Origin of the sequence: Bacillus sp. B28 (assembly GCF_029536185.1) — a bacterium.
Lineage (GTDB): Bacteria > Bacillota > Bacilli > Bacillales > Bacillaceae > Bacillus > Bacillus halotolerans.
This window is the reverse complement of sequence record NZ_CP120511.1, coordinates 4,023,203-4,132,583: the sequence shown is the minus strand read 5'-3', so window position 1 is coordinate 4,132,583 and position 109,381 is coordinate 4,023,203. Positions and strand designations below refer to the sequence as shown.

The following is a 109,381-nucleotide window of genomic DNA, read 5'->3' as shown; positions in this document are numbered from 1 at the left end:
CTTCCGGCACGTCCCTCCTTTTCTAAGAAAATAACGTCTTTTCCTGTTATAGAACACAAAAAAAGAGCAAATGGCGGTAACCATTCGTACACATTAAATGTTGAAAACATATAATATAGTAGATAAATAGCTTTTCGACAAATTCCACAACTTGTGGACAACTTTCTACACATGCTGTGTGAAATCAATCCACAAGTTATCCACAGTTTGTGGATAATGAGTGAAAGCAAGATTAGTAATCAAGAGTTAAAACACAAATATAATACCAAATTAAACGAGAGCTTGCAATGGTTGTCATAATCTTATCCACAAAGCGGACAACCTGTTGAAAAAAAATTGTCCACAGGGGTTGGCGGTGTGAAAATGTTGTCGATAACCTTTGTGGATATTGAAAAAAGGGAAAAAAGATATCCACATCACGTATTTTCAGCTCAGAATGTTATTTGAATCAGGACTTTTTTTCGTTAATTTCAGGAATCTGAAAAATAAGGTTTCGAAAGTCGAGAAGGTATGGTATCCTATTATGGTTGCAAGAAATAAAAGCACTAGTGAAGTTGACAATGAATAGGTAACGCAAATATAATAAGTAAGACTGTCTTTAACAGCTATTCCTCGAGGGAGGTGTCATAAATGAAAAGAACATTCCAACCGAATAACCGTAAACGCAGTAAAGTTCATGGCTTCAGAAGCCGTATGAGTTCAAAAAACGGTCGTCTAGTTTTAGCACGCCGTCGCCGCAAAGGCAGAAAAGTATTATCAGCTTAGGCCACTGAATAATGTCAGTGGTCTTTTTTCACTTTAAGGGAAAAGATATATGTGATGTGTATGAGCAGGGGGATCTCCCTGTCTCTGCGCATCTCATTTTCAAATAAAATTAAAAGTTTCTGCCAGCCAGTATCGGAGTGAGTCAATTTGAAGAAGCGAAATCGTTTAAAGAAAAATGAAGATTTTCAAAAAGTGTTCAAGCATGGCACATCAGTAGCGAATCGCCAGTTTGTCTTATATACGCTTGATCAGCCTGAAAACGATGAGCTGCGCGTTGGTCTTTCCGTCAGCAAAAAAATTGGCAATGCAGTAATGCGGAATCGGATAAAACGTTTGATCCGGCAAGCTTTTCTAGAAGAGAGAGACAGGCTGAAGGAAAAGGATTATATTATTATTGCCAGAAAACCAGCAAGTCAGCTGACATTTGAGGAAACGAAAAAAAGTTTGCAGCATTTATTCAGGAAGGCCTCATTATATAAGAAAACTTCGTCAAAAAAGTAGATGCCACTGCTTTCTTAAAACTTTTAAAAGCGCTTCCTTTCTGGTTGATCAGAAAAAGACACCATTTAAAACTGAAAGATGCTAAAATACATACAAGTATGTTTTGTAATAAGAGAGTGTAAAGAATGATTATAGGAGGAAATGTTGTTGAAAAGGAGAATATGGTTGCTATTAAGTATGGTCGGCGTATTCATGCTATTGGCTGGATGCTCGAGTGTCAAAGAGCCGATCACTGCAGATAGTCCGCATTTTTGGGACAAGTACGTAGTATTTCCATTGTCTGAGCTCATTACGTATGTTGCGAAATTGACGGGAGACAACTATGGACTGTCAATTATTATTGTTACAATTTTAATCCGTTTATTAATTTTGCCGCTGATGATCAAGCAGCTGAGAAGCTCGAAAGCGATGCAGGCTTTACAGCCGGAAATGCAAAAGCTTAAAGAAAAATACAGCTCAAAGGATCAAAAAACGCAGCAAAAACTTCAGCAGGAAACAATGGCTTTATTTCAAAAGCATGGCGTCAACCCATTGGCAGGGTGTTTCCCGATTTTAATTCAAATGCCGATTTTAATCGGATTCTATCATGCGATTATGAGAACACAGGCAATTTCAGAGCACAGTTTCTTATGGTTTGACTTAGGAGAAAAAGATCCTTTCTATATTCTTCCGATTGTTGCCGGTGTTGCCACTTTCGTACAGCAAAAATTAATGATGGCGGGCAATGCGCAGCAAAATCCACAAATGGCAATGATGCTTTGGATTATGCCGATTATGATCATTGTGTTTGCGATCAACTTCCCGGCGGCGCTTTCTCTTTATTGGGTAGTCGGTAACTTGTTTATGATTGCGCAAACTTTCCTCATTAAAGGGCCTGATATTAAAAAAGATCCTCAGCCGCAAAAAGCCGGAGGAAAGAAAAAGTGAGGAATGTGACTGCTGCAGGGCGAAATGTCGATGAAGCAGTACAGTCCGGATTACGAGAACTGCAATTAACGATAGATGAAGTTGAAATTACCGTTATTGAAGAGGGAAACAAAGGTTTTCTTGGTATATTCGGCAAAAAGCCGGCAATCGTGAAGCTGGCTGAAAAATTTGATCCAATTCAGGAAACAAAGATGTATCTTGAAAGAATTGCCGAATCCATTGCCGGAAAGTCTGATGTGACTGTAAAAGAAAGCAAAAAGGCAGTGAGTTTCCATATAACGGGTGAAAAAGCGGCATTGTTAATTGGAAAAAGAGGACAAACCTTAAATGCACTTCAAACTTTGACCCAGCTTGTCCTTAATCGTTATTCAGATCAGTATTTAAATGTGACGGTAGATGCAGAAAACTACCGTTTGAAAAGGAAAGAGACGCTGAGTCAGCTGGCTGTGAGACTGGCAGACCAGGTTTTGAAAACGAAAAAAGATGTTCATTTAGAACCGATGCCGTCCAGTGAAAGAAAAATCATTCATGATGCTCTTTCCAGATATGCAAATCAGCAGATCGAAACGTATTCAATGGGTGAAGGCGAAAATCGCCACCTCGTTATTTCCCAGAAAAGATAACATAAAACCGAAGTCCGGTAAAAATCGGAGCTTCGGTTTTTTTGTATAGAAAAATCTATTTTTCCTTGTAATATCAAGCTTTTTCCGTTTAAGTTTTTCCTTTTTAGGTGTATCCTGTTGATAAAAAGGAAGTTCAGGAAATAAAATTAATTGTTATTCACATGTGGATAAGTTAAAGTAATAAGGGATGAATTTCTAAGTCTGTGGATAACACATCTTCCACTTCGAACCAAACTATGTTATCTTTTAGTTTTGGCATAATAAAATATTTTTTTATATAGATGAATGAGAGTATAGAAAAGAGAGGTGAACAACATGGATACAATTGCTGCCATTTCTACACCGATGGGAGAGGGTGCGATTGCTATTGTGCGGCTGAGCGGACCGGAAGCCATCCAGATCGCCGACAGAATGTATAAAGGGCCGAAAGGAAAAACGATCAGTTCAGTCGAATCACACACGATTCATTACGGCCATATTGTAGACAAATGTACGGATCGGGTCGTAGAGGAAGTGATGGTATCGGTGTTAAAAGCACCGAGAACTTTTACACGTGAAGATGTTATAGAAATAAACTGCCACGGGGGAATTGTGACAGTAAACCAAGTGCTCCAGCTCGCCTTAAGAGAGGGAGCGAGACTGGCGGAGCCTGGTGAATTCACGAAACGCGCGTTTTTAAATGGGCGAATCGACCTTTCACAGGCGGAAGCGGTGATGGACTTAATCAGAGCGAAAACGGATCGGGCAATGAACGTCGCTATGAATCAAATGGAAGGGCGTCTCTCTGCTTTGGTGCGCCGTTTGCGCGATGATATTTTAGAAACGCTGGCCCATGTTGAGGTAAATATAGATTATCCGGAGTATGATGATGTAGAAGAAATGACACATCAGCTTTTAGTTGAAAAGGCAAGCTCCGTTAAAAAAGAAATTGAGGCGCTGCTTAGAACGTCTGAGCAGGGAAAAATTTTGCGGGAAGGTCTTTCTACTGTCATTATCGGCCGTCCGAATGTCGGAAAGTCTTCTCTTCTTAACAGCCTGGTTCATGAGGCAAAAGCTATTGTTACCGATATTCCGGGTACGACACGGGATGTGATTGAGGAATACGTGAATGTAAGAGGTGTTCCGCTTCGTCTTGTTGATACTGCAGGTATTCGTGAAACAGAGGATATTGTTGAACGGATAGGTGTTGAACGCTCTCGTCAGGTTCTGAAGGAAGCAGACCTGATTTTACTTGTGCTCAATTATAGTGAAGAGCTTTCTGAAGAAGACGTGAAGCTTTTTGAAGCCGTTGAGGGAATGGACGTCATCGTCATTATGAATAAGACTGACCTCGAGGCGAAAATTGACATAGAACGTGTACGCGAGCTGGCCAATGGACGTCCTGTTGTAACGACATCTCTTCTAAAAGAAGAAGGCGTTAATGATTTGGAGGAAGCGATTCAATCGCTGTTCTATACAGGTGCTATTGAAAGCGGAGATTTAACGTATGTCAGCAATACACGCCATATTTCAATTTTACAGGAAGCAAAACGCGCCATTGAAGACGCGCTTAGCGGCATAGAACAGGATGTCCCGATCGACATGGTGCAGATTGATCTTACAAGATGCTGGGAGCTTCTGGGCGAAATCATTGGAGACGCTGTCCATGAAAGCTTAATTGATCAGCTCTTTTCACAGTTCTGTTTAGGAAAATAAATAAAGGAGGAACTAGAATCATGGGGTATGAAGCAGGCCAATACGATGTGATAGTGATTGGCGCCGGGCATGCCGGTGTTGAGGCTGCCCTCGCATCAGCACGTCAAGGCGCCAAAACGCTTGTCTTGACCATCAACTTAGATATGGTTGCGTTTATGCCATGTAATCCGTCTGTCGGCGGCCCTGCAAAAGGGATTGTCGTCCGCGAAATTGACGCGCTTGGCGGAGAAATGGGCAGAAATATTGATAAAACGCATATTCAAATGAGAATGCTGAATACAGGAAAAGGTCCTGCTGTCCGTGCGCTGCGTGCGCAAGCAGATAAATTCCAATATCAGCATGAAATGAAAAATACGCTTGAAAAAGAACCAAACTTAACGCTGCTGCAAGGAATTGTAGAGCGTCTGATCATTGAAGACGGCGAGTGCCGCGGTGTCATTACACAAACCGGTGCGAATTACCGCGCGAAAGCAGTTGTTATGACGACAGGAACATATTTGAGAGGACGTATCATTCTCGGTGATCTTTCTTACTCAAGCGGTCCGAACAACCAGCAGCCTTCTATTAAGCTTTCTGAGCATTTGGAAGAACTGGGCTTCGACCTTGTTCGTTTTAAAACAGGTACGCCGCCTCGCGTCAAAAGCGACACGATTGATTACAGCAAAACGGAAATTCAGCCTGGTGACGAAGTCCCTCGCGCTTTCTCATATGAAACGGTTGAATATATCACAGATCAGCTTCCTTGCTGGCTGACATATACGAGCCCTGAGACACATGAAATTATTGACAGCAACCTGCACCGTTCACCGATGTATTCCGGTATGATCAAAGGTACAGGTCCGAGATACTGCCCGTCAATTGAAGATAAAGTTGTTCGTTTTAATGATAAACCGCGTCATCAAATTTTCCTTGAGCCAGAAGGCAGAAATACGCAGGAAGTTTATGTTCAAGGTTTGTCTACTAGTCTTCCAGAGGACGTGCAGCAAAGAATGCTTGCAACGATTCCGGGTCTGGAAAACGTTCAAATGATGAGAGCTGGCTATGCGATTGAGTACGATGCGATTGTACCGACTCAGCTATGGCCGACGCTTGAAACGAAGAAAATTACCAATCTCTACACTGCCGGCCAAATTAACGGAACATCCGGTTATGAAGAAGCTGCAGGACAAGGGATTATGGCGGGAATCAATGCAGGACGAAAAGCGCTTGGAAAAGAAGAAGTGATTCTAAGCCGTTCTGACGCCTACATTGGTGTTCTCATTGATGACCTTGTGACGAAAGGGACAAATGAGCCATACCGTCTTTTGACATCTCGCGCTGAATACAGATTGCTTCTTCGTCATGACAATGCAGATCTGCGTCTGACAGAAATCGGCCACCGCATTGGATTGATTTCTGATGAACGATTTGCGGCTTTTGAGAAGAAAAAAGCGGCGATCGAAGCGGAGAAAAAACGTCTGCATTCTGTGATTATCAAGCCGTCTCCAGAAAATCAAGAATTTATCCGTTCTCTTGGCGGAAGCGAATTGAAAGATGGGGTCCGCGGCACAGACTTGATGAAACGTCCTGAAATGAACTATGAAACTGTTACAAAACTGGCGCCGCCAGAAGTGCCGGTTCCGCAAGAAGTGGCAGAACAAGTAGAAATTCAAGTGAAATATGAAGGGTATATTGAAAAATCCCTTCAGCAAGTGGAAAAACTGAAGAAGATGGAAAACAAAAAAATCCCTGATCGAATTGATTATGACGCAATTAAGGGGATTGCAACTGAGGCTCGTCAAAAGCTGAAAAACGTACGGCCTTTGTCTGTTGCCCAAGCTTCCCGTATTTCCGGTGTGAACCCGGCAGACATTTCAATTCTATTGGTATATTTAGAGCAGGGCCGTATTGCGAAGATAGCCGAGTAGAAAGGATGACGGCATGAATATTGAAGAATTCACTTCTGGACTGGCGGAAAAAGGGATATCCCTTTCTCCTCGTCAGCTGGAGCAATTTGAGCTGTACTACGATATGCTGGTTGAGTGGAATGAAAAAATCAATCTGACTTCGATTACAGAGAAAAAAGAAGTGTATCTGAAGCATTTTTATGATTCCATTACAGCTGCATTTTATGTCGACTTCGATCAGATGAATACGATTTGTGATGTCGGAGCGGGAGCGGGTTTTCCGAGTCTGCCGATTAAAATATGTTTTCCGCACCTTCATGTCACAATCGTAGATTCACTAAACAAACGAATAACATTTTTAGAAAAGCTGTCTGAAGCTTTACAATTGGAGAATACGACATTTTGCCATGACAGAGCTGAAACATTCGGACAACGGAAGGACGTAAGGGAAAGCTATGATATCGTGACAGCACGAGCGGTTGCGAGACTCTCTGTTTTAAGTGAGCTTTGCCTGCCTCTGGTTAAGAAAAACGGTTTATTTGTTGCTTTAAAAGCCGCATCTGCTGAAGAAGAATTAAATGCGGGGAAAAAAGCAATCACAACGCTTGGAGGAGAACTTGAGAATACCCATTCCTTTAAGCTGCCTATTGAAGAAAGCGATCGTAATATTATGGTGATACGCAAGATCAAAAATACACCTAAGAAGTATCCAAGAAAACCGGGAACTCCTAATAAATCGCCAATTGAAGGGTAATTTAGACAGCCTGATATGACAATACCATCATATTTTCTTCAAAATTAATGACGGTACAGCAGGAAAAACCATGAGAAAATAGAATTATAAAAATGGCAGTTTTTAAAGGTGGTGTAGGTACATGAAGCATTCATTCTCTCGTTTCTTCGGGCTTGGTGAGAAGGAACAGGAACCGGAGATTGCTGAACATGAGACAAACAAAGAAGAGATTCTGGAAATACCGGTAAATGCTATCGTTCCCAACCGTTTTCAGCCACGCACCATTTTCTCAGATGAAAAAATCAAAGAGTTAGCAATGACCATTCATACACACGGCATTATTCAGCCGATTGTTGTCAGGCATACAGAAGAAGAAGGCCAATACGAACTCATTGCAGGTGAAAGACGCTGGAGAGCGGTGCAATCGCTCGAGTGGGAAAAGATTCCGGCCATTATTAAGGATTTTTCCGACACGGAAACCGCTTCTGTGGCGTTAATTGAAAATTTGCAACGTGAGGAATTGTCTTCGATTGAGGAAGCGCATGCCTACGCAAGGCTCCTTGAGCTTCATGATTTAACACAGGAAGCACTGGCGCAGCGTTTAGGAAAAGGGCAGTCAACGATTGCGAACAAGCTGCGGCTATTAAAGCTGCCTCAGCCGGTTCAAGACGCAATCATGGAGAAGAAAATCACAGAGCGTCATGCCAGAGCGCTGATTCCCCTGAAACAGCCTGAGCTCCAAGTCACACTGCTCACAGAGATAATTGAGAAAAGCTTAAATGTAAAGCAGACAGAAGACCGCGTGGTTAAAATGCTGGAGCAAGGCCAGAGAAAACCAAAGCCTAGACGCAAAGCGTTCAGCAGGGATACTAGAATTGCAATGAACACGATTCGTCAGTCACTGTCAATGGTTGAAGACAGCGGCGTAAAATTGAATACGGAAGAAGAGGAATTTGAAGAATATATTCAATTGACGATTCGCATACCAAAATAAAAGCTCTCCTGCTGTTCAGGAGAGCTTTTTCGCTAAAAGGGAATTAATTACTTTTAGTTACGATTGTTATATTAGAATTCTTTTCTTTGAGCTTGTGGATAAATTCTTCCGTGTCTTTTGGAGAAATGACTGCATGTCCCCAGCCTCCCCGATAATAAATCGTAATCGCATGCCGTGAGCCAATAAGCCGAAAACCTGACCACAGCTTCTTTTGCTGTATCACTTTGTCGATTTTTTCGTAAGGAATTTGATGTTTGATCAATCCGGCTTTAATGATCAAACGGTGCTCCTTCAATACATATTTCAGATCAATGAAACTCCAAATGATGAGCACGTTTAAAAGAGTCAGCAGAACAAAAATGATCCAGCCGGAGATCCTCATATGTCCCAGCACAAAAGGAACTATGGCATCTGCTTGTATCAGTAATATGAGAAACACAATCATAAGAGTAACGGGTGCATCTCTTTTTGTTTTGTAAACCATATGATCACCGTCCTGTTTGTACTTTCTGCATTGTAACTTCTTCTTTTTTTCTATTAGAAATCCCTTTTTTAAGTCAAAAAAACATATCAGTTTAAGAATTTATAAGAGAAAGCCATAAAGCGCCGATTAAATTTTCAAATATTCCCTTCTGATAAAAAACAAAATGATGAAAAAAGTGAAACGCTTTAATCTTTTTTTGATAAAATAGAAACATGACAGTACATGTTCATGTGAAAGTAGGTGACATCGTGGGAAAAATCATAGCAATTACGAACCAAAAAGGCGGAGTCGGAAAAACAACGACGTCTGTCAACCTTGGAGCATGCTTAGCTTACATAGGGAAAAGGGTTCTGCTGGTAGATATTGATCCGCAGGGGAATGCAACGAGCGGATTGGGGATTGAAAAAGCCGATGTAGATCAGTGTGTGTACGATATTTTAGTAGATGATGCAGATGTAATAGATATTATTAAAGCAACTTCAGTAGAGAATTTGGATGTGATTCCTGCGACGATACAGCTTGCAGGAGCTGAGATCGAGCTGGTTCCGACAATTTCAAGAGAAGTGAGACTTAAGAGAGCGCTTGAAGCAGTGAAGCAGAATTATGATTATATAATTATTGATTGTCCTCCGTCATTGGGATTGCTGACAATTAACGCGTTGACTGCTTCAGATTCAGTTGTCATTCCTGTACAGTGCGAATACTATGCCTTGGAGGGACTGAGCCAATTATTAAATACCGTACGTCTTGTGCAAAAGCATTTGAATACTGATTTAATGATTGAAGGCGTATTGCTGACGATGCTTGATGCCCGGACAAATCTTGGCATTCAAGTGATTGAAGAGGTGAAAAAGTACTTTAGAGATAAAGTATATCAGACTGTTATTCCGCGTAATGTCCGTCTGAGTGAGGCACCGAGTCACGGTAAACCCATCATTTTATACGATCCGCGGTCAAGAGGTGCGGAAGTATATTTAGATTTAGCAAAGGAAGTGGCTGCGAATGGCTAAAGGCCTTGGAAAAGGGATTAATGCGTTGTTTAATCAGGTTGATTTGTCTGAAGAGACAGTTGAGGAAATCAAAGTTACCGATTTACGCCCTAATCCTTATCAGCCAAGAAAACACTTTGACGACGAAGCTCTGGCTGAGCTCAAAGAATCTGTGCTGCAGCATGGCATTCTCCAGCCGCTTATCGTCAGAAAATCTTTAAAAGGCTATGATATCGTTGCGGGTGAACGGCGCTTTCGGGCGGCAAAGCTTGCAGGATTAGAAACAGTTCCAGCGATTGTCCGTGAATTATCAGAGGCGTTAATGAGAGAAATTGCTTTACTGGAAAACCTTCAGCGTGAGGATTTATCACCGCTGGAAGAGGCTCAGGCTTATGACTCTTTGCTCAAACACTTAGATGTCACGCAAGAGCAGCTTGCAAAACGTCTCGGAAAAAGCAGACCGCATATTGCCAACCATTTAAGATTGCTGACATTGCCTGAGAACATTCAGCAGCTGATTGCGGAAGGCACGCTCTCTATGGGGCATGGCCGCACACTTCTTGGTTTGAAAAATAAAAACAAGCTTGAACCGCTTGTGCAAAAAGTGATTGCAGAACAGCTTAACGTTCGCCAGCTTGAGCAGCTGATTCAGCAATTAAATCAGAATGTTCCACGTGAAACAAAGAAAAAAGAGCCTGTAAAAGATGCGATTATCAAAGAACGGGAATCGTATCTCCAAAATTATTTTGGTACAACAGTAAATATTAAGAGACAAAAGAAAAAAGGCAAAATCGAAATTGAGTTTTTCTCCAACGAGGATCTTGAACGGATCTTAGAGCTTTTATCAGAACGAGAATCGTAATGAAAGAAAACCATCTCTATTGAAGATGGTTTTTTGTTTTATAATCGTCCTGTGAGTCTTTGCAGCGGACTAAGCCGTTCCTGCCGCCACTCTGTTCGATCTGTTAAACTCAGTCCTTCAGCAAGAACATTTGCCATATTCATGACCAAGTGAAGTCTTGTATTTTGTAAAACAAAGTACTCCATGAAACCGCTCACATTTACAATTCCATTCACATGGAGATCTCCTACCTCAGGAAGATCCTTCTGTACACCGGCACCAGGCTTTAGTGGGCCATCTCCGATCTGGAATGAACCTACGCTTTTCACACGCCCTAAGCAAGCATCCACTGCTACAATAAATGGGTTTTTATGTAATTTGTGAATTTCCATCAATTTGTCCTTCATGTTTACAGCATGCACAGGATCAGACAGAGTGCCGTAGACGTGGAATCTGGTGAGCTGCATCTGTTTGAGTTTCATTCCTACGAGCGGGCCTAATGAGTCACCAGTTGAACGGTCTGTTCCGATACAAACCACAACAATCGGTCTGCCGGCAGCTTTACGTAAGGATGAAGAAAGAATCGTTTGTATTTGTTTTGCTGCAGCTGTATCTGTATGTGAAACATATTGCTTTACTCGTTCCTGAGAAGAAAAAAGCCCACCTTTTCGATTCATAGGTTTCACTTCCTTGTTAGGTATCGGAATTGCTAGGGATGTGTTTTTTTTTGGTATGTAAGGTTGTTTACATTATATCCAGCAGTTAGGTTTTTTATGCTTTGTGTCTGTTTATGGATTTTTGGATACAAAGAGGAGAAGATAGAGGTTGTTTACAAGTATTGTGCCGCAGCGCTTCAGGTGAAGCAAGATACGGTCTGCTGTTTTGGTAATGGAGGAATCATTAATATGCGGAACGCCTAATGAAGATTACGATAAGATTGGAATAACTGAATGATTGAAAATGATATCTTGGTGAAGAAGCGTATAAAGGAATGGTAAAGAAAGCGGAGGATGGGATTCTATGTTTTGACTGTCTGTTTAGGCAGTCTTTTTTTATGTGTATTTTGTATGGTATTTTCACATTCAACCATTATTTTTTGTTTTCCTATGAAAATAGGCATTTTTGTTATTAGTGCTCTATATAGTAACAATAACGGAAACAAGCTGAACTCTGTACTTATGAGGTGATAATGTTGTGGAGAGCCGGAATGAGGTGGATGCTGCTTATATTAGGCAGCCTGATCGGCGCCGGATATGCAAGCGGTCAGGAGATATGGCAGTTTTTTGGCGCAGAAAGCGGACTGGCTATTGTGCTGTTTACAGTGATGTTCATTTTCTCGTCTTATATTGTGATGAAAATCAGTTTTAAGGTTCAATCCACTCACTTTCTTCCGGTTCTTGAACATTTAATGGGGCCGTGGCTGGCGAAAATTTATGATATTCTCATTGTCTTTTATTTATTTTCTACAACCATGGTGATGATCGCCGGAGGCGGGGTGACGCTGCAAATGTACAAGCTCCCTTTTTGGTGGGGAATTGCGCTGCTTTGCATCGTGACGGTGTTTTTGTTTTTCTGGGATGTGAAAGGGATTTTATCTGTGAATGGCATTTTAATTCCTATTTTAGTTGCCGGGCTGATGTATGCGTTATTTTCATTTCAGAGCACTCATCACCATACGTGGACGATAGATTTGAGCCGGCAGTATAACTGGCCTGCCAGCATTACGTTTACTTCTTTAAATATTCTTTCGGTTGTCGCGATTTTATCGTCTGTCGGGAAAGAAATGAAAGGGCTGGGGGAAGCTAAAATCGCCAGTGTGGCCAGCGGTCTTATTTTTGGCGTGATCTCTTTTGTTTATAATGAAACGTTGGTAGAGCTGGCTGGTTCCCTTTCTCAATTTGAAATTCCGCTATTTGCCATTCTGGAGGGTGCCCCTTATCTTCTTTTTTTGTGTATGACTGCGGTGCTGTGCCTTGCGATATATACGACGACGGTGGCTGGTTTATTCGGATTGTCCAGCCGGCTGATGGCTTTTCTTCACATGCCGAGATGGATGATCGTATTGATTCTGTTAGTGTTGATGGTGCCTTTTACTTCTTTCGGTTTTTCCGATTTAATCGCTTTTTTATATCCCATTTATGGAATGCTGAATCTTTATCTATTAGTTTGTTTGCTGTTATACCCTATTTTAAGTAAATGGAAATAAGAGGATTCTCTTCTTTTTGGGTATGATGATTGCTCTAATGATCAGTTTTTTTGTACAATAGATTCAGCAGTTTATGAAGAGAGGTGAAGGGTCTTGGCGGATAAAGACTTTGGCCTGAAAGATATTGTAGAAATGAAGAAACCGCACCCATGCGGAGTAAACAGATGGAAAATTATACGTATGGGAATGGATATTCGGATTAAGTGTGAGGGTTGCTCTCACAGCGTGATGATTCCGAGAAAAGAATTTGAAAGAAAAGTAAAAAAAGTACTGGTCAAGCATGAGGAGCCTACTTCATAAAAAGGCTGACACTCATGCTTTTTCATATAGAAGGTAAGGAGAAGACGGCGATGAGCAAAGTGCATCAGTCAGCATGCCCTCTGAATTGCTGGGACAGCTGCGGTTTTGTGGTGACTGTTGATGACGGAAAGGTAACAAAAGTGGACGGAGATCCAAACCACCCGATTACGGAAGGGAAAATCTGCGGCCGCGGCAGAATGCTAGAAACGAAAACAAATTCGCCTGATCGGCTTCGCTATCCGATGAAAAAACAAAATGGCGAGTTTGTGCGGATTTCCTGGGAGCAGGCTCTTGATGAAATTGCCGATAAACTTCGGGATATTAAGGAGACGTCAGAAACAACAGCAGTTTTGCACAGCCATGATTATGCCAATAACGGTTTGTTAAAAGCGCTAGATCAGCGTTTTTTTAATGCGTATGGCGGTGTGACTGAGATTGTCGGAAGCATTTGCTGGGGCTCAGGTATAGAGGCGCAAAGCTGGGATTTCGGCCGTTCGTATGGGCACGGGCCGCTTGATATTTACAACAGCAAACACGTCGTTGTGTGGGGCAGAAATGTATCAAGGACAAATATGCACCTTTATCACCATTTGCAGCAGGTAAAGAAAAAGGGCGCAACGCTGACGGTGATTGATCCGATTTTTAATCCGACTGCAAAACTGGCTGACCGTTATATTTCTGTAAAGCCGGGAATGGATGGCTGGCTTGCCGCGGCTGTTTTGAAGGTTCTGATCGAGACGGGAAGAACGGATGAGGATTTTATTTCTCAGCATTCTGTCGGGTTTGATGATGTAAAAGAGCTTTTGAGCACGGTTTCTCTCGAGGAGTTTACTGCGAAAACAGAAACTACGATGGAAGAGCTGGAGTTTCTTGCAGGTCTGTATGCGGATGGTCCGGTGTCTACTTTTATGGGGCTTGGTATGCAGCGGTATAAAAATGGCGGCGGGACGATTCGCTGGATTGATGCGCTTGTTGCGGCAAGCGGAAACGTTGGGATTAAAGGCGGCGGCGCAAATTTTGGCAATGTCCAGATTGGTGAAAGCTTTGCAAAAACGAAGCTGACGCTGCCGGAATTAAAAACGGAATCACGTTCTTTTTCAATGATGACACAGGCTGAAGAGGTTTTAACCGCTGATGATCCTGCGATCGAGATGATTATCGTGACATGCGGGAACCCGCTGACTCAGGTGCCGAATACCAATAAAGTAAGACAGGCGTTTGAAAAGGTTCCGGTGACAGTAGCGATTGATTCCATCATGACCGATACGGCAAAGCTGTGCGACTATGTTTTGCCGACTGCCACTGTTTTTGAAGAAGAGGATATTTATTATTCCAGTATGTACCATCATTATGTTCAGTATGGGAAGAAGCTGGTGGAACCGCAGGGTGAAGCGAAGTCAGACAGATGGATATGGTCAGAGCTTGCAAAGCGCCTTGGATTTGGAGAGCTTTTTGAACACAGTACTGAAGAACTTTTGGAGATGGGGCTTTCTTCATTGGAGGCAGACGGTGTAACGCTTGAGCACTTGAAAGAAAAAGGCCACCTCCCGCTTCCGGTTAAACAGGTGCCGTGGGATGACTTTACGTTTCTGACGCCAAGCGGAAAATTTGAGTTCACCTGGTCTTTAGCTGAAGAAAAAGGATTTAGCGGTGCACTTCAATTGGAAGTGCCTGAGGAGTCTGTTTACCATAACGAAGAACTTGCCGAAAAATACCCTTATACGCTTTTGTCCATTCATCCGCAGCGCTCTAATCATTCACAGCATGTTCCGTTCATCGAGAAGCTTCAGCACATACAGGTTGATATTTCTTCAGATATAGCGGCTGAGCAGAATCTTCAGGATGGAGACGAGGTTGTCATTTTCAATGATCGGGGCCGTTTGAATGGTAAAGTTAAAGTGATGAAACAGGCTCATCCGAAGACGATAAATATAGATGAAGGCATGTGGGCGGCTTTTGGCGGCTCCGTTAATACGCTGACAAATGATACAAATTCTGATAATGGAATGGGAAGTACGCTTTTTGACTGTTTAGTGGGCTTGAAAAAAGCATAATGAGAGGGTTCAGCAGGCTGAAAATGCTTTTTTGTCAGCTTGTCTTTTCCAGTGAACCTCCTTATAATTGCTCTAGGTTCAAAATACGTTAATGCAATGACGGTTTTATATAGAGGAGATGAAAGAATGGCTTTAACAGCTGGAATTGTCGGTTTGCCGAACGTCGGGAAATCAACATTATTTAACGCAATTACACAGGCCGGTGCCGAATCAGCCAACTACCCGTTCTGTACAATTGATCCGAACGTGGGAATTGTAGAAGTACCGGACGATCGTCTGCGAAAGCTGACTGAGCTGGTCAAACCGAAGAAGACTGTGCCGACTGCTTTTGAATTCACTGATATTGCAGGAATCGTAAAAGGCGCGTCTAAAGGAGAAGGTCTCGGTAACAAATTCCTTTCTCATATTCGCCAAGTTGACGCGATCTGCCACGTTGTCCGTGCTTTTTCTGATGATAATATTACACACGTTTCCGGTAAAGTTGATCCGATTGATGATATCGAAACGATCAATCTTGAGCTGATTCTCGCTGATATGGAAACAGTTGAAAAGCGGATTACACGTGTCAGCAAGCTTGCAAAGCAAAAAGATAAAGAGGCTGTGTTTGAGTTTGACATTTTGTCTAAACTGAAAGAAGCGTTTGAAAATGAAAAGCCTGCTCGTTCTGTTGAGTTTACTGAAGAGCAGCAAAAGCTTGTAAAGCAGCTTCATTTGCTGACTTCAAAGCCTATTTTGTATGTTGCGAATGTAAGTGAAGAGGAAGTGGCTGATCCGTCTGGCAATGAATATGTAGCGAAGATTCGTGAATACGCTGCCGGCGAAAACGCAGAAGTCATCGTTGTTTGTGCGAAGATTGAATCTGAAATCGCTGAGCTTGAAGGCGATGAAAAGCAAATGTTCCTTGAAGAGCTGGGAATTGAAGAGTCAGGTCTTGATCAGCTGATTAAAGCATCTTACTCTCTGCTTGGGCTGGCAACATATTTCACAGCCGGTGAGCAGGAAGTCAGAGCTTGGACATTCAAAAAAGGCATGAAGGCCCCAGAATGCGCTGGAATTATTCATAGTGACTTTGAGCGCGGCTTCATTCGCGCTGAAACGGTTGCTTATGATGATCTTCTTGCGGGCGGCGGCATGGCAGGAGCGAAGGAAGCCGGAAAAGTCCGTCTTGAAGGAAAAGACTACGTGGTAAAAGACGGAGATGTTATTCATTTCCGATTTAATGTATAGGATGCAGTTGTAAAGGGACAAGAGCTTTGGTATAATATAAAATTGTGAGTAATAGAATTATTGCTCCTTGCCCATTACGGGCCGCTTAGTCCAAAAGGAGGTGCAAACAGATGAGAAAGTACGAAGTTATGTACATTATCCGCCCAAACATTGACGATGAGTCTAAAAAAGCAGTTATCGAGCGTTTCAGCAACGTTCTGACTTCTAACGGTGCGGAGATCACTGGAACAAAGGATTGGGGTAAACGTCGTCTAGCTTACGAAATCAACGATTTCCGCGACGGTTTCTACCAAATCGTAAATGTTCAAGCTGATGCTGCGGCAGTTCAAGAATTTGACCGTCTAGCTAAGATCAGTGATGATATCATTCGCCACATTGTTGTTAAAGAAGAAGAATAAGCAATTTTGAAATATATAATGGTAAAAGGTGGTCTTTCTTATGCTTAACCGAGTTGTATTAGTCGGAAGACTGACAAAAGACCCAGAGCTTCGTTATACGCCAAACGGTGCGGCTGTTGCCACGTTTACTCTTGCTGTGAATCGTACATTTACGAACCAGTCTGGAGAACGTGAGGCCGATTTCATTAATTGTGTCACTTGGAGAAGACAAGCCGAAAACGTTGCAAACTTCCTGAAAAAAGGAAGCCTTGCAGGCGTAGATGGCCGTTTACAAACAAGAAACTATGAAAACCAGCAAGGGCAGCGTGTCTTCGTGACCGAGGTCCAAGCTGAAAGTGTTCAATTTCTTGAGCCGAAAAGCGGCGGCGGTTCTGGTTCAGGTGGATACAACGAAGGAAACAGCGGCGGAGGCCAGTACTTTGGCGGAGGCCAAAATGATAATCCATTCGGGGGAAATCAAAACAACCAGAGACGCAATCAGGGGAACAGCTTTAATGATGACCCATTTGCCAACGACGGCAAGCCGATTGACATCTCGGATGATGATCTTCCATTCTAATGAGAATATCGCTAAATTGACAAAGAAAGGAGGGAAATGACAATGGCAGGAGGACGCAGAGGCGGTCGTGCGAAGCGCCGTAAAGTGTGTTATTTCACTTCTAACGGTATCACGCACATCGACTACAAAGATGTAGATCTTCTTAGAAAGTTTGTTTCTGAGCGCGGTAAAATTTTACCACGTCGTGTAACTGGAACAAACGCTAAATACCAACGTAAATTGACTGCAGCGATCAAACGCGCTCGTCAAATGGCTTTACTTCCATACGTAACTGGTGAGTAAGCTGATACGTAAAGAGCAAGGACCTTCGGGTTCTTGCTCTTTTTTATAGGGGGATAAAAAATGAAGCTCATTTCTTGGAATGTGAATGGCCTGCGGGCTGTCATGAGAAAAATGGATTTCCTCTCTTACTTGAAAGAAGAGGATGCCGATGTTGTATGTCTTCAGGAAACAAAGATTCAGGACGGACAAGTGGATCTTGAACCAGAAGGCTATCATGTATATTGGAACTATGCAGAGAAAAAAGGATATTCCGGTACAGCTGTTTTTTCAAAACAAAAGCCGCTGAACGCCATGTACGGAATCGGAATAGAAGAGCATGATCAAGAGGGCAGAGTGATTACGCTGGAATTTGAAAACGTGTATGTGATGACCGTTTACACGCCTAATGCAAAAAGAGGGCTGGAACGCATTGATTACCGTTTGCAATGGGAAGAGGCTTTATTAGCGTTTATTCTCGAATTGGACAAGAAAAAACCGGTTATCCTGTGCGGTGATTTAAATGTGGCTCATCAGGAAATTGATTTGAAGAATCCAAAAGCAAACCGGAATAACGCGGGTTTTTCTGATCAAGAAAGAGGAGCATTCACTCGTTTCTTGGAAGCCGGCTTTATCGACTCATTCCGTTATTTATACCCTGATCTGGAAGGCGCTTATTCCTGGTGGTCGTATCGTGCGGGTGCCCGGGACAGAATATCGGCTGGCGTTTGGATTACTTTATTGTTTCTGAGAGTCTTAAGGGGCAGATTGATGATGCCAAGATATCAGCACACGTCTTGGGCTCCGACCATTGTCCTGTTGAACTTACGATCAATATATGATGAGATAGCAGTAAGGATTGATACTTACTGCTTTTTTTATGATGAAAAAGGAGAAAGAGATGGCAAACATAAAAGAGATTGCGAGATTGGCGAATGTATCTGTTTCGACTGTGTCACGTGTACTGAATCATCATCCGTATGTGTCTGAAGAAAAAAGGAAGCTGGTGCGTCAAGTCATGGAGGAATTAGACTACACACCGAATCGAACTGCGATCGATCTTATTCGCGGCAAGACTCAAACGATCGGTGTAATCCTGCCTTACAGCGATCACCCTTGCTTTGATAAAATCGTAAACGGCATCACAAAGGCGGCATTTAGACATGAATATGCAACAACCCTTCTCCCTACCAACTATAACCCCGACATTGAAATCAAATATGTAGAGCTGTTAAGAATGAAAAAAGTAGATGGCCTTATTATTACATCACGAGCCAATCATTGGGACAGTATGATAGCCTATCAAGAATATGGACCGATTATCGCTTGTGAGGATACTGGAGACATGGATATTCCTTGTGCTTACAATGACAGAAAAGCAGCCTACATAGAAAGCTTTCGATATCTAAAGAACCGCGGACATGAACATATCGCTTTTACAAGCGTGCGAAGCGCTGACAAGAGCCCGAGTACAGCGGATAAAGCAGCGGCTTATCAGGCCGTCTATGGAAGCCTGGAGGACCGCCATATGCTGACCGGCTGTAATCATATGGACGACGGAGAGCAGGCGGGTGCGTATTTCTATACAAGCGGCCGGGCTCCAACAGCTATTTATGCAAACAGTGATGAAGTGGCAGCGGGAATTTATGTATTTGCCAAAAAGAAAGACTGGGATGTTGAGATCATTGGAGAAGGAAATTCTTCTATCAGCCGTGCCCTCTGTTTCCCATCGCTTGATCTGAATCTTGAGCAGCTGGGCACCGCAGCATTTTCGTTATTTTTGCAGGAGCGTCCCAAAGATATAAAAATTCTGCACCAATTCATGAAAAAAGCTTGAACTGAAATGCATTTCATACCTTATAACTTCATTGAAAGACAAAGGAGGAGGAAGAAATGCGTATTGAGCACACGGCCATCTGGGTCAGTGATTTAGAGCGAATGAAGGCTTTTTATGAAACGTACTTTCATGGCAAAGCCAATTCTCTTTATCATAATGAGAAGAAAGATTTTAAGTCGTATTTTATGACGTTTGATTCCGGAGCTAGGCTGGAAATCATGAAAAAAGGAGATGTGACTGATCAGCCGTCACAAACGATGACAGGCTGGGCGCATATCGCTTTTTCCACTGGAAGCAAAGAGAATGTTGATGAACTGACAGAAAGGTTAAAGCAGGACGGATTCGCTGTAGTTAGCGGCCCAAGGACGACGGGGGACGGCTACTATGAAAGCGTAATTGAAGATGAGGAAGGAAATCTAATAGAGATTACTATTTAAAATCTTGGAGTGACTTGAATGCTGACAGAAAAAGAAAAAATGGCAGCCGGAGAATTATACAATTCGGAAGACCGAGAATTATCACTAGAGCGTAAACATGCGAGAAATCTGATTAAACAATATAACGAATCACCAGAAGATGAGTCAGTGCGAACGGAACTTTTGAAAAATCTGCTGGGTTCGATCGGTGATCAAGTCACCATTTTGCCGACATTCCGCTGTGATTACGGCTATCACATTCATATGGGGGATCGTACATTTGTTAATTTTGACTGTGTCATTCTTGATGTTTGTGAAGTTCGTATAGGGCGTGATTGTTTGATTGCTCCAGGGGTGCATATCTACACGGCAGGTCACCCTCTCGACCCGCTTGAAAGGAAGTCGGGGAAGGAGTTCGGTAAGCCTGTTACAATAGGAGATAATGTTTGGATTGGCGGCCGGGCAGTGATAAACCCGGGAGTGACGATCGGCGATAATGCGGTGATTGCTTCGGGTTCCGTAGTGACAAAGGATGTGCCTGCGAATACGGTTGTAGGGGGAAACCCTGCGAGAAAGCTGAAGGATTTGAATTGAAATCAGTGCGGTTAACGCCGCACTGACTTTTTATATCTGCTTGGCATTCGTATTGGGACCGAAGCAGATTAACAAAATGGAGCATGCGAGCCAGCAGCCGCCTATAAAGAAAAAGACGCTGACATAGCCGAGCTGAACTGCGATAAAACCGACGAGCAATGATCCGAAGATGTTCGAAAAGCGCCCGAGCCCATAAGCTAAACCGCTGCCTGACGAGCGATATTCTGTTGGGAAAGGCTCAGATGTATACGCATATAAGTTGGATGTGAAAACCCGTTCCGTAATATTGACGATGAAACCAAACACGATAATCATGATTGGAATGAAGGTCATGCCATATAAAAGACCTGCGATGGCAGTCAGAAACGCACTGGCGGCCAATATCCACTTTCTCTGAAATTTTTCAGAAATCATTGAACCCAGCAATGCGCCGAGCGGAGCGCCGACCGAGTGCAATACGTTATACCATAATGTATTTTCCATCGTGACCCCGTTGCTTTTCAGCAGGCTGGGAACCCAGGAGGCAAAGCCGTAGAATCCAAAGGTTTCAAAAATCCATACCGCGGATAACACAATGGTTATTTTAAGGTTTCTCCCCTTTAATAATCCCGCGTAACCCGCATGTTGAACTTGTCCGCTTGAGGTTTGCGGCGCCGGAGCAGGAAGCGGGCCTTTTTCTTTTTCAACGCTTGCTTCAATCCTTTTCAGGATGGCATCGGCTTTTTCATATTCACCGCGATTTTCATGCCAGCGGGGTGATTCCTCCAGCCGCCGAATAAAGAAAAAATATATAAGACCAACAGCGCCCCACACAAAGACAAGTCTCCATCCCCATGAGCCGAGCGGAATGACAAAGGCTGATACGATATTGGTGATCGGAACGCCGATCAAGCCGATCATGGCACAGAAAGAAATATATTTTCCGCGAACACTGGACGGGAAAAATTCTGCTAAATAGCTATTGGTGATGATCATGGCAGCTGCGACGCCAAACCCAGTGAGGAAACGAAACGCCATTAAGGATGGGATGTCCCATGCCGCGGCATTGCATAACGATGCGATTGAGAAAATGAAGACAAATAGGTTCAAGGCTTTTTTTCGGCCGATTCGATCTGAAAGCCGTCCCCCAAGTGATGCTCCCAAAAACATGCCTAAAAACGAAGCAGCCGTTACATTGGCAATGGTTGAAAGCTGGATGCCCCAATGCTCGATCAGTGCCGGCGCTACATTGCTGAGAGTAAATAAATCCGCAAGATCAAAGAAGTAAACAATGCCGAGAGCGGTTAATACTTGGAAGTGGACACGTGAAATCGGGAGGCGGTCTAAACGGTTTGCCGCGTTTGAAAAAGGATATGTATGTTTCTGTTTGACGCCCGTATTCATAAAAAACCCCCTTTTTTAATAGCGGGAGAAAGACTGAACATTCCCCTCTTGGCATTATTATAAGTATCATGATTCATTGGGGACAGAGTTCAAATCACTAGATGAAAGAACTAAATTCACACTTTTCGCCTTAATTTCGTTTAAAAGATTTCCAAAACAGTAGATTAATAGACCAAATTATGCAAATATATAGTAATATTCTCATTGAAAGGAAGAGTCATAGAAGGAATGAATTCATTTATCCGTCCTCTAGAAGGAAACAATACATTGTGGAGATATTTTTTCTCCTTTTTGGTGATGGTTGGCTTATTCTTTTTTGGAAGCATTGTTTATGTATTTATGATGTTATTGACTGCACTTTTAAGTCCGAATATCGCGTTTGATGTGGATACAGGTATGTTAACCGATTCTTTGGCTGATCTGTTTTTAGCTCATATCGTTTATGTATTTGCGATTCCTGGGGTTTGGCTGGCTGTTCGATTTATCCTGAAACGCCCGTTTCGGTCAGTCATTACACCGCATGCAAAAATCAACTGGCGCAGCATTTTCTTTGGCTTTCTCGCTTATTTCTTGCTGATGGCTGTGGTTCAGGGGATTGATTATGCGATTCATCCGGCGAAATACACTTTTCAGGATTTTGACGCCTCACGTTTTCTCTGGCTGCTTGTGGCAACTCTGTTATTGGTGCCGCTCCAGACTTCTGCGGAAGAACTGTTTTTTAGGGGATTTTTATTGCAGGCTTTTGGAAAAGTAATAAAGAACCCTTTTGTGTTGACGCTGATTGTCGGCGGTCTATTTGGGGTTGTACACTTTGGCAATCCTGAAATGAGTAATGGCGCTTTTTGGGCAGGCATTGAGTATGTAACAATTGGGATTCTTTTAACGTATTACACGGTCAAAACAGGCAGCCTTGAAATTTCACTTGGTGTGCATGCCGCGAATAATATGTTTTTATGTCTTTTTATTACTGAAAAAAACAGTGTATATGGAGATATTCCTTCATTATTTGCCATCACACGGGGAAATCCGATGTGGGAGACTTTCTTTACGGTTGTCGTTAATCTTTTCTTTGCGTTTATCGTTGTACAATACCATAAGAGATCAAAAAGAAAGCAGCAAGGCGTTTAATCCCTGCTGCTTTTTAATGTTTGTAAGGCTTCTTCGATGTCTGTTGTCGGCTGCTGGCAGGCGAAATTTTCACAAATATACACGGTTGTTTGATCGTCTATGATGCGATAGTCAGCCGCGAATGGCGCAATGTCTTTGCACTGGTCGGGATGCTCTGCCACCAGGATGGAATCGTTTGGAATAAAGGCCTGTTGAAGCGCGCTTGTGATTTGTTTTCTGTCTGGATCGTCCGGGCGCCCCAAAATCACAATTTCCTTTTTAGGCGTCATATGTTTTAACACACTTTGCATAAAGAAAGAGTGGCCGCTCGGATATGCCTCGATTTCAGGCTTGAACACGGAAAACATCGTTTCGGTTTTTTCAATCAGCGACAAATTGCCTGTGACTTGTCCGAGGCGCAGAAGCTGAACGGCTGCCACGCTGTTTCCTGAAGGCACGGCGCCATCGTACACTTCTTTTTCTCTGACAATTAACGCTTCTGCGTCGTGTCCGGTAAAGTAGAACCCTCCATGCTCCTCGTCCCAAAACAAATCGATCATATCGTCTGACAGCTTCTTCGCTTTTTCTAAATATGATAGATCAAACGAGGCTTCATAGAGATCGAGATAAGCCCATAAGAGAAAGGCATAATCGTCGATAAATCCTTTGTTTTTCACTTCGCCGTCACGATACCGAACCATCACCCGGCCGTCAATGATTACATTGTTTTCAATAAAGGTGATAGCGTCTTCAGCCAAGGTGAGGTATTGTGGTTCCTGGAATACCTTTGCCGCTTTAGCGAGACCCGCAATCATTAGTGCGTTCCATGACGTCAGCACCTTATCATCAACATGCGGATATGTTCTTTCTTCACGCGTCTCTAACAGCTTCAATCTTGCATCTTCAATCTTGCGGCTGAGCTCTTCTTCGGTTAAGCCGCTATCCGCTTTGATTTGTTCCCGCTTGGTATGAATGAGGTTGGGAATGTTTTTGCCCTCAAAGTTTCCTTTTTCTGTGATGTCATACACATTGCAATACAGCGTGCCGAGATCCTCTCCGAGCGTCTTCAAGATCTCTTCTTTTGACCACACGTAGTACTTTCCTTCTTCGCCTTCTGTATCCGCGTCTAAAGCAGAGAAAAAGCTCCCGTCTTCATGGGTCATTTCCCGTTGAATAAACGTAATGATCTGCTCACAAATCTCTTTGTAACGGCTGTTTTGCGTAATTTGATAAGCTTCAGTATAGGCTGTCAGCAGGAGCGCATTGTCATACAGCATTTTTTCAAAGTGAGGGACGAGCCACTCATCATCGGTCGAATAGCGGGCAAACCCATAGCCGATATGGTCATAGATGCCTCCATTTGCCATGCTGTCCAGTGTTTTCGTGACGTTGTACAAAGCGTTTTCCTGCCCCGTCTTGTGATAATAACGGAGCAAATACATGAGCATATGAGGCATAGGAAATTTCGGCGCCTGTCCGAAGCCGCCGTAGATTGTATCGAAACCGTTGGCAAGCTGCTGGAATGTCCGATGGATCGCTGATTCGCTCAACCCCTCACTTGTTTTAGCCGCTGTTTTTGTCTGTAAATGTTTAGCGGCGTTTTCTGCAATATCCTCGACATGCTCACGATCGTTCGCAAACGTTTCTGAAAGATGCTCAAGCACGTCAACAAAGCCCGGACGATTATATTTACTCGTCTTCGGAAAATATGTACCCGCGTAAAATGGCTTCTGATCAGGCGTGATAAACACATTCAGCGGCCAGCCGCCCTGTCCGGTCATCAGTTGGCAGATTCTCATATAAACAGAATCAATATCAGGGCGCTCTTCCCGGTCCACTTTAATCGCCACAAACCGTTCATTGAGGAGACGCGCAATTTCCTCATCCTCGAAGCTTTCATGAGCCATGACGTGGCACCAATGGCATGTTCTTTAGATTAGCCAAGGTTAGCTATACCCAATAGATACGAGAACAGGCTTGTTTTCGCGTTTCGCTTTTTCAAATGCTTCCTCTCCCCAAGGGAACCAGTCCACAGGGTTATGAGCATGTTGAAGTAAATAAGGAGACTTCTCAGCGATTAATCTATTGGGTTTACTTTTGTTTGGCATGGGATCACCTTCTTTCTAAATTGGTTATATTCAGGTTACCACAGTAATCATAATCAAATACATAACTGACTGTTTATGGATAAAAGAAATTCAAAAATATAGTATAATGTTTAATTATGCCATAGGAGGGAAAAATGAAAAAATTTTTGTTAAGTTTACTTTTGGGGTTATTAAATAAATTTGTAATCTCTATTGTTTTTAACATAGCTAGCCCTATAGTGTTTGCATTTATTTCTAAATTCTCAACAGGTGATTGGTTTAAACTTCTTCATAATCCACTTATTGATTGTATTTTTGGATTGCTTTTAGTATGGTTTGTTGCAAGTTTTGTTTATAAAATCTTACTACTTAGAAAAAATAATAGGGCTTCAAATTCTGATATGTTTAGGTTTGGTGGAGAAACGATTGGTCCATTATCTTATAAAGAGGTAATATGGCGTATTAAAGGAGATAGAGATCATAAAGGCTTTGTTATACAAAGATCACTTTATGCAGATACTCCTGCAATGTGTCCAAAATGTAGGACTGAGCTGGAAGAATATAAAAAAATATTAGGTTCGTATAAGTGGAAATGCATTGATTGTGGATTTGAAAAAATAAACAAGAATAACTTTTATTTTGAAGCCGGAAGAGCTGGGAAAATTGCTAGAAGAGATGCAGAAAATGCGTGGAAACTATTTAAAATGCAAGAAAGGGATAACTATTAGGTATCCCTTTCTTTATGTCTTGAAGACTGTGTTTAAATTCAACTGTCAAGTCTCGAAAGTATTGCTATCGCCGCAAAAAAATGCAATTATTTAGCCAAAGTGTAGCTAAAATGTACCTTTTTATATTAAGAATTGTAAATGGCTTTTTGATCTGACATAATACAATTAATGTAAATATTCGAATAATTTTGTAAATCCGCGGGGTGAGATTTTCTTGGATCATACATCTATAAAAAAAGAAAGGATTCCTTATGAAATTTTAATATCTAAATTGAATTCATGGTATACCACCATAAAGAAAAATATGATTGAAGAAGCCCAAAAAAAGAAGTCGGAAATTGAATCTCTTTTAGAAGATGTCGAAATAAAGTGCTTTTCTGCTTGCTTCACGATAAAAGATGTTCTTCTTTCGTTGCGAAAAAAACATAACTAGTGGAGGTAATACACCTAGAGCTAAAGAAATTCCTAACATCATCTGCACTAATAAAATTTCTTTTTTTGTGGGTTTCTTCATAAAAATCACCTTTCTTTGTAAACTTAAATATTAGTTTAAAAGATGACGTGAGGAGAGGATCAATAAAGAGTAAACAATTTTTCACTAATGGGGATATTTCGTGAAGTGCGGACTACAAGATTACTAGTTTGGTTATTCTAACGAACATGGCACCAATGACAAGTCGTCGGATGACCGATGCTAACCAGAACCGGCTTGTTTTCTCGTTTTGCTTTTTCGAAGGCTTCTTTCCCCCACGGATACCAGTCTACGGGGTTGTGAGCGTGTTGGAGTAAATATGGAGACTTCTCAGCGATTAATTTATTGAGTTTATTGTTAGTGGGCAGGAGATCACCTTCTTTCTCTTAAATTAATCAATCATCATTATATTTCTTAACTCGTTTTTTAAATCTTAATTTTCTTATTATTTAATGATTATTACCATCTTCTTTTAACTCTTTTATATATTTAGGTATAAGGTCAAACCAATTCTTTCCTAAGTTTTCATCAAGGAAATGAAGTAATTCTTGTCCTCCTATTAATTCCACACTTGGATTTTCCTTTGCAAAATTTATAGTCGCCCTAGTAAAACCCTTAGCACCAATCAAAACGCCTTTTGTTGCTTTTACATGTGTTATAGACCCCACTAAAGCTCTTGCCTTTTCTACACCTACATTCTTTTTGTATCTTTTACATTCAATAAATAGTCTTTCCTTTCTACCAATCTCTTGATTTTCAGCAACAACATCCTTCCCCCCATCATTAGAAGGTGGAGTAAGTTGTACATTATATCCTAAAGATTTGTATAGCTTAGCAATTAAATACTCGAATTCACGAGGACTAAGGCTTAATAAAGTGTCAACACTATAATCATTTTGAAGATATCTGGCTCTGATTAATACTTGTGCATCATAAAGTCCATTCATGGCCATATCTGGTAATGTCATAAAATGCGCTTTTTGATAAGCTTCTATAACTTCAAGGGCTGTTTTAGGTGAAAAATGTAATAACAAATCTAGTATCCATGTTATTCCTTCATAAGCATAGCCAGTTTCATAAAAGCGACGATAAAACTCATTTGGGTATTCTTTCATTTTTTTCTCATCACAAACCATTGCATTATACTCATCTATTCCGTAGTTCCCTGAATGAACAAGTAGCATTCTGAGTAAGTTCTTAAATTCTTGAATACTATATTGATCAATTTTATTTATGTATTGGTTTAAATAATCATCAGAGGGGAAACAATTATTTGGAAATATTCTGTCTCCTTTATCAGAATTCATTAACTCAATCCATTTCTCTAGCGTCATTTTACCTTCTTTAATTAAACGAGGTATAAATATTACATTACTCACTAAAAATCCCCCGATAACTTTCAATTTATTATTTTTTATCAGGCATGCTACCAATGAATATTAAGGTAGCCTATTATTCAACAATAAAAAGAATAGAGCTCAAACAAAGAGAGCTCTATTCTTTCTTGGATTACTTCTTCTTTTTTTCTGGAAATATATAAGTCATAATCAAAAAAACAATTATACAAATTACAAACTGAATAAGTCTATTTATAACCCAATAGTTAGTAAAGTCAATCTCGTTTGTAACTTGGATGGCAGCAAAGATAGCAAATAAAATTAGTATATATTTAAATGTTTCTTTGTTCATATCAATCAACACTTTCTTTAAATAATTGCGTATACAACACCTTGTGCAATATAACCACAGGTACTAGCTACTGAATGCCAGACATATTTATCTAGATAATCTGTAACACGATCATGAACTTCATCTAATGGTCCCATTAGAATGTAAGTATTCCAAATACCTTCCCATTTAGCACGTGAAACTTTACGTTTTAATGCACTAGGGAACTTTTTGTAAATAGCGTTAGGCAACTTTTTCTTTACATATGACTTCCCGAATATTTTTATTAGCTTTCTTCCTACAGAAATATAGCCTACCTTTTCAACCTTTATGTCACCTGAACTTACTTTAGCATTTGGATTCAATACAATTGAATTTGTACTTGTAGTACTAAGATGAATAGTATTAGTAATTGGTGATGATATATCACTAAAGCCTACTGTTGAAGTATGTATATCGTTTTTTGATTCAGTATATGAATTAGAAGTGTTATCAACTGGATTGAGATATTCATCATCATTTTTCAATGCATCACCAACAAATTCGTTAGCAACTTCTTGAATGATCTTATCCATCTCTGCTTTTGACATACTTGCATCAGAAGCATCATTATTATCTTGAGTGTTTTGATCATCAGAGTTTTCCTCTAAGCCTGTACTTGTGTCATTTTTCATTTGAGAAAAAACAGTCCCTTTAACTTCAAAACTTTGATTATTTAGCTCTAGTTTGTCTGTAGTTAAAGCACTGGCAAAAGGTGTTACAACTCCCAATGATATCGTAACAGCACAAGTTGTTGCAACTCCTAGTTTCCAATTTTTTAGAAAAAAATCTTTCAAACTAATCCCTCCAAAATTTAACTCCTATATATGTATAACATACTGATCATGGATTAATCAATGCAATTTTACCTATATAATTCTTAATTTAACTTTAAATTTTGGTTTTTACAGTATTTTTATAGGATAAATATAAATTAAGGGTTTATCGATAATAGTAAATTGAAAATATATGATTTTGAAAGTGATGACCAATAATATGGAGTAAACATGTGATGGAAAAAGATTGTCAATAGGGGTTATATTCACCATGGTGGCATAGATTACTTTCGGTTATTCTAATAGACATGGCACCAATGACATGTCGAATAGCCGATGCAACGAGAACCGGCTTATTTTCACGTTTTGCTTTTTTCGAAGGCTTCTTCTCCCCACGGGTACCAGTCTACTGGGTTGTGGGCGTGTTGAAGCAAATACGGTGATTACTCAGCGATTAATCTATTGGGTTTATTGATATTTGGCATGGGATTACCTTCTCTCTACAGAGTCAGGAAAAATGTAGAACATGATTGGGATATGTGAAGAAGGGAAACAAAAGGGACTACTAAAGTACAAATTTTCAACTTTAAAAATTTTAAAGTGCATTATATGGTATAGTCCATCAATAGAAATATGCAAAAATCCTGAATGATATAAAGATTTGTTCTCTTAATTGCAGAATGAAAAGCAGACGTTGCATTATAAAAAAACATACCAGATAGAATATTGGTATGTTTTTTATTTTCTGTATATATCATTTGAAAAATCCTTATAGTTACTCATCATGTGTGCGATTACTTTAATTGTTTGCTTTCATAAAGAACCTTCAATACCTCTTTATTTATCGTAAAACTTATTCTTTTTTTAAGATCGGTATCCAAATTTCACTTTTAAAAGAAGGTGACGTTATATCTTTATGCTCGTTCCACAATATTTCTGGACCTTCTATTTGTTCATAATTTGACGATGGAAACCATTCAGAATAAATGCGTCCCCATATTTCTTGCAGTGTATCCGGAAATGGTCCGATTGCTTCGAATACAGCCCATGTTGAGGCAGGAACTTCAAGCCGTGAGAGGTTATTTGGGCACTGTTTCGTTGTGGCTGCGCCAATATAGTGATCAAGCTCTCCTTTCTCTTCTGTTCGGCCTTCAGAAAAGTTCGTGGAAGCACTAATGAGTCCCAAAGGCGCTACATTAGAAAGCTTTTTAAGTGTATTTATTGCTTCTTCATCTAAACTTTCCCACATGGATGCAATTTCCGGATTAACCCCTTTGAAAATAAGAGGAACTCTTTTTTTAATGCCAACGATGCGAAATGCTTCTTTTTCTTCAATGCGATAGTTCATTTCACTTCCTCCTTTGATTGATAACTGGAAGGTTATACGTGGATAAGCTTTAAGTGAATGGCCATTAAGTCTGGCTTTGGATGGTTTTATGCCATGCAAATTTTGGAATGCTCGTGCAAAAGAATCTGGTGAGTTATACCCGTACTTTATTGCAATGTCAATAATTTTTACATTGCTGTCTTTAAGCTCAAAAGCTGCAAGAGTAAGACGTCTGCGACGAATATATTCGGATAATGAAATACCAGAAAGGAAGGAAAACATCCTTTTAAAATGATATTCAGAGCAGAATGCAAGCTTTGCTACTTCTTTAAAATCAATATCATTAGTGAGGTTTTCTTCAATATACGTTAATGCTCTATTCAACCTTTTAAGCAAATCCATTTATTTGACCTCCTTTAACAAAAGAATAGCAGGGGTGAAATGTTTCTACCCGACATTCCGTGCACAGTTTTGCAGGTTAATTGTAGATTAAGGATTTAAAATGGTAATCCAAACACATGAATAATTAAAATGACAATAGGCGGAATCAACAGTGATGGCAGGAGGTTCAAAGTTTTAAATTTTTTAATTCCCAGAATACTTAACCCTGAACTAAGGATTAATACACCGCCGACAATTGTAATTTCATTAATAAGGTCTGTATTTAATGCGCTTTCCATTAATTTTGCAAATAAATATATTGAGCCTTGCCAGGTAAATACTACAACCGCAGATGCTGCTATTCCAAAACCAAATGTGGAAGCGAGAACAATGGAAGTGATCCCATCTAATATACCGTTTGTTAGGAGATAAGTATAATCTTCATGCAGAGCAGCGTTAACAGGGCCTAATATTGACAACGAACCTATACAATATAATAAGATTGCAGTTGATAAACCTTCGGCTAAATTGCTTTTGGAGAACTTGTTGACTAAATTGTTAAATCTTAGTTCTAGATTTATGCTCTGACCAATCAATCCCCCAATAGCTAAACTGACAATAAAAAGAATTGGGTATTTACTAGAAGGCAAATGCTGTGTAAAGGCGTTGATCCCTAGTCCAACTGCGGCGAATCCCATTGCCTGCATAAGTATTTCTTGGTACTGATCTTTCATGCCTTTTTTGAATATACCTCCAATTAAACTTCCTGCAATGATCATAACTGTGTTAAAAATTGTTCCAAACATAGGCTATCTCCTCCAATAATAGTTCCTTTCAAAAAAATAAACCCTCAAGTAACTTGAGGGTCAAGTGTATGTAACAGCCATTAGTTAAGTTTATTTGATTGGCAAAAGTATTTCAGTCACATAATTGTCTGGATTATTAGTTACCCCATAATCAATCAGCGTTATTTCGATTGAGTCGACAGCCAATTCATAATGATGCTTTTTCATATATGTAAGTAACATTTCGTAGTATTTTGCTGCTTCTGAATGTGACCCTTTAAATCTAATTTGCAGATATTCTCTTGAGGGGAAAGTGATTTCAGGCGAAGTTATTTCATCTTCATCTTCCAGAACCATAAATATACTGGAATATCGGTCAAACTGATTTGATTTTATATTTGTTGCTGAAATGGATAATCCTACTTTTCCTAAAAATAGATCTTTGTGGACTTTAAACTTAGTTCTCAATTCTGTTACCGGATACTCAATATCTTGACCAAGAATATATTCATGTTGTAAATACGCCACACGCAGTTCAGGAAGTTTCATTTTTGAAATTTCTTCTAGCGGCATATTAACTGCGTCTTCCATTTGTTTAATGCGACGAGAGATCTTTCTCTCAATACGTGCCAATTCCCTCTTTTTTCGGTCAATTTCAGTTTGCTGGTCTTTCAGCAAGTGAATCAGAGTATCTACCTCAAGAGAATCATAAAAATCAAGTAGTTTACTTATTGGCAAACCTAATGTCCTCAGGTACTTGATTGTACTCAATCTTTCAAATTGTTGTGTAGAATAATATCTGTAGTTATTATGTTCGTCTGTAAATTCTGGTTTTAAGAGACCAATTTCATCATAATACCTAAGAGTAGGTATGTTTACATTGAATAACTTAGATACTTCTCCAATAGAGAAAAATTCCTTCATCCTAACAACCTCTCTGTTATTAAAGCGTGTTTAGTAACTGTTTATGTACATCCACATTATATATGATGCAGTAACCCCAAAGGTAAAGTTTTTCCTTATATAGACGGCCATAATCAAGATTGAGTTGATATATCTATTCTTTATTTGATTTGAGGTGAATACAGATGGTTACTTTAGCGAACGTGGCCCTAATGACAAGTCGAATAACCGATGCTGACGAGAACCGGCTTGTTTTCACGTTTCGCTTTTTCAAATGCTTTCTCTTCCCAAGGGAAATCAATGAAAATCGTTCTAAAGTGCGGACTGCAAATTACTGGTTTTGGTTATTCTAAACGAACATGGCACCGGTACGTGTCAGGACTTAGCTATTTATATCGTTTCAGGGGCAATGGTTCGCAGCATGATATGTCTTGTCTGTGTCTTGAAGGTAAATATTGAGTTTGAGTTTGAAATGTTATTTATCATTATTTTCAAGAACTCCGTAATCAATATATATCTTTATCTTTTGGAAAGAAGCTGCTTTGAACAAAAGTAAGGATAGCCAAAGATGATGAGTGGAGCTGCTAATGCAAGTAGTAACCAAGAACCTGATTGAGTGTCTTTGATGACTCCTATGAATATACAAGTACCGATGAGAAGGTACAATAAAACACCAAAAAACCAATACATACCTTGTTCCTCTTTTCTCTATAGGTTTTCTTTATTCTTTAAGGGGGCATTTTGCAGAGCCCTTCTGCTTTACTTCTTTGAGGATTTTAATGTATGAGGGGTCCGATTTTTAAATGTTTTTTCAGCCCTGATTCCTTTTCTTTGTAAGTATATAATGATGAGATCAATTGGTTTCAATAAATTGCAATCCTCCCATATGAAAGTAACTCTCCATATATTTTAATTTTAAAATTGAATATAGAAAACGTACATAAGGGCATATCCTTATGTACGTTGGGGCATTTTTAAACTTTTGTTCATCTTGCGTTTTCTTCTTGCCGTGCTGGCCGATAAATGAAATGCCTGCCGGCTCTTATGATAAGATGACAAATATGACTGGATTGTTCCTATTTTTATTGTGGATCCTTTGTGATTATACTGTCAAAGGAAAGGAAGTGAAGCAATATGTTTCGAAGAAAGCCTTTTGATAAAAACTACTTTTCACGAAATAGGCGGGCATTAAATATGCTTGCTCTCAGAGTGCCAGGCTTAGCTTTTATTCTCATGATATATATAGCCTCTATCGTGCTGCAATTTATTATTGGGAGCTGGTCCATTTTATTGCTTCATGTGTTTACAGTATTGACCGCCATTTTTGCTTTGTTGCATTGGCATTCATATCGCTGGGTTAAGAAAAGGGTCATTCTATATTTTGTGCTGCAAGGTTTGATCACTTTTACACTGGCTAATATCATGACTGGCTTCTTAGTGCTGATCATTATTGGCCTTTATGCATTTTTGATTGGACAGATTGCAGGAATAGCAGACAGAAGAAGGACTTTCCTCATACTGTATTTACTGCTTCTGCTGTCAATCAATGCAACACATCAGATTCACAAAGGTGAATATTTGCATTTTCTTGTCATTGCCGTACCTATTATGATCGTGATTATTACTTATGCCGCTACATTATTTACCCAAGTTGATGAAAAAATAAAAGCGCAGCTGACTCTTGAAAGGCTGGAGCTTGCCCATCAACAAGTCGAACAGCTGACGCTGCAAAACGAAAGACAGCGCATGGCCCGGGATTTACATGATACCCTTGCACAAGGATTGGTTAGTTTAAATATGCAGCTGGATGCTATTAATGTTCATATATCGAAAGGTAACACAGATAGAGCAAAAGAAATCATTCAACAATCTATGAATAGAGTGAAAAGCACATTAGCTGATGCACGTTCAGCTATTGACAATCTTCGCAGCAAATCAGAAGAAATCGATTCTTTAAAAGAAAGAATTACCTTACAAATGGATCATTTTAAAGATGCAACAGGTCTGTCTTGTTTTTTAGACTACAGATTAACTCAATTGCCTGATGTTCGCACTGCTGAAAATTGTTATTACATCATAGGAGAATGCCTTACAAATGCAGCAAAACATGCTGAAGCAGAAACGATATGGGTATCAGTTTGGGATGAGAAAGGAAACCTCCATTTAACCGTCAGAGACAATGGAAAAGGCTTTGATGTTGAAAAAGGCAGGAAAAAGAGAGGACATTATGGACTTCTTGGTATACAAGAACGCGTCAGAGCAATGAAAGGCCAATTCAATATAACGAGTGAAAAATCAGTAGGTACACAAATCGAGATAATCTTGTCAAATCAGGGAGAGATTGAAGATGAATAAGGTTTTAATCGTTGATGACCATCTGGTTGTGAGAGAAGGTCTCAAGCTGTTAATTGAGACGAATGATAACTACATAATAATCGGAGAGGCGGAAAATGGAAAAAAGGCGGTTTATCTTACAGATGAATTAAAGCCAGATATCATTCTTATGGATTTATACATGCCAGAAATGAGTGGGTTAGAAGCGATTAAACACATAAAAGAAAAACACAGCATACCCATTATTATTTTGACTACTTATAATGAGGATCACTTGATGATTGAGGGGATTGAATTAGGAGCAAAAGGATATCTGTTGAAGGATACGAGCTCAGAAACCCTATTTCATACAATGGATGCAGCAGTAAGAGGAGAAGTGCTGCTGCAGCCTGACATTCTTAAACGTTTTCAAGAAATTCAATTGGAAAGAATGAAGAAACCAAGCAGCGATACTCAGTTAACGGAAAAGGAAATCGTTGTTCTAAAGGCAATTGCAAAAGGATTCAAAAGCAAAGCGATAGCCTTTGATTTAGGAATCTCAGAAAGAACCGTGAAGTCAAGACTCACGTCCATTTATAATAAATTGGGAGCGGATTCTAGAACAGAAGCAGTCGCGATTGCCATGCAGAGAGGTATTTTAACTTTAGATATATAACACAAGGTTATTTAAAAGTTGCCCAAACGTACATGCCCGAATGTACGTTTTTTTCATTTCCTTATGAACTACAATTAGGAAGAATGTTATCAAGCAATGTATTGAAAGGAGATTATGATGTCAAGAATGTTATATAAATTAGGCGGATGGGTCGCTCGCCATCGCATTAAAGTAATATGTGCGTGGATCGTTGTGTTGATTACAACGATAGGGGCAGCCGGCATATTAAAACCCAGTTTTTCTGAGAATATGTCAATACCTGACACGCCTTCGGAAAAAGCAATGAAGGTGATCAATAAAGAATTTCCTCATGGTCCTGATAAAGGGAGCATACGGATCATATTCGGTGCTAAGGATGGGGAGAAACTTACTGCCAAATCAGCAAAAGAAGCAATAGAGAATACACTAAAGGAAATGAATAAAGACGATTCCATTGATTCGATTGCAAGTCCTTTTCATGCAGGAACGATCGCAAAAGATGGGACAGTGGCTTATGCTGATATCAAATACAAATCATCAGCAGATGATATAAAAGATTACTCTATAAAACATGTGAAAGATAGTTTATCCATTGCTGATGATGAAGGATTACAAACGGAGTTAAGCGGAGATATACCAGGAGCCGAGATGGAGATTGGCGGTGTATCAGAAATAGTCGGTATTGTCTTGGCTTTTGTTGTTCTAGCTATTACATTTGGCTCTTTATTAATAGCAGGCTTACCGATTTTAACTGCACTTATTGGTTTAGGCGTAAGCATTGGGCTGACTTTGATTGGAACACAAGTGTTTGATATTGCCTCCGTCAGTCTTTCATTAGCCGGAATGATCGGCCTTGCAGTTGGTATTGATTATGCCTTGTTTATTTTTTCGAAACACCGCCAGTTTTTAGGTGAAGGTATACAAAAAAATGAATCAATTGCGAGAGCTGCGGGAACAGCTGGAAGTGCTGTCGTTTTTGCCGGACTCACAGTTATTGTCGCACTTTGCGGATTGACTGTAGTTCATATTCCTTTTATGTCCGCAATGGGGCTAACAGCAGGGCTCAGTGTGCTCATGGCTGTATTAGCTTCAATTACATTAGTGCCTGCCGTTTTATCAATAGCAGGGAAACGCATGATTCCGAAAGCAAACAAGAAAAAAGAAATACAAAGCGCTGAAACAAATTTCTGGGGACGCTTTGTCACAAAGAACCCTATTCTTTTAAGTGTATTTAGTATTCTCATCTTGCTAGTCATTAGTATTCCATCTATGCATTTGGAGCTAGGTTTACCTGATGCAGGAATGAAAGCTAAGGATAGTCCCGAGCGCCGGGCTTATGACTTGCTTGCCGAAGGTTTTGGAGAAGGATTTAATGGCCAATTAACGATAGTGGCGGATGCCACAAGTGTAACAGAAAATAAATCTGAAGCATTCGCAGATGCAGTAAAAGAAATTAAGGATTTAGACCATGTAGCAAGTGTTACTCCTGCAATGCCTAATGCAAAAGGCGATTTTGCTATTATTACGGTTGTTCCTACAACAGGTCCAAACGATAAAGCTACTAAGGATTTGGTACAAGATGTACGCAGTTTAGCAGATCAAAACGGAGTAGATTTGCTCGTCACTGGATCGACGGCAGTGAATATAGATATTTCAGATCGTCTTAATGATGCAATACCAGTATTTGCTGTACTCATTGTTGGTTTTGCGTTTATCTTGCTGACAATCGTATTCCGTTCGCTGCTAGTACCTCTTGTTGCTGTAGCAGGTTTCATATTAACAATGACAGCAACTCTTGGGGTTTGTGTATTTGTGTTACAGGATGGAAATCTTATTGACTTGTTCAATATACCTGAAAAAGGGCCGATTCTCGCGTTTCTGCCTATTTTAACGATTGGTATTCTTTTTGGCTTAGCAATGGATTATCAGGTATTCCTTGTAAGCAAAATGCGTGAAGAATATGTGAAAACAAAGAATCCAGTACAAGCGATTCAAGCTGGATTAAAACACAGTGGACCTGTTGTCACCGCAGCCGGGCTAATCATGATATTTGTTTTTGCAGGATTTATCTTTGCTGGTGAAGCTTCTATCAAAGCAAATGGATTAGCTCTTTCCTTTGGTGTATTGTTTGACGCATTTATTGTAAGAATGACACTCATTCCAAGTATCATGAAGTTGATGGGGAATGCAGCTTGGTATTTACCAAAATGGTTAGACAAAATCATTCCGAATGTAGATATAGAGGGTCATCATCTAACAAAGGAGATACAGCCCGAGATAGATACTGAACAAAAACACCGAATCAGTATGTAGCCATATAGGCTCGTTCTCATAACATGTAAGGATGTAGCTCCTCTTTTTTTAAAGGGAATACAACTAATGGCAAAGTATTAGAGGTTAAATTTTATGGGCAATAAACAACAAAAGAAGAATATATAGAACGAGAGAAATAAAATTTATTTAAGAGTGGACTGAAAGGTCTACTCTTTTTTCATTCCGTCATCTGAATGAAGAAATGGTTATTCTAATAGTCATGGCATCAATGCAGAGTAGAATAGCATATAGACTTACCAGAAGTACACAACTTAAAAAAAAGCTCAATGAGAGCTCTTTTTTTCCAAAATGAAATTCACTTATTCTTTTTTGGGGGGAATATAAAAGTAATAACCAAAAAAACAACTATACAAATTAAAAACTGAATAAGTCTTTTTAGAAACCAATCGTTAGCAGGACCAATTTCATTTGAAACTTGGATGTAGCATAAACTGCAAATAAAGTTAGTATGAATTTTAATGTTTCTCTGTGCAAATCAAACAACACTTTCTTAATGCATATACAATACTTTGTACACCATATCCAAAATTACTGGTTATACATGCTAATCCTTTACTATTCTTGAGATAAATAATTGAAATCCGTTTTTTCAAATTCAGGAAGTTTTTTGTCAATTTTTAAAGCGGAAAATAACTCTTGAACATATTCACGAATAGCTGGCATATCAAATGGGAAATCGAAATTAAATTCCTCTGTAACAGTTAAAGTGTCCATTACATATGAACAATTATGTTTCATACCCAATAGGTCATCATTAAAACGTAGCACAGCTTGATATGATGAATCAGGTAGCTCAAAGTGAGAAATCAAAAAAACATTAATATTGTTACCTTCTTCAGAATCTGGAAATCTTTCATCAACGTATAATAAAAAAGCACATCTCTCATCATCGTTTCATTCTACTTGAAAGAATTCAAAATCTCTTAATCTCAATAAACGTTTAAATCTCGTATTTAAAATTCTCATTTTCAATATCTCCGTTTTTATTTTAAGCTGTTACTAACGATTTCCATTGAAACATAGAAGGGGTATAATACGCAATTTCCCATTAAAAGGTTTATTGAGTCATGTTTCCGAACGAAAGGTTTTTCCTATTTCTTTTCCTAAACCAAAATAGTGTCTGAAATTATAAATAAGCGGACTCCATTTTGAAGGGTCAATGTGGTTGTCGTTCAATATGATCTTTTCCTCGGCATGAAAATGTAAAGCTTGTGTTTCCACAATCGCAAATGATGGTTCGTAATCTGGTATCCGAATATGTTTCACTTCTGCTTCTATTTGGATAGGGCATTCTTTAATTCTTGTTGGTGCTACTGTCATTGATGGTAAAGGTGTTAACCCTGCCGCTTCGTATTTCTCTTTTTTGTAAGTAAACCCGAGCTGTTTCTTCAAAGGCGGGATATTCTTTTTTCCGCTAAAAGACGAAATTCTTTCAACGTTTTTCCATAAATCGGGGCTGGGCAAGTTAATGACACATTCTTTGTGTCTCTTTATATTTTCAATGGCTTTTCCTCCTAGTCCTACGCCCAGAACAATATAGTTTCCAAGCGCCCACGAGGAAGACATCGGACTAATATTGGTGGTTCCGTCTTCATTCAAAGTGGAAAGAAGGAATGTTGACGTGCCATAGTACATAATGTTTGGTTTGATTTCTTTAAAATGAAGGGTGTCTTGTTTTTCACTGTTCAACGCTTACTGCCTCCTAATCATTATTTATTTATATTGTAAAGGTTTAACATTTCAACTATCATCGAAATATGAATGTAAGGAGGAGAATGATGAATCCTAATATTGCAAAGGTTGCTTCGTTACTATCTGACCCCACGCGTTCTTCTATTCTTTTGAGCCTTATGGATGGAAGAATACACCCTGCTGGAGAGCTTGCATATTTCGCGAAAATCAAGCCTCAAACTGCGAGCTTTCACCTGCAAAAATTACTTGAAGCACAGCTCATCAGTGTAGAGAAGCATGGAAGACATCGGTATTATAAATTGGCTAGCGCCGATGCTGCAAAAGTGATCGAACAATTGCTCAGTATTTCGCCTGATTCAAAAGTGAAGTCTTTCAATGATTCAAAAGAAAAAAGTGATTTACACTTTGCCCGTACCTGTTATGATCATCTGGCTGGTTACATCGGCGTGCAAGTGACACATTCATTAGTCGAGCAGGGCTTCTTACGAAAAGCGGATTTACAGTTTGAGGTGACTTCAGAAGGCTCTTTGTTTTTCAAGGATTTTGGAGTCGACGAAGAAAAACAAAGAAATAAGAGGAGATCTTTTGCGCTTTGCTGTTTAGATTGGAGCGAGCGGCAGCATCATTTAGCAGGCGCTTTGGGACATGCATTATTAGATAGGATGCTAGAACAACAATGGATTGTGCGTATGCCTAAAACTAGAGCTATTAAGGTTACACAAAGCGGAAAAGCTGCATTTGAGAAATACTTTAAATTGAGTATCTAATAGGAAACATACTTTCTCCATCTGTAAAAAGAACATAGAGAGTGTACAAAGCAGATGGACGGCGCCATATTGATAAAAACGCAAAGTAAAGTGATGTAATTCCTTATATTTTGAAATACTTAAAGCCTGTGATGATCTTGAATTTTTTCGTCCAGGTTTTTTAATTGGCATGAAGCTATGTTTAATAGTCAGCCATGTCCCTTTCATTACGCTCTGGGCGGTTTTGAATGACTCAGATATTCGATTCCCCATCGATGAAATGATAGGAGATAGCTTTTCGCCGAGCTTTGTTAAAGAATATTCCACCTTTTCCGGTACAGTATTCTCTGCCTTTCTCTTCACTACACCATCTGCTTCTAGTTCCCTTATTTGCAACGTCAGCATCCTTTGTCTGATACCTGGTATTCATCTTTTCAGTTCATTAAACCTGACCGGTTGATGAGATAGGATATCGATGATGATACCCTTTCCATTTTCCGCAGATAATGTGTAAAGTCATTTCTGCAGGACATGCTTTTTTCCTTCTGCACTGCAAGCACCATACCCATTGAACCGATTTCCCATATCGTCACCTCACAATTTAAGTTACAAAAATGTGCTTCATTACATATCCACCTTATTTGTAAATTGTATTACAGTAATGGTAACAAAAATATACAAAGGAAGTGGTTTGCTTGAACTTAATACAAATATCAGAACATGTCTATCAGTGTGAATTTGAACTCGATGTACCGATTCATATCCCAGTTCATATTTGGTTTATTAAAGATGGCGATGATGTTTATATCATTGATACAGGAATAGAACGTTTCGCAGATGCGCAAATAATGGCAGCGTTGGCAATTGGCAATCCAAAAGCCATTCTGCTGACCCATGGCCATAGTGATCATATTCAAGGTGCAGCAAGATGGTTAGAGAAGTTTGACATTCCTATTTATGCCCATCAAAAAGAACTGATTTATATAAATGGAGAAGCGCCTTATCCGAACAAAAATGACGTCGAAAACACAGGGGTAGCATATATTGTCCGGCCGCTGACGGAGCATACACTTGCTCATTTGCCGATACAATACTATGTAGCACCCGGACATTCTCCGGGGCATGTTATCTACCATCATGAAACTGATAACATTTTATTATCGGGAGACCTTTTTATTACAAGTAAGGAGGAGCTGCACCCGCCTATCAGAAAATTTAGCGTCGATATGAATGAGAATATAGATAGCGGCGCAATCATAGATGAAATCAAACCAATTCTTATCTGCTCATCGCATGGACAAAGCATTCTTTATAATGAAGAACTGTATAAAAGGTATGTTTTAAAGTATAGAGATTAAAGAATATTAATTGGTTGGGGAGAAGGGTGAAACTATTTTGAGTATCGTTTTTTTAGAAGGAATAAGTCCCTCAAAAACATACCAAATTCACGGTATGTTTTGGGAGATTTAAAGATACTGTGATAGTTCAATCAGGTTCTGATCTGGATCTCTTATATAGACAGATAGAATCGGACCAAGCGCACCGGTTCTTTTTACAGGCCCTTCCTCTACATTGACATTCATTTTCGTGACATTCTGAAACAAGACGGGCTGCATGTGATCTGCTGTGTACTTTTCCTGCATATAATGATTCATGAAGGTGAATAGGAAAGGGTGAATTCAATTGAATCCATACAACAGCAGAATGGCACCTTATTGGGTTTATCATGCCGGAGAATCAACGCTTTACCAGTATCCATATGCCTATAGGCAGCCCGTTTTCTCGCGCGCCATTATTACTGCAGCGCGGGGTGACGTGACGGGAGATGGAGTCGCTGATGAAGTCTTCCTTATTGGCAATCAAACGTCAGGCAGTCCGCTATGGAGAAATATCACTTTGGTGATACGTGACGGCAAAACACATCAGGAACGGCAAATCCAGCTTCATAACAATATCGGATACAATCCGTCACTTTTTCTGGCTGATGTGACAGGCAATCAAACGGAAGATGTGGCTGTTGTAATCGATACCGGGGGAAGCGGAGGCTCTATCTATGCGTATGTGTTTGCCTATATGAACCGGCAGTTCAGACAGATTTTCAATTCGGATTCTTTTAATGATGAATTCAAGTACAGTGTGAGCTATCAAAATCAATATAAAGCGAGCGTGATCAGTCAACGCCAGCATGAACAGTATATACTGGATCTTACTTACAAAGGCAGAGACTATTTGAATGAAATTTATACGAATCAGGGTGTTTTAAAAGCGCCGATAGAAGGCTGGGTCAATCCTTTATCCGGCTTGTATCCGGTTGATTTCAACAGAGACGGCGTATACGAATTGCTGGCGTATCAGCGGATCGCCGGAAGATATAACGCTGACTCATTGGGATATGTTCAAACCGTATTGAAATGGAACGGGCGGAATTTTGGCGTTGACCGGCAGAATGTATCGATTGTTGGCGGTGCCGCAACTTGAGCAGAGAGAATGCGTAGTCGCAAAGACTCACGCTACAGGTGTTCTGCAACGACGGTCAGATAATAAGATAAACCGGTTTGCTGCTCTTCTAACATTCCTCGATGGAAATCATCCTGCATAAAAAATCGTGTTTGTTTTACGTAATCTTCTTTGCTTGTCGGATGTCCGTTTTGATTCAGGAACGTAATATGATTCATGACATGCTCTTGCACGGCAGGGTCATGATACGTGACACCGCTTCTTAAAAAATCAGCCATTCCATCAAGAAAATGTTTTGCCTCTATCGCCATTTTGTTCATTTCATCTACATTGACAGCGTGGGTATCTACTTCAAAATCGTAATGCTCTTTTAAATGGTCATTTTGTTCCGCTAAAGATTGTTTCCATTCGTCAGCGGTTTCAAATCCTTTAAACATGACCTTATGATCCATGTTCTCACCTCTTCTTGTGTATTCTAAAGACGTATTGACCGTTTGAACGAAGCGATGGTACTTTTTAATTTTCTTTTCAAACAGCTTTTTTTGCTTTTCTAATGTGCCAGTTCTGTCAGCATCCTCATCTAATAACCTTTTTATTTCTGACAAAGGAATATCTAATTCTTTGTAAAAAAGGATTTCCTGCAGTCTTTTTAGCTCGTCGGCACCATAGTACCGATACCCGGCTTCGCTGATTTCTTTTGGGACCAGCAAGCGGATTTTGTGGTAATGATAAAGCGTTTTGATTGTCACGTTCGCAATGTGCGACAGTTCTTTTACTGTTACTTTCACAGCTCAATCCCTCCTTCCTCTATCACTATGAGGCCTTACCTTTGGTTGGAGTCAAGAATAAAAATGATGTTATTTTTACCCGGTGAGAATGGGATATAGCCCCCGAGAAAGCCGTTTTATGATCAAAGAAAAGAGTGCTTGCAACACAAGCACTCTTTACTCCAACTTAATTCTTTTCACATCTCCCAGCACAAATACGTAAAAAATCAGCCCAAGCAGCAATACAAAACCGGCAACCAGGAAGCTGAGCGTAAAGGAACCTGTCACATCAAACAAATATCCCGTGAGTGAAGCGGCGATTATGCCTCCGAATAGGTTGTTTGCCAGGTTTACCATGGAACTCAGCATGGAAACGGCGCCAATCGGGGCCAGTTCTGCGGAGATGGACCAGCCGACCGGAGCCGTTGCAGAAACGCCGGCGAGGCCGATTGAAATGCAGATAATCGCGACGGTGATATTATTCGTCAAAATGGAGCCTAAAAAGAAAAAGCCGAAGCTCATCCCTACAATGATCACGGTTCGGTACACCTTGGTGTTGGAATAGCCTTTTTTGATAAGGTAATCGACGAGCCAGCCGCCGACCACAATGCCGGAAATGGTTGAGATCAGCCACGGCACGGCGGTGAATAAACCGGATGACATGAGATCCATTCCGTATGTATGCTTAAAGAAAGTCGGAAGCCATGTAAGCAGCAGGTTGAATGTATAGCCGTACCCCGTAAATCCGATCATTAAGCCCCATACTTTACGATTAGTGAAAAGCTTTTTTAAAAGCGGACCCGTTTTGTAAGGGATTTGTTCTGTTGTGATTGTATTGTGTTTCTGAATATAGTTTAATTCGCTTTTGGAAATGCGTTTGTGCCGTTCGGGCTGCTCGTAGTACTGCCAGAAAAAGATGGTAAACAGCACATTGATGCATCCGATCGTTAAAAAGGCGACCCGCCAGTCAAATGTTGTGACGAGAAAGGCGACCAGCGGCGCTCCGATTACGTTTGAAAATTTGGCGGCTGAATCAAACAGTGAGTTCGCCAGACCCCGTTCGCTTGGCGGAAACCATAGAGCGGTTGCTTTGGAAGCGGCGGGGAACGCCGATGCGCTTGTCAGCCCAATGAGAAAACGGAACACATATAAGAGCAGTTTTCCTTGTAAAAAAGCGAGAATGATCGTTAAAATGCTCCAAACCGTCATTCCGATTCTTGTGACCCAGGCCACGCCAAACCTGTCCAATAAACTTCCGACGGGCAGCTGCATCAGTGTGTACGAATATGTGTAAATCGAAAACACAATGCCGAGTTCAGTTGCTGTGAGGTGAAACGAATCTTGTATCGCCGGGGCAGCTACAGAAATGGCCACTCGATCAAAATAATTAAGAATGATAATGCCGCTCAGTAACGAAGATATATACCATCTGGTATGCCCGGGCCGTTTCACGCGCTCTTGACTCATGATGAAAACCTCCTCTGTCATAGCATGATCTCCGGATGTAAATACCATTCAAATTTTAAATACCACAGCTCTCTTTTATGTAAACGAACAGCAGGAATTTGACTGGAAAAGCCCATTGCTTTAGAATGAAAGTAATAAAAATGAACACTCCAAAGGGGAGTAGCTTTCACAGTAAAGTCGTCATTACGGGACAAGGTGTCCTCGGCTTTGCTGGCAATTTAATTGTTAGCGAGACCTTTGCCAAATCTGATTTGGTGAAGGTCTTTTTGTTTCTGAACTTCACCAAATCGGTGGAGTTTTTTTCATTTTTATCAAAAAAGGGAGAGGAGATTTACGATGTCTAAGCTGAAGAAATGGCTGAAACATGAATTGGTGAAGAAGGGGCTGCCATTAGCGAAAGAGAAATTGATTCCGATCTTAAAAGAAAAAATGAAGAAGAAACGATAAGGGGGCAAACAATGAAGAAAATGGTTCTGACGGTTTTGGCCGGCGCTGGTCTTTTGGGGGCAGGCGGATGCGGAATACTGGATCAGGTGAATGACGGGCTGGATTATACAAATGAAGCGTCAGCTTATGTGGAAAAGGTGAAGACGTTTGCAGAGGAAGCGCCTGCATTAGCTGAGGAAGCTGTAAATGACACTGAGGCGAAAGAAAAACTAGAGACACAGCTTGAGTCCATTCAAAAGGCAGCGGCTGATTTTAATGAATTAACCCCGCCTGATGCCGCAGCGGAGCTTCACAACACCCTGCAGGAGCATAACGAAACTTTGCAAAAAAGTGCGGAAGACGTCTTGCATCAAGTGGAAGAAGGAAAGGTATCGCTTGAGGAATTGGAGCAATCCGAATTGATCCAAAACACTAAGCAAATGACTGATGTAATGGGGCAAATTGAAAAGCTTGGCGAATGAGGAAAAGCATCCCGGGAGCGGGATGCTTTTTTATTATTCTGCAATCGCGTCTGTTAACACAGGAACGACTTGTTTTTTACGAGAAACAACGCCTTTAAGAAGGGCTGTGTTGTTTTCTAATGTGACGTTGAACGCTTTTTCCACTTTGTCCGCTTCGTTACCGATTGCAAGTGCAAGTGAATCGTTTTCTAAGATGTCTGTGATGACAAGAAGGAACAGATCAAGGTTCTTCTCAGCCACAACTTTAGAAATCACTGCTTCTAACTCAGCTTGGCGCTTTCTCACATCTTCAATATCAACTGTGTTGACTTGTGCGATTTCGACTTTTTTGCTGCCGAGTGTGAATTCTTTTGCATCAAGAGAAATCAGCTCTTCAACTGTTTTTTTGCTTAAGTCAGCGCCGGCTTTCAGCATGTTTAAGCCGTATTCTTCAGCATCTACGCCAGCGATTTCAGCAAGTTCTTTTGCTGCCGCTACGTCTTGATCAGTGCAAGTTGGAGATTTGAATAACAGAGAGTCAGAAATGATAGCAGACAGCATAAGGCCGGCAATTTCTTTCTCGATTGTTACGTTATTCTCTTTGTACATTTTGTTTAAGATTGTAGCCGTACAGCCGACAGGCTCAGCACGATAGTAAAGCGGCTCAGCTGTTTCGAAGTTTGCGATTCTGTGATGGTCGATGACTTCAAGAACCTGAACGTCTTCAATATCCTTGATGCTTTGCTGGCGTTCGTTGTGGTCAACAAGGATAACGCCGTTCACTTCGTTTGCAGCTGTTTCTACAAGACGAGGGCTTTCTTGTTTGAAGTAATCAAGCGCATATTGAGTTTCGCCGTTGACTTGTCCAAGTCTGACAGGCTCAGCGTTAAAACCGAGTTTGTTTTTTAAATCAGCGTAAGCAATAGCAGAGCAAATCGTATCTGTGTCTGGATTTTGGTGTCCGAAAATAAGTATTTTTTCCATGATAACTCCTTATCCTTTTTTAAGTAGTGTAAACATTCTTTTTATAGTTTAACACGTCTTGCTGCGGGTGTAATCATGCAAACCCTTAAAAATTGATGTGAATAAAAAGCATTTTTTTTGAGTGGAAGAGGAAAGGTGTGTAAAATACTGGGTAGGTCAGTTGCAAAATGATCTGTAGTATCAAAAAAGGTACTATTGGAGGGGCGAACATGAGCCGAAAAAATAATATTTATCCGAACAAAGAAGGCTGTCCAGTTGAATTTACACTAGATGTCATTGGCGGAAAGTGGAAAGGAATCCTTTTTTATCACATGATAGAAGGCAAGAAACGGTTCAATGAGTTTCGCAAAATCTGCCCGAGTATTACCCAACGAATGCTGACCCTGCAGCTTCGGGAGCTTGAAGCGGATGGCATTGTTCATCGCGAAGTTTATCACCAGGTGCCGCCCAAGGTTGAGTATTCTCTGACAGAATTCGGGCGAACGCTTGAGCCGATTGTATTGCAAATGAAAGAATGGGGCGACGCCAATCGAGAAGTACTGGAGGCGCGTCGTTCGAACAGTTTATTAAAAGAACAGCAGAAGTAGCAGCAAAGGGAGAGCCTTTGCTGCTTCTTTTATTTCATCGAAATGGCTTTATTGGCGTTTCTGACGTCATTTTTTAACAGCTCAGAAAGGTTGTAAGATGGGTAGTATCCATGCTGATACATGTATTGATAAACCTGCGCATGCAACTTAATGGCAGCGTTTAGCTGTTTGACAAGTACGGTTCTCAATTGAGGTGTTGCTGTTTCTGTAATTGCGATGGCATAGCTGCGGACAGATGTTTTGGCAAAGCCGAGCAGGTCACCGCTGTAAAATGGGTTATCCGCGCGTTCTTCTTCTTCATCATCGCGAGGCATCGGCGCCTGAGGGAAGAATGGGAGAAGCTCTTTTAAGTTTTGCTCAACGGCCTGAATGGACACGCTATAAAGCTGTCTGAGCTGAGGATCTCTAACTTCTCTAATCATTTTCTTCAGTTTAATGAGCCCGTTTGCCTGAAAAGCAACCAGCTCATGCATCTCTAATGTTTCATGCCAAGCCAACGTTCTGCGTTCATCCATGTAACAAATCTCCTTTATCAATCAGATTCTGTATCAGCATATGCCCAACGTTCAATGTTGTTCATGATGTTTTGAAGTTTTTAAAAAGGGAAACTCACCTTATATAGGATACGGGTTGAGAACATCCAAAAAGAGGTGAAACACGATGTGGGACATGATAAAGAACTTTTTCTTGTTTAGCAGCGGCGTTCTGCAAGCAACAACCCTTTTACTTGTGATTTTAATATTTGTGTATGTCAGAAAAACGAAGAAGAAAAACAAAGAAACTTCTGGTTTTATGGATGATAAAGAATAAGAAGTGATGGGCATTCTTTTAAAGAATGTCTTTTCGTTTGCAATGTTTCACATGAAACATTGACGTCATTTTACTTGCGATTTGGACTTATGTTAAAATATAAAAGTAATTTTAGAGATGATATGAAAACATTGGTGCAAAACATGTTGCGGCGATGAAAAAAAGAGCAGTCGTTTATGCTGCTCTTTTCTATTCGTATGTTCAGTATGATACGAGGTGACTAAGTGAAACAAACAAGAGCATTAATGGAAAGTGCTATTTTAATCAGTTTGTTTGCGATCATCACATTGTTGGTCGTTTATGTTCCATTGATTGGAACAATTCTGTTATTTGCACTGCCGCTGCCTATGATCCTTTATACGATCAGACACGGATTGAAATTAGGATTATGGATGGGCGCTGTCAGTCTTCCTGTTGTCTTTATTGTCGGGTCCTTTAACGGACTTATTGTAGCTTTTATGTCAGCTTGTGCGGGCATTGCCATGGGGCATTTTTTCAAAAAAAGAGAACCCGGTCATGCTATTATTTCGGGTGCCCTTATTTATATGCTTTGTATCGTGTTCTATTTTGTGATAAGCATTCAGTTTTTGGGTATCAATATCATTGATGAAGCAATGACACAATACCGGCAATCACTCGATATCGTTGAATCCGTTTTGAAACAATCGGGTAATGCTGAAGAGCTTGAGAAACAAATGAAACTGATGAAAGAACAATTGAGTACGGTTCAATATCTTTTTCCAACAGCTATCGTGATGGTAGGAGCCATTTTTTCTTTCCTCAGTTACCTTATCGCTAAGCCGCTCTTAAGGCGATTCTCCCCCGATATTCCTAGTCTAAAGCCTTTTAGAGAGTTGAAGTTTCCGCAAAGTGTGGTAGTACTGTATTTGTTGATTGTCATTCTTTCATTTCTGCCTTTAGAAAAAGGCCAAATGCTGTACTCTATCGCTTTAAATGGGGAGTTTATACTCGGGTTTCTTATTTTTATCCAGGGTTTATCATTTATCTTTTTCTATTGCCATAAGAAAAAATATCCGAAGGCAGTCGCCGTCATTGCAGTCATTCTTGGTCTGCTGCATCCGATTTTTATGGCAGCCATTCGCATTTTAGGCGTTATGGACATGGGCTTTAACATAAGGAATAAGGTGAAGTGAATATGAGTTGTACTCACATGGTGGGGAGTGATAGAAATGCCAAGCTTTTATGAAAAACCGTTGTTTCGGTATCCCATCTATGCATTGATTACTTTGTCAATCATTACAATCCTCATCAGCTTTTATTTTAACTGGATCATAGGAACCGTCGAAGTGTTGCTGCTTGCAGTTATACTGTTTTTTATAAAACGCGCGGATTCTCTTATTCGAAAAGAGATTGACGCTTATATTTCTACGTTATCCTACAGGTTGAAAAAAGTCGGTGAAGAGGCATTGATGGAAATGCCGATCGGCATCATGCTTTTTAATGATCAATACTATATAGAATGGGCAAATCCGTTTCTCTCTTCTTGCTTTAATGAAAGTACATTAGTGGGGAGATCACTTTATGATACTTGTGAATCAGTTGTGCCGCTCATCAAACAAGAGGTAGAATCGGAAACGGTTACATTGAATGACCGAAAATTTAAAGTGGTCATCAAACGGGATGAGCGTCTGCTTTATTTCTTCGATGTGACGGAACAGATACAGATTGAAAAGCAATATGAAAATGAAAGAACTGTGTTGGCCTATATTTTCCTTGATAACTATGATGATGTGACCCAAGGATTAGACGACCAGACGAGAAGCACGATGAACAGCCAAGTGACATCTTTGCTCAACGCTTGGGCGCAGGAGTATGGAATATTCCTGAAAAGGACTTCATCCGAACGTTTCATCGCTGTGCTTAATGAACACATTTTAACCGAACTTGAAAATTCGAAGTTTTCGATTCTGGATGAGGTACGGGAAAAAACTTCATTTGACGGCGTTGCGCTGACCTTAAGCGTTGGTATAGGAGCTTCGGTCTCATCGTTGAAGGAGCTTGGCGATTTGGCGCAATCCAGTCTGGACTTAGCGCTGGGACGCGGCGGAGACCAGGTAGCCATTAAGCTGCCAAACGGTAAAGTGAAGTTTTACGGCGGTAAAACAAACCCGATGGAGAAGCGAACAAGGGTGCGCGCCCGCGTGATTTCTCATGCTTTAAAGGAAATCGTTTCTGAAAGCAGCAATGTGATTATCATGGGACACAAATTCCCCGACATGGATTCTATCGGCGCGGCGATCGGGATATTAAAGGTGTCACAGGCAAATAACAAAGATGGATTTATTGTGATTGATCCGAATCAAATCGGTTCAAGTGTGCAGCGCTTGATTGAGGAAATCAAAAAATATGAAGATCTGTGGTCAAGGTTCATTACGCCTGAAGAAGCGATGGAAATTGCCAATGACGACACGCTGCTTGTCATCGTGGATACACATAAGCCGTCGCTTGTCATGGAAGAACGGCTGGTAAACAAAATTGAACATATTGTGGTCATCGACCATCACCGCAGAGGCGAAGAATTTATCAGAGACCCGCTGCTCGTCTATATGGAGCCGTACGCTTCATCAACAGCGGAATTGGTGACAGAGCTGCTAGAGTATCAGCCGAAGCGCTTAAAAATCAATATGATTGAAGCAACCGCCCTATTAGCTGGTATAATAGTGGATACAAAGAGCTTTTCACTCCGCACGGGCTCGCGGACCTTTGATGCAGCTTCATATTTAAGAGCGAAAGGCGCCGATACGGTGCTTGTGCAGAAGTTCCTCAAAGAAACCGTTGATTCCTATATTAAACGGGCGAAGCTGATCCAGCATACGGCCCTCTATAAAGAGAACATCGCGATTGCGTCTCTGCCTGAGAATGAGGATGAATATTTCGATCAAGTGCTGATTGCGCAGGCTGCGGATTCACTGCTGTCGATGAGCGAGGTTGAGGCTTCATTTGCGGTAGCAAGACGTGATGAACAAACTGTTTGTATCAGTGCGAGGTCTCTTGGCGATGTGAATGTTCAGATCATCATGGAGGCGCTGGAAGGCGGAGGACATTTAACAAATGCGGCGACTCAGTTATCCGGCATTTCAGTAACAGAAGCGCTGGAGCGGCTGAAGGGCGCCATAGATGAGTATTTTGAGGGAGGCGTACAAAGATGAAGGTTATTTTCTTACAGGATGTAAAAGGAAAAGGAAAAAAAGGCGAAGTGAAAAACGTAGCAGACGGTTATGCGCATAACTTTCTGATTAAAAAAGGCCTCGCGGTTGAAGCGAACGCGTCAAACATCAGTGTACTAAACGGTCAAAAGCAGAAAGAGAAAAAAGAAGCCATCGCAGAGCTTGAGCAGGCAAAGAGTTTAAAAGAAACATTAGAAAAACTGACTGTTGAGCTCAGCGCGAAATCAGGTGAAGGCGGCCGTTTGTTCGGCTCTGTCACAAGCAAGCAAATTACTGAACAGCTTCAAAAAGACCATAACATTAAAGTGGATAAGCGGAAGCTGGAACTGCCGGACGGCATCCGTGCGTTAGGATATACAAACGTTCCTGTGAAATTGCATCCTGAGGTGCAGGCTGTGTTAAAGGTACATGTGAAAGAAGAAGCTTAATAGAAAAGAGGCTTGGATTGATCCAAGCCTCTTTTTTTATTCTGTGAGATAAAGGGTTTGCCGGCTTTCTCCGCCAGGTCCACCTTTCATGCCTTGCAGGCTGCTTGTGCTGCTCGTGGAACTGCTGTACTCGTCAGAAGATATTTCTTGGCCGTGTTTCTTGATCCAAGAAACGAGTTCAGTATTGCCTGAGTTAGTTTCTGATAGCAGGAAGTATTTCACTTTGCCCTCATTGACCAGTTTTTTCAGCTCAGAGACAGTCAGAATCGGATCTGTGCCGTTGAAGCCGCCGAGTGCCATGACAGATTCATCTGTATTGATGATATATGGCGCAGCCGTTACGGTTGTCAACGTAGCAAATAAATACTCTTCGCCGGTATTATGCTCCCTCAGATAAGACAGGAGACCGGTGTCCATTTCTGAGGAGAACATGTTTCCTCCGTTTGCCGAGCTTTTAAGCTGCGGGCCGGATTCAGGAAGAACGCTGTTGCCCCCGTATAAAAGCGGCGTTGTTGACCAGTAGATTGGTGCGAGCAGCAGCACGCATAAGCTGACAATGATTAGCTGTTTGCTGCTTTTGAACATGAGCAGAGCAATGGTGATGCCGAGTCCTGCGAGTCCGAGTACATACATCCAACCACTGCCGATTTGGCTTGTATAAGCACTTAACATATAGACTTGGAATGCGGCTGTGATGAAGACGGCCGCTGGCAGCAGGCAGCTTGCCCAATCTTTATTGTTTTTGTATAAGCGATACATTGTATACCATCCGATACCGGAAAGTGCGGCAATCGGCGGTGCCAGCATAATCAAGTAATACTGGTGGAAGAATCCCGCGATGCTGAAGAAACCTGCCACAGGTAAGAGCCATGCTGTCCAGAATATCGTTTCTTTCATTTCTGTAGCCTGACCGCGGCGATCACGGTACCAGCTGACAATTACACCTAGTAATCCGATCAATGCGAATGGAAGCATCCAGCTGATCTGGCCGGAAAGAGCAGATTGGAAGAGACGAAGCAGTCCTGCATCACCTGTGCCGAACATGTTCATGCTTTTTCCGCCGCCACCGCCGGGTCCTCCATTTCCTGGTCCGCCTGTTGGAGGTGTGCCTCCCCCTCCATTGGAAGCGCCGCTTTGTCCAGAAGGCGGCTGAGGAGCCTGTGCATTGCCCCCGAAGGAACCGGTGCTGTTTTGATTTCCATCTGCCTTGCTGTTTCTGTTCTGAGATGAAGAGGTTCCGTCAGAGGATTCATTGTGATTTGGCGCTTGCATCGTGCCATTATTCTGCATGTTACTGCCGCCTGCGCCATTCATATCACCGCGTGCAAGGCCGGTGGTTTGCCCAAGCAGCCGCTCTGTGCCGTTATATCCGAAGGCGAGTTCTAACACAGAGTTTGTCTGGCTGCTTCCGATATACGGCCGGCTGGAGGAGGATGTTGAATCCACAATAACCGCCCATGAGAGCGATATACCGGTCAGGAGGATAAGAGACAGAATCAGCGAACCTATTCTTTTCTTTAGCGAAACCCGAGTAGCAATCAGGTAGAATAACACAAATGCAGGCAATACCATAAAGGCTTGCATCATTTTCATATTAAATGCAAGGCCGATCAGGCCAAATGCCGTCAGAAGCCAAACGAGCTTGCCTTCTTTGACCGCCCGAAGCAGGCATGATGAACCGAGCAATAAGGTAAAGACAAGCATACTGTCAATGTTGTTTGTCCGGCTGACGGCGACTGCGATCGGTGTCAGCGCCATGACAAGTGCGGCGGCGCGGGCCGCTCCAATGCCAAATGTCGGTTTGATCATTCTGTACAGAAGGAATACCGATCCAACCCCGGCGAGAGCCTGAGGAATGATGACACTCCACGTATGAACACCAAAGATCAGCGAGAAAATCGTTTGAATCCATAAAACAACAGGCGGCTTATCAACTGTTACAAATCCGGAAGGGTCAAATGACGCATAGAAGAAATTGTGGAAGCTCTGCGTCATGCTTTTCACCGCTGCCAGATAGTATTGGTTCGCGGCGTCATCCTGCCAAATGTGATAGGTGTTGAGAAAAGCCGCTGCAAGCAAAATAACAATAAGGACCGTGTCGAAACGTTTGGTTTTCATCGTTTTTCACCTCTTTATGATGTCCTATTGTAAAAAACAAATATGAAAAACTTATGAATAAACCATAAAGATTCAAGGAATGTCTGACAGCTTTTTCATAAAAAAAGAGACGGAGACATCTTCCCCGCCCTTTTTCTACGCTGAATTTCTCTTTCTCTCTGTCTGAAGGACGTATCGATCGCGTCCTGCCCCGAGTCCTGCTGTTCCCATGACGATTAAAGCAGCAATAAGAAGCACAATCGGCATTGTCCATGAATGTGTCTGGTCAAAGAGATACCCGACAAAGATCGGCCCGACGGCTGCAAGAAGGTAGCCAAATGACTGTGACATACCTGAAAGCGCTGCAGCCTGATACGCATTTTCACTGCGGAGTCCAATGAGAGTGAGTGCCAGACTAATGCTGGAGCCTTGTCCGATACCGATAATCACCATCCAGATGGCAAGCATAGCATGGCTGCCGCCTGTTAATAATCCGCATAGACCGATCAGATAGACTGCGGTCAGCGCTGCAACGATACCGCGCTGATGTTTCACGCGGTCAGCTAAAACCGGTGTCAGAAAAGTGGAAGGCAGACTCGCAAATTGCATGAGTGATACCAGCCATCCGGCGGTTGACGTATCAATCCCGTGTGAACGGAGAATCTCAGGAAACCAGGCGATACTGCTGTAAAATAAAAATGATTGCAGGCCCATGAAGATGGTGACAAACCATGCCACTTTGGAAGCCCAAATCGGACTGGTTTTAAGCTGCGGCGTCTGGTTGGACGCATCCCGATGGCGAAGCTGAGGTAGCCAAATCAGCAAGGCTAGACATGCCAAGCCTCCCCATAAAAGAAATCCCTGTTTCCATCCGCCATCCAACTGGGACGCTAAAGGAACGCTGAGACCTGATGCTAAAGCAGCGAATATATTCATTGATGTCGTATACAGGCTGATCATGATCCCTGGCTTTTCAGGGTATTTATGTTTGATTAAGCTTGGCAAAAGTACGTTTCCGATCGCAATTCCGATTCCGATGAGTGCCGTTCCGAAAAACAAAGCGGGGGTATAGCCGGCAGATCGAATCAAAACACCGATAAACAGTATCAGGAGACCAAGCCATAAGGTTCGCTCATTTCCGAGGCGCCGTCCGAGCTTAGGCGCGAGCGGAGAAAGAACGGCAAACGAAAGCAGCGGCAGTGCGGTCAAAAAACCGGCTGCCCCATTGGACATGTGCAGCTCGGTCCTGATGGAGCTGATGACCGGCCCGACTGAAGTGATTGCGGGTCTTAAGTTAAACGCGATAAAGATAATACCGGCAATCAGCCAAAACGATTGGATTTTTTTATTTTGTGGATGTGGCAAAGCAGTTACTCCTCTTTTCTAACATATACTTAATATCATTCCGATACATGTAAGCAAGTATGCGAGTGCAGGTTATGATTTGTCCTCTTTCTGCAATTCAGCCATTTTGGCAAGCAGAATATGCTGAGGCATATGCATGATCTGCTCAAGCGGCAGATTCAAAGACTCTGCAAGCTTTTGTGCAGTTTCAGCAGAAATTTGCAAAGGTCTCACAAAGATCCCTCCTCTCTTTTGTCCATTGTACAAGAATCAGATGCGGAACGTAAGAAGATATCACAAAGGGATGGTGCATTCTGAAAATGCCCCTTATAAAAGAGATAAGGAGGGTTCATCATGAACAAACCGTTATCATTATTAAAACAAATGCTGTATGAGCAACAGATAGACACAGAGAAAGCTGTCACATTGGAAGAATATATTGCATTGCGGCATAAGCTTCAGGAGCTGATGGGGAAATTTGCTTCCTTTGAAGAGTGGGAGCTGTATCAAAAGGCGGCGGATCTCATGATGCGTATTGGATTCAAATGGATGGAATAGCGTGTCGTACCCGCTAAAAAAAGCCCCGCGGCAGCGAAGGCTTTCAGTTTGTTAGAAAGAGAATTCATCTTCCACATTTTTATGCTGGTCATAAATCACAAGCTTCGCCGGACTGTTCTCTTTGGCTACCTGCTTCGCTTTTTCAATAGCGGCGTCTTTTGAGGTGTATAAAGCTGTAGGCGCCACATTCTCCACTTTGATAAACCAGCCGTCCGCATCGACGTTGGGTGTTACGGCGTATTTTTTCAGCATCATTCATTCCTCCCTCAAGTTTTATCAGTTTTTTTCCCAGCCTGGCACTGTCCGAAACTATCCAATCTGCTGACTGAAAAAAATGGGAAACAAAGAATTTTTCTATTTTTTTTCTGGATAAATGGTAAAATGGAGTTTGGAGATTTTTTAATGAGAGGACGGTGCTTAGCATGACAGACCTTCTGAATGATCGGCTGCCGCCGCAAAATATAGAAGCCGAACAAGCCGTGTTAGGCGCTATTTTTTTACAGCCGTCTGCTTTAACACTGGCTTCAGAGGTATTGATTCCAGATGATTTCTATAGAATGTCCCACCAAAAAATTTATAATGCGATGCTGGTGCTCGGAGACCGCGGTGAACCGGTTGATTTAGTTACGGTGACGTCAGAGCTTGCCAACACGGACCTGCTGGAAGAAGTGGGAGGCATATCGTATCTGACTGATATCGCAAACTCGGTGCCGACAGCGGCTAACATAGAATATTACGCAAAGATCGTTGAGGAAAAATCAATTCTTCGCCGATTAATCAGAACAGCGACAACCATCGCTCAGGACGGATATACCCGCGAGGACGAGGTCGAAGATTTACTCAGTGAAGCGGAAAAAACGATTATGGAAGTGGCGCAGCGCAAAAATACAAGCGCCTTCCAAAATATCAAGGATGTCCTTGTTCAGACGTATGATAACATCGAGCAGCTTCACAATCGAAAAGGCGATATTACCGGGATTCCGACAGGGTTTTCTGAGCTTGATCGGATGACTGCCGGATTCCAGCGCAATGACTTGATTATTGTGGCTGCCCGTCCGTCAGTAGGGAAAACGGCCTTTGCCTTGAATATCGCGCAAAACGTAGCGACGAAGACCGACGAGAGTGTAGCCATTTTCAGTCTTGAGATGGGTGCCGAGCAGCTCGTTATGCGTATGCTTTGTGCCGAGGGAAATATCAATGCCCAAAATCTTCGTACAGGAAATCTGACCGAAGAAGATTGGGGCAAGCTGACGATGGCGATGGGAAGCCTGTCCAACAGCGGGATTTATATCGATGATACACCGGGTATCCGTGTCAGTGAAATCCGCGCCAAATGCCGCCGTTTGAAGCAGGAAAGCGGCCTTGGCATGATTTTGATTGATTACTTGCAATTGATTCAGGGAAGCGGACGTTCAAAGGATAACCGTCAGCAGGAAGTATCAGAAATTTCCCGTGAACTGAAATCGATCGCCAGGGAGCTTCAAGTCCCTGTTATCGCGCTTTCTCAGCTTTCACGTGGCGTTGAGCAGCGTCAGGATAAACGTCCGATGATGTCTGATATCCGTGAATCAGGAAGTATCGAGCAGGATGCGGATATTGTCGCGTTCCTTTACCGTGATGACTACTATGACAAAGAATCTGAGAACAAAAACATTATCGAAATCATTATTGCCAAACAGCGTAACGGCCCGGTAGGAACCGTGTCTCTTGCGTTCGTAAAAGAATACAATAAATTCGTCAACCTGGAACGGCGTTTTGACGACGCAGGTGTTCCGCCTGGCGCGTAAACCCCAAGAGCTTCTTCTTGGGGTTTTCTCATCCAAAAGACTGAAGAGGAACCAGCCACTTAGCGGATGTAAAAATGAAAGCGTTTTAATAAAATGAGACAAAAAGGAGAGGGTAACAATGAGAAATCGTTTTTCACAATTTCATGCCGCGCAAATTCGGATAGCAAGACCTACGGGCCGGCTTGATCAGATCATTCGCTTTTATGAAGAAGGGCTGGGCTTAGAACGAATTGGTGAATTTCATCAGCATAATGGGTTTGACGGAGTCATGTTTGGCCTCCCGCATACCGATTACCACTTGGAATTCACCCAGCATGCAGAGGAAAGAACAGCCCCCGTTCCCCACCCAGATAGCCTGCTCGTCTTTTATGTGCTGAGCGAAGAAGACATCAAAGCCATCACTGCAAAATTAAAAAGCATGGACTATCAGGAGGCTGAACCTGAGAACCCGTACTGGAGTCATGGAGGGGTGACAATTGAGGATCCAGACGGCTGGCGGATCGTGTTCATGAACACAAAAGGGATTTCAGGCAAGTGATTCTTTCCTCTGCTAAAGGATAAAAGTTTCATGAGCTTTTCAAGGCAAATCTTTAAGAAAACGCTTCTAAAGTCATTTAAAGCGAACGAATTTGGATTTACAAGAATTTAATGTTCGGATTTACAATTGACTTTCTGTTTCTTCACTGATAAACTTGATTTGTTTGAATAGAATCGTTTTTGAAAGGTTAACGGAGGTGCACGGACATGTCTTCAGTAGTTGTAGTAGGTACGCAATGGGGCGATGAAGGGAAAGGCAAAATCACAGATTTCCTGTCAGAAAATGCAGAAGTGATCGCCCGTTATCAAGGCGGAAATAACGCAGGGCACACCATCAAGTTTGACGGAGTCACATACAAGCTTCACTTAATCCCGTCTGGAATTTTCTATAAAGATAAGACGTGTGTGATCGGAAACGGAATGGTTGTGGATCCAAAAGCATTAGTCACAGAGCTTGCGTATCTTCATGAGCGCAACGTCAGTACAGATAACCTGAGAATCAGCAACAGAGCTCACGTGATTCTGCCGTATCATTTGAAGTTGGATGAAGTGGAAGAAGAGCGAAAAGGAGCAAACAAGATCGGCACAACGAAAAAAGGAATCGGCCCTGCTTATATGGATAAAGCAGCCCGTATCGGCATTCGTATCGCCGATCTGTTGGATCGTGACGCGTTTGCGGAGAAACTCGAACGCAATCTTGAAGAAAAAAACCGTCTGCTTGAGAAAATGTACGAGACAGAAGGATTTAAAATAGAAGATATCTTAGATGAGTATTATGAATACGGACAGCAGATTAAGAAATATGTCTGCGATACATCCGTTGTTTTAAATGATGCGCTTGATGAAGGACGCCGCGTGTTATTTGAAGGCGCACAAGGGGTTATGCTTGATATCGATCAAGGAACATACCCGTTTGTTACGTCATCTAACCCGGTTGCCGGCGGAGTCACCATCGGTTCAGGTGTCGGCCCGACAAAAATCCAGCACGTAGTCGGTGTCTCAAAAGCCTATACGACTCGTGTCGGCGATGGTCCTTTCCCGACTGAGCTGAAAGACGAAATCGGCGATCAAATCCGTGAAGTCGGACGTGAATACGGAACAACAACAGGCCGCCCGCGCCGTGTCGGCTGGTTTGACAGTGTCGTTGTCCGCCACGCCCGCCGTGTCAGCGGAATCACAGATCTTTCATTGAACTCAATTGACGTGTTAACAGGTATTGAAACACTGAAAATTTGTGTGGCTTACCGTTACAAAGGAGAAGTCATCGAAGAGTTCCCTGCAAGCCTTAAAGAACTTGCAGAATGTGAACCGGTTTATGAAGAAATGCCAGGCTGGACTGAAGATATCACAGGTGCGAAGAGCCTTAGCGAGCTTCCGGAAAACGCGCGCCACTATCTTGAGCGTGTGTCTCAGCTGACAGGCATTCCGCTTTCTATTTTCTCTGTCGGTCCAGACCGTTCACAGACAAATGTCCTTCGCAGCGTGTACCGTGCGAACTAAGCAGACTACCCGCAAGCCCCTGTTTTCAGGGGCTTGTTTTTTGTTTGAAAACTGCAGATAAGTTGGTCTGAGAAAAAAATATGAAAAAAAACCAAAAAAGTTATTGCCACTTCTATTTGTTCGTGATATTATAAATCTCGTTGTTACGGAAACTGCTTCAATAGAGTACAAGATAAGAACTTGATCCAAGTCGTTTTGCTCTATGAAAAATCCGCATCTTAAGAGCCATTAGCTCAGTTGGTAGAGCATCTGACTTTTAATCAGAGGGTCGAAGGTTCGAGTCCTTCATGGCTCACCATTTTTGTGAAGGCCCGTTGGTCAAGCGGTTAAGACACCGCCCTTTCACGGCGGTAACACGGGTTCGAATCCCGTACGGGTCATTGATTTACTTTAGCGTTATTGCTAAATTCCTTATTTGTCTGCGAGAGTTGACACGACAACTCTCCAGACAAATTACTGTAAGGTCCGGTAGTTCAGTTGGTTAGAATGCCTGCCTGTCACGCAGGAGGTCGCGGGTTCGAGTCCCGTCCGGACCGCCATTTTACTTTACTTAGTAGAGAAAAATAAATGATTTGGCTCGGTAGCTCAGTTGGTAGAGCAACGGACTGAAAATCCGTGTGTCGGCGGTTCGATTCCGTCCCGAGCCACTTACCAAACGCATCTGCAATCGTAGGTGCGTTTTTTCTTTATAAAAAGGATAAACATGCGGAGTGTTATAATAGAAGAAAAAGGGAGAACCGGCCCTGCGGCCGGTTCAAAGAAGAAGACGTCAATAAAAAGACGCACGCAGGTGAGGGGAGGTTTCATTTAAATTATCTTTTTTAAGAAAAGTTGAAAAACATGACAAAAGATAGACAACTGGTGGATGAAGGTGAAAAATGTGTTTTTTTCTAAACCTTTATTTTTTTTATCTTTTGACCTTAAACCGTTATAATAGACAAGGACCCATTGTTCTATTTGGGCCATAAGTGATGTAACGAATGTGATATAGATGAAATGAAGACCATTCGGCAGGAGGAAATCAAAGATGATGGATAAAAAGATCCTTGTAGTAGATGATGAAAAACCGATTGCAGATATATTAGAATTCAACTTAAGAAAAGAGGGCTATGAAGTGCATTGCGCCTATGACGGAAATGAAGCCGTTGAAATGGTGGAAGAGATTCAGCCTGATTTAATTCTTTTAGATATTATGCTTCCGAATAAAGACGGCGTTGAAGTATGCCGTGAAGTCAGAAAGAAATACGATATGCCTATCATTATGCTGACGGCTAAGGATTCAGAAATTGATAAGGTCATCGGGCTTGAAATCGGCGCGGATGACTATGTTACGAAACCATTCAGCACACGTGAGCTTTTAGCCCGTGTGAAAGCGAACTTGCGCCGCCAGCTGACAACAGCGCCAGCGGAGGAAGAATCATCTTCCAACGACATTCATATCGGCTCCCTCGTCATCTTCCCTGACGCGTATGTAGTGTCAAAACGGGATGAAACGATTGAATTAACCCATCGTGAGTTCGAATTGCTGCATTACCTGGCAAAACACATCGGACAAGTCATGACACGTGAGCACTTGCTGCAAACGGTCTGGGGCTACGATTACTTTGGGGATGTCAGAACGGTTGACGTAACAGTGCGCCGCCTTCGTGAAAAAATTGAGGACAACCCAAGCCATCCAAATTGGATTGTTACACGCCGCGGCGTCGGTTATTACTTGAGAAACCCAGAACAGGACTAATGCCCAATGAATAAGGTTGGTTTTTTTCGGTCGATCCAATTTAAGATTACCTTGATTTATGTGCTTTTGATTATCATCGCGATGCAAGTCATTGGTGTGTATTTTGTCAATCAGGTAGAGAAGTCGCTGATTACCTCTTATGAACAGTCGCTTAATCAGCGAATCGACAACCTTTCTTATTATATTGAGCAGGAATATAAGAGTGATAATGACAGCACCGTCATTAAGGATGATGTCAGCCGAATTTTGAATGACTTTACGAAGAGTGATGAGATTCGGGAAATTAGTTTTGTTGATAAAAGCTATGAAGTGGTAGGCTCTTCAAGGCCATATGGAGAAGAAGTTGCAGGGAAACAAACGACGGATCTCATTTTCAAAAGAATTTTTTCTACGAAACAGTCTTATTCTAGAAAATATTATGACCCGAAAAGCAAAATAAGAGTCCTCATTTCCGCAAAGCCCGTTACGACTGAAAACCAAGAGGTTGTCGGAGCGATTTATGTAGTAGCGAGCATGGAAGATGTCTTTGGCCAAATGAAGACCATCAACACGATACTGGCCTCCGGCACTGGCTTGGCCCTCGTTTTGACAGCCCTTCTCGGTATTTTTCTGGCCAGAACCATTACCCACCCGCTTTCAGATATGAGGAAGCAGGCAATGGAGCTTGCGAAAGGAAATTTTTCCAGGAAGGTTAGAAAGTACGGACATGATGAAATTGGACAGCTCGCCACAACGTTTAATCACTTAACGAGAGAGCTTGAAGATGCTCAGGCAATGACAGAGGGTGAACGCAGAAAGCTTTCCTCTGTTATTGCCTATATGACGGATGGCGTTATTGCCACAAACCGAAACGGCGCGATTATTCTTTTGAACAGCCCGGCGCTGGAGCTGCTGAACGTTTCACGTGAAACAGCCTTGGAAATGCCGATTACAAGCTTGCTGGGGATTCAAGAGAATTATACTTTTGAAGATTTAGTCGAACAGCAGGACTCTATGCTGCTCGAAATTGAGCGCGACGATGAATTGACAGTGCTTCGTGTCAATTTCTCCGTTATTCAAAGGGAGCATGGCAAAATCGACGGTTTAATTGCTGTCATTTACGATGTAACCGAGCAGGAGAAAATTGACCAGGAGCGCAGAGAGTTTGTAGCAAATGTATCACACGAGCTGCGGACGCCGCTTACAACCATGCGCAGTTATTTAGAGGCGTTAGCGGAAGGCGCGTGGGAAAATAAAGACATTGCACCGCGTTTCTTAATGGTGACGCAGAATGAAACAGAGCGGATGATTCGGCTTGTAAACGATTTGCTTCAGCTTTCTAAATTTGACAGCAAGGATTATCAATTTAATCGTGAGTGGATTCAAATCGTCCGATTTATGTCGCTCATTATTGATCGTTTTGAAATGACGAAGGAGCAGCATGTGGAATTTATCCGCAATCTGCCGGACAGAAACCTGTATGTGGAGATTGACCAGGATAAAATTACGCAGGTGCTCGATAATATTATATCCAACGCTTTAAAATACTCGCCTGAAGGCGGACATGTCACCTTCTCGATTGACGTAAATGAAGAGGAAGAACTTCTCTATATCAGCGTTAAGGATGAAGGGATCGGGATTCCGAAAAAGGATGTCGAAAAAGTCTTTGACCGCTTCTACAGGGTTGATAAAGCGAGAACGAGAAAGCTCGGCGGGACCGGTCTGGGACTTGCTATTGCCAGGGAAATGGTTCAGGCGCACGGCGGAGATATTTGGGCAGACAGTGTAGAAGGAAAAGGAACAACGATAACTTTTACTCTTCCATATAAAGAGGAACAAGAGGATGATTGGGATGAAGCGTGAAAATATAAAAACAATATTACTTACGGTACTCGTCGTCATCAGTCTTGTTTTTACATGGAGTATATGGACATTTCAGCCTAATTTTTCTGAAGACTCGTCATCAGCAGAGTCTACAGTGCGTGAGAAGCATAAAATTGAAAAAAATACCCAAAAGCTGTCTGAAACGGTAAAACCGCGGGAAATGTTTATTCATGATGACGGGGCTCATTATAAGGTCGATGATGAAACGCTTTATGATGAAGTCTGGTCAGATTTGCCGCATTGGGATGTAAAAGGCATTAAAGATATATCGGATCAATATGATAAGGCCGGATTTAAGAGCTGGTTTTATGGAAGAGGCGGTTCTGCTGCCAAGCTTGATCTGCAATTCAGTGACACGATACCTATTGATATTATTCAAACGCTGTTTAAATGGTCCAATCAATCGTTTGAATACAGCTCGTTTGATCATATTATGATCCCATTCGATGAAACAAAAACGAATAAGAAGATTTATTTGGTATCTTACAGCAAGCAGCTTATTCTGGAAGTGACGGTTGAATCAGCAAACTACCGGAATATCATGAACGATTTAAAAAACAAAGAATCAAATATGCCTGCGTACAGCTTGTTCTCGATTGGCACAAAGAAAGAGTTTTTGCTTCCGAACAAATCGCTTACGATGGATAAAAAGGAATTTGTCACGGAATCAATTAAAACAAACACTTTTAAACAAGCGCTGTTCAGCGATCCGAGCATTGTAAGAGAAGATTCGAATTATAATAACAGAAATGTACTGACGGACGGCATCAGCCGTTTAGATGTCAGCCTGACCCAGCGGCAGGTTCAATTCCAGCAGCGTAATTTAGTGCAGAGCACTTCGTATCAAACAGGTGAATTAATCAAAAAGAGCCAGAAGTACCTAGAGGATACAGGAAGCTGGACGGATCACTATCAATTTTTTAATATCAACGACAGCCAGCAGCTGAGCTTCTATATCTTTATGGATCAGCTCCCGGTCATTAACAGCATGTCTAAACCGTTTGGCGGAACTTCGGCAATCACCGTCCAATGGGCCAATGACGATATTCTCAGCTATAAACGGCCGAACTACAGTCTTGGGACCAATCCGATTAAAACAAGTGAGACACAGCTGATGAGCGGCAGGGAAGTGAGGGCTCTTCTGTCCAGACAAACGGCGTATGATACGGACAAAATTGATCAGATTTTCCCTGCGTATCAGATGATCTCAACATCAACCAACGATGATCCTCTTGTTGAGCTTGAACCGGTTTGGGCTATGAGAATAAATGGAAAAGTGGTGCCGATTACGAAGGAATTATTGACGAAGGAGGGGGCAGACAATGGAGTGGAATAAGACAAAAACAATCTTCATCGTTGCCTTCCTCATTTTAGATATTTTCTTAGGCTATCAGTTTTTTGAGAAGCAATCTAATAGTAAAGAATATGAAGTCATTAAAAATGATGTAGAGCATGACATGAAGGCAGACCATATCACGTATGAAGGTCTGGATAAAGAAGCGATAGAAGGCTATCGGATCACAGCCAATCAAAAAGTCTTCACCAAGGATGAAATTGAATCACTCAAGGATCAAAAGCCTATGATGGATATGCCTAGTGATGATCATAAAGTAACGAACTTAAAGATGAAGTTTACGAGCCCGATTGCCCTTTCAAAGAAAAACATAGAGGACGATGCACAGGCGCTTGTGTCTTCTAAAATTCAAGATGGTGAAAAATATAAGTTTTGGAAGGTGGATAAATCTAAAAAAGAAATCATTTACTTCCAAACGTATGAAGGCCATTACATTTATCAGAAGACTGACAACTCCTCTAATATGATCGGACAAGTGATTTTGCACTTAAATGATAAAAACGAGGTTGTGTCATACGAGCAGTCGACGCTTGAAACCTTTAAACAGATTCAGAAAGAAAACTTAATTACTGAGCTTGATGCGGTTGAATTATTGTACTATCAAAATCAACTAAAAGAATACTGCACCATAAAGAGTGTCAAATTCGGCTATGTGGCGCAATATCCGCTGACAAGCACGCAGGTGCTGGCTCCGGTATGGAGAGTTACGGTGGAGTATGATAAAAAAGTGAACGGCGAGAAAAAGAAAGTGCAAGAGTATTTTACTGTGAATGCTTTGGAGAGTACGATTTTAGATACAGATCAATCAAAATAATGGAGTGAACTGAAATGAGCTTGCAATTTAGCGTTCTTGCGAGCGGGAGTACGGGAAATGCGTTTTACCTGGAAACAGAGGATCACGCGTTTTTAGTGGACGCCGGTTTGAGCGGGAAAGCCATGGACGGATTAATGGCGCAAATCGGACGTAAGCTGGATGATGTAGACGGCATTTTTGTGACGCATGAGCATAGTGACCATATTAAAGGCCTCGGCGTCATCGCCAGAAAGTACAAGCTTCCGATCTATGCGAATGAGAAGACATGGAAGGCGATGGAGAACCAGATCGGCAAAATTGATACCGATCAAAAGTTTGAGTTTCCGATGGAGACGGTGAAGTCGTTTGGCGGACTTGATGTAGAATCGTTTGGCGTCTCTCACGATGCGGCAGAGCCCATGTTTTATGTGTTTCATTGTAATGGGCGCAAGCTCGCGTTAATGACAGATACAGGGTATGTCAGCGACCGGATGAAGGGCATTATCCGCTCGGCGAATGTGTTCGTTTTTGAAAGCAATCATGATGTCGGCATGCTGCAAATGGGAAGATACCCTTGGAGTATTAAGCGGCGGATTTTAAGTGACGTCGGGCACGTTTCAAATGAAGATGCTGCGTTGGCGATGACTGATGTCATCGGCGACGAGACGTCTCGTATCTACCTCGCCCATTTGAGTCAGGACAACAATATGAAAGAGCTGGCCAGAATGTCTGTCCAGCAGACATTGGCTTCTAAAGGATTTGTGACAGGCGAAACATTTGATTTGTTTGATACCGATCCGAAAAAGGCTACTCCGCTTTGCGCTGTATAATTTTTTCTTGTGTAACATGACTATTATAGGAGTTTCTAATCCACAATATAACCATATCAACGTTCTCTGAAAGGATGGAATATGGTGGATTACGAGCGTGAAGAAGAACATAATACTCCTGAACAGCCGAAGAGAAGCAAAAAAGGTTATTTTCTTTCAAGCCTGATTGGGGTGATTGTCGGCGCTGTATTGATGGCGTTCATCATGCCGTACCTTTCAAATGATGGGCTAGATACGGGCGCTTTAGATCAGCAGCAGAACTACAACGGCCGGGAATCAATCAGGACGGTGAATGTCAGTGTCAACAATGCGGTCACCAAGATTGTCAGCAATGTGTCGCCGGCTGTTGTCGGTGTTGTGAACATCCAAAAATCAGATATACGGGGAGAGAGCGGTGAGGCTGGGAGCGGCTCAGGCGTCATCTATAAGAAAAATGACCACTCTGCTTATGTCGTGACCAACCATCATGTGATCGAGGGCGCTTCCCAAATTGAAATCAGTTTAAAAGACGGTTCGCGCGTGTCTGCTGAGCTTGTCGGCAGCGACCAGCTGATGGATCTTGCCGTTTTGCGGGTGAAAAGCGATAAAATCAAAGCTGTCGCTGATTTTGGCAATTCAGATAAAGTGAAATCTGGTGAACCGGTGATTGCGATCGGCAATCCGTTAGGCCTTGAATTTGCAGGCTCTGTCACACAGGGCGTCATATCGGGAACAGAGAGGGCGATTCCGGTTGATTCCAATGATGACGGTCAGCCTGACTGGAATGCAGAGGTGCTGCAAACCGATGCGGCCATTAACCCGGGGAACAGCGGCGGAGCTTTGTTGAATATGGACGGAAAAGTCATTGGCATCAATTCAATGAAAATCGCGGAGTCAGCGGTTGAAGGGATTGGCCTGTCCATTCCATCTAAGCTTGTGATTCCGGTGATAGAGGATTTAGAGAAATACGGCAAAGTGAAGCGTCCGTTCCTTGGAATTGAAATGAAATCATTAAGCGACATTGCAAGCTACCATTGGGATGAAACGCTGAAGCTTCCTAAACACGTGACCAATGGAGCGGTGATAATGGGTGTAGATGCCTTTTCACCTGCCGGAAAAGCGGGACTCAAGGAGCTGGATGTCATCACTGAATTTGACGGGAAAAAAATAAATGATATTGTGGATCTTCGAAAGCGGCTTTATCAGAAAAGAGTCGGTGATCGGGTGAAGGTGACGTTTTACCGCGGCGGAAAAGAAAAATCCGTTGAAGTGAAGCTGTCCTCCGCAGATCAGTTAGGAAGTTAATAAAAGCAGTCTGGCACTGATGCCAGGCTGTTTTTTTATGCAAAAAAAAACGGAACGGGATCACGCCCGTTCCATAGAAAATACATGGATGTTACACGTGAAACAGTGTGTAAGGGCTTGTCAGCTTTCCATTTTCAGCGTTTATTTTATGGTTTGTTCTGTATGATTACTGGTTGTTATTTTAATGATGTACATAGGTTTATTTTGCGTGCAGAGAAAACTTCTTCAGCCGGTATTGCAGGCTTTGTCTGCTGATGCCGAGCTCCTGAGCGGTTTTTGAAATGTTATGGCCGTGTTTTCTAAGGATGTTTTCGATCACATATTTTTCGAAGCTCTCCATTTTTTCTTTCAAATCAGCGGCGGGCTGATGCCCTGCGGGTTCCGGCTTCGAGATGTCTGCCGGCTTGATTTTCATGCGGTATTGATATGGCAGATGGTTGGCCGTAATCGTTTGTTCATCTGTCATGAAATTCATCGCGCCCTCGATCATATGCTCAAGTTCGCGAATATTTCCCGGCCAATCATAGGATAAGAAAAATTGCTTCACATCTTCATTGATATGTTCGACATTCATTTGAAACAGGTGGTTGTTTTTCTGAATGAACTCTGACGCAAGAAGCAAAATGTCCTCTTTGCGTTCCCGAAGCGGCGGGATGATCAGTGTCACGACGCTCAGCCTGTAATACAAGTCCTTGCGCATTCGTTCACCCGCAATGGCATCAATCGGGTCTTCATTCATCGTGGCGATAATGCGCACGTCAATCGGTGTATCCTTGGTCGAACCAATGCGTCTGATTTTCCGTTCTTGCAGGGCGCGCAGCAATTTTGCCTGCAAGCTCAGATTCAGTGAGTTGATTTCATCTAACAGAAGTGTGCCGCCATGGGCTTGCTCAAACAAGCCAGGCTGGTCAACGGCACCTGTAAACGCGCCTTTTTTCGTACCGAACAGGATGCTTTCCACCAGGCTGTCAGGCAGAGCCGCACAGTTTTGAGAAATGAACGGGCCGCTTGATCGGTCGCTGCCGTTATGGATACTTTGTGCGAACAGCTCTTTTCCCGTGCCGGTTTCACCTGCGAGTAGAACTGAGGAAGACGTGCGGGTCGCCCTCTTGGCATTTTCGATGACGTCCTGAATCGCCGGACTGGTGCCGAGAATGCTGTCAAATGTGTAAGTCGCGTTTCCTTTTTTATGCATATTCTCTCTGATCAGGCGTTCCAGCTTTGTCACGTCCTTGGCAATTTCGACAGCCCCTTTGATGTTGCCGTCTTGGACGATCGGATATGTATGATTGATTGTCGTAATTTCCTGGCCTTTATTATTGAAATAGCTCTGCTTTACATTTTTGATCGTTTTGCCTTCCTGGAGGGCTTGCACAAGTGTGCTGTCCTGCTGCTTCGAAAACATAAATACATCCATCAGGTTTTTATTTAAGACGTCCTGCTTCTCCATATCTTCAATTTGCATCATTTTGTTGTTATAAACAATCGTGTTTCCATGCTCGTCCACGACGTGCAGGCCGACATCAATTTCATCCAAAATGCTCTGAAACACTAATGTGAGGAATTCGCTGTCTTTGACCAAAGTATAAACCTCCCTCATTTATTTTCTTAATATTGCTTCTATTTTATAAAAGAATAGAGAGGATATGCAAAAGAATTTTGCACTTTATAAAAATTTTCGCGTGAAATATCTGAATATTTTTGCACCCTTGCCTCGAATATTGTAGAAAATACACGAATGTGCGAGTTGGCACGAAACTTGCATTTATAAAAAGGGAAAGCAGGATATAGTGTTGAAACAGAAAACAAGGGGGAATTCAAATATGCCAGCTTTATCAAAATCCAAAGAAATTATTGATCAGACGTCACATTACGGTGCCAACAATTATCATCCGCTGCCGATTGTTATTTCTGAAGCGCTGGGTGCTTGGGTAAAGGACCCGGAAGGCAATGAATATATGGATATGCTGAGTGCTTATTCTGCGGTGAATCAGGGGCACAGACATCCGAAGATCATTCAGGCGTTAAAGGATCAGGCTGATAAAATCACGCTGACGTCTCGCGCGTTTCACAACGATCAGCTCGGACCGTTTTACGAAAAGGCGGCTAAGCTGACGGGCAAAGAAATGATTCTGCCGATGAATACGGGGGCTGAAGCGGTTGAGTCTGCGGTGAAAGCAGCGAGACGCTGGGCTTATGAAGTGAAGGGCGTGGCGGACAATCAGGCGGAAATTATTGCGTGCGTCGGAAATTTCCATGGCCGGACGATGCTGGCGGTTTCTCTTTCTTCTGAAGACGAGTATAAAAGAGGATTCGGCCCGATGCTTCCGGGAATCAAACTAATCCCTTACGGAGATGCGGAAGCGCTGCGTCAGGCGATTACGCCAAACACAGCGGCGTTCTTATTTGAACCGATTCAAGGCGAAGCGGGCATTGTGATTCCGCCTGAAGGATTTTTGCAGGAAGCGGCGGCGATTTGTAAGGAAGAGAATGTGCTGTTGATTGCCGATGAAATTCAGACGGGTCTCGGACGTACAGGCAAGACATTCGCTTGTAACTGGGATGGCATTGTTCCTGATATGTACATTTTGGGGAAAGCGCTTGGCGGCGGTGTGTTCCCGATCTCATGCATTGCGGCGGACCGCGACGTTTTAGGCGTGTTTAACCCGGGTTCACACGGCTCCACATTTGGCGGAAATCCGCTGGCATGTGCGGTGTCCATCGCCTCACTGGAAGTGCTGGAAGATGAAAAGCTGGCGGAGCGTTCTCTTGAGCTTGGCGAGTATTTTAAACAAGAGCTGGAGAGCATTGATAACCCAATCATTAAAGAAGTCCGCGGCAGAGGGCTGTTTATCGGTGTGGAACTGACGGAAGCGGCGCGTCCGTATTGTGAGCGTTTAAAAGATGAAGGACTTTTATGCAAAGAAACGCATGATACCGTCATTCGTTTTGCACCGCCATTAATCATTTCCAAAAAGGATTTGGATTGGGCGATTGAAAAAATTAAGCATGTGCTGCAAAAGGCATAAATCCGCATCATGGCGGGATATTCACTTCGTTTGTATAAATTTACAGCATAAAAATTAGCACTCCCTATTTGCTCAGCTACAGTATTTTAGTATAATGTATCTTTATGAGAAGAAGTGAATTTTATATTAAATAGATAGAGACTCTTTGGACAGCAAACTGGGATACGCATCACGATAGATGTTCCAGCTTAGATCCAATACAAGTTGCTGAAGGGGTGCAGAATGTGAATACGAACCAAGATAACGGAAATCAGCTCCAGCGGACAATGAAATCTCGCCACTTGTTTATGATTTCATTGGGCGGAGTGATCGGAACCGGTTTCTTCCTGGGAACCGGGTTTACCATTAACCAAGCGGGACCGCTCGGCGCGGTTCTGTCTTATTTAGTGGGCGGCTTTATCATGTTTTTGACCATGCTCTGCTTAGGGGAGCTTGCGGTCGCCTTTCCTGTATCGGGGTCCTTCCAGACCTATGCGACAAAATTTATCAGCCCGGCCTTCGGGTTTGCGTTCGGCTGGCTGTACTGGCTCGGCTGGGCGGTGACATGCGCCATTGAATTCTTATCAGCGGGGCAGCTGATGCAACGCTGGTTTCCGCATATAGACGTGTGGATCTGGTGTCTGGTCTTTGCGGCCCTCATGTTTACCTTAAATGCAATAACCGCGAAAGCCTTTGCAGAATCTGAATTTTGGTTTTCCGGCATTAAAATATTGATTATCCTTTTATTTATTATTCTCGGCGGAGCCGCTATGTTCGGCTTCATTGACCTAAAAGGCGGAGAGCAAGCGCCGTTTCTGACGCATTTTTATGAAGATGGGTTATTCCCGAACGGCATAAAGGCCATATTGATAACGATGATTACCGTGAACTTCGCATTCCAGGGAACTGAGCTGATCGGGGTTGCAGCCGGAGAAAGTGAAAACCCTGAAAAAACGATTCCGCGGTCCATCAAACAGACAGTATGGAGAACGCTTGTCTTCTTTGTTCTTTCTATCGTTGTCATTGCCGGCATGATTCCGTGGAAGCAGGCTGGAGTCGTAGAAAGTCCGTTTGTTGTCGTATTTGAGCAAATCGGAATCCCGTATGCAGCTGATATCATGAACTTTGTTATATTGATTGCGCTCTTATCTGTTGCGAATTCAGGTTTATACGCATCGACACGTATCCTGTACGCGATGGCGAATGAAGGACAGGCCTTCAAAGCGCTGGGCAAAACAAATAAAAGAGGTGTGCCGCTGAACGCGTTAATCGTAACGATGGCTGTGGCCTGCCTGTCACTTCTGACAAAATTTGCGCAGGCTGAAACCGTATATATGGTGCTATTATCATTGGCAGGCATGAGCGCACAGGTCGGCTGGATTACGATTTCGCTTTCCCAAATCAGGTTCAGACGCAAATATATCCGTGAAGGCGGCAAGATAGAAGATTTAAAATTTAAAACACCGCTATATCCGGTGCTTCCGCTGATCGGTCTGACGTTAAATACAGTCGTTCTCATCAGTCTCGCGTTTGATCCGGAGCAGCGTATCGCGCTGTATTGCGGCGTACCGTTTATGGTCATTTGCTACATCATTTATCATGTCGTCATTAAAAAACGCAAGCAGGCAAATCGTCAGCTAGAGCTTTAAAAACGTTGTCCGCAAGTCATCTTTGTTAGAACCCGCATAAGGACATTATCTTATATGTTGAGGTGGAATCACAGATGGATAAAACGATTTCGGTTATTGGAATGCCAATGGATTTAGGACAAGCACGACGCGGAGTGGACATGGGACCAAGTGCCATCCGGTATGCCCATTTGATTGAGAGGCTGTCAGAAATGGGTTATACGGTTGAAGATCTCGGTGACATTCCGATCAGCCGTGAAAAGATCAAAAACGATGAAGAACTGAAAAACCTAAATTCCGTACTGGCAGGAAACGAAAAGCTCGCTCAAAAGGTGAACACCGTGATTGAAGAGAAAAAATTTCCGCTTGTCTTGGGCGGCGATCACAGTATCGCGATCGGCACGCTCGCAGGTACAGCGAAGCATTACGATAAGCTCGGCGTCATCTGGTATGACGCGCACGGTGACCTGAATACACTAGAAACATCACCTTCAGGCAATATTCACGGCATGCCGCTGGCCGTCAGCCTTGGCATCGGACACGAGTCACTGGTGAACCTTGAAGGATATGCGCCTAAAATCAAACCGGAAAATATCGTCATTATCGGCGCCCGGTCACTTGATGAAGGAGAGCGCCAGTATATTAAGGAAAGCGGCATGAAGGTGTACACCATGCACGAAATCGACCGCCTCGGCATGACAAAGGTGATCGAGGAAACCCTCGATTATTTATCAGACTGCGACGGCGTCCATCTCAGCCTTGATCTGGACGGACTTGATCCAAACGACGCACCGGGTGTCGGAACCCCTGTCATCGGCGGCATCAGCTACCGCGAAAGCCACCTGGCTATGGAAATGCTGTATGACGCAGGCATCATTACCTCAGCTGAATTTGTTGAGGTTAACCCGATCCTCGATCATGAAAACAAGACCGGAAGAACAGCGGTAGAGCTAGTAGAATCCCTGCTAGGGAAGAAATTGCTGTAGACATGTGAAAACCCCCGCATCCCAGCGGGGGTTTTTTTATTATCCAATCATTTTCTCAGCGACTTTCATCTCTTGTGAGTGTGATTGATGATCTGCAATAAACCAGCCGGATAAAATCACTGCTGCAACGCCTGCGCCAATTAAAAACTTTTTCATTTACATAACCTCCGTTTGTTTAATGAGTTCCTCAATTTGTAATGCTTCATAAAAAAAGTGGGCGGCTTCTTTGTAAAGCTCATTTTCCCTATACCGTTCGCCAGCCAAAATGGAAAGTTCTCTTACACTGTCGTATTCTCTTTCCGACATCAACACATCCATATGTTCTTTGCATAAGTGAAACGTTTCCGCATGACCTCCTTCTGCGTAAATGGCATATAACATATCAATTTTTGCCTCACATATTTTATTCGGTTCAGTATTTAATTTTTCCTTCAATTTTTGGTAATAAGCTAGGGCCTGTTCTTTCTTTTCAGTCTTAAACAGCTCTCGTATCAGCAAGTAAACAGAATGATAGTAATAGGCAGATCGGGCGTACTCTTCGTTCTGTAAAGCCTCTTCTAATTTTGAGATGGCCTTGTCTGATTTGCCGCTTTGGGCATGGAGCAGTCCAAAGTTATGTAAAAGCTGGGCCTCAAAAAAATGATCCTCTAATTCTCTCGTCATGCGAATGGCTTCATCCAAATAGGTTTTCGCCTCTTCAAACTGGTTCATCTCGGTAAAATTGCCTGACATCGTAATTAATGCGGAGGCGAGTTTCTTTTTGTAATCCGTTTCTTCTCTGAACGTTTTGACCGCTTGCCTTGTATGGTTGAGAGACACAATATTTTGTCCCAGCTTATAATAGAGCTTGCCGACCTTCAGATGAAATTCGGCTTTTTCGATCGGATCGGGGATGTTGCTGAGATACTGCTCCGCTTCTTTATAGAGCCCGATGGCAATTTCGTAATTATTTTTATAAGCTTCATACATACCTTCAAACAGAAAAAAGTAATATTTCAGCATGTCTGACGTAGCATTCATATGAGGAGACTCCTCATGCTCAAAGCCCAGCCCTCTCGCTTCATGAAGCAATACTTTATGGCGCAATTCTAATAAGGAGAAGTAGGCAAGCACCTCCTGATCCTCTTCCATATCATCCAATAAAGGCTTCACTTCTTCAAAGATACGGGCGGACTCTTCAACTTCATGTTTCTTGATCGCAAGGTACCAATCGTTGAGCATGTTAGCGATTTCTGCGGGTGCAATCTTATTCATTTGAAACTCCCTTCTCTATTCATTTATCAATCTATTTGCTTATCTTGATAGTAACACCTCTTTCTATTTTATGTAAAATCCTCTAGTCAATACATAAAGGAGAGGCTATATGATCATGCAGATCGAAGAATTTCGATCCTATCTGACATACACGACAAAGCATTATGCAAGAGAAAAGGTAAAGGCAGGATCACGGCTCCCTGATGAGGCCATGCTTTTGTAACTTTTTCTGATTTGCTGCCGAATGGGCTGCAAACGCATCATCACCATTTGTGGAGTATCATCCTGAACGGAAAGGAAACGGCTGGCTGGCTCTGGATTCACGCAGAAACGGAACACCCGCAGCAGGAAGCGTTTATTTACGATTTCGGATTGTATGAATCATATCGGGGAAAAGGTTTCGCGAAGCAAGCCTTGAACGCACTGGTGAGATAGGGGGAAACATGGGCATTCGAAAGCTGTCTCTTCACGTATTTGCCCATAATGAGACGGCAAGGCGGCTGTATGAGCGGACTGGATTCCAGGAGACGGATGTGATCATGAGTAAGAAGCTCTAGGCCTGGAGAAGGCCTTTTTTTGTGAGACAACCTTCCTGTAAATGATTTCTAAAAATTCTGTAAATCACCTAGCTACCTTCCACATTTCCCTAATATAATGATGATAAAGGAAATCATCTTTCCTAACACACATGAAAAGAGGAGATGTTAAGAGTATGAAGAAAAAGGTATCAATTATTTTGGTAGCGCTTACAATGTGCGTCGGCCTGTTTGTTTCTCCCGCAAAAGCTGCAAGGACCACGAACTATGCTGAACAAATCGCAGCGCTTCAGCCAGGCACGACCCCAGAAGAAATCACAAAATCCGCCAGCCAGATTGCCAAACAGCAGGGCGTAAAGACCGATGTCATTCTCAAACAGTTCTACAATGAAATCACCGCCGATAAAGCAGAAGGAGACCAGCTCGCCAAGGAAAGCGGCATGTCCATGATGGGCGGCTCATCCGGTACGAAAAAACTTCCCACAAGCTCGAAAGGAAACATCTACTACACCAACTCCTACACAGCCTACTACAACCATGGCCACGTCGGCATGTACTCCGCCGCTGACAAAATTGTTGAATCTGTTCCAAGCGACGGCGTCAGACAAATTGCTTATAACGCCAGAGACGTGGAAGACAACTCCATCGTACAGACAGTCAATGTCACTTCATCACAGAAAACATCCGCTGCCGACTGGGCGGTATCGAAAGTCGGTGACTCATACTCGTTTAACTTCGTCAATAACAGAAATACCGGCCATGACGGCGCCAAAAACTGTTCAAAGCTCCTGTGGTCCGCATTTTTGCTCAAAGCCGGCATTGATATCGACAGCAATAAAGGGTTAGGCGTTTACCCGCGCGACATCACAAGTTCTTCCTATACGACAACCGTCATGACCATCCATTAGGGAGACGGATATGAAAAAGTGGATGATCACCATCGCCTTGCTGATGCTCGCAGGAATCCTATTATTTGTCTTCGTTTCTCCTCTAAAAAGCCATAAAGCCGTGAGTCAGCAGGATCTCCGAGACCCTGATTTTCTGGACGGTAAGGACATTCTGCTGTATGTCTCAACCTCTGCGGATCAGGATGCATTCGGCGGCGGGAAAAGCTATGCCCTGTTTATCAGCCAAGACGGTTCGCTGTCGTCATTTAAGATGAAGGGCCTTGAGCTGGGCTCAGCCAAGGTTCACGGCGACAGTGTCATGCTGGAGGACAAAAACACGATTTTCACGATCAAAAACGGACTGCGTTCCTATAAAAGAACGTATCAGCACACCGGTGACAGCGCGGGCTTTTTGCAAAATACGGACGGTTTTTACACCCTCTACAACTCCGGCTACGACAAAAAGGGAGACGGGTACCGCTCAGAGCTGTACCGCCAGATGAACGGAGAGTGGAAAAAAGACGTCATCCCCTGCTACATCCGAGCCTCGGGTTTTCACGATGGCGCCATTTACGCACTTGTCCCGACAGACGACGAGAAAGGCTACCAGCTCCTTCAGATTCAAGCCGATCAAAAGAAGCTCACATATCAAACCATCACTGAATGGCAGTATCGGGAAGGAGCCTCAATCGAGTCCCAGCTTGCTGCGGACGATCAAGCTGTATATGTGATGGTTCGGGGGCAAAAAGCCAGCAATCTCTATCAAATGGTGAAATTCAATAAGAAAAACGGCAAAGTGGAGCTTTACGACATCGCCGAATACAAAAACGACGAGCAAACAATATACAGTTCTATGCCGTTCAGCTTCAAAAAGAGCTTTTTCTCGTATCACGGGTCCCTGTATTTCATTGACGGCTTCGGAAAGGTATACAAGATCGATGCAAAGACAGGAAAAAGCCGGATTGCCTTCGCCCTTTCCCCAGAAAAAATGAAGGCCGATTTCAAAGAAATCACACAAAAAGGCAGCAGCCTCTATTTCTTCACATACACCTACAACCAGCCTGCATACATTGAACAATACAGCCTGAAAACTGGAAAGAAAGTGAAGGAAAAAGAGATCGGGAAGGTAAAGGAGATCGTGACGCCGAAGAGTCATTTGAAGCTGTATGATTTTGAGGTGATGAAGGATTTTTAAGGTGAAGGGGGTTCCGACTTGGGAGCCGTTATACTGCTCATCGTTTTTGTTTTTCCGATGATATCAGGCGTAATTGGTGCAGCGTGTTATTTTATATGGAAGAAAGTTTGGATTGGTCCGCTCATCGTGCTTATTGCGAGTTTAATATTGTTGTTTACGTTAGCCTCTGGCAACAGTTCATTCATGTTTTGGGTTGTGCTTTATACTGCAATTGCGTTAGCAACCAGTGTTGTCACATTATTTCTCAGGAAATTATTATTCAACTGACCGCTGTTTATGAAGAGACTTGTGAAGTCTCTTTTTTCTGTTGCGCAATTTGATACATATCAATGATAGAACGTTGTCCAGCCTCCATCTAAACATGGTTCAAAACGATAAATCTCGAATTGCCTTTTAAAACAAATAAAGTGTTAATTGTTGTAAAATAAATATATAAAATGGATGCAGATAAAGGAGGAATCATATGCACACCAAACGTGTCATTCTTCTGGCCGTTATCATCAGTCTGATTTCGGCGGCTACGATGTTCCTGTTAAACGGAGGTAAAGCAGATTGGCTGGACATCCTCGGAACCATTATCGGCTGTTTTCTTGGCATATTTGTTGTTGTAAGAATACAGAAAAAGCAGGCGTGAAAAAGGGAAAGGGTCATGCCGAACCGAAGTCATGTTCAAGGACGCAAAGTCCAAACACATGAATGGGAGGAATGGCGTTGACAGGAAACAAAGCGGTTGTGTACAAAGGCAAAGGAAACGTGGCGGTGGAGGATATCGGCTATCCGGAGTTAATCTTGAGGGACGGGCCCGGCGTTCCGAAGGCGAATGTAAACCGGAAATGTGAGCACGGGGTTATTTTGAAGGTAATTACCACAAACATCTGCGGAAGCGATCAGCACATGGTCAGAGGCCGCACGACGGCGCCTGAAGGCTTGGTGCTCGGACATGAAATCACCGGAGAAGTCATTGAAACGGGACGGGATGTTGAATTTATCAAAAAAGGCGATATTGTTTCCGTTCCTTTCAACATTGCCTGCGGACGCTGTGTGATGTGCAGAACGCAGAAAACGCATGTGTGCCTGAATGTCAATCCGGACCGGCCGGGATCGGCTTACGGTTACGTCGATATGGGCGGTTGGGTCGGCGGCCAGTCGGAATATGTCATGGTGCCGTACGCTGATTTTCAGCTGTTGGTATTCCCTGATAAAGAACAGGCGTTAGAAAAGATTCTCGATTTGACGATGCTGTCCGACATTTTCCCGACCGGATTTCACGGTGCTTACACAGCTGGTGTGCAAACAGGTTCTACCGTTTATATCGCAGGAGCGGGACCTGTCGGCTTAGCCGCCGCACACTCCGCCCAGCTCCTTGGCGCTTCCACTGTGATTGTAGGCGATTTGAATGAAGACAGACTGGCACAGGCGAGAAGTTTCGGCTGTGAAACGGTCAACGTGCAAAAACACGACCGCCTCGGCGAGCAAATTGAACAAATACTAGGTGAACCGACCGTGGATGCCGCAGTGGACTGTGTCGGCTTTGAAGCATCCGGACACGGCAATCAAGGAGAAGCGCCTGCTGCCGTACTGAACTCGATCATGGATATCACCCAGGTCGGCGGAAGCCTTGGCATTCCGGGCTTATACGTGACCGAAGATCCCGGTGCAAAGGATGCGGACGCCAAAACAGGCTCGTTAAAAATCCGCTTTGGACTCGGCTGGGCCAAAGCCCACACCTTCGTCACCGGACAAACGCCCGCCATGACATACAACCGCAATTTGATGAAAGCGATTCTAAGCGGCAGAGCGCAAATCGCAAAAGCCGTCAACGCCACTGTCATTTCTCTGGACGACGCGCCAAACGGCTACAGCGACTTCGACAAAGGCGCAGCCAAAAAATTCGTCATCGACCCGCATGGAACATTGAAGTAAAAGAAAAAGCCGGACGTTCTCAGAACGCCGGCTTTATTGCTGATAATCTGTTTCTTCAAATCGATTTCCCTTTTCATCCTGTACGATGAATTCCCCGTCGATTTTGTCCAGCCCAATTAAAATATAAGGGTTTTTCTCATTTGCCTCGGGAGCAGGTTTTCGCTTCACAGTTACAACCGTTTCTTTAGATGAGAATTTGACGTCTGACACCTCAAGCTGTTTTTCGTTCTCGCTGCTTCCGAGAGACACGACGGCCATTTTTTTGCCTTCTGATATGGTGAAGACTTGATATCCTTTTACATCATCATGCATTTGAAGATGCTTCGCGTATATTTCTAAGTCTGGACTGCCTTCACCGATTCGATCCTTCTCCAACACCCAATAAGACGACTGACACCCAGCAAGCAGCAACATGATCACAAAAAGCAAAACCCACTTGAAGCGCACATGCAGACCTCCCCAAACATCGGTTACATCCAAACTAACATACGAGCGAAATAGAGTCATCAACAGCTTGTTTGTCGAATTGTGGATAAAACTCAGCCCGAAGCACTACTAACATGTGAATAAATAGGTTATATTGGGAAGAGAATATTTGCAAAAACGTAAGAAACCATCGGAGGATTTGAACATGAAACAAACGTATTATTCCTGTGAAGAACACATCGAAACCGTGCTGGATATGTACATAGACGACCACGAGCTGCCGCCCGAAATCAGAAAAATCGAACATACTAACAGTTTATCCACAGCCTGTGAATTATGTGGAGACCCCGCAGTATATATAGTGGGGAACGAATGATCTTACACAAAATACAGAAAAGATATCCACAATTGTGGACAACATATATGAATAACTTGTTTCTAAAGTGGGGATGACCTGTGAATATCAATATTGTGACAATCGGAAAACTAAAAGAAAAATACCTCAAGCAAGGCATTGAAGAATACACGAAACGACTTTCGGCCTACGCAAAAATCGACATCATCGAACTCCCGGACGAAAAAGCGCCGGAAAACCTAAGCGACCAGGACATGAAAATCATAAAAGACAAAGAAGGCGACCGCATCCTATCAAAAATCAGCCCCGACGCCCACGTCATCGCTCTCGCCATCGAAGGAAAAATGAAAACATCCGAAGAACTAGCCGATGCAATAGATAAGCTGGCTACATATGGAAAAAGCAAAGTCACCTTCGTCATCGGCGGATCACTCGGATTGAGTGACGCGGTAATGAAGCGAGCGGATGAGAAGCTGTCGTTCTCGAAAATGACGTTTCCTCATCAATTGATGCGTCTCATACTAGTTGAGCAGATTTATCGGGCTTTTCGGATTAATCGTGGGGAGCCTTATCATAAGTGAATGAGTTTTCTTCTAGATGATGATTGCTGATTTCACAAAATATGTTTCTTTAAAATGGTAGTAACAGTAAGGATTTTATAAAAAATTAATTATTCTAATGTATTAAGGAGAGGTTTATGTGTCTAATGGTGAATTACTTACAGGATCTATAAAGATTGATAGATTAAGAAATAAAATTTTAGAGGGAGAAATTAAGATTCCTCCTTTTCAAAGAGCATTTGTATGGAAAAAAGAACAAGTTACAGATTTAATGGACTCTATATATAATGATTATCCAATCGGTAGTGTTTTGCTCTGGGAGGTAAATGAGAAACTTCCGGCTTTGAGAAATTTAGCTAATTATAAATTACCAGATAAAACAGAGGAATTCCCCTTATCCTATATTTTAGACGGACAACAAAGAATTACATCAATTTTCGGAGTATTTAATGATCATATTAAAACTGAAAATGAAGCAGATATATCAAACTTTGATATTTATTTTGATTTAAATATAGAGAAGTTTGTACATTTTGAAGATTTATTTGAATCTCACTTTAATTTAAAATTGAGTACATTATTTAATGTTTCAGATTTTTTTGCATCTGTAAATCTGTATCCTGACAATATAAAAGAAAAAGCAGTAAAACTCCAATCAATTTTCCAAAATTATGAGATTCCTACAGTTACAATCAAAAAGAGAAACAAAGGTGTAGTAGGAACCATCTTTGAAAGAATTAACAACACAGGTACCGCGTTATCTGCATTAGAACTTATGGTAGCCTGGACTTGGTCTGAAAAATATGATTTAAAGAGCATATTTAAATCTGTTTATGATATTTTAGAATCTAGAGACTTTGGGGATATAAAAGAAAAACTAGTTTTACAATGTTTTGGGGCAATAATTAGTAAAACTACCGTTACTAAAGAAATTTTGGATCTTCAACCCGAGGATATAAGAAAAAAATCTGATTTATTAATCAGAAGCTTAGAAAAGTCTCTAGATTATATTCAACAAGAATTTAATTTAATTTCTGGAGATTTTATGCCTAAACCACAAATCTTAGTTCCTTTAACATTTTTATTCTCAAAAATCCATAGACCTACAGCTCAGCAAAGTCAAATTATTAAAAAGTGGTTTTGGAGAGTTGCATTTTCTGATCGCTATTCATCGAGTACAGATTTAAAAATGAATGATGATATAGAATTTTTTGAAGAAATTTTAAATAATAAATTCGATAAAATAAACAAATACACTGTTTCCATTAATAATTCGTTCTTTAAATCGCAAAAATTATCAAAGTCTAATCCGTTTGTAAAAGCAATTTTATTGATTTTAAGTAAACAGAAACCACTGGACTTAACTAATGGTGACGCGGTTGATACAGGGGCAGCATTATCAGTCTATAACAGAAAAGAATATCACCATATATTCCCGAAAGCCTTTCTAAAGAATAACTTAAAGCTAGATAACGATAAAATAAATTCAATTGGTAATTTTTGCTTTTTGCCTGCGAGTTCAAATAAAATCATATCTGATAGAAGCCCTGATGATTATTTTAGGAATATTATCCCGCAAGAAAAATTTAATGATATATTGAACAGTAATTTAATTCCCAATGATAAAGTAATATATGAAAGTAATGATTATGAAAAGTTTTTAGAAGAAAGAAGTAAATTATTTATGGAAAAGATTAACGAGTATATTCTGTGAAATTTTATATAGAGAACTAAAAACGGTATTTAATATAGAATTTAGATAACTTTTAATCGACAAATTTTGAATAGTTAATTGGAATGCTTCTTTATTAGAACTGAACTTTATACATTAGGAAAAATGAGATTAAATTTTTAAGTGAGAATAGTAAAGTGAATCTGCTGAAATAATTAAGAGTCAACACTAAGATATTTTTATATACAGTTCATTTATAAAACTTCACAATCATTTCTCACTGGAAATCATCAAAGAATATAAGGCGAAGTTGGGCAGGCAGTAACACAATAAGTAATGAGTATAGAGGAATTGATAATAAATAAAAAGTAAGAAAAGAGGGACATTTATACGAATTTTCTTCTGTAATGGATGTGTTGGAAATATAGGGAGTTTATTCATTTTGGAATAATATAATTAAATTATATTTAAAAATCTAACTAAGGAGAATTTTATTATATGAAAACCATTAATATAGATATAAAAAATTTAATTGTAAATCCAGATAACCCTAGAGATGAACCTCAAGATAAAGAAGAAGATGCAATTAGAATACTATTTAAGAGTGAAAACAAACTTATTAAATTGATGAAATCAATAGCGACAAATGGATATGACATAACTGAGAAGATTTGTATTATAGAGGGTGAAGAACCTAAAAAGTTTTTGGTTATGGATGGGAACCGACGTGTTACTTGTATAAAGTTATTAAATAATCCGAATTTTCTACCTGAAAACATTTCTAAAAGAGAACATTTGTTAAAGAAAATCAAGAAAATTTCGATTGATAATAACTATATACCTATTACGAAAGTAGAAGCAGTACTTTTTGATATGCCTGCTGAAGAACAAGAAATGAAAAGAATTATTAGAAATAAGCATACAGGCGAGAATGGTGGGGAAGGACGTCTAAGATGGGATTATACAGCCCAAGTTAGATTTGATAAAGATGAGTTTAAACAATTTTTTGCGGAAATTTTAGATAAGATATTAAAAGTTAATAAATCCTATACAACTATGGAACGTATAGTTGGTGATCCAGATATGAGAACTAAATTGGGTATTATAATTGATCGGAGAAAACCAAGTATTAATTTTATTAATCAAGATAGTATCAAAAAAATGTATTGTATTTTACATTTAATTAAAACAAAAAAAATTACAGTCGCAGATGTGTACCATAAACAGGATCGCTCAATATTTTATAAACACTATTTTCAAGATAGCCAAGAATGGTACAATATAAAAATAGATAATCTAGATGAATTCAGGGAATTAATAATGGATGATGTACCATCTAAAACCAAAGAACCTGATAACGCAGAAGAACCTGATAACACAGAAGAACCTGATAACGCAGAAGAACCTGATAACACAGAAGAACCTGATGACACAGAAGAACCTGATAACACAGAAGAACCTGATAACACAGAAGAACCTGATGACACAGAAGAACCTGATGACACAGAAGAAGTCGAAAAGGAAGATGTACAACCAGATCCTGAGGCGGTTAGTAAGCAACCTAAACCTAAGAACCGAACTTTCCTCTTTGAAGGAATTGTTTATAAGGGTAACCATGCTGGAATAAAACGTACTTTATATGAATTACATAGATTACGAATCACAAACTTTAGTCTGAGTGCAACATATCTAACAAGAACATTCATAGAGTGTACTTTACAAGAGTTTTTAATTAAAAATGATTTGTTTGGTAATTGGAAGAAACCAGATAGGGATCCATCTATTTCCGACCTGCTAAAGTACTGTGAACAAAATAAAACCTTTTTAAGGATTAATAATAATTTTCAAAGGACAATCCGAACCGCATTTTCAAAGAAAGATCATGATGAGTTAAATTCTATTTCACACGGTAAATATAATCTTCCATCAGTTGAAATCTTAAGAGAAATTGAAAGAAGGTGGTTTATTCTTATAGAATACATGATTAACGACCTAAACGAGATTTAATACATTTTTTGAGGTGAAGTTATGCCGAGAACACTCTCCCCTCTTCGTTATCCTGGGGGGAAAACTAAGATGGCTCAATTTGTTCTTAACCTAATTAATATAAATGATATATGTGAACCAATTTATGTCGAACCTTTTGCAGGTGGAGCAGGGATTGCAATTGATTTGCTCCTTAAGAAACAAGTCACTAAAGTAATAATAAATGATTTTGATAGATCAATATATGCTATTTGGTATTCTATATTAAACTATACTCATGATTTTATTGAATTAATCATGAATACACCCATTAACATTAAGGAATGGAGAAAACAAAAAGAGATCTATACTAATCGGCATATGTATGATTTACTTGAGGTTGGATTTGCTACGTTCTTTCTAAATCGAACCAACAATTCAGGAATAATAACTGGTGGTCCTATAGGGAAAATGGATCAAACGGGCAAATATAAAATAGATTGCCGGTTTAACAAAACTGATCTTATAAAAAAAGTTTCAAATATTGCAAAGCAAAAAGATCAAATTGAACTATATAATTTAGACGCGAAAGAATTAATAAATGAAGTTTTGACAAGTTTAGAAATAAAAAAAACTTTTATATTTTTTGATCCACCATATTATAGGCAAGGGAAAAACCTGTATACTAATTTTTTTACTCATGATGACCATAAAAATTTAGCTGATATTATAACTAGTTTAGAGGATTATCATTGGATAACGACCTATGACTATGAAAAGTCTATTAGTGAAATGTACGAGAAGAACTCAATAAAAAAAGTATATAAACTACAATACTCGGCTAGAAAAGTCCGTAAGGAAAAAGAATATTTGTTTCACAATGCCAAAACAAAAGTAAGATCTTATGGTAATGTTTTATTTGAGTAGTGTCTTTTCGTGATTACTAAAAATATTAAAAGGTTATTGTTGTCTTATCGAAGACCAAGAAATTTTTCTTGGTCTTTTAGAATGTAATTTACTTCTAGCTCCCTAAACATAATTTTAATCCATCTCTTAAAACAATTAATTCAGATCACGGTATCCCTTAATGCGTTACTAAGTCAACATCTTACTATCCCTAGTAAACAGTGTATTCGAATAATTATCCATATTCTATACTACCTCACAATGATAAACTATTAGACTGCCCATCAAACTGCGAATTCTCAACAATTTAAGGGGTCTTCGAATAACAAAACGGCTCCCTATTCGTAAAAGTACTTAGGCAATCTAATCCCGGCTCTAAATACTGCCCTTCCTACTCATTAAGCTGCCCAAATGCAGAAACAAACTTGAAAAACAAAATCTTCATTCCTAACTCTATCGGATAAAAATGGTATATATCTGTTAAGAAACGATTGCGTTATTCAAATACGTTTTGATGGATTTGTTGTAATAGTGTTCTTCAAAGCATAGGATTTGACCATTTGTATAGCAGGCCGTTTTGATAAAATAGTGTTCAGGATTCGGTTTTGCGAATTCCGGTTGGTCATCAAAAACGATTCTTTCCTCTCTCACTATCTTTTAACGCTTTATGACCAATATAAAGCTCAGCCCATTTGTTCAGCACTGATTTACTAAAAATTTGTTATTTCGTAATTTCTCTTTGAGAGTAGCGTCAGATAAGAAGACATTCATGGCAGCGCATTTTAAGTAGCGCATGAAACTTATGATGTTTAGAACGCACCAGGATCACAACGCCGACTATGTCGTACAGTGTTTTCCATTATGAGTTTTTTGGTACAGGTTCCATAATCTTTTTAAATTCTTTTCATTGACGCATTTTCCTGATCAAATTCTAAAAGTATGCTTAGTTGTTCTAAACATGAAAAAACTCCCCACAAGGCAAACAGATTTTTTTATTCCATCTGTCTACCTTTAGGAGAGCATATTCTAATCTCTGAGTTGCACATCCCTCACTTCATATACCGATACTCCCGCAAACTCTCCAAAATCGCCACTTCCTGCAGCAGTTCCTCACCCACATTCGTTTCCTTCACTTTCTTCCGCTCAAGCTCTTTGTCCACTAATCGTTTCACTGTTAAGACATCGGTTCCGGTGCTTAGGACTTCTGCCTTGGAGTTGAAGTGTTTATGGGCGACGAGCTGCATGCCGTAGGAGTTGTATAGCAGCGTGTAGCCGGCGATGCCTGTTGTGGATTGGTAAGCCTTGGAGAAGCCGCCGTCGATGACGATCATTTTTCCGTTTGCTTTGATTGGGTCTTCTCCTTCGATTTCTTTTACTGGTGTATGGCCGTTGATGATATGGCCATGATCTGGATTGAGGCCGAATTCTACCAGGATGTTTCGGCAGGTTGCCTCGTCTTCGCGTAAATAGTAATACGGGTTTTTCTTTTCTTTATGTGTTTCCTTTTCTTTAATGAAATATCGCTCAAATGTCGTCATGGCGCGTTTTCCGAAGAGGGAGGAGTATTCGCCTGTCCATAAATACCAGGCCATATCTGTCGCCAGATCATCGGTTTCTTCCGGATGGGCAAACGCTTCCCGCAAGAACCGTTCAAATACATCGAGCAGCTCACGGCCCGCATACGGTTTATCCTCAATCATCATCGTTTCCATATTGCCGTTTTCATCGACAGGAATACAGCCGTGAATTAACAGGTTGCCGTTATATTTTAAATAAAGGCTGCCTTTTTTCATCATAAAATTCATATGGCGGCCCAGTTTTTCGGAATGCTGGACAGAGAATAGAAGTTTGTCCATGACTTCGGCTTCTTCCTCTAATAGCTCATCTGGCTGTTCCGGATTCACCGTCGCAAAGCAGGTGTTTTCCAATTGATATGTTTTTCCGTTCAGCGTGATTTCGTTTTTGTCATAATCTATTTTCTCTAATAACAGCCGCTCTTCCATATTAAAGTTCGGCCGTCTCTTGATAATCGGGCTCTCAAGCTTGAATTGGATCATGGCAATCGCTTGATGGATTTTTGTGATTTGCTTAATCTCATCCTCTGGCCTGTTGTCATCTGCTTTCGGACGGAACGCTGGATTATCATCGTAATATTTTTCGGCCAGATTCAGCAGCGGTCTCAGGTTGATGCCGTACACGTCTTCAATAATATCCAGGTTGTCGTAGCGGGCGCAGATACGGATAATATTGGCCAGGCATACTTTAGAGCCAGAGTAGGCACCGATCCAAAGGACATCGTGATTTCCCCACTGAATATCGACAGAATGATAGTTGATCAGTTCTTCCATAATCCGATCCGGCTGCGGTCCGCGATCGTAAATATCGCCGACAACGTGCAGATGGTCGACCACCAATCGCTGAACGCTGTAAGCAAGACCGATGATCAGCTTATCGGCTTGGCCAAGCTCAATGATCTGATCAATGATTTCGGAGTAATATTGCTCCTTGTTGCCTGCTTGTTCTGTTTTGTATAGCAGCTCCTCCGTAATATAAGCAAAATGGGCAGGCAGTGCTTTGCGCAATTTGGAGCGGGTATACTTGGAGGAGCAATAAGAAACAAGCTTAATCATTCGATTTATCGTTTCTTTATACCACTCGTTTAACGATTCTTTCGCATCAAAGTCATGTTTGATTAACTTCAGTTTGTCTTCCGGGTAATAGACCAATGCTGCTAATTCATCGATTTCTCTATCGTAAATGACACCGCTGAAGATGTCGCGGATCTTCTCTTTGACTCTTCCTGAACCATTACGCAGCACATGCTGGAATGCTTGATACTCTCCGTGCAAATCACTGACAAAATGCTCGGTGCCTTTTGGCAGGTTCAGTATCGCTTTCAAATTAATGATTTCCGTTACCACTTTTTCTTCACAATCATATTTTTGTGCGAGTAGATCTAAGTACTTGCTTTCCAAAATCGTCCATCCCCTTTTTAGAATAAACCCCTATTTATGAGCATTTGCTTGATAAAGTGAATTTAAAAGTATGACATTATTTTTCATCATTGGACCTTTATATGATAGTACCGCATAACTGCTTTTATAGACAATTGAAACGAGTGAAAGATTAAGGCAGCTAGAGCTGAAAAAACTTTCAGCAGAACCTACGGAGAAGGTTATTTAGTCAAGGGCTTAGGCTAAAAGGTTCAGTATCCTCCTTATTGTTGTTATCAATATGCATTGATATGGTATTGACGATCCATTTATTTAGCTTGTTTGTCAGTTATCTTGTAAGGAATTGCCTTGAGGAAACTGCCGTTGTTGTACATTGAGTGTTATATATTGTAAACTAGAGTAAAAGATATCCAGATTGATCATCAAAAAACATTTCTTACAGTTCCAAACCGGAAACGAAAGAGGTACCGCAAAAATACAAATATTTCCTAGGAGTATGTATATGAATATAGCGAATTACACTTTAAAAGTGAAAGGCAAAACGTTACTTCAGGACACCGACTTGCATTTTTCGAGCGGGAAAATTAATCACGTTGTCGGAAAAAATGGAGTCGGTAAATCACAGCTTGCTAAAGACTTTTTGTTGAATAATAGCAAAAGAATCGGCAGAGATATTCGTCAAAATGTTTCTTTAATATCCAGCTCTTCGAATATACCTAATGATGTTTCTAAGGACTTTTTATTACACTTTTTGAGTAAAAAATTTGATGCAGAAATGATAGATAAAATCGCACATTTACTTAATCTGGATAATATTGATGGAAAAGTTCTGATCAAAAATTTGAGTGATGGACAAAAGCAAAAATTAAAATTGCTCAGTTTCTTATTAGAGGATAAAAATATTATTGTTTTGGATGAAATAACGAATTCATTAGACAAAAAAACGGTTATAGAGATTCATGGCTTCTTAAACAAGTATATTCAGGAGAACCCCGAGAAGATTATCATCAACATTACACATGATTTGTCTGATTTAAAGGTGATAGAAGGGGATTATTATATATTTAATCACCAAGAAATTCAACAATATCATTCAGTGGATAAATTAATTGAAGTGTATATAAACGAGTAATAAAACAGTGGGGGCTTGAGATGAAATTAGAGTTTAAAAAGAGTATTAGCAACAAAGTTATCATTATTTTAGGAGCAATGTTTGTATTTTTATTTTTGCTGGGTTATTTTTTACTTGTTGGAATTGATAAAGTCAGCAATGTTACACCTGAAATGTTTTTCTTTAGCTCCTATACTGTTGCGACCCAGTTTGGTTTGATGTTATTTTCATTTGTTATAGCTTTCTTTATTAATAGAGAGTATTCAAACAAAAATATTCTCTTTTACAAGTTAATTGGAGAGAACATCTATACTTTCTTTTATAAAAAGATAGCTGTTTTATTTTTAGAATGTTTTGCATTTATAGCGCTAGGCCTGCTAATCATATCGTTGATGTACCATGATTTTTCGCATTTTGCATTATTACTTTTTTTATTTTCTGCAGTTATACTGCAGTATATTCTAATTATCGGAACTATAAGCATGTTATGTCCTAATATATTAATTAGTATAGGTGTCAGTATCGTTTATTGGATGACTTCTGTTATCTTAGTAGCTATAAGCAATAAAACGTTTGGTTTCATTGCTCCTTTTGAGGCAGGTAACACTATGTATCCCCGAATAGAAAGAGTGCTGCAATCTGATAACATGACACTTGGGAGTAATGATGTTTTATTTATTATTTTGTATTTAGTTTCAATTATTATCATAAATGCGATTATCCTTCGCTTTTCTAAAACTAGATGGATCAAAATGGGCATTTAATAAAGGAAGCTACTTCACAATGAAGTAGCTTTTTATGTGCACCTATATATCATTAACATCAAGATTAATGCATGTGACTGGCTGAGTTTGTTAAGGCAAGGATGTTGTTCTGTTTGCATCGCCCAAATTATTGTTGTTTTTCTTTCACCATCTTGATAAAGAGGAAAAAGATAATAAATACGATAAAGTAGTTCATTGGATTCTTAACGATGCTCATCTCTAGTGAAATTTGTAAGAGTATCCAGAGCACGAAGATGGCTAGAATTGCAGGGATGATGATTTTGTACATGTGGACCACCTTCCATAATTAATGAAAGAAGAGTTCTATATTAGAAGCAAGATGCAGCAGCCCCTGTCATCGCACCGCCAACGGCACCAGCACCTACAGTTCCAATGCCGGGTATCGTGAATGTTCCTACAGCAGCGCCAGCAAGGCCCAGAGTACCGCCGCCAACCGATTGGGTGCTGACTGTACCGCTGGTTTGTCCAGGTTCTTGGCTTACGAATTTGACCAAAACGCCATGATCGATTTTGTCGTATTGTAGCGTAACAGGATCACCATTTTTGTCAGTTGAGCTTTTAGGGAGAACTTGTTCTTCGCCCGTTACGTGATCTTTTAGTGTAGCATTTCCATCAGCGTCAATATGAACATCTGCATGATCGAACGTCATCTTCAACACACTATCGTTGAGGTTTTCAACTTTGTATGTAGCTTGGGGTTCTGCGGCATCTGCAACATTAGGCAAAACCGGGAGGACTAGGGCGCCTACTAGAAATACCAAGGCTGCCAGTTTTACTGTGGTTAGCTTCATTATCCTTTGCATCATTTATCCTCCTCCTTTGGTTGCCATACTAACAGAGATATTTTGCCTGTTAAACCCTTATATATAAAAAATACTGAATTTCATTACATTGAATCACCAAGATATTTATTTTTCCTCCAAAAGTCTCAGACATTGGTAGGTCTTTTTGTTTTCAATATTTAATGGTTAAACAAACAATTTCTTAGTTTATAAGGTAAGAAATCGAATTTACATAAATGGGTAATGCATTGACGATAAAATCTCTTCAATATATAATTTGGAAATAAAATATAGGAGGATAGTATGGATGTTTAGAAAACCAAGAGTCTTAATAACGGCGGTTGTCTTAGCTATAAGCAGTTTGGCTGCAACAACTGTATATGCTCAATCCGGTTACTTTAACACGTATACAACTTATACACCTTTATCAAAATCAGGGTATTTTACTGCGATGCAGGGAATGTGTGTGGATCGCAACAATAATGCTATTTATGCAGCAAAACTGAACAGTGCAACTCAAAAAACTCAATTATTCTCTATTAAAATGAGCAGTACATCGAGTAATAGAACTGTTACACTAATTAAAAATTCAGACACAAATAGTGCAAATTATGATTTAGGTCACGCTAATGATTTAGCTGTAAAAGCATCTGCAGGTGATAAAAATGTAAGCATTTATGTTGCTCCAATGTCAGATGGAACTAAATATGTCAATAAAATAATAAAACTCAGTGTAGATACAACAAAGAAAACATACAAAGTTGCTAAAACTTATGTTCTGAATTATAAGGGTTCTAATTTATCTATAAGTGGAATTACATACTCAGTAGGAGCAGATAAATTTATCGTTAGATCAGGAAAAAGATTTTTTGTTGGTACGTTTAATGATAAAACTGGACGATTTGATTATGAGGCTACTTTTAAACTCAATTATACGAAAGCTATAGTTAATAATAAGATAGAAGATGTTTCTAAATACATCCAGCAAGGGATTTCCTTCTATCAAGGAACCTTATATGTGCCGCTTTCAAAACCAGATGCAAATGGAAATGGCTCTAATGTTAGCATTATATTAACTTATCCTTTGGATATAAATGGTTTAATTAAAGAACAAAAAGCAACTCCAACAGCTGACTTTTCGAAAGAATTGTTCACCCGTAACAACTTATCTTTCCGGATTACCAGCAGTGCCTATACACTTTTCGAGATAGAATCTGTTGATTTTGATGATGGCACGTTATACTTTAATACGAACCGCGGAAACAAAGGGACACAAGAAGATATGATCGCTACATTTAATAATTATAATTATTATAAGTAAATGACGTATTCTATATTAGGTGCAAGGGAGACACTCTCTTGCACCTTTTTTAGGTAGGCAGATGTCTAGGGGATTCAGCTCTATACATTCAGAAGTTGCTAGGGATTCTTAAACAGAAGAGGAAAAGAGTATTATAAGAATAATGTTATAAAGCCAGAGCGGCTTTAATGATTGTATAAAATGTGCCCTCTTTACAATTTTATCCTAAATGCCGATAATATAGAGTGTCATCATTTATAAAAGAAGGTGATTAGCTTGGAAGTTAGAAAATGTAAATATAACTACACGTACATTGGTTGGTCATGTCTGACTGTTTTTATTTCTATCTTTCTATTTAAAACTGTTTTTCCTGTGAAAACTTTTCAAGCAACTTGCTTTATTTTATTAGTTTATGGGATTTTCTTTATTTTAAATTACGGTTTTTTTGGAGATTGGAAAAACAGAATTAGAATGGGCTTAAGACGTCCGGCAACCCTGTATGAAAAGCAGTATCTTTCAAACATCAATGATGAAGTTTATCGTAATGTTCAAAGACAATATCCAACCTTAAAAAAAGCGGATGTTTTCGTTATAAACCATGCTGATACCAATGCTGTTGCATTAGGATTTAAAACAATAGGAATTACGAGCGCTGCGATGAATCAATTAACGGAGGGGCAGTTGAAAGCAGTTGTAGCGCACGAATATGGACATTTAGCTAATAAAGATACTCTTCACTTTACTTTATTTAACGCAGGCTTTGCTGCTTTAACTGCAGCATTGTTACCCTTGTATATTATTGGATTTTTTCTTTCTCTTATTTTCGCATTCTTTGAAGGTTTTTTAGGCGGTTCAAATGCTACGGTTACAACAGGACTTTTTAAGTTATTCTTTAAAATGGTTAATTTGGCTCAAGTGCAATATTTTCGTATGGGTTTTTATTTTGTTAACTTTGGAAGCAGGGATTTTGAGTATAGAGCTGATGAAGTTGCAGCTAAAGCAGGTTATGGCCAGGAACTTCTTTCATTTTTTTATGATTTAGAGCGTGAAAATATTGAGTCGAGAAAAGGATTTTTAGCTTTATTAGCTTCGACTCATCCCTATACAGCTTATCGTATTGAAAATATTGAATCATTTATTTCCAGAGAGCCAGCACAAAGTGATATATAACTCAAAGCATCCTTCACAATAAGGATGTTTTATTTTTAAAATAATTTCCTTTATTTTACTCGGGAGTTTCCGATAATTTAAATATATGATATTTCAGATAAAGGAGTCGGTAAAAATGGCCATAACGGTACCTGAATCAATTCGAAGCACGGCCACAGCGGGAGAGAGGTTATTGTTTCGTACACTAAAGGAGCATCTACCAGATGATTATATCGTTTACTATGAACCTGAAATTAAAGGTGTACGTCCTGATTTTGTTATCATTGGGCCTGACCTAGGATTGCTCGTGCTAGAAGTCAAGGATTACACGAAAAATACGTTTTATCATTTCACTAAAGATGACTGGACCATTCGGAATTCATCTGGTGATCTGCATAGTGTAAAGAGTCCATTAAAACAAGCAAGGGAGTATGCATTTAAAATAACCGATGTACTAAAAAAAGATAAAAATTTAATATATATGGAGGGTAAATATCAATTTAAATTGAAATTTCCATATGGCTATGGTGTAGTGTTTACGAGGTTAGATGAAGTTCACCTACTGGAAAAACAAGTGTATGAAGTGATTGATCCAGAATTTATTTTAGCTCGTGATCAAATAGATCCCGACAGCGACCAGTTTTCTGAAGAAGTGTTAATAGAAAAATTGCTTCAAATGTTTCATGTTCCATTCCAACTGAAAGATCCCCTTACATATGAAGATATAAACACCATTCGTTACTATCTGTTCCCTGAAGTTCGTCTTGGGGCAGAGTTTAAAGAACCTGTTCCGTATCGCGATCAGCTCCTCTTATCACTACGTGATATAAAAACAATGGATCTGCATCAAGAAAATATGGCTAAGCAAATTGGTGATAAACACCGGTTAATTCGTGGAGTGGCTGGCAGCGGCAAAACTTTGATTTTGGCCAGCCGTGCAAAAATGCTAGCAAAGAATCACCCAGATTGGAAGATATTAATTCTCTGTTTCAACATTTCTTTGGCGCAAAATATAACTCAAATGGTTCGGTCTAAGTATGCTGATCCAGAAAACTTAATTGACTCCATATATATCGAAGAAGGAAAATATGAGGAACCCCAAGTTCCTAAGAATGTGCAGATTTTTAATTTTCATCAATGGCTCAAGAAAGAACTTAAAACAAATCCGTATAAGATAGATCAATACATTGAACAACTAGAAAACGGCAAGGCAATCTCTCCAAAGTACGATGCCATTTTAATCGATGAGGGCCAAGACTTTGAAGGGAATTGGCTTCATTTGGCTAGCTTATGTTTGAATCCTGAAACGAAATCATTACTTTTGGTAGAAGATAGAGCACAATCTATTTATGGCAGTAAGAGGAGCTATGTAAAAGATACAGGACTGGATTTCAGAGGAAGATCCAAAATATTAAATATCAATTATCGAAATACATCTCAAATTGTTTCGTTTGCTTGGAATTTCTATGAGAAGCATTCAGCCTTAAAAAACAAAGTTAAACAGGGACAGACAGAAGGTGTGGAGATTATCTCTCCTAAAAGTACAAAACGTAAGGGACCGGAGCCTGCCGTATTAAAGTTTGATACGATTGGGGAAGAAATGAGGGTGATTGCTAAACAAATAGCAGATCTCCGTGTAGAAAAAAGAGTACCTTATTCAGAAATTGCGATTCTTTATCGAGTAAAGAGGACGAAAACATGTAACATTATTCGAGTGATACAAAGAGCACTTCAGGCAGAAGGGATTCCATATAACTGGATTGCAGAGAACGAGGTCACTAAGCGTAATTTCAATCCAGAAGAAGACACAGTCAAAATCTGCACGATTGATAGCAGTAAAGGACTTGATTTTCAGGCTGTTTTTTTAGTGAAAGCGGATCTAATGCCGTTTGAGCTTGAAAAAGATAAGGAAAGGGACGTGTCTTTGATGTACATTGGTATGACTCGTGCGAAAGAATACCTTTGTATTTCTTATTCGGGTGTTTCTGAGTTTACAAGTTATTTTGATGAAATGAAAACGGATGATGTACAGGTTGTACTAGAACATCAATAAACACCAAGGTTTTTACGCGTAAAAAAGAACGAATGTACACAGAAAAGACCAAGGATGAATTTTCTTGGTCTTTTCAATAATTGGTCCTACAGCAAAAAACTATTAGTCTGCACCGCAAACTGCGACTGCTCATAATTATAAGAAATCTTCGAGTAATCAAACGGCTGCCCATTCGTCAGGTGAAAAATACTTTCTATATACAGCTTCGGCAGTCCAGCCTCTAGCTCCAAATACTTCGCTTCCTCCTCATTAAGCTGGCCCACGTGCAGAAACAAATCAGAAAAACAATTTTCAGTCCCAGTCCTTCCCGAATGTAATGGAAGGTGGAGTGGGAGACGATTTCGTTGTTTAAATACGTTACGATGGATTTGTTGTAATAGGATTCTTCGTAGCAAAGGGTCTGGCCGTTGATGTAGCGGACCCTTTTGACATAGTAGATGTCCTCGTCCATTTCGATGTTCAGGTTTTCCGCCGCTTCCGGTGTTGGCTTTCTCACGTCCAGTTCGATGACTTTTGAGGTGACGTTGAAATCCTCGAGGTCTTTTTTAAATCCCTGGTTGGACAGGAGGCTGATATAGCCTTTTCGTTTATGTTTTCTGACGAAGATGCCGCTTCCTCTGAGCTGAAAGCGATGTGAAGAATGATAATACGGGCGGTATTGTCAACGGCGGCTTGCCGAATGGTGTCGAAAATCCGTACATCACATCGAGTGACTGGGGATGGGCGATTGATCCAACCGGGCTAAGATATACGTTAAATCGTTTTATGACCGATACCAAATTCCGTTATTCATTGTTGAAAACGGCTTTGGCGCGGTGGTACGCTGGAGGAGGACGGCAAGATCCATGATCCGGAACGAATTCAATATTTGAGATCACATATTGAAGCACTGGCAAAAGCGGTCACGTACGATGGTGTGGATTTAATCGGCTACACGCCGTTGGGCATTATTGATATTGTCTCCCTTCACAACGGGCGAAATGAAAAAACGCTACGGCATGATCTATGTTAATCGTGACAATGAAGGAAACGGATCCATGAAGCGATATAAAAAAGATTCATTTGAGTGGTACAAAAACGTCATTCAAACGAATGGCGAGGAACTATAAGAAGCTGGCTCGAATCAAGCACTTTTACTGAAGTGCCTGGTTCGGTTTTTTTTCTATAAAATAAGAAAAATCCGCTATCCTGCCAATCTGGCAATATAGCGGATTTCTTATATTAGTTACGGATTAGGTAGTCAAACGCGCCTAAAGCGGCAGTTGCTCCTGATCCCATTGAAATAATGATTTGGTTGTAAGGACCGTCTGTGCAGTCGCCGGCAGCGAATAAGCCTGGGACGCTTGTAGCGCCATTTTTGTCGACTACGATTTCGCCGATGCGGTTGCGCTCAACGGTTTCGTCTAACCATTCTGTGTTTGGCACGAGACCGATTTGGACGAATACACCTTGGAGTTCAACGTGTTTTTCTTCGCCTGTTTCGCGGTCTGTGTACGTGATGCCGTTTACGCTTTGATCGCCTGTGATTTCTTTTGTTTGTGCATTTTTGAGTACAGTGACGTTTGGCAGGCTGTAGAGACGTTTTTGCAAGACTTCGTCTGCCTTCAGTTCCGGCGCGAACTCTAGCACAGTGACGTGATTGACAATACCTGCAAGATCAATCGCTGCTTCGATACCAGAGTTTCCGCCGCCGATAACGGCTACGTCTTTGCCTTCAAACAATGGGCCATCACAGTGCGGGCAGTAAGCAACACCTTTGTTTTTGAACTCTTGTTCACCAGGTACGTTGACATTGCGCCAGCGGGCACCTGTTGAAAGGATAACTGTTTTACTCTTCAGGACAGCACCGTTTTCGAGTTCAAGTTCGAACAGATCTTTTTTCTCAAGTCGTTTTGCGCGCTGAAGGTTCATGACATCAATATCATATTCCTTCACGTGCTCTTCAAGACTTGCAGCAAGCTTCGGTCCTTCAGTTGCTTTTACGCTGATGAAGTTTTCGATGCTCATTGTGTCGAGAACCTGTCCGCCGAAGCGTTCAGCGACAACACCTGTGCGGATTCCTTTACGTGCCGTATAAATGGCTGCACTTGCGCCGGCAGGCCCGCCGCCGACAACAAGAACATCGTAAGGATCTTTGTCAGCGAACTCAGATGCATCTGCGCCGCTGCCCATTTTCGCAAGAATCTCTTCGAGGGTCATACGGCCGCTTCCGAAGGATTCGCCGTTTAGGTAAACCGTAGGCACTGCCATGATGTTTTTGCTTTCAACTTCTGATTTGTATGCCGCACCGTCGATCATTGTGTGCGTAATGTTCGGGTTCAGCACGCTCATCATGTTTAAAGCTTGTACAACATCAGGACAGTTGTGGCATGTCAGGCTGATATAAGATTCAAAGTGGTATTCACCGCTGATCTTCTTCACCTGATCAATGACTTTCTGATCTACCTTAGGCGGTCTGCCGCTCACTTGCAGCAATGCCAACACTAAAGAAGTGAATTCGTGTCCAAGAGGAATACCGGCGAAAGTGACGCCAGTGTCTTCTCCGGCGCGGTTCACACTGAAGCTTGGCGTTCTGTTTAATTCAGCTTTTTCAACTGAAATTTTTGATGACATGGAAGCCAGCTCATCAACGAGAGCCAGCATGTCCTTAGAAGTGTCATCTTCACCTGCACTCACTTTGAGAACAATGTCGTTCTCAATTAGCTGCATGTACTGATTTAATTGTGCTTTGATATTTGGATCAAGTACCAATTGAATGCACTCCTTAGATTTTACCTACTAGATCAAGGCTAGGTGTAAGAGTTTCGCCGCCTTCTTCCCATTTAGCCGGGCAAACTTCACCTGGGTTTTGACGAACGTATTGTGCTGCTTTTACTTTGCTGATCAGGTTGCTTGCGTCACGACCGATACCGCCTGCATTGATTTCAACAGTTTGGATCACGCCATCTGGATCGATGATGAATGTTCCGCGGTCAGCAAGACCAGTTTCTTCGTCAAGAACATCGAAGTTGCGAGAGATCGTTTGAGATGGGTCACCGATCATTGCGTAAGTGATTTTGCCGATTTTTTCAGAGCTGTCATGCCAGCCTTTGTGTACGAAGTGAGTATCTGTAGAGATAGAGTACACTTCAACACCTAATTCTTTAAGTGCAGCGTATTGGTTTTGAAGATCTTCAAGCTCAGTTGGGCATACGAAAGAGAAATCTGCTGGGTAGAAGCAGAATACGCTCCATTGACCTTTTAGAGATTCGTTTGTTACATCGATGAATTCACCGTTTTTGAATGCTTTTGCTTCGAATGGTTGTACTTCTTTACCGATTAAAGACATAATGTTATTCCTCCTAAAAATGGTTTAGAAAGCAGTAGTGCTTTCAATAATAATTCTAATTATATATGAATTATTAATTAATATATATTTTTTGTCAAGACAAAACCCCTTAATTATTTTCTCTTTTTCCTTTCATCGTGAAGGAAAGTGCTGGTGTGATCAGCATAAATTGCTCTTTGACAAATATTCAAATTTTATATGTCTGATTCTCAATTAGTTGTGATATGTGAGTTTATCCTATAAAAAAAGCTGGCAGCTGGTATAAAAACTCCAGCTGTCAGCCTTATCTATTAGTTTGCATCATCAGACCAATTGGTATGGAAAACGCCGTCCATATCTGTCCGCTCGTACGTATGGGCGCCGAAATAATCGCGCTGCGCCTGTAATAGGTTGGCGTTGGAACGCCCTGTGCGGTAGCCGTCGTAGTAAGAGAGCGCGGTGCTTAAGCATGGGAATGCGCTTCCGGCGCTGATTCCCTCGCAAACGACTTTTCGCATGCCTGTCTGATAAGCTTTAAGCTTTTCTGAAAAATAAGGTGCAATCAGCAGGTTTGAGAGATCTGGCTGCTCTTGGAATGCCTCGCTGATGACGTTCAGGAAATCCGCGCGGATGATGCAGCCGCCGCGGAAAATTAAAGCGATGTCTTTAAGCGGCAGATTCCATCCGTAAAGCTCAGATGACATTTTATATTGAGCAAAGCCTTGTGCGTAGGCGCATACTTTTCCCATGTATAAGGCTTGTCTGACGTATTCAATCCAGAGATCCTTATCGTAATGTTTTTCCTCTGTTTCCGGACCGGCTAACACTTGTTCAGCCGCCATACGTTCTTCTTTTAAGGACGACAGGTAGCGGGCAAACAAGGACTCGGTGATAATAGCGGATGGAATGCCGTTATCAATAGCTTGCATGCTTGTCCATTTTCCTGTGCCTTTCTGGCCGGTTTTATCAAGAATGACATCGATCAGCGGCTGCCCTGTTTTTTCGTCTTTTTTGCGTAAAATCTCAGCTGTAATCTCTATTAAATAGCTTTTCAGCTCACCTTGATTCCACGTTTCAAAGATGCTGGCGATTTCTTCGAGCGGCAGACGAAGCGTTTCTCTAAGAAATGTATAGGCTTCAGCAATAAGCTGCATATCTGCATACTCAATGCCGTTGTGCACCATTTTTGTAAAGTGCCCTGCCCCTTTTGGTCCGATGTAGACACAGCATGGGTCTTCTCCGACTTGTGCGGCGATTTTGGTCAGGATCGGAGCGGCTTTTTCATAGACGTCTCGATCTCCGCCCGGCATGATGGAAGGTCCTTTTAATGCACCGACTTCACCGCCGGAAATGCCGATTCCCAAGTAGCCGATTCCTTTTTCCTTCAGCTCGTCATATCTTCTTTCTGTGTCTTCGTAGTGGGAGTTGCCTCCGTCCATGATGACGTCTCCTTCTTCAAGCAAAGGCATTAACGAATGGATGACGGAATCAACCGGCTTTCCTGCTGTGACCATCAGAAAGATTTTTCTGGGTGTTTCTAGTGATTGAACAAAATCTTGAAGCTCGTAGTACGGGCTCAGCGATTGTCCATCCAGCTTTTTCATAAGCTGGTCCGTTAAATCTCTGGTGTAATTATAGACGGCGACTTTTTCGCCTTTATTTGCCATGTTTAAGGCGATATTGCTTCCCATTACGCCTAAGCCTATGACACCAATTGTATTGAACATGTGTGTTACATCTCCTTCATTAATTTCATACAACTAAACTTAACAATAATATAAATCCTAGTCCAGCAACGGAGATAATTGTTTCCAGCAAGGTCCATGTGGCAAATGTTTCTTTCATGCTTAATCCAAAGTATTCTTTGAACATCCAGAAGCCGGCATCGTTGACGTGTGAAGCGATGACGCTTCCTGCGCCTGTTGCGAGCACCACTAATGCAAGGTTGGCATCGGACTGTCCCAGCAATGGAATGACGAGTCCCGTCGTGCTTAATGCGGCAACGGTTGCTGATCCTAAGGAGATGCGCAGGATCGCTGCGATGAGCCATGCCAGCAGAATCGGCGATAATGCCGTTTCTTTGAATAAATCCGCTACGTAGTCGCCGACACCGCCGTTGATTAACACTTGTTTAAAGGCGCCGCCTCCCCCGATGATCAGCAGCATCATGCCAATTTGCGAGATGGCTGTTGAACAAGAGTCCATGACGGTTTTCATTGGAATGTTGCGTGCGATTCCCATTGTGTAAACAGCAACGAGCAGTGAGATGATCATGGCAGTCGATGCATTCCCGATCAAACGGATGAAAGCCAGAAGACCGTTATCCGCAAATCCTATTGTTTCCTGAAGCAAATCAATGATGGTTGCGATCGACATGATGATAATCGGAAGCATTGCTGTAAACACACTGATTCCAAAGCCTGGTGTTTCCTCAAGCTTGAATGTTTTTTGTGTGCCGAGTGACGAGATATTTCCGTTTTTCGCAAATGATGCAGGAACGATTTTTTTCGCGAACTTTGTAAATATTGGCCCTGCAATCAGGACTGTCGGAACAGCAACAATGAAGCCGTACAGCAGCACTTCCCCGATATTTGCGCCGTATTCTCCGGCAATTGCTGTCGGTCCCGGGTGCGGCGGCAGGAATCCGTGTGTGACGGATAATGCTGCGACCATCGGAATACCGAGATATAAAATAGAAATCTTCAATTCTCTTGAAATCGCGAATACGATCGGGATTAATAGAACCAATCCTACTTCAAAGAACAACGCGATTCCGATAATAAAGGAAGCAATCACAACAGCCCACTGTATATTTTTCTCGCCGAATTTGTTGACGAGCGTCATTGCTATACGCTGTGCGCCGCCTGAGTCAGCAATCAGCTTGCCCAGCATCGCACCGAGTCCGAAGATGAGTGCGATGTGGCCAAGTGTCCCCCCTATACCTTCTTCAATGGAGCTGACAACTTTATCAAACGGCATCCCAAGTGCCAGTGCCACGCCGAATGATACAACTAATAAGGAAATAAATGTATTTAATTTCAAGCCCATAATTAAAAATAGTAATGCCAAAATCCCAAGTGCAACAATGATTAACGGCATGATAATGCCCTCCCCTTCATGTCATGTGCTATTTGTGTGTAATTAGGCTTCTTTGATAATTTGCAATTTGGGTATATTGATTTTCTAATGATCTTGATAGATTGATGAATATCGGCATTAATGTTCTATATTCTTTGGCTGAGTCTTCGATTGGCGTATGTCTGTACGTGCTGCCGATCATGTCGGACACGGCTTCGAACGAGTCGATTTTTCCTGTCGCATACAGGCCTAAAATGCAGGCGCCGAGACAGGAGCTTTCGTAGCTTTCAGGAACGACGACTTCAGATTCGAATATGTCCGACATCATTTGCCGCCAAACCTCTGATCTTGCAAAGCCGCCAGTCGCTTGAATTCGGGTGACCGGTCCGTCCATGCATTCTGTTAGCGCCAGGAACACAGTGTACAGATTGTAAATGACCCCTTCTAATGCTGCACGTATCATATGTTCTTTTTTATGTGACATGGTCAGGCCGAAAAATGAGCCGCGTACATCCGGGTTCCATAACGGAGCGCGTTCCCCGGCAAGATACGGGTGGAACAGCAGGCCGTCAGAACCCGGTCTGACGCGTTCAGCAATCTTCGTCAGCACGTCATATGGGTCAATTCCCAGTCTTGTCGCTGTTTCGATTTCTGACGAAGCAAATTCATCTCTGATCCAGCGAAGAACGATGCCTCCATTGTTCACCGGACCGCCGATGACCCAATGCTTGTCCGTTAACGCGTAGCAGAAAATTCTCCCCTTTTCATCGGTTTGCGGCTGGTCGATAATGGTTCGGATAGCGCCGCTCGTACCGATTGTAACGGCGATTTCTCCTTTTTTAATGGCATTGACGCCGAGATTGGACAGTACGCCGTCGCTCGCGCCGATGACAAAAGGTGTTTCCGGATCGATTCCCATCTGGATGGCTAATTCCGGGCTGCAGTGCTGAAAGATCTCGGTTGTCGGCACGAGTTTGGATAAGTGATCCGGCGTGATCCCTGCGATGTGTAACGCTTCCTCGTCCCAATTCAAGCTTTTGAGGTTCATCATGCCAGTCGCTGATGCTAAGGAATAGTCGATGACATATTCATCAAACAGCTGTTTAAAGATGTATTCTTTGATGCCGATATATTTTTTTGCCTTGGAAGCGATTTCTTTCCGTTCGTTTGTGATCCAGGCAATTTTGCTTAACGGTGACATGGGATGAATGGGTGTTCCTGTTCGTTTGTAGACCTCATGCCCGTTGAGTTCATCTTTGATCTTATGCGCCCAGCCCTCGCTTCGATTGTCTGCCCACGTGATGCATGGTGTCAGAGGCTGATCATTTTCGCCCATGGCAATGACGCTGTGCATGGCGCTGCTGAAGGAAATAAATGAGATCTGTTTTTCCGGGTGCTGTTTCGTGATTTTTGCAGTTGTATGGATGACAGCCTGAAAAATCAATTCCGGGTTTTGTTCAGCCGTTGAGATGTCTGGCGTATGGAGCGGGTAGCCGATGCTTTCTTTTTGTACCACGTCTCCGTTTTCAGTGAATAATACAGCCTTTGTGCTGGTCGTACCGATATCGATTCCTAACATATAACTAGTCATTTTTGTGTTCAGCTCCTTTTGCCAGCATTTGTTGTGAGAGCCAGAGGTCCTCTACTTTTTCTTGCACATCGTCAAAATTCTGGTGCAGAGACTGAACCATCAGCGCCCTGTCCTTTGTTTTGATTGCTTGAATATAAAGCTCATGGTTATCCAGAATCCTTGAGAAATCTTCGTACTTTTCCTTTAACCGTACCCGCATAGATAAAAGAATAAAGCTTTCCATTACGGGTTTTAGATTGTTCCAGATCATCTGAATGTATGAGTGATCAATGGCGCGGATAATCGTTTCATGGAATAACACATCCTGAAATGAAAACTCGTCCGCGTCCTCGTATTTGATGGAGACTTTCATTATTTCTAGAATCTTGCTGAGATCTTTGACTAAAGGCTCAATGTCGATTTTGACCAGCCGTTCAAAGACAAATGTTTCTAATAATAAACGCACGTCATATATTTCTGCGATTTCCTTTTCAGTTAACCCAATCACAACCGCTCCCATTCGTTCTAAACGGATCATTTTTTCGGAAGCCAGTATTTTTAACGCTTCGCGAACCGGCGAACGGCTTACTGAAAACTCAGCCGCGATTGTATTTTCTGATAGAATGGTACCGCTTTCAATCATGCCTGAAATAATCCGCATTCTCAGCTCGCATGCGACGCGAACGCCGGTTGACGCTTTTGAAAGCCATTTTGCGGGATACAACAGGTCCTTGGAGTCTAGCATATGCTCACCTTCCTCACTAAGGAGTATACTTGTATACAAGTATGATAACGTGAATGTTTTATTAATGCAAACACTTTCATTTCTAATTTTTAATAAAATTTTTCCTGATAAATTGGTATATATGCCCAAATCAATTGTGGTAAATTGAAGAAAAGACAGTGTAAATCATCACTTTTTGAAAGAGGCGATTGGATGAAAATCATTATTGCACCGGATTCTTTTAAGGAAAGCTTATCAGCGTTGGAGGCTGCTCACGCCATAGAAAGAGGCTTCAAAACGGTTTTCCCCGATGCCGAATATCGGAAGCTGCCGATGGCGGACGGCGGTGAGGGGACTGTCCAGTCATTAATTGATGCCACGGGCGGAACCATAAAAGAGCAGATTGTCACGGGTCCGCTGGGGGAACCGGTTAAAGCGTTTTTTGGCATAATGGGAGACGAAAAAACAGCTGTGATTGAGATGGCTGCCGCATCAGGGTTGCATCTTGTGCCCGCAGAGACGAGAAACCCGCTTGTCACTTCTACTAAAGGAACGGGAGAATTAATCGCTGCTGCTCTTGATGCGGGTGCAGAGCGTTTGATCATCGGAATCGGCGGAAGCGCCACAAATGATGGCGGAGCCGGAATGGTTCAGGCGCTGGGCGGAAGGCTTCTTGATGAATCAGGCCATGAGATCGGTCCCGGAGGCGGTGCGCTTTCTCAGCTTTCCTCAATAGATGTGGAAGGACTTGATCCCAGATTACGAAATGTGAAAATTGAAGTCGCCTGCGACGTGGATAACCCGTTAACAGGGCCAAGAGGGGCTTCCGCTGTTTTCGGTCCTCAAAAAGGCGCCACGCCTGACATGGTGCGTATCCTTGACCAGAACCTGTCTCACTTTGCGGATGTGGCTGAAACAACGCTTGAAACAAGCTTCAGGGAAACAGAGGGCGCCGGTGCAGCAGGGGGTCTCGGATGGAGTTTGCTTACTTTTCTCCATGCTGATTTGAAGAGAGGCATTGGTATCGTCCTCGATGCGGTTCAGTTTGAAAGCGAGGTTCAGGATGCAGATCTTGTGATTACCGGCGAAGGGCGGATTGACAGCCAGACAGTTTACGGCAAGACGCCGATTGGCGTGGCCAAAGCGGCTAAGGCATACGATGTGCCTGTCATTGGACTTGCGGGATCAGTTTCGCGAGACAGTGATGCGGTCTATGCACACGGGATGGACGCCCTTTTCAGCATCGTGCCGGGAGCCGTGCCCCTTGCAGACGCACTTGGGCATGCAGCTGAGAATATGGAAAGAACGGCAAGAAACATTGCGGCATCTTTAAAACTGGCGAAAACAATGTATCTGATATAAAGCCGGTCAAGCACATGCCCGTGCATATTCACCCTCCTTTCTGGGTACAGACAGATAACCAAGCACAACCTAGAAGGAGGACACAGACATGACTGTACAAGAAATCAAAGGCAAAAAACTAGGTAAAGGGATCGCGCCGAATGTAAAACCCGAAGCCTTATTAAACGATAAACGAAAAGTATTTTTGTTTGGTTCCCCGAGTTACACAAACATCGGAGACCAAGCGATTGCGTATGCGGAAGAGAAATTTATTAAAAATCATTTTCCGTACTATGAATATATTGAAATTATGGACTACGCGACGGACGAAGGCATCGAATTGGTGAAGGAGATCATCCGTGAAGACGATATTGTCTGCTTTACCGGCGGAGGAAATCTGGGCAACCTCTACCTTGATATTGAGGAGGACAGAAGGAAGGTCTTCGCCGCGTTTAAAGACTATAAATCCATTTCTCTTCCGCAATCCGTCTATTTTGAAGATACAGAGGACGGAAACAAAGAAAAGAAAAAAACACAGGATGCGTACCATCAAAATCCAAATTTAACGATTGCCGCGCGGGAGACACAGACGCTCGATGTTGTGAAAGAAACCTTCAATTCAGATGTCATCTTTACACCGGATATGGTGCTGTCTTTGGATATCGTACCGAAAGAGCTTGAACGGGACGGCGTTCTTTTTATTTTAAGAGCGGACAAGGAGAAGGTAACCGATGAAGATTTTATTTCACACATGATGAAATGGGCAGAAAAAACAACCTATGCGGAGCGTACAGACACGGTGCTTGATACGGTCGATATGATTGATTACGAGGATCGGGAAAAGCATTTCATGGAAATGCTCGACCGCATTGGTTCCAGTCAATTGGTGGTGACAGACCGCCTTCACGCTATGATCTTTTCGATTATCACAAAAACGCCATGCCTCGTCTTTGGAAATAGCTACGGCAAAGCCAAACATTCATACCGGGATTGGCTTGAAAGCTTAAACTTCATTGAATACACAGATAAAAATGATATTGAGGAATTAGAGCAAATGATTGACCGCCTGCTTCAAGCAGAGCCGAATGACGTTGATTTGTCTAAGGATTTTCAGCCGCTGATTGATTTCTTTAGATCGTAAGGGAAAAGCAGACTGGGAACAGTCTGCTTTTTTCTGTGCTAATGATCGTTTTCCAGACGCACAGTTTCATTCGTGATTCGTTCTCGCTGCGCCGCTTCGTCGGAGATGATATCTTCTTTATTTTAAGCTATATTGACTCTCTACCTTATAAGCCAATGGAATTGATTACACTCGAAACATCAGAATAAACTTTATCAAATGAAAGGTGATCTTTCATTTTATCAGTGACACTATCTATTGCTTTTCCAGACATATGATGGTTAAGGATTTCTCGTTTTGTCTTTATAGCCTGCTCGGCATCTGTAATGTTTTCAAGGATCGAAGACAAATTCTTACGGTCTTCGTGAAATGCATAGCTTAATTGTTTTTTGATTGAATGCATCAACGCCAATTTTTGTTCTTGTCGCTTCTTCTCTTTAAACGCCGCCAATTGTTCAGGTGTCATTTCAGAGGTATTTACATCAGCATTTGAAAAAATTGAAGTGCTTGAATGCTGACTCGTCATTTTTTGCATAAAACGGTCAGCATCTGTTGGTTTCTTATTCATAAAATCCATGTTTCTTTCTCTCCTTATGAAATCCCCATTCGACTGGCCGCTGCCAGATCTGCATCATGATACGCATGTCCCATATGTCCGAGATCATCTGCAATCATCTGCAGAAAGTGTTGCAGATTGAGCGCTGCATCTACTGCCTGATCATATTTTTCTTTTGAGTAAAAAAGGTGGTGCGGTTTGTTCATCTTGATCTGATTGATCAGATCATCGACATCGGAAACTGATAATTCGTCATAGGCGCCAAAACCAACCATTCGTGTATGCATATTCCTGACATCCTCAATTGAATCCTTTACTTTGTCATCAATTCTTTCAATCTGGCGTATCATTTTTGACCATTCCGTTTCGGCAATATGTTTCAACTGAGTACTTGTATTCATTAATACATGTGATTTGATAAGAATCGAAACACCTGTATTGGCCTTCACATTCGTTGATTTCATTTGGTTTAGCATCGCTAATGCAAAGTCAGGGTTGTTCTTTAAAACATCATCCACAGTTTGGGCAGAGCCATCTGAATGGAAGCTGTATCGATCCAAGCCGTGACTTCCCATTAAGGCTTCAGCAAATAGTGTGATATCAAGAGATTGATTGCCATAATGTTTCAGTCCAAGACCCAGCATTTTCACTTCATCAGGGAGGCTATTATTCTGTACACCATTGGGCAAAGCATCGTCATACATCACTTTTACTTTGCCTACTTCAGCAGCATCCCGATTCAGCAAGGATAATCCATCATTTAAATTAATATATTCTGTTAAACGGCTGCGAAACTCTCCCTTTAACGCCCGGGCTTTTACATCCTTAGGCAGGTTTTCATATATGTTAGGATTCTCGAAGGTGACACCGCGGTCTATAAAGTCATTCATCACGACTGCATAGCTTGCATTAGATCCGCCTAATGAGTGACCGGTGACTTGAATGTCAGCATTTTTAAAGTCTTTATGTATTTTTTTTGCATATTGATCTGCCTGAATGGCTTGGTTATCTGTTCCATCATCAAACGGCTTTTTGCCAACTAGATAACTAGTGTCCATGTGAAGCCAATCTTGGATGATCTCATTTGCATATTCAGAGAAACCTGTTACTGAGTCAAAAGAAGACCCATCTTCTTCAGCTGGAATATTGATCCCTTTTTTCTCTAGTTCTTTAATGAGCTCTTCTCTTTTTCCACGCTGATTTGTTTCCTTAATCGTTTCTTTTAATTGGTTAGTGCTGATAGGTTCTGATCCGCGGTATGCGATGATGGCGTTTTGGATTTTTTCTTTGTCTTTTCCATTGTTTGAAATTGTATAATCTCTTTCATTAACAAGAGTTAAGGCATTAAGACCTTTTTCAGTTTTTTTATAATCAACAACATACAGCTTTTGGCCGTTGCTAATTTTTATTGTTTGACCGATGTGGTATTTTTTAAGGTTATATGCTGAACTGGAAATTTCATTATAATCTTCATCACTAATTTTTAAAGTGTTTTTTCTTATAGCCATTTCACTATTCCCCCAAACTTTACCTATCTTGTATAATAAAATAAAAAAGGATGAAATACCATGATAAATACCAAAAAAATACTAATTGTAGGGACAGTTTTATTAATCTCACTAACATGTGCTTTTTATATTAATCATCAACTAAATAAACCAGAAAAATCGGAAGTCACAGGAGGTAAAAAAAATATGAATAATAAAGAAAAAAGCGAACAAGAAAAAGCAGAAGCATACGCTGAGGAAATGAAGCCAAAAATAGAAGAAGAGTTAAGAAAAGAGGATATTCATCATTTTATAAAGTCTGTGACTTTTGAAGATAAAGTTAATATAAACCCGATGGGAAGAATTGTAGTGAATGGTTATATAAATGACAACCCAGAGAAATTCGATTTTTCCGCAGATTTGATATACGAGTCCAATAAAGTTGATGGGATAAGCTATTCCCAAGATGTCTCAGACCGTTTCAGAGATTGGAGCGAATATAGCAAAGAGGTAAAAGATAAATATATCAAAACCGCATACCCTGATACAAAAGAGCGTGAACAATATTTAAGAGACATAGGGGAACTAAAATAAACAGGCCAAAATGCCTGTTTACTTTCGCCGATTCGTATCCCAAAAAAGACTGCCCTCCTCCGGGGCAGTCTTTCTTTATTACATATGAAACAGCCAGATGACAAGCGGTCCGAAAAATGAGCCGAGAACCGCATAGAGTGTCATGGAGACAGAACTCATGGATACGGCTAGTTCTCCATATTCAAATGCTTTTGAGACAAGCTGCAGCTTTAGAAGCCAAGGAGCTCCTCTATCGTTTTACCGATCCTTCCGATAGAAGAGTCAGTCTGTTTACCATTACAAAACTCGGCAAACAAGCATTAAAGGCAGATCAGCAGATGCGCTTAGATGAACAGATGCTGAAAGAGTGGTCAATACATCAAAAAGAGATGTTTGGCGAACTTCTCCAGCGTATGAACAAGGCCTTTGTCGATTAACATCAAAAAACCCATGCGCTATGTTACATCTGCATGGGTTTTATGGTGTGCAATTAAATGATGGAAGGTCTCATTTGGTGCGTTTAACGGCAGCCCAGACGCAAGCAAGCCCGACAGCCACTGCCGCAGTTACCGCCGGGCGCTTTGTGGCCTTTGCATAATAGCTTCTTGACCGAAGCCACCCTTTATTTGTCCCTCTGTCATGCATGCCGTAGCCCGCATGGTAAAGCGCGCTTTCTTCACGCGGTTTGGACGGCCTTTCCGCATGCTGGCTGTAGTACATGATTTTTTCCATCAGTCTGTCGGTCAGCCGGGGAAAGAGTGCACCCAGCATGGCGATGGCTTTTGCCTGCGAGCCGATGTACATGTCGCGTTTCGGATGTTCAGCGGCAAACAGAATGGCTTCGGCTGCAGCTTCCGGCGGGTAGATCATAGAGCGGTAATGAGCCGGCTGTTTGTCCAGGTAGCTTCTGGCGTGTTCGTTGTAAGGGGTGTCGATTCTGCCTGGATGGATGAGTGTGACCGAGACCGGTACCTGTTCTTTTTCAAGCTCCATTCGGATGCTTTCTGTCCATCCGTGAAGCGCGAATTTCGCAGACGCGTAGGTGGATTGAATGACGGTTCCTCTGTCGCCGAACAGGCTTCCTACATTGATGAGAGCACCCGGACCGCCTCTGCTTGTAAAGTGTTTGACGGCTGCCCTTGTTCCATAGACCGGACCCCAGAAATTGGTGTCAAACACGCGCTTCATGTCTTCGGTGGTAACATCCATAGCGTGTCCGAAAACCGAAACAGCGGCGTTGTTAACCC

Annotated in this window: 100 protein-coding genes, 4 tRNA genes and 13 pseudogenes (1 of these 117 only partly in view); 74 read left to right on the top strand and 43 right to left on the bottom strand. The window is 41.5% G+C overall.

The features are described 5' to 3' along the window. Positions 1 to 630 precede the first annotated feature (630 nt). The 8 genes from rpmH to noc all read left to right on the top strand — a co-directional run bounded on the left by rpmH (position 631) and on the right by noc (position 8,124). Positions 631 to 765 (top strand): 50S ribosomal protein L34, encoded by a 135-nt coding sequence (rpmH, locus tag P3L57_RS20620; RefSeq protein WP_003178075.1) that lies wholly within the window; start codon positions 631 to 633, stop codon positions 763 to 765. A 147-nt stretch (positions 766 to 912) separates the two neighbouring features. After that, positions 913 to 1,266 (top strand): ribonuclease P protein component, encoded by a 354-nt coding sequence (gene rnpA / locus P3L57_RS20615; RefSeq protein WP_010332672.1) that lies wholly within the window; start codon positions 913 to 915, stop codon positions 1,264 to 1,266. Positions 1,267 to 1,407: 141 nt separating this feature from the next. Continuing rightward, a complete protein-coding gene (gene spoIIIJ, locus P3L57_RS20610; RefSeq protein ID WP_081638392.1) occupies positions 1,408 to 2,193 on the top strand; it encodes a YidC family membrane integrase SpoIIIJ in 786 nt (261 codons plus the stop codon). After that, the gene (jag, locus tag P3L57_RS20605) at positions 2,190 to 2,816 is read left to right on the top strand and encodes an RNA-binding cell elongation regulator Jag/EloR (RefSeq protein ID WP_044160291.1); all 627 of its coding nucleotides are present in this window, start codon (positions 2,190 to 2,192) and stop codon (positions 2,814 to 2,816) included. Before spoIIIJ ends, jag begins: the two co-directional genes overlap by 4 nt. Positions 2,817 to 3,131: 315 nt before the next feature. After that, positions 3,132 to 4,511: a tRNA uridine-5-carboxymethylaminomethyl(34) synthesis GTPase MnmE gene (gene mnmE, locus P3L57_RS20600; protein WP_069486634.1), complete on the top strand. Its 1,380-nt coding sequence runs from the start codon at positions 3,132 to 3,134 to the stop codon at positions 4,509 to 4,511. A gap of 20 nt (positions 4,512 to 4,531) precedes the next feature. Continuing rightward, complete coding sequence (mnmG, locus tag P3L57_RS20595) at positions 4,532 to 6,418, top strand: tRNA uridine-5-carboxymethylaminomethyl(34) synthesis enzyme MnmG (protein ID WP_069486635.1); 1,887 nt, start codon at positions 4,532 to 4,534, stop codon at positions 6,416 to 6,418. A gap of 13 nt (positions 6,419 to 6,431) precedes the next feature. Next, positions 6,432 to 7,151 carry a 16S rRNA (guanine(527)-N(7))-methyltransferase RsmG gene (gene rsmG, locus P3L57_RS20590; protein WP_069486636.1) on the top strand — a complete coding sequence of 240 codons (720 nt, stop codon included), beginning with the start codon at positions 6,432 to 6,434 and terminating at the stop codon, positions 7,149 to 7,151. Between the two features lie 121 nt (positions 7,152 to 7,272). Next, positions 7,273 to 8,124, top strand: coding sequence for a nucleoid occlusion protein (noc, locus tag P3L57_RS20585; RefSeq protein WP_003219249.1), 852 nt, complete (start codon positions 7,273 to 7,275; stop codon positions 8,122 to 8,124). A 43-nt stretch (positions 8,125 to 8,167) separates the two neighbouring features. Here noc and P3L57_RS20580 read toward each other — a convergent pair whose 3' ends face one another. Further along, the gene (locus P3L57_RS20580; RefSeq protein WP_059353194.1) at positions 8,168 to 8,608 is read right to left on the bottom strand and encodes a PH domain-containing protein; all 441 of its coding nucleotides are present in this window, start codon (positions 8,606 to 8,608) and stop codon (positions 8,168 to 8,170) included. A gap of 248 nt (positions 8,609 to 8,856) precedes the next feature. Here P3L57_RS20580 and soj point away from each other — a divergent pair, with 248 nt between their 5' ends. Then, positions 8,857 to 9,618, top strand: a complete 762-nt coding sequence (gene soj, locus P3L57_RS20575) for a sporulation initiation inhibitor protein Soj (protein ID WP_010332665.1) — start codon at positions 8,857 to 8,859, stop codon at positions 9,616 to 9,618. Beyond that, a complete protein-coding gene (gene spo0J / locus P3L57_RS20570) occupies positions 9,611 to 10,459 on the top strand; it encodes a stage 0 sporulation protein Spo0J (RefSeq protein WP_044160288.1) in 849 nt (282 codons plus the stop codon). The genes soj and spo0J overlap by 8 nt, the downstream gene beginning before the upstream one ends. A gap of 38 nt (positions 10,460 to 10,497) precedes the next feature. On the opposite strand, the gene yyaC is transcribed toward spo0J, so the two are convergent. Beyond that, positions 10,498 to 11,115 carry a spore protease YyaC gene (gene yyaC, locus P3L57_RS20565; RefSeq protein WP_044160286.1) on the bottom strand — a complete coding sequence of 206 codons (618 nt, stop codon included), beginning with the start codon at positions 11,113 to 11,115 and terminating at the stop codon, positions 10,498 to 10,500. 512 nt (positions 11,116 to 11,627) lie between these two features. Here yyaC and P3L57_RS20560 point away from each other — a divergent pair. The 11 genes and pseudogenes from P3L57_RS20560 (at position 11,628) to P3L57_RS20510 (ending at position 20,287) form a co-directional block, all read left to right on the top strand. Beyond that, complete coding sequence (locus P3L57_RS20560) at positions 11,628 to 12,644, top strand: YkvI family membrane protein (protein WP_069486637.1); 1,017 nt, start codon at positions 11,628 to 11,630, stop codon at positions 12,642 to 12,644. A 93-nt stretch (positions 12,645 to 12,737) separates the two neighbouring features. Next, a complete protein-coding gene (locus P3L57_RS20555; protein ID WP_044160282.1) occupies positions 12,738 to 12,944 on the top strand; it encodes a DUF951 domain-containing protein in 207 nt (68 codons plus the stop codon). A 50-nt stretch (positions 12,945 to 12,994) separates the two neighbouring features. Continuing rightward, positions 12,995 to 14,998, top strand: a complete 2,004-nt coding sequence (locus P3L57_RS20550; protein ID WP_069486638.1) for a molybdopterin-dependent oxidoreductase — start codon at positions 12,995 to 12,997, stop codon at positions 14,996 to 14,998. A 126-nt stretch (positions 14,999 to 15,124) separates the two neighbouring features. Next, complete coding sequence (gene ychF / locus P3L57_RS20545; RefSeq protein WP_024123566.1) at positions 15,125 to 16,225, top strand: redox-regulated ATPase YchF; 1,101 nt, start codon at positions 15,125 to 15,127, stop codon at positions 16,223 to 16,225. A gap of 110 nt (positions 16,226 to 16,335) precedes the next feature. Further along, positions 16,336 to 16,623, top strand: a complete 288-nt coding sequence (gene rpsF / locus P3L57_RS20540; protein WP_010332658.1) for a 30S ribosomal protein S6 — start codon at positions 16,336 to 16,338, stop codon at positions 16,621 to 16,623. Positions 16,624 to 16,663: 40 nt separating this feature from the next. Then, positions 16,664 to 17,182, top strand: a complete 519-nt coding sequence (gene ssbA, locus P3L57_RS20535; protein WP_010332657.1) for a single-stranded DNA-binding protein SsbA — start codon at positions 16,664 to 16,666, stop codon at positions 17,180 to 17,182. Between the two features lie 42 nt (positions 17,183 to 17,224). Further along, on the top strand, positions 17,225 to 17,464 hold the full coding sequence (gene rpsR, locus P3L57_RS20530; RefSeq protein ID WP_010332656.1) for a 30S ribosomal protein S18: 240 nt from the start codon (positions 17,225 to 17,227) through the stop codon (positions 17,462 to 17,464). Positions 17,465 to 17,524: 60 nt separating this feature from the next. Then, positions 17,525 to 18,282, top strand: a pseudogene (gene xth, locus P3L57_RS20525) (exodeoxyribonuclease III). A gap of 59 nt (positions 18,283 to 18,341) precedes the next feature. Beyond that, the gene (locus P3L57_RS20520; protein ID WP_059335346.1) at positions 18,342 to 19,277 is read left to right on the top strand and encodes a transcriptional regulator CcpB; all 936 of its coding nucleotides are present in this window, start codon (positions 18,342 to 18,344) and stop codon (positions 19,275 to 19,277) included. 56 nt (positions 19,278 to 19,333) lie between these two features. Continuing rightward, positions 19,334 to 19,714: a VOC family protein gene (locus tag P3L57_RS20515; protein ID WP_059335345.1), complete on the top strand. Its 381-nt coding sequence runs from the start codon at positions 19,334 to 19,336 to the stop codon at positions 19,712 to 19,714. Between the two features lie 18 nt (positions 19,715 to 19,732). After that, complete coding sequence (locus P3L57_RS20510; RefSeq protein ID WP_059335344.1) at positions 19,733 to 20,287, top strand: maltose acetyltransferase domain-containing protein; 555 nt, start codon at positions 19,733 to 19,735, stop codon at positions 20,285 to 20,287. A gap of 30 nt (positions 20,288 to 20,317) precedes the next feature. On the opposite strand, the gene P3L57_RS20505 is transcribed toward P3L57_RS20510, so the two are convergent. After that, positions 20,318 to 21,670 (bottom strand): MFS transporter, encoded by a 1,353-nt coding sequence (locus P3L57_RS20505; protein ID WP_059335343.1) that lies wholly within the window; start codon positions 21,668 to 21,670, stop codon positions 20,318 to 20,320. A gap of 228 nt (positions 21,671 to 21,898) precedes the next feature. Between P3L57_RS20505 and P3L57_RS20500 the strand changes: the two genes are divergently transcribed. Beyond that, on the top strand, positions 21,899 to 22,798 hold the full coding sequence (locus P3L57_RS20500; protein ID WP_059335342.1) for a CPBP family intramembrane glutamic endopeptidase: 900 nt from the start codon (positions 21,899 to 21,901) through the stop codon (positions 22,796 to 22,798). Here P3L57_RS20500 and P3L57_RS20495 read toward each other — a convergent pair. Continuing rightward, positions 22,795 to 24,885 (bottom strand): annotated as a pseudogene (locus P3L57_RS20495) (thioredoxin domain-containing protein). The gene P3L57_RS20500 and the pseudogene P3L57_RS20495 sit on opposite strands and share 4 nt — an antisense overlap. A gap of 134 nt (positions 24,886 to 25,019) precedes the next feature. Between P3L57_RS20495 and P3L57_RS20490 the strand changes: the two are divergent. Both P3L57_RS20490 and P3L57_RS20485 read left to right on the top strand, forming a co-directional pair. Further along, positions 25,020 to 25,592, top strand: coding sequence for a hypothetical protein (locus tag P3L57_RS20490; protein WP_069486639.1), 573 nt, complete (start codon positions 25,020 to 25,022; stop codon positions 25,590 to 25,592). 214 nt (positions 25,593 to 25,806) lie between these two features. Further along, a complete protein-coding gene (locus P3L57_RS20485; protein ID WP_069486640.1) occupies positions 25,807 to 26,025 on the top strand; it encodes a response regulator aspartate phosphatase in 219 nt (72 codons plus the stop codon). Between the two features lie 224 nt (positions 26,026 to 26,249). On the opposite strand, the pseudogene P3L57_RS20480 reads toward P3L57_RS20485, so the two are convergent. The 9 genes and pseudogenes from P3L57_RS20480 to P3L57_RS20440 form a co-directional block, all read right to left on the bottom strand. Then, positions 26,250 to 26,432: pseudogene (locus P3L57_RS20480) on the bottom strand (DUF255 domain-containing protein); the annotation flags it as partial. 81 nt (positions 26,433 to 26,513) lie between these two features. Further along, positions 26,514 to 27,443 carry a restriction endonuclease gene (locus P3L57_RS20475; RefSeq protein ID WP_069486641.1) on the bottom strand — a complete coding sequence of 310 codons (930 nt, stop codon included), beginning with the start codon at positions 27,441 to 27,443 and terminating at the stop codon, positions 26,514 to 26,516. A 327-nt stretch (positions 27,444 to 27,770) separates the two neighbouring features. Then, the gene (locus P3L57_RS20470) at positions 27,771 to 28,568 is read right to left on the bottom strand and encodes a hypothetical protein (protein ID WP_069486643.1); all 798 of its coding nucleotides are present in this window, start codon (positions 28,566 to 28,568) and stop codon (positions 27,771 to 27,773) included. A 284-nt stretch (positions 28,569 to 28,852) separates the two neighbouring features. After that, positions 28,853 to 28,981, bottom strand: a pseudogene (locus P3L57_RS20815) (DUF255 domain-containing protein); the annotation flags it as partial. 419 nt (positions 28,982 to 29,400) lie between these two features. Next, positions 29,401 to 30,276: an AraC family transcriptional regulator gene (locus tag P3L57_RS20460; RefSeq protein ID WP_069486644.1), complete on the bottom strand. Its 876-nt coding sequence runs from the start codon at positions 30,274 to 30,276 to the stop codon at positions 29,401 to 29,403. Between the two features lie 95 nt (positions 30,277 to 30,371). After that, the gene (locus P3L57_RS20455) at positions 30,372 to 31,061 is read right to left on the bottom strand and encodes a DUF554 domain-containing protein (RefSeq protein ID WP_059292123.1); all 690 of its coding nucleotides are present in this window, start codon (positions 31,059 to 31,061) and stop codon (positions 30,372 to 30,374) included. A 90-nt stretch (positions 31,062 to 31,151) separates the two neighbouring features. Further along, entirely contained in the window at positions 31,152 to 31,964 is an 813-nt protein-coding gene (locus tag P3L57_RS20450) for a MerR family transcriptional regulator (RefSeq protein WP_277617469.1), read from the bottom strand. A 191-nt stretch (positions 31,965 to 32,155) separates the two neighbouring features. Next, positions 32,156 to 32,239: pseudogene (locus tag P3L57_RS20445) on the bottom strand (DUF255 domain-containing protein); the annotation flags it as partial. A gap of 223 nt (positions 32,240 to 32,462) precedes the next feature. Continuing rightward, positions 32,463 to 32,633 carry a hypothetical protein gene (locus tag P3L57_RS20440; RefSeq protein WP_081720807.1) on the bottom strand — a complete coding sequence of 57 codons (171 nt, stop codon included), beginning with the start codon at positions 32,631 to 32,633 and terminating at the stop codon, positions 32,463 to 32,465. Between the two features lie 444 nt (positions 32,634 to 33,077). Between P3L57_RS20440 and ydfH the strand changes: the two genes are divergently transcribed. The 3 genes from ydfH to P3L57_RS20425 all read left to right on the top strand — a co-directional run bounded on the left by ydfH (position 33,078) and on the right by P3L57_RS20425 (position 37,224). Then, complete coding sequence (gene ydfH, locus P3L57_RS20435) at positions 33,078 to 34,298, top strand: two-component system sensor histidine kinase YdfH (RefSeq protein ID WP_069486646.1); 1,221 nt, start codon at positions 33,078 to 33,080, stop codon at positions 34,296 to 34,298. Continuing rightward, entirely contained in the window at positions 34,291 to 34,932 is a 642-nt protein-coding gene (gene ydfI, locus P3L57_RS20430; protein WP_044160239.1) for a two-component system response regulator YdfI, read from the top strand. The genes ydfH and ydfI overlap by 8 nt, the downstream gene beginning before the upstream one ends. A gap of 117 nt (positions 34,933 to 35,049) precedes the next feature. Then, a complete protein-coding gene (locus P3L57_RS20425) occupies positions 35,050 to 37,224 on the top strand; it encodes an MMPL family transporter (RefSeq protein ID WP_069486647.1) in 2,175 nt (724 codons plus the stop codon). 576 nt (positions 37,225 to 37,800) lie between these two features. On the opposite strand, the pseudogene P3L57_RS20680 reads toward P3L57_RS20425, so the two are convergent. Beyond that, positions 37,801 to 38,211: pseudogene (locus tag P3L57_RS20680) on the bottom strand (hypothetical protein). A 99-nt stretch (positions 38,212 to 38,310) separates the two neighbouring features. Then, positions 38,311 to 38,934 carry a flavin reductase family protein gene (locus P3L57_RS20420; protein ID WP_044160235.1) on the bottom strand — a complete coding sequence of 208 codons (624 nt, stop codon included), beginning with the start codon at positions 38,932 to 38,934 and terminating at the stop codon, positions 38,311 to 38,313. A gap of 89 nt (positions 38,935 to 39,023) precedes the next feature. Here P3L57_RS20420 and P3L57_RS20415 point away from each other — a divergent pair, with 89 nt between their 5' ends. After that, positions 39,024 to 39,704 carry an ArsR/SmtB family transcription factor gene (locus tag P3L57_RS20415; protein ID WP_059292128.1) on the top strand — a complete coding sequence of 227 codons (681 nt, stop codon included), beginning with the start codon at positions 39,024 to 39,026 and terminating at the stop codon, positions 39,702 to 39,704. Between the two features lie 249 nt (positions 39,705 to 39,953). Here P3L57_RS20415 and P3L57_RS20410 read toward each other — a convergent pair. Further along, a pseudogene (locus tag P3L57_RS20410) lies at positions 39,954 to 40,268 on the bottom strand (winged helix-turn-helix transcriptional regulator); the annotation flags it as partial. 110 nt (positions 40,269 to 40,378) lie between these two features. On the opposite strand from P3L57_RS20410, the gene P3L57_RS20405 reads away from it, so the two are divergent. Beyond that, a complete protein-coding gene (locus tag P3L57_RS20405) occupies positions 40,379 to 41,041 on the top strand; it encodes an MBL fold metallo-hydrolase (protein ID WP_044160230.1) in 663 nt (220 codons plus the stop codon). A gap of 108 nt (positions 41,042 to 41,149) precedes the next feature. Here the strand turns inward: P3L57_RS20405 and P3L57_RS20400 are convergent. After that, positions 41,150 to 41,269: pseudogene (locus tag P3L57_RS20400) on the bottom strand (VOC family protein); the annotation flags it as partial. A 97-nt stretch (positions 41,270 to 41,366) separates the two neighbouring features. Between P3L57_RS20400 and P3L57_RS20395 the strand changes: the two are divergent. Beyond that, positions 41,367 to 42,161, top strand: coding sequence for a hypothetical protein (locus tag P3L57_RS20395; RefSeq protein WP_059292129.1), 795 nt, complete (start codon positions 41,367 to 41,369; stop codon positions 42,159 to 42,161). 32 nt (positions 42,162 to 42,193) lie between these two features. Here P3L57_RS20395 and P3L57_RS20390 read toward each other — a convergent pair whose 3' ends face one another. Further along, positions 42,194 to 42,928 (bottom strand): MerR family transcriptional regulator, encoded by a 735-nt coding sequence (locus P3L57_RS20390; RefSeq protein ID WP_069486648.1) that lies wholly within the window; start codon positions 42,926 to 42,928, stop codon positions 42,194 to 42,196. Positions 42,929 to 43,084: 156 nt separating this feature from the next. Beyond that, the gene (locus P3L57_RS20385; protein ID WP_044160227.1) at positions 43,085 to 44,395 is read right to left on the bottom strand and encodes an MFS transporter; all 1,311 of its coding nucleotides are present in this window, start codon (positions 44,393 to 44,395) and stop codon (positions 43,085 to 43,087) included. Between the two features lie 437 nt (positions 44,396 to 44,832). Between P3L57_RS20385 and P3L57_RS20380 the strand changes: the two genes are divergently transcribed. Beyond that, positions 44,833 to 45,282, top strand: a complete 450-nt coding sequence (locus P3L57_RS20380; RefSeq protein ID WP_069486649.1) for a DUF6376 family protein — start codon at positions 44,833 to 44,835, stop codon at positions 45,280 to 45,282. A gap of 33 nt (positions 45,283 to 45,315) precedes the next feature. Here the strand turns inward: P3L57_RS20380 and P3L57_RS20375 are convergent, their stop codons facing one another. Continuing rightward, complete coding sequence (locus tag P3L57_RS20375) at positions 45,316 to 46,245, bottom strand: manganese-dependent inorganic pyrophosphatase (RefSeq protein WP_010332614.1); 930 nt, start codon at positions 46,243 to 46,245, stop codon at positions 45,316 to 45,318. A gap of 209 nt (positions 46,246 to 46,454) precedes the next feature. Between P3L57_RS20375 and P3L57_RS20370 the strand changes: the two genes are divergently transcribed. Then, a complete protein-coding gene (locus P3L57_RS20370) occupies positions 46,455 to 46,832 on the top strand; it encodes a winged helix-turn-helix transcriptional regulator (RefSeq protein WP_059335333.1) in 378 nt (125 codons plus the stop codon). Positions 46,833 to 46,861: 29 nt separating this feature from the next. Here the strand turns inward: P3L57_RS20370 and P3L57_RS20365 are convergent, their stop codons facing one another. Beyond that, the gene (locus tag P3L57_RS20365) at positions 46,862 to 47,347 is read right to left on the bottom strand and encodes a spore coat protein (protein ID WP_044160224.1); all 486 of its coding nucleotides are present in this window, start codon (positions 47,345 to 47,347) and stop codon (positions 46,862 to 46,864) included. Positions 47,348 to 47,492: 145 nt separating this feature from the next. Here P3L57_RS20365 and P3L57_RS20360 point away from each other — a divergent pair, with 145 nt between their 5' ends. From P3L57_RS20360 to rplI, 4 genes are all read left to right on the top strand, one after another. Further along, entirely contained in the window at positions 47,493 to 47,642 is a 150-nt protein-coding gene (locus P3L57_RS20360; RefSeq protein WP_044160223.1) for a hypothetical protein, read from the top strand. 224 nt (positions 47,643 to 47,866) lie between these two features. Next, the gene (locus P3L57_RS20355; RefSeq protein ID WP_277617468.1) at positions 47,867 to 48,796 is read left to right on the top strand and encodes a YybS family protein; all 930 of its coding nucleotides are present in this window, start codon (positions 47,867 to 47,869) and stop codon (positions 48,794 to 48,796) included. A 36-nt stretch (positions 48,797 to 48,832) separates the two neighbouring features. After that, positions 48,833 to 50,812 (top strand): cyclic-di-AMP phosphodiesterase GdpP, encoded by a 1,980-nt coding sequence (gene gdpP / locus P3L57_RS20350; protein ID WP_044160221.1) that lies wholly within the window; start codon positions 48,833 to 48,835, stop codon positions 50,810 to 50,812. Further along, positions 50,809 to 51,258, top strand: a complete 450-nt coding sequence (gene rplI, locus P3L57_RS20345; RefSeq protein ID WP_010332608.1) for a 50S ribosomal protein L9 — start codon at positions 50,809 to 50,811, stop codon at positions 51,256 to 51,258. Before gdpP ends, rplI begins: the two co-directional genes overlap by 4 nt. A 36-nt stretch (positions 51,259 to 51,294) precedes the next feature. Here the strand turns inward: rplI and P3L57_RS20340 are convergent, their stop codons facing one another. From P3L57_RS20340 to P3L57_RS20330, 3 genes are all read right to left on the bottom strand, one after another. Then, a complete protein-coding gene (locus P3L57_RS20340; RefSeq protein ID WP_069486651.1) occupies positions 51,295 to 53,376 on the bottom strand; it encodes an ArnT family glycosyltransferase in 2,082 nt (693 codons plus the stop codon). Between the two features lie 135 nt (positions 53,377 to 53,511). Then, the gene (locus P3L57_RS20335; protein WP_069486652.1) at positions 53,512 to 54,720 is read right to left on the bottom strand and encodes a CynX/NimT family MFS transporter; all 1,209 of its coding nucleotides are present in this window, start codon (positions 54,718 to 54,720) and stop codon (positions 53,512 to 53,514) included. 72 nt (positions 54,721 to 54,792) lie between these two features. Beyond that, positions 54,793 to 54,933: a YycC family protein gene (locus P3L57_RS20330; protein ID WP_003242786.1), complete on the bottom strand. Its 141-nt coding sequence runs from the start codon at positions 54,931 to 54,933 to the stop codon at positions 54,793 to 54,795. Positions 54,934 to 55,053: 120 nt separating this feature from the next. Here P3L57_RS20330 and P3L57_RS20325 point away from each other — a divergent pair, with 120 nt between their 5' ends. Then, the gene (locus P3L57_RS20325) at positions 55,054 to 55,257 is read left to right on the top strand and encodes a hypothetical protein (protein ID WP_044160216.1); all 204 of its coding nucleotides are present in this window, start codon (positions 55,054 to 55,056) and stop codon (positions 55,255 to 55,257) included. A gap of 51 nt (positions 55,258 to 55,308) precedes the next feature. On the opposite strand, the gene P3L57_RS20320 is transcribed toward P3L57_RS20325, so the two are convergent. Next, the gene (locus tag P3L57_RS20320) at positions 55,309 to 55,509 is read right to left on the bottom strand and encodes a DUF2188 domain-containing protein (RefSeq protein ID WP_044160214.1); all 201 of its coding nucleotides are present in this window, start codon (positions 55,507 to 55,509) and stop codon (positions 55,309 to 55,311) included. Positions 55,510 to 55,679: 170 nt separating this feature from the next. Between P3L57_RS20320 and dnaB the strand changes: the two genes are divergently transcribed. From dnaB to htrC, 13 genes are all read left to right on the top strand, one after another. Beyond that, complete coding sequence (dnaB, locus tag P3L57_RS20315) at positions 55,680 to 57,044, top strand: replicative DNA helicase (RefSeq protein ID WP_024123520.1); 1,365 nt, start codon at positions 55,680 to 55,682, stop codon at positions 57,042 to 57,044. A gap of 118 nt (positions 57,045 to 57,162) precedes the next feature. After that, entirely contained in the window at positions 57,163 to 57,582 is a 420-nt protein-coding gene (locus P3L57_RS20310) for a VOC family protein (protein ID WP_069486653.1), read from the top strand. 206 nt (positions 57,583 to 57,788) lie between these two features. Further along, positions 57,789 to 59,081 (top strand): adenylosuccinate synthase, encoded by a 1,293-nt coding sequence (gene purA, locus P3L57_RS20305; protein ID WP_044160210.1) that lies wholly within the window; start codon positions 57,789 to 57,791, stop codon positions 59,079 to 59,081. 222 nt (positions 59,082 to 59,303) lie between these two features. Continuing rightward, a tRNA-Lys gene (locus tag P3L57_RS20300) sits at positions 59,304 to 59,379 on the top strand. Between the two features lie 10 nt (positions 59,380 to 59,389). Beyond that, positions 59,390 to 59,461: transfer RNA gene (locus P3L57_RS20295), tRNA-Glu, on the top strand. A gap of 82 nt (positions 59,462 to 59,543) precedes the next feature. After that, positions 59,544 to 59,620 (top strand) — tRNA-Asp (locus tag P3L57_RS20290). A gap of 35 nt (positions 59,621 to 59,655) precedes the next feature. Beyond that, positions 59,656 to 59,728 (top strand) — tRNA-Phe (locus P3L57_RS20285). Positions 59,729 to 60,111: 383 nt separating this feature from the next. Continuing rightward, positions 60,112 to 60,819: a cell wall metabolism DNA-binding response regulator WalR gene (gene walR / locus P3L57_RS20280; protein ID WP_069486998.1), complete on the top strand. Its 708-nt coding sequence runs from the start codon at positions 60,112 to 60,114 to the stop codon at positions 60,817 to 60,819. Between the two features lie 6 nt (positions 60,820 to 60,825). Next, positions 60,826 to 62,661 (top strand): cell wall metabolism sensor histidine kinase WalK, encoded by a 1,836-nt coding sequence (gene walK, locus P3L57_RS20275; RefSeq protein ID WP_044160205.1) that lies wholly within the window; start codon positions 60,826 to 60,828, stop codon positions 62,659 to 62,661. After that, complete coding sequence (gene yycH, locus P3L57_RS20270) at positions 62,651 to 64,018, top strand: two-component system activity regulator YycH (protein ID WP_044160402.1); 1,368 nt, start codon at positions 62,651 to 62,653, stop codon at positions 64,016 to 64,018. Before walK ends, yycH begins: the two co-directional genes overlap by 11 nt. Next, a complete protein-coding gene (locus P3L57_RS20265; protein WP_044160203.1) occupies positions 64,005 to 64,850 on the top strand; it encodes a two-component system regulatory protein YycI in 846 nt (281 codons plus the stop codon). Before yycH ends, P3L57_RS20265 begins: the two co-directional genes overlap by 14 nt. A gap of 14 nt (positions 64,851 to 64,864) precedes the next feature. Next, the gene (locus P3L57_RS20260; protein WP_024123515.1) at positions 64,865 to 65,659 is read left to right on the top strand and encodes an MBL fold metallo-hydrolase; all 795 of its coding nucleotides are present in this window, start codon (positions 64,865 to 64,867) and stop codon (positions 65,657 to 65,659) included. 81 nt (positions 65,660 to 65,740) lie between these two features. After that, complete coding sequence (gene htrC / locus P3L57_RS20255) at positions 65,741 to 66,943, top strand: serine protease HtrC (protein WP_277617467.1); 1,203 nt, start codon at positions 65,741 to 65,743, stop codon at positions 66,941 to 66,943. Between the two features lie 199 nt (positions 66,944 to 67,142). On the opposite strand, the gene rocR is transcribed toward htrC, so the two are convergent. Continuing rightward, positions 67,143 to 68,525, bottom strand: coding sequence for an arginine utilization regulatory protein RocR (gene rocR, locus P3L57_RS20250; protein ID WP_059353213.1), 1,383 nt, complete (start codon positions 68,523 to 68,525; stop codon positions 67,143 to 67,145). Positions 68,526 to 68,766: 241 nt separating this feature from the next. Between rocR and rocD the strand changes: the two genes are divergently transcribed. From rocD to rocF, 3 genes are all read left to right on the top strand, one after another. Continuing rightward, positions 68,767 to 69,972: an ornithine aminotransferase gene (rocD, locus tag P3L57_RS20245; protein WP_059335325.1), complete on the top strand. Its 1,206-nt coding sequence runs from the start codon at positions 68,767 to 68,769 to the stop codon at positions 69,970 to 69,972. A gap of 224 nt (positions 69,973 to 70,196) precedes the next feature. After that, the gene (locus tag P3L57_RS20240; protein ID WP_044160196.1) at positions 70,197 to 71,600 is read left to right on the top strand and encodes an amino acid permease; all 1,404 of its coding nucleotides are present in this window, start codon (positions 70,197 to 70,199) and stop codon (positions 71,598 to 71,600) included. A 74-nt stretch (positions 71,601 to 71,674) separates the two neighbouring features. Further along, positions 71,675 to 72,565 (top strand): arginase, encoded by an 891-nt coding sequence (rocF, locus tag P3L57_RS20235; protein WP_059292136.1) that lies wholly within the window; start codon positions 71,675 to 71,677, stop codon positions 72,563 to 72,565. Between the two features lie 39 nt (positions 72,566 to 72,604). Here the strand turns inward: rocF and P3L57_RS20230 are convergent, their stop codons facing one another. Together P3L57_RS20230 and rapG are read right to left on the bottom strand one after the other, a co-directional pair. Further along, complete coding sequence (locus P3L57_RS20230; RefSeq protein ID WP_010332587.1) at positions 72,605 to 72,721, bottom strand: Phr family secreted Rap phosphatase inhibitor; 117 nt, start codon at positions 72,719 to 72,721, stop codon at positions 72,605 to 72,607. Then, positions 72,722 to 73,819 (bottom strand): response regulator aspartate phosphatase RapG, encoded by a 1,098-nt coding sequence (gene rapG, locus P3L57_RS20225; RefSeq protein ID WP_059292137.1) that lies wholly within the window; start codon positions 73,817 to 73,819, stop codon positions 72,722 to 72,724. Between the two features lie 109 nt (positions 73,820 to 73,928). Here rapG and P3L57_RS20220 point away from each other — a divergent pair. From P3L57_RS20220 to fdhA, 6 genes and pseudogenes are all read left to right on the top strand, one after another. Further along, a pseudogene (locus P3L57_RS20220) lies at positions 73,929 to 74,376 on the top strand (GNAT family N-acetyltransferase). A 155-nt stretch (positions 74,377 to 74,531) separates the two neighbouring features. Continuing rightward, positions 74,532 to 75,263 carry a YiiX/YebB-like N1pC/P60 family cysteine hydrolase gene (locus P3L57_RS20215; protein ID WP_069486656.1) on the top strand — a complete coding sequence of 244 codons (732 nt, stop codon included), beginning with the start codon at positions 74,532 to 74,534 and terminating at the stop codon, positions 75,261 to 75,263. A gap of 10 nt (positions 75,264 to 75,273) precedes the next feature. After that, positions 75,274 to 76,437, top strand: coding sequence for a hypothetical protein (locus P3L57_RS20210; protein ID WP_059292139.1), 1,164 nt, complete (start codon positions 75,274 to 75,276; stop codon positions 76,435 to 76,437). Between the two features lie 18 nt (positions 76,438 to 76,455). After that, positions 76,456 to 76,704, top strand: a complete 249-nt coding sequence (locus P3L57_RS20205) for a DUF2651 family protein (RefSeq protein ID WP_059292140.1) — start codon at positions 76,456 to 76,458, stop codon at positions 76,702 to 76,704. A gap of 196 nt (positions 76,705 to 76,900) precedes the next feature. Continuing rightward, positions 76,901 to 77,071, top strand: a complete 171-nt coding sequence (locus tag P3L57_RS20200) for a hypothetical protein (RefSeq protein WP_003236484.1) — start codon at positions 76,901 to 76,903, stop codon at positions 77,069 to 77,071. 62 nt (positions 77,072 to 77,133) lie between these two features. Beyond that, entirely contained in the window at positions 77,134 to 78,360 is a 1,227-nt protein-coding gene (gene fdhA / locus P3L57_RS20195; RefSeq protein ID WP_083244482.1) for a formaldehyde dehydrogenase, glutathione-independent, read from the top strand. A 33-nt stretch (positions 78,361 to 78,393) separates the two neighbouring features. Here the strand turns inward: fdhA and P3L57_RS20190 are convergent, their stop codons facing one another. Then, positions 78,394 to 78,807 carry a hypothetical protein gene (locus tag P3L57_RS20190; protein WP_059292142.1) on the bottom strand — a complete coding sequence of 138 codons (414 nt, stop codon included), beginning with the start codon at positions 78,805 to 78,807 and terminating at the stop codon, positions 78,394 to 78,396. Positions 78,808 to 78,991: 184 nt separating this feature from the next. Between P3L57_RS20190 and P3L57_RS20185 the strand changes: the two genes are divergently transcribed. From P3L57_RS20185 to P3L57_RS20165, 5 genes are all read left to right on the top strand, one after another. Next, entirely contained in the window at positions 78,992 to 79,162 is a 171-nt protein-coding gene (locus P3L57_RS20185) for a CxxH/CxxC protein (protein WP_003236479.1), read from the top strand. Positions 79,163 to 79,242: 80 nt separating this feature from the next. Then, positions 79,243 to 79,722, top strand: coding sequence for a 23S rRNA (pseudouridine(1915)-N(3))-methyltransferase RlmH (rlmH, locus tag P3L57_RS20180; RefSeq protein WP_059292143.1), 480 nt, complete (start codon positions 79,243 to 79,245; stop codon positions 79,720 to 79,722). A 118-nt stretch (positions 79,723 to 79,840) separates the two neighbouring features. Next, positions 79,841 to 81,415 carry a DUF262 domain-containing protein gene (locus P3L57_RS20175; protein WP_059292144.1) on the top strand — a complete coding sequence of 525 codons (1,575 nt, stop codon included), beginning with the start codon at positions 79,841 to 79,843 and terminating at the stop codon, positions 81,413 to 81,415. A gap of 456 nt (positions 81,416 to 81,871) precedes the next feature. Further along, the gene (locus tag P3L57_RS20170; RefSeq protein ID WP_277617466.1) at positions 81,872 to 83,380 is read left to right on the top strand and encodes an ICP22 family protein; all 1,509 of its coding nucleotides are present in this window, start codon (positions 81,872 to 81,874) and stop codon (positions 83,378 to 83,380) included. A 69-nt stretch (positions 83,381 to 83,449) separates the two neighbouring features. Next, the gene (locus P3L57_RS20165) at positions 83,450 to 84,265 is read left to right on the top strand and encodes a DNA adenine methylase (protein WP_239691003.1); all 816 of its coding nucleotides are present in this window, start codon (positions 83,450 to 83,452) and stop codon (positions 84,263 to 84,265) included. Positions 84,266 to 85,293: 1,028 nt separating this feature from the next. On the opposite strand, the gene fbp is transcribed toward P3L57_RS20165, so the two are convergent. After that, complete coding sequence (fbp, locus tag P3L57_RS20160) at positions 85,294 to 87,219, bottom strand: fructose-1,6-bisphosphatase (RefSeq protein WP_069486658.1); 1,926 nt, start codon at positions 87,217 to 87,219, stop codon at positions 85,294 to 85,296. 481 nt (positions 87,220 to 87,700) lie between these two features. On the opposite strand from fbp, the gene P3L57_RS20155 reads away from it, so the two are divergent. Continuing rightward, complete coding sequence (locus tag P3L57_RS20155; RefSeq protein ID WP_069486659.1) at positions 87,701 to 88,330, top strand: ATP-binding cassette domain-containing protein; 630 nt, start codon at positions 87,701 to 87,703, stop codon at positions 88,328 to 88,330. Positions 88,331 to 88,350: 20 nt separating this feature from the next. Beyond that, positions 88,351 to 89,073, top strand: coding sequence for a peptide ABC transporter permease (locus P3L57_RS20150; protein ID WP_003226987.1), 723 nt, complete (start codon positions 88,351 to 88,353; stop codon positions 89,071 to 89,073). A 127-nt stretch (positions 89,074 to 89,200) separates the two neighbouring features. Here P3L57_RS20150 and P3L57_RS20145 read toward each other — a convergent pair whose 3' ends face one another. Continuing rightward, entirely contained in the window at positions 89,201 to 89,362 is a 162-nt protein-coding gene (locus tag P3L57_RS20145; protein WP_041906140.1) for a hypothetical protein, read from the bottom strand. A 40-nt stretch (positions 89,363 to 89,402) separates the two neighbouring features. Continuing rightward, positions 89,403 to 89,897: a Pathogenicity island protein gene (locus P3L57_RS20140; protein ID WP_069486999.1), complete on the bottom strand. Its 495-nt coding sequence runs from the start codon at positions 89,895 to 89,897 to the stop codon at positions 89,403 to 89,405. A 286-nt stretch (positions 89,898 to 90,183) separates the two neighbouring features. Here P3L57_RS20140 and P3L57_RS20135 point away from each other — a divergent pair, with 286 nt between their 5' ends. From P3L57_RS20135 to P3L57_RS20125, 3 genes are all read left to right on the top strand, one after another. Next, positions 90,184 to 91,197 (top strand): hypothetical protein, encoded by a 1,014-nt coding sequence (locus tag P3L57_RS20135; RefSeq protein ID WP_069486660.1) that lies wholly within the window; start codon positions 90,184 to 90,186, stop codon positions 91,195 to 91,197. A 246-nt stretch (positions 91,198 to 91,443) separates the two neighbouring features. Continuing rightward, complete coding sequence (locus tag P3L57_RS20130) at positions 91,444 to 92,346, top strand: M48 family metalloprotease (RefSeq protein ID WP_371411787.1); 903 nt, start codon at positions 91,444 to 91,446, stop codon at positions 92,344 to 92,346. Positions 92,347 to 92,461: 115 nt separating this feature from the next. Continuing rightward, on the top strand, positions 92,462 to 94,378 hold the full coding sequence (locus P3L57_RS20125; protein ID WP_069486662.1) for a 3'-5' exonuclease: 1,917 nt from the start codon (positions 92,462 to 92,464) through the stop codon (positions 94,376 to 94,378). An 86-nt stretch (positions 94,379 to 94,464) separates the two neighbouring features. Here the strand turns inward: P3L57_RS20125 and P3L57_RS20120 are convergent. Next, positions 94,465 to 95,006: pseudogene (locus P3L57_RS20120) on the bottom strand (GntR family transcriptional regulator); the annotation flags it as partial. On the opposite strand from P3L57_RS20120, the pseudogene bglA reads away from it, so the two are divergent. Further along, positions 95,003 to 95,487 (top strand): annotated as a pseudogene (gene bglA, locus P3L57_RS20115) (6-phospho-beta-glucosidase BglA); the annotation flags it as partial. The pseudogenes P3L57_RS20120 and bglA overlap by 4 nt on opposite strands. Positions 95,488 to 95,599: 112 nt before the next feature. On the opposite strand, the gene ahpF reads toward bglA, so the two are convergent. The 6 genes from ahpF to gntR form a co-directional block, all read right to left on the bottom strand. Next, positions 95,600 to 97,129, bottom strand: coding sequence for an alkyl hydroperoxide reductase subunit F (gene ahpF / locus P3L57_RS20110; RefSeq protein ID WP_044160148.1), 1,530 nt, complete (start codon positions 97,127 to 97,129; stop codon positions 95,600 to 95,602). A gap of 13 nt (positions 97,130 to 97,142) precedes the next feature. Next, positions 97,143 to 97,706: an alkyl hydroperoxide reductase subunit C gene (ahpC, locus tag P3L57_RS20105; RefSeq protein WP_010332567.1), complete on the bottom strand. Its 564-nt coding sequence runs from the start codon at positions 97,704 to 97,706 to the stop codon at positions 97,143 to 97,145. Between the two features lie 290 nt (positions 97,707 to 97,996). Further along, a complete protein-coding gene (gene gnd, locus P3L57_RS20100) occupies positions 97,997 to 99,412 on the bottom strand; it encodes a decarboxylating NADP(+)-dependent phosphogluconate dehydrogenase (RefSeq protein WP_069486664.1) in 1,416 nt (471 codons plus the stop codon). A 25-nt stretch (positions 99,413 to 99,437) separates the two neighbouring features. Next, positions 99,438 to 100,784, bottom strand: a complete 1,347-nt coding sequence (gene gntP, locus P3L57_RS20095; protein ID WP_059335302.1) for a gluconate permease GntP — start codon at positions 100,782 to 100,784, stop codon at positions 99,438 to 99,440. Positions 100,785 to 100,812: 28 nt separating this feature from the next. Then, positions 100,813 to 102,354, bottom strand: coding sequence for a gluconokinase (gene gntK, locus P3L57_RS20090; protein ID WP_059292154.1), 1,542 nt, complete (start codon positions 102,352 to 102,354; stop codon positions 100,813 to 100,815). Further along, a complete protein-coding gene (gntR, locus tag P3L57_RS20085) occupies positions 102,347 to 103,078 on the bottom strand; it encodes a gluconate operon transcriptional repressor GntR (RefSeq protein ID WP_044160140.1) in 732 nt (243 codons plus the stop codon). Before gntR ends, gntK begins: the two co-directional genes overlap by 8 nt. 192 nt (positions 103,079 to 103,270) lie before the next feature. Here gntR and P3L57_RS20080 point away from each other — a divergent pair, with 192 nt between their 5' ends. Further along, the gene (locus P3L57_RS20080; RefSeq protein WP_069486665.1) at positions 103,271 to 104,419 is read left to right on the top strand and encodes a glycerate kinase; all 1,149 of its coding nucleotides are present in this window, start codon (positions 103,271 to 103,273) and stop codon (positions 104,417 to 104,419) included. Between the two features lie 88 nt (positions 104,420 to 104,507). Then, positions 104,508 to 105,539 (top strand): polysaccharide pyruvyl transferase family protein, encoded by a 1,032-nt coding sequence (locus P3L57_RS20075; protein ID WP_059292156.1) that lies wholly within the window; start codon positions 104,508 to 104,510, stop codon positions 105,537 to 105,539. Between the two features lie 145 nt (positions 105,540 to 105,684). Here P3L57_RS20075 and P3L57_RS20070 read toward each other — a convergent pair whose 3' ends face one another. Both P3L57_RS20070 and P3L57_RS20065 read right to left on the bottom strand, forming a co-directional pair. Beyond that, entirely contained in the window at positions 105,685 to 106,095 is a 411-nt protein-coding gene (locus P3L57_RS20070; RefSeq protein WP_059335300.1) for a hypothetical protein, read from the bottom strand. A gap of 14 nt (positions 106,096 to 106,109) precedes the next feature. Beyond that, positions 106,110 to 107,582 (bottom strand): DUF2974 domain-containing protein, encoded by a 1,473-nt coding sequence (locus P3L57_RS20065; RefSeq protein ID WP_069486666.1) that lies wholly within the window; start codon positions 107,580 to 107,582, stop codon positions 106,110 to 106,112. Between the two features lie 60 nt (positions 107,583 to 107,642). On the opposite strand from P3L57_RS20065, the gene P3L57_RS20060 reads away from it, so the two are divergent. Continuing rightward, positions 107,643 to 108,155, top strand: coding sequence for a DUF1433 domain-containing protein (locus P3L57_RS20060; protein WP_069486667.1), 513 nt, complete (start codon positions 107,643 to 107,645; stop codon positions 108,153 to 108,155). A gap of 78 nt (positions 108,156 to 108,233) precedes the next feature. On the opposite strand, the pseudogene P3L57_RS20055 reads toward P3L57_RS20060, so the two are convergent. Then, positions 108,234 to 108,350 (bottom strand): annotated as a pseudogene (locus P3L57_RS20055) (LrgB family protein); the annotation flags it as partial. On the opposite strand from P3L57_RS20055, the pseudogene P3L57_RS20050 reads away from it, so the two are divergent. After that, positions 108,329 to 108,571: pseudogene (locus P3L57_RS20050) on the top strand (MarR family winged helix-turn-helix transcriptional regulator); the annotation flags it as partial. The pseudogenes P3L57_RS20055 and P3L57_RS20050 overlap by 22 nt on opposite strands. Positions 108,572 to 108,641: 70 nt before the next feature. Here P3L57_RS20050 and P3L57_RS20045 read toward each other — a convergent pair. Next, a protein-coding gene (locus P3L57_RS20045; protein ID WP_069486668.1) for an SDR family oxidoreductase crosses the window boundary here: on the bottom strand, positions 108,642 to 109,381 show its 3' portion. The gene runs 328 nt beyond the window's last position; only the last 740 of its 1,068 coding nucleotides appear in the window; the start codon falls outside the window, past its right edge; its stop codon occupies positions 108,642 to 108,644.

What these genes read in the sequence shown, in the direction of transcription:
- rpmH (WP_003178075.1), top strand. Translation starts at nt 631, where the DNA reads ATGAAAAGAACATTCCAACCGAATAACCGTAAACGCAGTAAAGTTCAT.
- spoIIIJ (WP_081638392.1), top strand. Translation starts at nt 1,408, where the DNA reads ATGTTGTTGAAAAGGAGAATATGGTTGCTATTAAGTATGGTCGGCGTA.
- mnmE (WP_069486634.1), top strand. Translation starts at nt 3,132, where the DNA reads ATGGATACAATTGCTGCCATTTCTACACCGATGGGAGAGGGTGCGATT.
- mnmG (WP_069486635.1), top strand. Translation starts at nt 4,532, where the DNA reads ATGGGGTATGAAGCAGGCCAATACGATGTGATAGTGATTGGCGCCGGG.
- rsmG (WP_069486636.1), top strand. Translation starts at nt 6,432, where the DNA reads ATGAATATTGAAGAATTCACTTCTGGACTGGCGGAAAAAGGGATATCC.
- noc (WP_003219249.1), top strand. Translation starts at nt 7,273, where the DNA reads ATGAAGCATTCATTCTCTCGTTTCTTCGGGCTTGGTGAGAAGGAACAG.
- P3L57_RS20580 (WP_059353194.1), bottom strand. Translation starts at nt 8,608, where the DNA reads ATGGTTTACAAAACAAAAAGAGATGCACCCGTTACTCTTATGATTGTG.
- spo0J (WP_044160288.1), top strand. Translation starts at nt 9,611, where the DNA reads ATGGCTAAAGGCCTTGGAAAAGGGATTAATGCGTTGTTTAATCAGGTT.
- yyaC (WP_044160286.1), bottom strand. Translation starts at nt 11,115, where the DNA reads ATGAATCGAAAAGGTGGGCTTTTTTCTTCTCAGGAACGAGTAAAGCAA.
- P3L57_RS20560 (WP_069486637.1), top strand. Translation starts at nt 11,628, where the DNA reads ATGTTGTGGAGAGCCGGAATGAGGTGGATGCTGCTTATATTAGGCAGC.
- P3L57_RS20550 (WP_069486638.1), top strand. Translation starts at nt 12,995, where the DNA reads ATGAGCAAAGTGCATCAGTCAGCATGCCCTCTGAATTGCTGGGACAGC.
- ychF (WP_024123566.1), top strand. Translation starts at nt 15,125, where the DNA reads ATGGCTTTAACAGCTGGAATTGTCGGTTTGCCGAACGTCGGGAAATCA.
- rpsF (WP_010332658.1), top strand. Translation starts at nt 16,336, where the DNA reads ATGAGAAAGTACGAAGTTATGTACATTATCCGCCCAAACATTGACGAT.
- ssbA (WP_010332657.1), top strand. Translation starts at nt 16,664, where the DNA reads ATGCTTAACCGAGTTGTATTAGTCGGAAGACTGACAAAAGACCCAGAG.
- rpsR (WP_010332656.1), top strand. Translation starts at nt 17,225, where the DNA reads ATGGCAGGAGGACGCAGAGGCGGTCGTGCGAAGCGCCGTAAAGTGTGT.
- P3L57_RS20520 (WP_059335346.1), top strand. Translation starts at nt 18,342, where the DNA reads ATGGCAAACATAAAAGAGATTGCGAGATTGGCGAATGTATCTGTTTCG.
- P3L57_RS20515 (WP_059335345.1), top strand. Translation starts at nt 19,334, where the DNA reads ATGCGTATTGAGCACACGGCCATCTGGGTCAGTGATTTAGAGCGAATG.
- P3L57_RS20510 (WP_059335344.1), top strand. Translation starts at nt 19,733, where the DNA reads ATGCTGACAGAAAAAGAAAAAATGGCAGCCGGAGAATTATACAATTCG.
- P3L57_RS20505 (WP_059335343.1), bottom strand. Translation starts at nt 21,670, where the DNA reads ATGAATACGGGCGTCAAACAGAAACATACATATCCTTTTTCAAACGCG.
- P3L57_RS20500 (WP_059335342.1), top strand. Translation starts at nt 21,899, where the DNA reads ATGAATTCATTTATCCGTCCTCTAGAAGGAAACAATACATTGTGGAGA.
- P3L57_RS20490 (WP_069486639.1), top strand. Translation starts at nt 25,020, where the DNA reads ATGAAAAAATTTTTGTTAAGTTTACTTTTGGGGTTATTAAATAAATTT.
- P3L57_RS20460 (WP_069486644.1), bottom strand. Translation starts at nt 30,276, where the DNA reads ATGGATTTGCTTAAAAGGTTGAATAGAGCATTAACGTATATTGAAGAA.
- P3L57_RS20455 (WP_059292123.1), bottom strand. Translation starts at nt 31,061, where the DNA reads ATGTTTGGAACAATTTTTAACACAGTTATGATCATTGCAGGAAGTTTA.
- P3L57_RS20450 (WP_277617469.1), bottom strand. Translation starts at nt 31,964, where the DNA reads ATGAAGGAATTTTTCTCTATTGGAGAAGTATCTAAGTTATTCAATGTA.
- P3L57_RS20440 (WP_081720807.1), bottom strand. Translation starts at nt 32,633, where the DNA reads ATGTATTGGTTTTTTGGTGTTTTATTGTACCTTCTCATCGGTACTTGT.
- ydfH (WP_069486646.1), top strand. Translation starts at nt 33,078, where the DNA reads ATGTTTCGAAGAAAGCCTTTTGATAAAAACTACTTTTCACGAAATAGG.
- ydfI (WP_044160239.1), top strand. Translation starts at nt 34,291, where the DNA reads ATGAATAAGGTTTTAATCGTTGATGACCATCTGGTTGTGAGAGAAGGT.
- P3L57_RS20425 (WP_069486647.1), top strand. Translation starts at nt 35,050, where the DNA reads ATGTCAAGAATGTTATATAAATTAGGCGGATGGGTCGCTCGCCATCGC.
- P3L57_RS20415 (WP_059292128.1), top strand. Translation starts at nt 39,024, where the DNA reads ATGAATCCTAATATTGCAAAGGTTGCTTCGTTACTATCTGACCCCACG.
- P3L57_RS20385 (WP_044160227.1), bottom strand. Translation starts at nt 44,395, where the DNA reads ATGACAGAGGAGGTTTTCATCATGAGTCAAGAGCGCGTGAAACGGCCC.
- P3L57_RS20380 (WP_069486649.1), top strand. Translation starts at nt 44,833, where the DNA reads ATGAAGAAAATGGTTCTGACGGTTTTGGCCGGCGCTGGTCTTTTGGGG.
- P3L57_RS20375 (WP_010332614.1), bottom strand. Translation starts at nt 46,245, where the DNA reads ATGGAAAAAATACTTATTTTCGGACACCAAAATCCAGACACAGATACG.
- P3L57_RS20370 (WP_059335333.1), top strand. Translation starts at nt 46,455, where the DNA reads ATGAGCCGAAAAAATAATATTTATCCGAACAAAGAAGGCTGTCCAGTT.
- P3L57_RS20365 (WP_044160224.1), bottom strand. Translation starts at nt 47,347, where the DNA reads ATGGATGAACGCAGAACGTTGGCTTGGCATGAAACATTAGAGATGCAT.
- P3L57_RS20360 (WP_044160223.1), top strand. Translation starts at nt 47,493, where the DNA reads ATGTGGGACATGATAAAGAACTTTTTCTTGTTTAGCAGCGGCGTTCTG.
- gdpP (WP_044160221.1), top strand. Translation starts at nt 48,833, where the DNA reads ATGCCAAGCTTTTATGAAAAACCGTTGTTTCGGTATCCCATCTATGCA.
- rplI (WP_010332608.1), top strand. Translation starts at nt 50,809, where the DNA reads ATGAAGGTTATTTTCTTACAGGATGTAAAAGGAAAAGGAAAAAAAGGC.
- P3L57_RS20340 (WP_069486651.1), bottom strand. Translation starts at nt 53,376, where the DNA reads ATGAAAACCAAACGTTTCGACACGGTCCTTATTGTTATTTTGCTTGCA.
- P3L57_RS20325 (WP_044160216.1), top strand. Translation starts at nt 55,054, where the DNA reads ATGAACAAACCGTTATCATTATTAAAACAAATGCTGTATGAGCAACAG.
- P3L57_RS20320 (WP_044160214.1), bottom strand. Translation starts at nt 55,509, where the DNA reads ATGCTGAAAAAATACGCCGTAACACCCAACGTCGATGCGGACGGCTGG.
- dnaB (WP_024123520.1), top strand. Translation starts at nt 55,680, where the DNA reads ATGACAGACCTTCTGAATGATCGGCTGCCGCCGCAAAATATAGAAGCC.
- P3L57_RS20310 (WP_069486653.1), top strand. Translation starts at nt 57,163, where the DNA reads ATGAGAAATCGTTTTTCACAATTTCATGCCGCGCAAATTCGGATAGCA.
- purA (WP_044160210.1), top strand. Translation starts at nt 57,789, where the DNA reads ATGTCTTCAGTAGTTGTAGTAGGTACGCAATGGGGCGATGAAGGGAAA.
- walR (WP_069486998.1), top strand. Translation starts at nt 60,112, where the DNA reads ATGGATAAAAAGATCCTTGTAGTAGATGATGAAAAACCGATTGCAGAT.
- walK (WP_044160205.1), top strand. Translation starts at nt 60,826, where the DNA reads ATGAATAAGGTTGGTTTTTTTCGGTCGATCCAATTTAAGATTACCTTG.
- yycH (WP_044160402.1), top strand. Translation starts at nt 62,651, where the DNA reads ATGAAGCGTGAAAATATAAAAACAATATTACTTACGGTACTCGTCGTC.
- P3L57_RS20265 (WP_044160203.1), top strand. Translation starts at nt 64,005, where the DNA reads ATGGAGTGGAATAAGACAAAAACAATCTTCATCGTTGCCTTCCTCATT.
- P3L57_RS20260 (WP_024123515.1), top strand. Translation starts at nt 64,865, where the DNA reads ATGAGCTTGCAATTTAGCGTTCTTGCGAGCGGGAGTACGGGAAATGCG.
- htrC (WP_277617467.1), top strand. Translation starts at nt 65,741, where the DNA reads ATGGTGGATTACGAGCGTGAAGAAGAACATAATACTCCTGAACAGCCG.
- rocD (WP_059335325.1), top strand. Translation starts at nt 68,767, where the DNA reads ATGCCAGCTTTATCAAAATCCAAAGAAATTATTGATCAGACGTCACAT.
- rocF (WP_059292136.1), top strand. Translation starts at nt 71,675, where the DNA reads ATGGATAAAACGATTTCGGTTATTGGAATGCCAATGGATTTAGGACAA.
- P3L57_RS20230 (WP_010332587.1), bottom strand. Translation starts at nt 72,721, where the DNA reads ATGAAAAAGTTTTTAATTGGCGCAGGCGTTGCAGCAGTGATTTTATCC.
- rapG (WP_059292137.1), bottom strand. Translation starts at nt 73,819, where the DNA reads ATGAATAAGATTGCACCCGCAGAAATCGCTAACATGCTCAACGATTGG.
- P3L57_RS20215 (WP_069486656.1), top strand. Translation starts at nt 74,532, where the DNA reads ATGAAGAAAAAGGTATCAATTATTTTGGTAGCGCTTACAATGTGCGTC.
- P3L57_RS20210 (WP_059292139.1), top strand. Translation starts at nt 75,274, where the DNA reads ATGAAAAAGTGGATGATCACCATCGCCTTGCTGATGCTCGCAGGAATC.
- P3L57_RS20200 (WP_003236484.1), top strand. Translation starts at nt 76,901, where the DNA reads ATGCACACCAAACGTGTCATTCTTCTGGCCGTTATCATCAGTCTGATT.
- fdhA (WP_083244482.1), top strand. Translation starts at nt 77,134, where the DNA reads ATGGGAGGAATGGCGTTGACAGGAAACAAAGCGGTTGTGTACAAAGGC.
- P3L57_RS20185 (WP_003236479.1), top strand. Translation starts at nt 78,992, where the DNA reads ATGAAACAAACGTATTATTCCTGTGAAGAACACATCGAAACCGTGCTG.
- P3L57_RS20170 (WP_277617466.1), top strand. Translation starts at nt 81,872, where the DNA reads ATGAAAACCATTAATATAGATATAAAAAATTTAATTGTAAATCCAGAT.
- P3L57_RS20165 (WP_239691003.1), top strand. Translation starts at nt 83,450, where the DNA reads ATGGCTCAATTTGTTCTTAACCTAATTAATATAAATGATATATGTGAA.
- P3L57_RS20155 (WP_069486659.1), top strand. Translation starts at nt 87,701, where the DNA reads ATGAATATAGCGAATTACACTTTAAAAGTGAAAGGCAAAACGTTACTT.
- P3L57_RS20150 (WP_003226987.1), top strand. Translation starts at nt 88,351, where the DNA reads ATGAAATTAGAGTTTAAAAAGAGTATTAGCAACAAAGTTATCATTATT.
- P3L57_RS20145 (WP_041906140.1), bottom strand. Translation starts at nt 89,362, where the DNA reads ATGTACAAAATCATCATCCCTGCAATTCTAGCCATCTTCGTGCTCTGG.
- P3L57_RS20140 (WP_069486999.1), bottom strand. Translation starts at nt 89,897, where the DNA reads ATGCAAAGGATAATGAAGCTAACCACAGTAAAACTGGCAGCCTTGGTA.
- P3L57_RS20135 (WP_069486660.1), top strand. Translation starts at nt 90,184, where the DNA reads ATGTTTAGAAAACCAAGAGTCTTAATAACGGCGGTTGTCTTAGCTATA.
- P3L57_RS20125 (WP_069486662.1), top strand. Translation starts at nt 92,462, where the DNA reads ATGGCCATAACGGTACCTGAATCAATTCGAAGCACGGCCACAGCGGGA.
- ahpC (WP_010332567.1), bottom strand. Translation starts at nt 97,706, where the DNA reads ATGTCTTTAATCGGTAAAGAAGTACAACCATTCGAAGCAAAAGCATTC.
- gnd (WP_069486664.1), bottom strand. Translation starts at nt 99,412, where the DNA reads ATGTTCAATACAATTGGTGTCATAGGCTTAGGCGTAATGGGAAGCAAT.
- gntP (WP_059335302.1), bottom strand. Translation starts at nt 100,784, where the DNA reads ATGCCGTTAATCATTGTTGCACTTGGGATTTTGGCATTACTATTTTTA.
- gntK (WP_059292154.1), bottom strand. Translation starts at nt 102,354, where the DNA reads ATGACTAGTTATATGTTAGGAATCGATATCGGTACGACCAGCACAAAG.
- gntR (WP_044160140.1), bottom strand. Translation starts at nt 103,078, where the DNA reads ATGCTAGACTCCAAGGACCTGTTGTATCCCGCAAAATGGCTTTCAAAA.
- P3L57_RS20080 (WP_069486665.1), top strand. Translation starts at nt 103,271, where the DNA reads ATGAAAATCATTATTGCACCGGATTCTTTTAAGGAAAGCTTATCAGCG.
- P3L57_RS20075 (WP_059292156.1), top strand. Translation starts at nt 104,508, where the DNA reads ATGACTGTACAAGAAATCAAAGGCAAAAAACTAGGTAAAGGGATCGCG.
- P3L57_RS20070 (WP_059335300.1), bottom strand. Translation starts at nt 106,095, where the DNA reads ATGGATTTTATGAATAAGAAACCAACAGATGCTGACCGTTTTATGCAA.
- P3L57_RS20065 (WP_069486666.1), bottom strand. Translation starts at nt 107,582, where the DNA reads ATGGCTATAAGAAAAAACACTTTAAAAATTAGTGATGAAGATTATAAT.
- P3L57_RS20060 (WP_069486667.1), top strand. Translation starts at nt 107,643, where the DNA reads ATGATAAATACCAAAAAAATACTAATTGTAGGGACAGTTTTATTAATC.